100 protein-coding genes and 3 pseudogenes (1 of these 103 only partly in view) are annotated in these 114,230 nt (G+C 69.6%); 65 read left to right on the top strand and 38 right to left on the bottom strand.

The window, feature by feature from the left end:
- From ACZ4IF_RS16955 to ACZ4IF_RS16925, 7 genes and pseudogenes are all read left to right on the top strand, one after another.
- Positions 1-735: pseudogene (locus ACZ4IF_RS16955) on the top strand (heavy metal translocating P-type ATPase); its annotated part reaches 479 nt to the left of the window's first position; the annotation flags it as partial.
- Positions 732-1,244, top strand: coding sequence for a copper chaperone PCu(A)C (locus tag ACZ4IF_RS16950; RefSeq protein ID WP_467563575.1), 513 nt, complete (start codon positions 732-734; stop codon positions 1,242-1,244). The pseudogene ACZ4IF_RS16955 and the gene ACZ4IF_RS16950, both read left to right, overlap by 4 nt.
- A gap of 281 nt (positions 1,245-1,525) precedes the next feature.
- Positions 1,526-2,179 carry a hypothetical protein gene (locus ACZ4IF_RS16945; protein ID WP_467563573.1) on the top strand — a complete coding sequence of 218 codons (654 nt, stop codon included), beginning with the start codon at positions 1,526-1,528 and terminating at the stop codon, positions 2,177-2,179.
- A 151-nt stretch (positions 2,180-2,330) separates the two neighbouring features.
- Positions 2,331-2,942 (top strand): sigma-70 family RNA polymerase sigma factor, encoded by a 612-nt coding sequence (locus ACZ4IF_RS16940; protein ID WP_467563571.1) that lies wholly within the window; start codon positions 2,331-2,333, stop codon positions 2,940-2,942.
- Positions 2,943-3,164: 222 nt separating this feature from the next.
- Positions 3,165-4,232 (top strand): ABC transporter substrate-binding protein, encoded by a 1,068-nt coding sequence (locus tag ACZ4IF_RS16935; RefSeq protein ID WP_467563569.1) that lies wholly within the window; start codon positions 3,165-3,167, stop codon positions 4,230-4,232.
- A 2-nt stretch (positions 4,233-4,234) separates the two neighbouring features.
- A complete protein-coding gene (locus tag ACZ4IF_RS16930; protein WP_467563567.1) occupies positions 4,235-5,305 on the top strand; it encodes a FecCD family ABC transporter permease in 1,071 nt (356 codons plus the stop codon).
- Positions 5,302-5,553: an ATP-binding cassette domain-containing protein gene (locus tag ACZ4IF_RS16925; RefSeq protein ID WP_467563565.1), complete on the top strand. Its 252-nt coding sequence runs from the start codon at positions 5,302-5,304 to the stop codon at positions 5,551-5,553. Before ACZ4IF_RS16930 ends, ACZ4IF_RS16925 begins: the two co-directional genes overlap by 4 nt.
- Before the next feature lie 10 nt (positions 5,554-5,563).
- Here the strand turns inward: ACZ4IF_RS16925 and ACZ4IF_RS16920 are convergent, their stop codons facing one another.
- The 3 genes from ACZ4IF_RS16920 to ACZ4IF_RS16910 form a co-directional block, all read right to left on the bottom strand.
- On the bottom strand, positions 5,564-6,061 hold the full coding sequence (locus tag ACZ4IF_RS16920) for a lamin tail domain-containing protein (protein ID WP_345651215.1): 498 nt from the start codon (positions 6,059-6,061) through the stop codon (positions 5,564-5,566).
- 303 nt (positions 6,062-6,364) lie between these two features.
- The gene (locus ACZ4IF_RS16915) at positions 6,365-6,718 is read right to left on the bottom strand and encodes a hypothetical protein (RefSeq protein WP_467563563.1); all 354 of its coding nucleotides are present in this window, start codon (positions 6,716-6,718) and stop codon (positions 6,365-6,367) included.
- A 74-nt stretch (positions 6,719-6,792) separates the two neighbouring features.
- Complete coding sequence (locus ACZ4IF_RS16910) at positions 6,793-7,749, bottom strand: alpha/beta fold hydrolase (RefSeq protein WP_467563561.1); 957 nt, start codon at positions 7,747-7,749, stop codon at positions 6,793-6,795.
- 301 nt (positions 7,750-8,050) lie between these two features.
- Between ACZ4IF_RS16910 and ACZ4IF_RS16905 the strand changes: the two genes are divergently transcribed.
- Positions 8,051-8,905, top strand: coding sequence for an alpha/beta fold hydrolase (locus ACZ4IF_RS16905; RefSeq protein WP_467563559.1), 855 nt, complete (start codon positions 8,051-8,053; stop codon positions 8,903-8,905).
- Between the two features lie 7 nt (positions 8,906-8,912).
- Here the strand turns inward: ACZ4IF_RS16905 and ACZ4IF_RS16900 are convergent, their stop codons facing one another.
- Both ACZ4IF_RS16900 and ACZ4IF_RS16895 read right to left on the bottom strand, forming a co-directional pair.
- The gene (locus tag ACZ4IF_RS16900; RefSeq protein WP_467563725.1) at positions 8,913-9,374 is read right to left on the bottom strand and encodes a cytidine deaminase family protein; all 462 of its coding nucleotides are present in this window, start codon (positions 9,372-9,374) and stop codon (positions 8,913-8,915) included.
- Between the two features lie 192 nt (positions 9,375-9,566).
- Complete coding sequence (locus ACZ4IF_RS16895; protein ID WP_467563557.1) at positions 9,567-10,193, bottom strand: TetR/AcrR family transcriptional regulator; 627 nt, start codon at positions 10,191-10,193, stop codon at positions 9,567-9,569.
- A gap of 250 nt (positions 10,194-10,443) precedes the next feature.
- Here ACZ4IF_RS16895 and ACZ4IF_RS16890 point away from each other — a divergent pair, with 250 nt between their 5' ends.
- Complete coding sequence (locus tag ACZ4IF_RS16890) at positions 10,444-11,577, top strand: FAD-dependent oxidoreductase (RefSeq protein ID WP_467563555.1); 1,134 nt, start codon at positions 10,444-10,446, stop codon at positions 11,575-11,577.
- A 139-nt stretch (positions 11,578-11,716) separates the two neighbouring features.
- Here the strand turns inward: ACZ4IF_RS16890 and ACZ4IF_RS16885 are convergent, their stop codons facing one another.
- From ACZ4IF_RS16885 to ACZ4IF_RS16875, 3 genes and pseudogenes are all read right to left on the bottom strand, one after another.
- The gene (locus ACZ4IF_RS16885) at positions 11,717-12,838 is read right to left on the bottom strand and encodes a PP2C family protein-serine/threonine phosphatase (protein ID WP_467563553.1); all 1,122 of its coding nucleotides are present in this window, start codon (positions 12,836-12,838) and stop codon (positions 11,717-11,719) included.
- Between the two features lie 73 nt (positions 12,839-12,911).
- The gene (locus ACZ4IF_RS16880) at positions 12,912-13,562 is read right to left on the bottom strand and encodes a CatB-related O-acetyltransferase (protein ID WP_467563551.1); all 651 of its coding nucleotides are present in this window, start codon (positions 13,560-13,562) and stop codon (positions 12,912-12,914) included.
- A gap of 482 nt (positions 13,563-14,044) precedes the next feature.
- A pseudogene (locus ACZ4IF_RS16875) lies at positions 14,045-14,789 on the bottom strand (PLP-dependent transferase); the annotation flags it as partial.
- A gap of 578 nt (positions 14,790-15,367) precedes the next feature.
- Here ACZ4IF_RS16875 and ACZ4IF_RS16870 point away from each other — a divergent pair.
- Together ACZ4IF_RS16870 and ACZ4IF_RS16865 are read left to right on the top strand one after the other, a co-directional pair.
- Positions 15,368-16,651 carry a phosphatase PAP2 family protein gene (locus ACZ4IF_RS16870; RefSeq protein ID WP_467563549.1) on the top strand — a complete coding sequence of 428 codons (1,284 nt, stop codon included), beginning with the start codon at positions 15,368-15,370 and terminating at the stop codon, positions 16,649-16,651.
- Positions 16,652-16,892: 241 nt separating this feature from the next.
- Positions 16,893-17,117: a hypothetical protein gene (locus tag ACZ4IF_RS16865; RefSeq protein ID WP_467563547.1), complete on the top strand. Its 225-nt coding sequence runs from the start codon at positions 16,893-16,895 to the stop codon at positions 17,115-17,117.
- A gap of 156 nt (positions 17,118-17,273) precedes the next feature.
- On the opposite strand, the gene ACZ4IF_RS16860 is transcribed toward ACZ4IF_RS16865, so the two are convergent.
- Positions 17,274-17,945, bottom strand: coding sequence for a class I SAM-dependent methyltransferase (locus ACZ4IF_RS16860; RefSeq protein ID WP_467563545.1), 672 nt, complete (start codon positions 17,943-17,945; stop codon positions 17,274-17,276).
- Positions 17,946-18,133: 188 nt separating this feature from the next.
- Between ACZ4IF_RS16860 and ACZ4IF_RS16855 the strand changes: the two genes are divergently transcribed.
- Positions 18,134-18,733, top strand: coding sequence for a 2'-5' RNA ligase family protein (locus ACZ4IF_RS16855; RefSeq protein ID WP_467563543.1), 600 nt, complete (start codon positions 18,134-18,136; stop codon positions 18,731-18,733).
- A 34-nt stretch (positions 18,734-18,767) separates the two neighbouring features.
- Here the strand turns inward: ACZ4IF_RS16855 and ACZ4IF_RS16850 are convergent, their stop codons facing one another.
- A complete protein-coding gene (locus ACZ4IF_RS16850; RefSeq protein ID WP_467563541.1) occupies positions 18,768-19,553 on the bottom strand; it encodes a hypothetical protein in 786 nt (261 codons plus the stop codon).
- A gap of 149 nt (positions 19,554-19,702) precedes the next feature.
- On the bottom strand, positions 19,703-19,945 hold the full coding sequence (locus ACZ4IF_RS16845; protein ID WP_467563539.1) for a hypothetical protein: 243 nt from the start codon (positions 19,943-19,945) through the stop codon (positions 19,703-19,705).
- A 310-nt stretch (positions 19,946-20,255) separates the two neighbouring features.
- Between ACZ4IF_RS16845 and ACZ4IF_RS16840 the strand changes: the two genes are divergently transcribed.
- Positions 20,256-20,765 carry a DinB family protein gene (locus ACZ4IF_RS16840; protein WP_467563723.1) on the top strand — a complete coding sequence of 170 codons (510 nt, stop codon included), beginning with the start codon at positions 20,256-20,258 and terminating at the stop codon, positions 20,763-20,765.
- A 136-nt stretch (positions 20,766-20,901) separates the two neighbouring features.
- On the top strand, positions 20,902-21,708 hold the full coding sequence (locus tag ACZ4IF_RS16835; protein ID WP_467563537.1) for a DUF1963 domain-containing protein: 807 nt from the start codon (positions 20,902-20,904) through the stop codon (positions 21,706-21,708).
- A 161-nt stretch (positions 21,709-21,869) separates the two neighbouring features.
- Here the strand turns inward: ACZ4IF_RS16835 and ACZ4IF_RS16830 are convergent, their stop codons facing one another.
- Positions 21,870-23,591: an MFS transporter gene (locus tag ACZ4IF_RS16830; protein WP_467563535.1), complete on the bottom strand. Its 1,722-nt coding sequence runs from the start codon at positions 23,589-23,591 to the stop codon at positions 21,870-21,872.
- A gap of 55 nt (positions 23,592-23,646) precedes the next feature.
- Complete coding sequence (locus tag ACZ4IF_RS16825; RefSeq protein WP_467563533.1) at positions 23,647-24,159, bottom strand: MarR family winged helix-turn-helix transcriptional regulator; 513 nt, start codon at positions 24,157-24,159, stop codon at positions 23,647-23,649.
- 1,001 nt (positions 24,160-25,160) lie between these two features.
- On the opposite strand from ACZ4IF_RS16825, the gene ACZ4IF_RS16820 reads away from it, so the two are divergent.
- Complete coding sequence (locus tag ACZ4IF_RS16820) at positions 25,161-25,520, top strand: peptidoglycan-binding domain-containing protein (RefSeq protein ID WP_467563531.1); 360 nt, start codon at positions 25,161-25,163, stop codon at positions 25,518-25,520.
- 87 nt (positions 25,521-25,607) lie between these two features.
- Here the strand turns inward: ACZ4IF_RS16820 and ACZ4IF_RS16815 are convergent, their stop codons facing one another.
- Positions 25,608-26,153, bottom strand: coding sequence for a GNAT family N-acetyltransferase (locus ACZ4IF_RS16815; RefSeq protein ID WP_467563721.1), 546 nt, complete (start codon positions 26,151-26,153; stop codon positions 25,608-25,610).
- Between the two features lie 283 nt (positions 26,154-26,436).
- Between ACZ4IF_RS16815 and ACZ4IF_RS16810 the strand changes: the two genes are divergently transcribed.
- Genes ACZ4IF_RS16810 through ACZ4IF_RS16800 form a run of 3 tightly spaced genes read left to right on the top strand, consistent with a single transcriptional unit; the run spans position 26,437 to position 31,494 of the window.
- On the top strand, positions 26,437-27,378 hold the full coding sequence (locus ACZ4IF_RS16810; protein ID WP_467563529.1) for an ABC transporter ATP-binding protein: 942 nt from the start codon (positions 26,437-26,439) through the stop codon (positions 27,376-27,378).
- Positions 27,375-28,733 carry an ABC transporter permease gene (locus ACZ4IF_RS16805; RefSeq protein WP_467563527.1) on the top strand — a complete coding sequence of 453 codons (1,359 nt, stop codon included), beginning with the start codon at positions 27,375-27,377 and terminating at the stop codon, positions 28,731-28,733. Before ACZ4IF_RS16810 ends, ACZ4IF_RS16805 begins: the two co-directional genes overlap by 4 nt.
- Before the next feature lie 4 nt (positions 28,734-28,737).
- Positions 28,738-31,494: a bifunctional YncE family protein/alkaline phosphatase family protein gene (locus ACZ4IF_RS16800; RefSeq protein ID WP_467563525.1), complete on the top strand. Its 2,757-nt coding sequence runs from the start codon at positions 28,738-28,740 to the stop codon at positions 31,492-31,494.
- A 139-nt stretch (positions 31,495-31,633) separates the two neighbouring features.
- Here the strand turns inward: ACZ4IF_RS16800 and ACZ4IF_RS16795 are convergent, their stop codons facing one another.
- On the bottom strand, positions 31,634-32,557 hold the full coding sequence (locus ACZ4IF_RS16795) for an NADP-dependent oxidoreductase (RefSeq protein ID WP_467563523.1): 924 nt from the start codon (positions 32,555-32,557) through the stop codon (positions 31,634-31,636).
- A 147-nt stretch (positions 32,558-32,704) separates the two neighbouring features.
- Between ACZ4IF_RS16795 and ACZ4IF_RS16790 the strand changes: the two genes are divergently transcribed.
- Complete coding sequence (locus ACZ4IF_RS16790; RefSeq protein WP_467563719.1) at positions 32,705-33,730, top strand: GlxA family transcriptional regulator; 1,026 nt, start codon at positions 32,705-32,707, stop codon at positions 33,728-33,730.
- A 48-nt stretch (positions 33,731-33,778) separates the two neighbouring features.
- Here the strand turns inward: ACZ4IF_RS16790 and ACZ4IF_RS16785 are convergent, their stop codons facing one another.
- Entirely contained in the window at positions 33,779-35,155 is a 1,377-nt protein-coding gene (locus ACZ4IF_RS16785) for a lipase family protein (RefSeq protein WP_467563717.1), read from the bottom strand.
- A 457-nt stretch (positions 35,156-35,612) separates the two neighbouring features.
- Here ACZ4IF_RS16785 and ACZ4IF_RS16780 point away from each other — a divergent pair, with 457 nt between their 5' ends.
- The 8 genes from ACZ4IF_RS16780 to rph all read left to right on the top strand — a co-directional run bounded on the left by ACZ4IF_RS16780 (position 35,613) and on the right by rph (position 48,740).
- Positions 35,613-36,260, top strand: a complete 648-nt coding sequence (locus tag ACZ4IF_RS16780; protein WP_467563521.1) for a TetR/AcrR family transcriptional regulator — start codon at positions 35,613-35,615, stop codon at positions 36,258-36,260.
- Positions 36,261-36,485: 225 nt separating this feature from the next.
- Positions 36,486-37,328 (top strand): phosphotransferase, encoded by an 843-nt coding sequence (locus ACZ4IF_RS16775; protein ID WP_467563519.1) that lies wholly within the window; start codon positions 36,486-36,488, stop codon positions 37,326-37,328.
- A 157-nt stretch (positions 37,329-37,485) separates the two neighbouring features.
- Entirely contained in the window at positions 37,486-38,094 is a 609-nt protein-coding gene (locus ACZ4IF_RS16770) for a DJ-1/PfpI family protein (protein WP_467563517.1), read from the top strand.
- Positions 38,095-38,503: 409 nt separating this feature from the next.
- Positions 38,504-39,394 (top strand): LLM class F420-dependent oxidoreductase, encoded by an 891-nt coding sequence (locus ACZ4IF_RS16765; RefSeq protein WP_467563515.1) that lies wholly within the window; start codon positions 38,504-38,506, stop codon positions 39,392-39,394.
- Positions 39,395-39,425: 31 nt separating this feature from the next.
- Entirely contained in the window at positions 39,426-40,409 is a 984-nt protein-coding gene (locus ACZ4IF_RS16760) for a zinc-dependent alcohol dehydrogenase family protein (protein ID WP_467563513.1), read from the top strand.
- Positions 40,410-40,485: 76 nt separating this feature from the next.
- Positions 40,486-40,689 carry a hypothetical protein gene (locus ACZ4IF_RS16755; protein WP_467563511.1) on the top strand — a complete coding sequence of 68 codons (204 nt, stop codon included), beginning with the start codon at positions 40,486-40,488 and terminating at the stop codon, positions 40,687-40,689.
- Positions 40,690-41,496: 807 nt separating this feature from the next.
- Positions 41,497-45,771, top strand: a complete 4,275-nt coding sequence (locus tag ACZ4IF_RS16750; protein ID WP_467563510.1) for a discoidin domain-containing protein — start codon at positions 41,497-41,499, stop codon at positions 45,769-45,771.
- A gap of 371 nt (positions 45,772-46,142) precedes the next feature.
- Complete coding sequence (rph, locus tag ACZ4IF_RS16745) at positions 46,143-48,740, top strand: rifamycin-inactivating phosphotransferase (RefSeq protein WP_467563508.1); 2,598 nt, start codon at positions 46,143-46,145, stop codon at positions 48,738-48,740.
- A 142-nt stretch (positions 48,741-48,882) separates the two neighbouring features.
- Here rph and ACZ4IF_RS16740 read toward each other — a convergent pair whose 3' ends face one another.
- Positions 48,883-49,338: a hypothetical protein gene (locus ACZ4IF_RS16740; RefSeq protein WP_467563506.1), complete on the bottom strand. Its 456-nt coding sequence runs from the start codon at positions 49,336-49,338 to the stop codon at positions 48,883-48,885.
- A gap of 406 nt (positions 49,339-49,744) precedes the next feature.
- On the opposite strand from ACZ4IF_RS16740, the gene ACZ4IF_RS16735 reads away from it, so the two are divergent.
- Entirely contained in the window at positions 49,745-50,566 is an 822-nt protein-coding gene (locus tag ACZ4IF_RS16735) for a hypothetical protein (RefSeq protein WP_467563504.1), read from the top strand.
- 103 nt (positions 50,567-50,669) lie between these two features.
- On the opposite strand, the gene ACZ4IF_RS16730 is transcribed toward ACZ4IF_RS16735, so the two are convergent.
- Both ACZ4IF_RS16730 and ACZ4IF_RS16725 read right to left on the bottom strand, forming a co-directional pair.
- Positions 50,670-51,305, bottom strand: a complete 636-nt coding sequence (locus ACZ4IF_RS16730; protein ID WP_467563502.1) for a response regulator — start codon at positions 51,303-51,305, stop codon at positions 50,670-50,672.
- A complete protein-coding gene (locus tag ACZ4IF_RS16725) occupies positions 51,302-52,522 on the bottom strand; it encodes a sensor histidine kinase (RefSeq protein WP_467563500.1) in 1,221 nt (406 codons plus the stop codon). The genes ACZ4IF_RS16730 and ACZ4IF_RS16725 overlap by 4 nt, the downstream gene beginning before the upstream one ends.
- A gap of 166 nt (positions 52,523-52,688) precedes the next feature.
- On the opposite strand from ACZ4IF_RS16725, the gene ACZ4IF_RS16720 reads away from it, so the two are divergent.
- From ACZ4IF_RS16720 to ACZ4IF_RS16690, 7 genes are all read left to right on the top strand, one after another.
- A complete protein-coding gene (locus ACZ4IF_RS16720; protein WP_467563498.1) occupies positions 52,689-53,777 on the top strand; it encodes an ABC transporter permease in 1,089 nt (362 codons plus the stop codon).
- Positions 53,774-54,523, top strand: a complete 750-nt coding sequence (locus ACZ4IF_RS16715) for an ABC transporter ATP-binding protein (RefSeq protein ID WP_467563496.1) — start codon at positions 53,774-53,776, stop codon at positions 54,521-54,523. The genes ACZ4IF_RS16720 and ACZ4IF_RS16715 overlap by 4 nt, the downstream gene beginning before the upstream one ends.
- A 126-nt stretch (positions 54,524-54,649) precedes the next feature.
- The gene (locus tag ACZ4IF_RS16710; protein WP_467563494.1) at positions 54,650-55,381 is read left to right on the top strand and encodes a DsbA family protein; all 732 of its coding nucleotides are present in this window, start codon (positions 54,650-54,652) and stop codon (positions 55,379-55,381) included.
- A 262-nt stretch (positions 55,382-55,643) separates the two neighbouring features.
- Entirely contained in the window at positions 55,644-56,840 is a 1,197-nt protein-coding gene (locus ACZ4IF_RS16705) for an NAD(P)/FAD-dependent oxidoreductase (RefSeq protein WP_467563492.1), read from the top strand.
- 683 nt (positions 56,841-57,523) lie between these two features.
- A complete protein-coding gene (locus ACZ4IF_RS16700; protein ID WP_467563490.1) occupies positions 57,524-58,111 on the top strand; it encodes a TetR/AcrR family transcriptional regulator in 588 nt (195 codons plus the stop codon).
- 4 nt (positions 58,112-58,115) lie between these two features.
- Positions 58,116-59,252 carry a serine hydrolase domain-containing protein gene (locus tag ACZ4IF_RS16695; RefSeq protein WP_467563488.1) on the top strand — a complete coding sequence of 379 codons (1,137 nt, stop codon included), beginning with the start codon at positions 58,116-58,118 and terminating at the stop codon, positions 59,250-59,252.
- Between the two features lie 362 nt (positions 59,253-59,614).
- The gene (locus ACZ4IF_RS16690) at positions 59,615-60,676 is read left to right on the top strand and encodes an ATP-binding protein (protein WP_467563486.1); all 1,062 of its coding nucleotides are present in this window, start codon (positions 59,615-59,617) and stop codon (positions 60,674-60,676) included.
- A 111-nt stretch (positions 60,677-60,787) separates the two neighbouring features.
- Here ACZ4IF_RS16690 and ACZ4IF_RS16685 read toward each other — a convergent pair whose 3' ends face one another.
- From ACZ4IF_RS16685 to ACZ4IF_RS16670, 4 genes are all read right to left on the bottom strand, one after another.
- Positions 60,788-62,998, bottom strand: a complete 2,211-nt coding sequence (locus tag ACZ4IF_RS16685; protein ID WP_467563484.1) for a xanthine dehydrogenase family protein molybdopterin-binding subunit — start codon at positions 62,996-62,998, stop codon at positions 60,788-60,790.
- Positions 62,995-63,984 carry an FAD binding domain-containing protein gene (locus ACZ4IF_RS16680; RefSeq protein ID WP_467563482.1) on the bottom strand — a complete coding sequence of 330 codons (990 nt, stop codon included), beginning with the start codon at positions 63,982-63,984 and terminating at the stop codon, positions 62,995-62,997. Before ACZ4IF_RS16680 ends, ACZ4IF_RS16685 begins: the two co-directional genes overlap by 4 nt.
- Before the next feature lie 2 nt (positions 63,985-63,986).
- On the bottom strand, positions 63,987-64,505 hold the full coding sequence (locus tag ACZ4IF_RS16675) for a (2Fe-2S)-binding protein (RefSeq protein WP_467563481.1): 519 nt from the start codon (positions 64,503-64,505) through the stop codon (positions 63,987-63,989).
- 279 nt (positions 64,506-64,784) lie between these two features.
- Positions 64,785-65,696, bottom strand: a complete 912-nt coding sequence (locus tag ACZ4IF_RS16670) for a helix-turn-helix domain-containing protein (protein ID WP_467563480.1) — start codon at positions 65,694-65,696, stop codon at positions 64,785-64,787.
- A gap of 325 nt (positions 65,697-66,021) precedes the next feature.
- On the opposite strand from ACZ4IF_RS16670, the gene ACZ4IF_RS16665 reads away from it, so the two are divergent.
- Positions 66,022-68,436, top strand: a complete 2,415-nt coding sequence (locus ACZ4IF_RS16665) for a SpoIIE family protein phosphatase (RefSeq protein ID WP_467563479.1) — start codon at positions 66,022-66,024, stop codon at positions 68,434-68,436.
- 53 nt (positions 68,437-68,489) lie between these two features.
- A complete protein-coding gene (locus tag ACZ4IF_RS16660) occupies positions 68,490-70,184 on the top strand; it encodes an FAD-dependent oxidoreductase (protein ID WP_467563477.1) in 1,695 nt (564 codons plus the stop codon).
- A gap of 127 nt (positions 70,185-70,311) precedes the next feature.
- On the opposite strand, the gene ACZ4IF_RS16655 is transcribed toward ACZ4IF_RS16660, so the two are convergent.
- Positions 70,312-71,322, bottom strand: a complete 1,011-nt coding sequence (locus ACZ4IF_RS16655; protein ID WP_467563475.1) for an NAD(P)-dependent alcohol dehydrogenase — start codon at positions 71,320-71,322, stop codon at positions 70,312-70,314.
- Between the two features lie 487 nt (positions 71,323-71,809).
- On the opposite strand from ACZ4IF_RS16655, the gene ACZ4IF_RS16650 reads away from it, so the two are divergent.
- The gene (locus ACZ4IF_RS16650; RefSeq protein WP_467563473.1) at positions 71,810-72,433 is read left to right on the top strand and encodes a YbhB/YbcL family Raf kinase inhibitor-like protein; all 624 of its coding nucleotides are present in this window, start codon (positions 71,810-71,812) and stop codon (positions 72,431-72,433) included.
- A gap of 79 nt (positions 72,434-72,512) precedes the next feature.
- Here the strand turns inward: ACZ4IF_RS16650 and ACZ4IF_RS16645 are convergent, their stop codons facing one another.
- The 3 genes from ACZ4IF_RS16645 to ACZ4IF_RS16635 all read right to left on the bottom strand — a co-directional run bounded on the left by ACZ4IF_RS16645 (position 72,513) and on the right by ACZ4IF_RS16635 (position 74,411).
- Positions 72,513-72,689 carry a hypothetical protein gene (locus tag ACZ4IF_RS16645; RefSeq protein WP_359498553.1) on the bottom strand — a complete coding sequence of 59 codons (177 nt, stop codon included), beginning with the start codon at positions 72,687-72,689 and terminating at the stop codon, positions 72,513-72,515.
- Positions 72,690-72,758: 69 nt separating this feature from the next.
- On the bottom strand, positions 72,759-73,112 hold the full coding sequence (locus ACZ4IF_RS16640) for a hypothetical protein (RefSeq protein WP_467563471.1): 354 nt from the start codon (positions 73,110-73,112) through the stop codon (positions 72,759-72,761).
- A 327-nt stretch (positions 73,113-73,439) separates the two neighbouring features.
- A complete protein-coding gene (locus tag ACZ4IF_RS16635) occupies positions 73,440-74,411 on the bottom strand; it encodes an NAD(P)-dependent alcohol dehydrogenase (RefSeq protein ID WP_467563469.1) in 972 nt (323 codons plus the stop codon).
- 353 nt (positions 74,412-74,764) lie between these two features.
- On the opposite strand from ACZ4IF_RS16635, the gene ACZ4IF_RS16630 reads away from it, so the two are divergent.
- Entirely contained in the window at positions 74,765-75,091 is a 327-nt protein-coding gene (locus tag ACZ4IF_RS16630) for a hypothetical protein (RefSeq protein WP_467563467.1), read from the top strand.
- Between the two features lie 661 nt (positions 75,092-75,752).
- Complete coding sequence (locus tag ACZ4IF_RS16625; RefSeq protein ID WP_467563465.1) at positions 75,753-76,469, top strand: hypothetical protein; 717 nt, start codon at positions 75,753-75,755, stop codon at positions 76,467-76,469.
- Positions 76,470-76,623: 154 nt separating this feature from the next.
- Here ACZ4IF_RS16625 and ACZ4IF_RS16620 read toward each other — a convergent pair whose 3' ends face one another.
- A complete protein-coding gene (locus ACZ4IF_RS16620; RefSeq protein ID WP_467563463.1) occupies positions 76,624-77,661 on the bottom strand; it encodes a zinc-binding dehydrogenase in 1,038 nt (345 codons plus the stop codon).
- 288 nt (positions 77,662-77,949) lie between these two features.
- On the opposite strand from ACZ4IF_RS16620, the gene ACZ4IF_RS16615 reads away from it, so the two are divergent.
- The 3 genes from ACZ4IF_RS16615 to ACZ4IF_RS16605 all read left to right on the top strand — a co-directional run bounded on the left by ACZ4IF_RS16615 (position 77,950) and on the right by ACZ4IF_RS16605 (position 80,078).
- Positions 77,950-78,303 (top strand): VOC family protein, encoded by a 354-nt coding sequence (locus ACZ4IF_RS16615; protein ID WP_359498531.1) that lies wholly within the window; start codon positions 77,950-77,952, stop codon positions 78,301-78,303.
- Between the two features lie 333 nt (positions 78,304-78,636).
- Positions 78,637-79,614 carry an aldo/keto reductase gene (locus tag ACZ4IF_RS16610; protein ID WP_467563715.1) on the top strand — a complete coding sequence of 326 codons (978 nt, stop codon included), beginning with the start codon at positions 78,637-78,639 and terminating at the stop codon, positions 79,612-79,614.
- A 71-nt stretch (positions 79,615-79,685) separates the two neighbouring features.
- Positions 79,686-80,078, top strand: coding sequence for a hypothetical protein (locus ACZ4IF_RS16605; protein ID WP_467563461.1), 393 nt, complete (start codon positions 79,686-79,688; stop codon positions 80,076-80,078).
- 608 nt (positions 80,079-80,686) lie between these two features.
- Here the strand turns inward: ACZ4IF_RS16605 and ACZ4IF_RS16600 are convergent.
- Positions 80,687-81,712 (bottom strand): GAF domain-containing protein, encoded by a 1,026-nt coding sequence (locus tag ACZ4IF_RS16600; protein WP_467563459.1) that lies wholly within the window; start codon positions 81,710-81,712, stop codon positions 80,687-80,689.
- 698 nt (positions 81,713-82,410) lie between these two features.
- Here ACZ4IF_RS16600 and ACZ4IF_RS16595 point away from each other — a divergent pair.
- The 7 genes from ACZ4IF_RS16595 to ACZ4IF_RS16565 all read left to right on the top strand — a co-directional run bounded on the left by ACZ4IF_RS16595 (position 82,411) and on the right by ACZ4IF_RS16565 (position 91,464).
- Positions 82,411-84,357: a beta-ketoacyl synthase N-terminal-like domain-containing protein gene (locus tag ACZ4IF_RS16595; RefSeq protein ID WP_467563457.1), complete on the top strand. Its 1,947-nt coding sequence runs from the start codon at positions 82,411-82,413 to the stop codon at positions 84,355-84,357.
- Positions 84,357-85,892, top strand: coding sequence for an amino acid adenylation domain-containing protein (locus tag ACZ4IF_RS16590; protein WP_467563455.1), 1,536 nt, complete (start codon positions 84,357-84,359; stop codon positions 85,890-85,892). Before ACZ4IF_RS16595 ends, ACZ4IF_RS16590 begins: the two co-directional genes overlap by 1 nt.
- Before the next feature lie 80 nt (positions 85,893-85,972).
- Positions 85,973-87,160 (top strand): FAD-dependent oxidoreductase, encoded by a 1,188-nt coding sequence (locus ACZ4IF_RS16585; protein WP_467563453.1) that lies wholly within the window; start codon positions 85,973-85,975, stop codon positions 87,158-87,160.
- A gap of 453 nt (positions 87,161-87,613) precedes the next feature.
- Complete coding sequence (locus ACZ4IF_RS16580; RefSeq protein ID WP_467563451.1) at positions 87,614-90,049, top strand: sensor histidine kinase; 2,436 nt, start codon at positions 87,614-87,616, stop codon at positions 90,047-90,049.
- 12 nt (positions 90,050-90,061) lie between these two features.
- Positions 90,062-90,493: a roadblock/LC7 domain-containing protein gene (locus tag ACZ4IF_RS16575; protein WP_359501027.1), complete on the top strand. Its 432-nt coding sequence runs from the start codon at positions 90,062-90,064 to the stop codon at positions 90,491-90,493.
- On the top strand, positions 90,486-90,860 hold the full coding sequence (locus ACZ4IF_RS16570; RefSeq protein ID WP_467563449.1) for a DUF742 domain-containing protein: 375 nt from the start codon (positions 90,486-90,488) through the stop codon (positions 90,858-90,860). The genes ACZ4IF_RS16575 and ACZ4IF_RS16570 overlap by 8 nt, the downstream gene beginning before the upstream one ends.
- Positions 90,841-91,464, top strand: coding sequence for a GTP-binding protein (locus tag ACZ4IF_RS16565; protein ID WP_467563447.1), 624 nt, complete (start codon positions 90,841-90,843; stop codon positions 91,462-91,464). Before ACZ4IF_RS16570 ends, ACZ4IF_RS16565 begins: the two co-directional genes overlap by 20 nt.
- Positions 91,465-91,484: 20 nt before the next feature.
- Here ACZ4IF_RS16565 and ACZ4IF_RS16560 read toward each other — a convergent pair.
- A pseudogene (locus tag ACZ4IF_RS16560) lies at positions 91,485-91,934 on the bottom strand (IS5 family transposase); the annotation flags it as partial.
- On the opposite strand from ACZ4IF_RS16560, the gene ACZ4IF_RS16555 reads away from it, so the two are divergent.
- The 3 genes from ACZ4IF_RS16555 (at position 91,903) to ACZ4IF_RS16545 (ending at position 93,159) form a co-directional block, all read left to right on the top strand.
- Positions 91,903-92,349, top strand: a complete 447-nt coding sequence (locus tag ACZ4IF_RS16555; RefSeq protein ID WP_467563445.1) for a hypothetical protein — start codon at positions 91,903-91,905, stop codon at positions 92,347-92,349. The pseudogene ACZ4IF_RS16560 and the gene ACZ4IF_RS16555 sit on opposite strands and share 32 nt — an antisense overlap.
- A 193-nt stretch (positions 92,350-92,542) precedes the next feature.
- A complete protein-coding gene (locus ACZ4IF_RS16550; protein WP_467563443.1) occupies positions 92,543-92,782 on the top strand; it encodes a hypothetical protein in 240 nt (79 codons plus the stop codon).
- On the top strand, positions 92,782-93,159 hold the full coding sequence (locus ACZ4IF_RS16545) for a fic family toxin-antitoxin system, toxin component (RefSeq protein WP_359498519.1): 378 nt from the start codon (positions 92,782-92,784) through the stop codon (positions 93,157-93,159). The genes ACZ4IF_RS16550 and ACZ4IF_RS16545 overlap by 1 nt, the downstream gene beginning before the upstream one ends.
- A gap of 133 nt (positions 93,160-93,292) precedes the next feature.
- Here the strand turns inward: ACZ4IF_RS16545 and ACZ4IF_RS16540 are convergent, their stop codons facing one another.
- The 4 genes from ACZ4IF_RS16540 to ACZ4IF_RS16525 all read right to left on the bottom strand — a co-directional run bounded on the left by ACZ4IF_RS16540 (position 93,293) and on the right by ACZ4IF_RS16525 (position 96,551).
- Entirely contained in the window at positions 93,293-94,201 is a 909-nt protein-coding gene (locus tag ACZ4IF_RS16540; RefSeq protein WP_467563441.1) for an NAD-dependent protein deacetylase, read from the bottom strand.
- A 468-nt stretch (positions 94,202-94,669) separates the two neighbouring features.
- Positions 94,670-95,194: an SMI1/KNR4 family protein gene (locus ACZ4IF_RS16535; protein WP_467563440.1), complete on the bottom strand. Its 525-nt coding sequence runs from the start codon at positions 95,192-95,194 to the stop codon at positions 94,670-94,672.
- A 515-nt stretch (positions 95,195-95,709) separates the two neighbouring features.
- Positions 95,710-95,883 (bottom strand): hypothetical protein, encoded by a 174-nt coding sequence (locus tag ACZ4IF_RS16530; protein ID WP_199791404.1) that lies wholly within the window; start codon positions 95,881-95,883, stop codon positions 95,710-95,712.
- A 200-nt stretch (positions 95,884-96,083) separates the two neighbouring features.
- Positions 96,084-96,551 (bottom strand): MarR family winged helix-turn-helix transcriptional regulator, encoded by a 468-nt coding sequence (locus ACZ4IF_RS16525; RefSeq protein ID WP_467563438.1) that lies wholly within the window; start codon positions 96,549-96,551, stop codon positions 96,084-96,086.
- A 432-nt stretch (positions 96,552-96,983) separates the two neighbouring features.
- Between ACZ4IF_RS16525 and ACZ4IF_RS16520 the strand changes: the two genes are divergently transcribed.
- Genes ACZ4IF_RS16520 through ACZ4IF_RS16510 form a run of 3 tightly spaced genes read left to right on the top strand, consistent with a single transcriptional unit; the run spans position 96,984 to position 99,799 of the window.
- On the top strand, positions 96,984-98,033 hold the full coding sequence (locus ACZ4IF_RS16520; protein WP_467563436.1) for an LLM class flavin-dependent oxidoreductase: 1,050 nt from the start codon (positions 96,984-96,986) through the stop codon (positions 98,031-98,033).
- Positions 98,026-99,057 carry an LLM class flavin-dependent oxidoreductase gene (locus tag ACZ4IF_RS16515; protein ID WP_359498496.1) on the top strand — a complete coding sequence of 344 codons (1,032 nt, stop codon included), beginning with the start codon at positions 98,026-98,028 and terminating at the stop codon, positions 99,055-99,057. Before ACZ4IF_RS16520 ends, ACZ4IF_RS16515 begins: the two co-directional genes overlap by 8 nt.
- 4 nt (positions 99,058-99,061) lie before the next feature.
- Positions 99,062-99,799, top strand: coding sequence for an NADPH-dependent F420 reductase (locus tag ACZ4IF_RS16510; protein ID WP_467563434.1), 738 nt, complete (start codon positions 99,062-99,064; stop codon positions 99,797-99,799).
- A gap of 313 nt (positions 99,800-100,112) precedes the next feature.
- Here ACZ4IF_RS16510 and ACZ4IF_RS16505 read toward each other — a convergent pair whose 3' ends face one another.
- A complete protein-coding gene (locus ACZ4IF_RS16505) occupies positions 100,113-100,889 on the bottom strand; it encodes a polysaccharide lyase family 7 protein (RefSeq protein WP_467563432.1) in 777 nt (258 codons plus the stop codon).
- Between the two features lie 528 nt (positions 100,890-101,417).
- Here ACZ4IF_RS16505 and ACZ4IF_RS16500 point away from each other — a divergent pair.
- Positions 101,418-101,882, top strand: a complete 465-nt coding sequence (locus ACZ4IF_RS16500) for an SRPBCC family protein (protein WP_467563430.1) — start codon at positions 101,418-101,420, stop codon at positions 101,880-101,882.
- Between the two features lie 33 nt (positions 101,883-101,915).
- Here the strand turns inward: ACZ4IF_RS16500 and ACZ4IF_RS16495 are convergent, their stop codons facing one another.
- Positions 101,916-102,512 (bottom strand): MBL fold metallo-hydrolase, encoded by a 597-nt coding sequence (locus ACZ4IF_RS16495; protein ID WP_467563428.1) that lies wholly within the window; start codon positions 102,510-102,512, stop codon positions 101,916-101,918.
- A 76-nt stretch (positions 102,513-102,588) separates the two neighbouring features.
- Here ACZ4IF_RS16495 and ACZ4IF_RS16490 point away from each other — a divergent pair, with 76 nt between their 5' ends.
- A complete protein-coding gene (locus ACZ4IF_RS16490; RefSeq protein WP_467563426.1) occupies positions 102,589-103,326 on the top strand; it encodes a hypothetical protein in 738 nt (245 codons plus the stop codon).
- A gap of 73 nt (positions 103,327-103,399) precedes the next feature.
- Here ACZ4IF_RS16490 and ACZ4IF_RS16485 read toward each other — a convergent pair whose 3' ends face one another.
- Positions 103,400-104,368, bottom strand: a complete 969-nt coding sequence (locus tag ACZ4IF_RS16485; RefSeq protein WP_467563424.1) for a GlxA family transcriptional regulator — start codon at positions 104,366-104,368, stop codon at positions 103,400-103,402.
- Positions 104,369-104,501: 133 nt separating this feature from the next.
- Here ACZ4IF_RS16485 and ACZ4IF_RS16480 point away from each other — a divergent pair, with 133 nt between their 5' ends.
- The 4 genes from ACZ4IF_RS16480 to ACZ4IF_RS16465 all read left to right on the top strand — a co-directional run bounded on the left by ACZ4IF_RS16480 (position 104,502) and on the right by ACZ4IF_RS16465 (position 109,215).
- Entirely contained in the window at positions 104,502-105,140 is a 639-nt protein-coding gene (locus ACZ4IF_RS16480; protein WP_467563422.1) for an HD domain-containing protein, read from the top strand.
- 232 nt (positions 105,141-105,372) lie between these two features.
- Positions 105,373-106,293 carry an NADP-dependent oxidoreductase gene (locus ACZ4IF_RS16475; protein ID WP_359498476.1) on the top strand — a complete coding sequence of 307 codons (921 nt, stop codon included), beginning with the start codon at positions 105,373-105,375 and terminating at the stop codon, positions 106,291-106,293.
- A gap of 584 nt (positions 106,294-106,877) precedes the next feature.
- Positions 106,878-108,152 (top strand): glycoside hydrolase family 3 N-terminal domain-containing protein, encoded by a 1,275-nt coding sequence (locus ACZ4IF_RS16470; protein ID WP_467563419.1) that lies wholly within the window; start codon positions 106,878-106,880, stop codon positions 108,150-108,152.
- 352 nt (positions 108,153-108,504) lie between these two features.
- Positions 108,505-109,215 (top strand): SDR family NAD(P)-dependent oxidoreductase, encoded by a 711-nt coding sequence (locus ACZ4IF_RS16465; protein WP_467563418.1) that lies wholly within the window; start codon positions 108,505-108,507, stop codon positions 109,213-109,215.
- A 164-nt stretch (positions 109,216-109,379) separates the two neighbouring features.
- Here the strand turns inward: ACZ4IF_RS16465 and ACZ4IF_RS16460 are convergent, their stop codons facing one another.
- Positions 109,380-110,339, bottom strand: coding sequence for an NAD(P)-dependent oxidoreductase (locus tag ACZ4IF_RS16460; protein WP_467563713.1), 960 nt, complete (start codon positions 110,337-110,339; stop codon positions 109,380-109,382).
- Positions 110,340-110,458: 119 nt separating this feature from the next.
- Here ACZ4IF_RS16460 and ACZ4IF_RS16455 point away from each other — a divergent pair, with 119 nt between their 5' ends.
- From ACZ4IF_RS16455 to ACZ4IF_RS16445, 3 genes are all read left to right on the top strand, one after another.
- Positions 110,459-111,085, top strand: coding sequence for an LmrA/YxaF family transcription factor (locus ACZ4IF_RS16455; protein WP_467563416.1), 627 nt, complete (start codon positions 110,459-110,461; stop codon positions 111,083-111,085).
- Between the two features lie 225 nt (positions 111,086-111,310).
- Positions 111,311-111,733: a hypothetical protein gene (locus ACZ4IF_RS16450; protein WP_467563414.1), complete on the top strand. Its 423-nt coding sequence runs from the start codon at positions 111,311-111,313 to the stop codon at positions 111,731-111,733.
- A gap of 362 nt (positions 111,734-112,095) precedes the next feature.
- A complete protein-coding gene (locus ACZ4IF_RS16445) occupies positions 112,096-114,057 on the top strand; it encodes an N-acetylmuramoyl-L-alanine amidase (RefSeq protein ID WP_467563412.1) in 1,962 nt (653 codons plus the stop codon).
- Positions 114,058-114,230 lie beyond the last annotated feature (173 nt).

Raw genomic sequence — 114,230 nt, 5'->3', positions numbered from 1 at the left:
CGCCCTCCCCGGGCGCGGGGTCCTCGGCCGGGTCGAAGGGCGCCGGATCGAAGTACTCGCCCCCGACGGCGAGTTGCCGACCGGCCTGGCGGACGCGTTGCGAGTCGCGGAGGCCGCCGCGCACACCACGGCCGTGGTGCGCGTGGACGGCGTCCCCGAAGCGCTGTTCGAGATCGGGGACGCCGTACGGCCGGGAAGCTACCGGGCCGTCGACCGGCTGCGGCGCCTCGGCGTCCGGCCCGTGCTCGTCACCGGCGACCGTGGGGCGCCTGCCCGGTCCATCGCGGCGGACCTGGGGATCGACGAGGTGCACGCCCGCTGCACACCCGAGGAAAAGGCTGACCTGGTAAGGGAGTTGCGGGCGCAGGGGTGCCGGGTCGCCTTCGTCGGGGACGGTGTCGACGACGCCGCGGCACTGGCCGCCGCCGACCTCGGCATCGCCATGGGCAGCGGCACCGACGTGGCCATCGGCGCCGCCGACGTGACTCTTGCACGAGGGGACATCGAGGCCCTGGCGGATGCCGTACTGCTGGCCCGGCGCACCCAGGGCCCGATCCGCGCCAATCTCGTATGGGCGTTCGGCTGCAATGTCGTCACCGTGCCGGCCGCCAAGGCCGGCCTGCTCACCCCCTGCTCGCCGCCGTCGCGATGTCGGCCGGCTCCCTGCTGGTGGTCGGCAACAGCCTGCGGCTGCGCGGGCGGCAGCCCCTGCCCGCCGCCCGGAGGCACCGATGACTCAGCCGTCCGCCCGGCGGCCGACTCGTCGCCGGCTCACCGACACGCTGCTCGCCGCCCTCGCGCCGGTCGTCGTGTGCGTCATCGCCCTCGCCGGCCTGACCACCTGGGCCGCCACCGGGAACGCGGGCAGCCCGGCCAGGATCGCCGGTCCGAAGGGGCGGGTATTCCTGCCGTACGGGGACAGCACGGAGACCGCGGCGTTCTTCGACGTCGCCAACACGGGTGGCGCGGACGACCGGTTGGTCGCGGTGACCTCCTCCGCCACGAGCGGGCAGATTGCTCTCAGCCGCCACCGCATGACCGGCGGCGGGGCCGCCACCGGGGCCCAGGTGGCCTCGGCCGCCGTCCCCGCGGGCCGTGGGCTGTCCATGTCACCGGGCGGTCCGGCCGTCACGCTTGCCGCCGAGGGGGACTGGAGGGAGGGCGACCTCGTGCCGTTCACGCTGTACTTCGAGCGTGGAGGGGCGGTCAGGACCAGCGCGGTGGTGGTCCGTCCGACGTCGTGACCGGGTGCCTTTCACGTCATGGCCGCACGGCGACCGACTGCTTCGGGGATCGCCGGTGGTGTCACGCATGTCGACCCGCACGGGTGGTGGCCGCGGGCGGCGCGGGGACTCGCGGCGCCCGCGGCCGAAGCCCCCGTCTCCGACAGGAGTCGGGCCGAAGTGCCGCCCGGTTCCGGGCTCTCGGTGTGGACTGGATCACGTCTCGGGTATTGAGTACGACACCGGGGCGCATTCCGTACCCCCGCATGACGACCGACGCCCGGATGCGAGGATGAGGCGCCATGACCGCAGGGTGGTGTTCTCGCACAGTACGGGCCGCGATGTTCGCGGCCGTCTGTGTGCTGCTCGCCGCCCTCGGCCACGTGATGATGTCCGGCAGCGACGTCCCAGGGTGGGCGCTGACCGCCGGCGCACTCGTGACCGGCGGCGCGGGCTGGTGCCTGACGGGCCGTGAGCGTGGGCTGCCGTCGATCGTGGCCGCCGTGGTGGCCGCGCAGACAGGACTGCACTCGGCCTTCTCGTTCGCCCAGTCGACGACAGGGGGAGCGGGTTCCACACGGCGCGACTTGGGCGCGATGGACATGGGCTCCATGCACATGGGGTCGATGCACATGCACCCCATGGACAGCATGGACATGGGGCACATGGAGTCCTCCATGACCGGCTCGGCGTCGTTCGGCATGGTCGCCGCCCACCTGCTGGCCGCGTTGCTGTGCGGCCTCTGGCTGGCGTACGGCGAGCGCGCCGCGTTCCGCATCCTGCGCGCCGTGGCCGGATGGCTGGCGGCGCCACTGCGGCTGCTGCTCGCCCTGCCCCTCACCCCGGAGCGTCCGCGCGTGCGGGCGCGCCGCCGCACCTCGGACCGGGCACGGCGCCTCCTCCTCGTCCACGCGATCACTTCTCGGGGTCCGCCCGCGGGGACCGCTGTCGCCTGACGACAGCCGGCATCCCGAGGCCGCTCATGAAGCGCCTCGGGCCTCGGCCGTACGCCCACGCAGGTGCCGTACGGCCGTCTCCCCCTCTCACCGGAACGGCCGCGCTCCCGCGCGCCCGGTCCGGATCACGGATGACCGAGAAGGACACCAGGTGATTGCTTCCGCCCTGCCCGCGTGCGAGAAACACGACGCGGCGATGTCACTGGACGAGTCGACGACCGCATGGGCGCTCGCCGCCCGGAACGGTGACCGGGCCGCCGTCGACCACTTCGTGCGCGCCCTGCACCGCGACGTCCGGCGCTATGTGGCCCACCTCTGCGGCGACCCCCAGGCGGTCGACGACCTCGCGCAGGACACGTTCCTGCGCGCGCTCGGCAGCCTGCACCGCTTCGAGGGCCGTTCCTCGGCCCGTGCCTGGCTGCTGTCCATCGCCCGCCGCGCGGTGATCGACAGCTACCGGTACGCCGCCGCGCGCCCTCGCCTGTTGGACGTACCGGACTGGCAACTGGCCGTCGAGAACGCGCAGCCGCAGGACCTGCCCGGCTTCGACGACGGCATCGCCCTGCTGGACCTGCTGGCGGCGTTGCCGCAGGAGCGCCGGGAGGCGTTCGTCCTCACCCAACTGGTCGGCCTGCCCTACGCGGAGGCGGCACGGGTCAGTGACTGCCCCGTCGGCACGGTCCGCTCGCGCGTGGCCCGGGCCCGGGCGTCGCTGATGGACCTGCTGGACGAGGCCGAGGAATCCGTTCTGCAGGCCGCCTAGGCCGACCGGAGGGTGTCGGTGCCGTAGGCACGGTATCGGCGCCGACACCCTCCCGGTGCTGCGGATCTCGCCGAGGAACGACTTGCGAGAGCCGGGAACCTGCATCCGGGGCGTACGCGCCGTACGGCCGACTCGCCGGGAACCCAGGGCGTGTTCGCTCCGACTTCTGGACCGGGCGACAAGGACTTCGCCCGCGTACCGAGTGGAAGCTGGAGACTTTCGATGCGTTCTCGCGTGTGGGGCGGTACAGCGGCCGTCGTTCTCGCCGGCCTGCTGATGGCGGGCTGCGGCGACGGAGAGCAGGACACGGCCGGCGAGCGCGCCGCCGGAAAGGCCGCGTCCGGCGGCTACCTGGTGTCCGTCACCGACTGCATGGGGGCCAGGACCACGTTCCTCGCCGCCCCCCGGAGGATCGTCACCAGCAACGCCTCCAGCCTGGAGCTCCTGCTCCGCCTGGGTGTCGGTGACAAGGTGATCGGCACCGGATTCCCGCCCGGAAAGGGCACGTTGCCCGCCGCCCTCGACGCCGAGGCGCGGAAGGTGACGGTCCTCAGCCGGAGCGTCATCCCGAAGGAGAAGCTGCTCGGCTCCGGCGCCGATCTGTACATCGACACGTTCGCCTCGATGGACATGGGCGGCGGGACGGGCGACGCGCCCACGGCGGAGGAGTTCAAGGCCGCCGGGATCGACCACATCTACCTGAAGTCCACCGCCTGTGCGGCGCAGGGCAAGGGACCTGTGACCGACCTGTCAGGCGTCGAGGCCGACATCACCTCCCTCGGCCGGGCCACCGGCACCGGCGCCACGGCGAGGGAACTCGTCACCGGAATGAGGAAGAAGGTGGACGCCGTCCGGAAGGCGGTCGCAGGTACGGCCGAGAGCGAGCGGCCGACGTACTTCTTCTTCGACTACGACGCCGGTACGAAGCAGCCCACCGTCGTCTGCAACCGCCAGGTCGCCCATGCCGTGATCACCTCGGCCGGGGCCCGCAACGTCTTCGCGGACTGCGACGGCGACTACAAGCAGGTCGGCTGGGAGGACGTGATCGCCAAGAATCCGGACTGGATCCAGCTCGGGATCCGACACCGGGGCAGCGAACCGGCGAACGAGGAGGCGTTCGACGAGGCGGAGAAGTGGCTGAGGTCCAACCCGGCCACCAAGGGTCTGAAAGCGGTCGAGGCGGGCCACTTCCTGCGCATCGGATCCGAGCGGACCACCATCGCGGGCGTGGAGAACGCCGACACCGTCGAGGAGATCGCCAAGACCCTCTACCCGGGCAAGGTCGGCTGACCATGACCTCCTTGCTGATGCGACGCCGCGAGACGGCCGATCGGGCCCGTACGGTGCCGTCCGGGGCGTTCGCCCTGGCACTGGGCGTCGCGCTCCTCGTCGCCCTGACGGCAGCGGTGGCCCGGGGCTCGACGTCCATCCCGTCCGGCGAGGTGTGGAGCGTCGTGTGGCGGCGCCCGTCGGGCGAGGCTCCACGGCCGGGCACCGACGACCTGATCGTCTGGCAACTCCGGCTGCCGCGGGCCCTGTTGGCGGCACTCGTCGGTGCCGGTCTCGGTCTTGTCGGTACGGCGGTACAGGCGCTGGTGCGCAATCCGATGGCCGACCCGTACCTGCTGGGTGTCTCCAACGGCGCCTCGCTGGGTGCGGTCGCGGCGATCGTGCTCGGCCTCGGAGCCGGCGGAACGCTGGGACTCGGGCTGTCCGGAGCGGCCTTCGCCGGAGCCCTGGCCACCTTCGCGCTGGCGTGGGCGGTGGCCCGCCGCGGCGGGGGATTCGCACCGCTCAGGCTGGTCCTGGCTGGCGTGGCGATCGGACAGTTCCTGTCCGGCTTCACCAGTTGTCTCGTCCTGCGGGCCGGGGACGAGCAGCAGACGCACAGTGTGCTGTTCTGGCTCATGGGCAGTCTCGGCGGGGCGGACTGGGAACTGCTCGTCGTGCCGGCGATCACCGTGCCGGTCGCCTGGCTGTGTCTCCAGGCACGCGCCCGCGGCCTGAACGCCCTGCTGATGGGCGACGAGACAGCGGCCGGGCTCGGCATCGACGTCACACGGCTGCGCCGCGAACTGTTCACGGTGACGAGCGTGCTGACCGGTGTGCTGGTCGCGGTGTCCGGCGCGATCGCCTTCGTCGCGCTGATGGTGCCGCACGTCTGCCGCCTCGTCGTGGGCGGCGACCACCGGCGCCTGCTGCCCGTCTCCGCCCTCTTCGGCGCGCTGCTGCTGGTCGTCGTGGACGTCGTCTGCCGAACGGCCATGGACACGCAGGAACTACCGGTCGGCGTGGTCACCTCGTTCATCGGGGCCCCGGCCCTGCTGTACCTGCTCGACCGGCGCCTGGGGAGCGGCAGTTGAGGATCGACATCGAGGACCTGCACATCGCGTACACCGGCCGCACGGTCGTCGCGGTCGCCCGTCTGGTGGCGGCCCAGGGCGAGATCACCGGGCTGGTCGGGCCGAACGGGAGCGGCAAGTCCACACTCCTGCGCGCCGCCGGCGAGCGAGGACGGCCGGGGAGACCGGGGGAGTGCGAGCGCGGGCGACGGAGCGCGCCCCGGGGCCCGGTCCGTCCTGGACCGGTCACCCGGGGCGCGTGCGTGTGACGGCGGTGGGTCAGCCGTGGAAGGTGACGTAGCCGTTGCGGTCGGGGTCGGAGCCCGACTTGGTGTACGAGTGGACGTCCGCCTTGCTGCCGGAGGACTTGACCAGGTTGATGGTGTCCTTGTCGTTGTTCCAGATGAAGTTGCAGTTCTGGCGGTAGACGACGTTCTTGGTGTCCGAGTCGGTGCCGTGGCCGCCGCGCAGCTTCACGTAGTCGCCCGGCTGAAGGTAGTGATTGGCCGGGAAGGTGAAGTGGTTCCCGACGGCGTCCTTGACGACGTAACCCTTGAGGTTGACGGTCGTGCTGGACGAGTAGTTCTTGATGGTGAGGTACTCGTCCTTGCTGTTGCCGGTGGAGCAGCTGTTGGAGTCGCTGCCGGGCGCGTCGTACTGGACGCCCTTGATCTTCAGCGCGGACGAGTACTCGGTGGCCTGGGCCGGAACGGCGGCAGCGGCGACGACGAGCGTGCCCGCAGCGGCCGCGGCAGCCAGGGCGTGACGTATGTACACGAGGATTCCCCCCTCGATGGTGCGAATGGAGCGTCAGGAGCATATCCGACCGGTGATCGGTGAGTGACGAGATGGTGGGGGAAGTGTGAAGACGGGGCTTCGTGGTCTGGATCGCCGGCGGTCTCGCCGACGGGGGCAGGGGGCTCGCATGCGACGTCGGCGAGGAGTGGACCGCCATCGGCCGACCGTACGGGGAGCGGGTCGGCGTCGCCGACGGCGGCTGTACGGGACCTCGCGCTGACGACGCGCACACACGCTCCGGTTCATGGGCCTCCCACGAGGACGCCGAGGTCCGGCCGCTCGTCAGCCGGCCGCGGTGCCGTATCCGCAGAGCCAGGCGAGGCCATGGTGCAGCCCGCGGATGTAGTCCATGCTGCCGGGCAGGTCGCCGGTGTCCTCCAACCGGACGGTCACCGCGTCGAGTTCGGCGGTCAGCACGGTGAGGTCGGGAACGCCATCGACCACCCGGGCGGTGACCGGGGAACCTGCCGACCGCCCCAACGCCCATTCGTACGAGGCCGCTTCCCCGGCACGGAACTGGGGCGACCCGGCTCCCTGCCCGCCCGTGAGCTTGTTGAGGGCGGCCTCGACCTCGGAACAGGGGCGCACTCCGACCCTCTCCGACGCGCTGCCGCTCTCGTCTTCTCCGGTGGTCATGGACCATGAGTACCACCATGGGCGCACAGCAACCGGGTAGGCAGTGCAGCGAGTTCGGGGGCAGTGCAGACGGGTCAGACGCAGGCGCCGAGGAAGTCGACGAGCGCCGCGTTCACCTCGTCCGGCCGTTCCTGCTGCGTCCAGTGTCCGCAGCCTGCCAGTTCGATGGGCCTGCGGTGCAGGTTGGGCATCCGGGCGGGGAGGCTGTCGATGAACTCGGGCGTACCCGGGAACGACGGTACGGGGTCGCGGTCGCCGTAGATGTACAGGGCGGGAGGGGTGACGACGGCGCCGTCCCACGGTGCGGTCAGTTCCCAGTTGCGGTCGAGGTTGCGGTACCAGTTGAGGGCGCCGGTGAAGCCCTCGGAGAAGCTCTCGGTGAGTGCGTCGAGATCCTCCTCGGTGAACCAGTCGGGCAGCACCTCGGGGTACGGCATGGCCGCGAGCCACCCCTCGTCGGCGTCCACCAGCGGCTGCTTGGTGTCGCCAGGAGCGTCACCGGAGGCCGAGTGGAAGAGCTTGCGCAGTGCGGTGCGCGGATCCTTCGCGAACTCCGCGTCGGCAACACCGGGGCGGTCGAAGTAGTTCCAGTAGAAGCGCCCGCCGAACTTCTTGTCCATGGTCACCAGCGGCGGCTCGGCTCCCCGGGAAGGAGGCGGCACGCTCAGCCCGGCCACCCCCCGCACGATGTCCGGCCGCAGCAGTGCGGTGTGCCAGGCGACCGGCGCGCCCCAGTCGTGTCCGACGACGAACGCCTGCTCCTCGCCCAGGGCATGGATCAGACCGACGACGTCGCCGACCAGGTGGAGGATGGTGTACGCGTCGACGTCGTCGGGATGGTCGGTGCGTCCGTAGCCCCGCTGGTCGGGGGCGACGACACGAAAGCCCGCGTCGGCGAGCGGGCCGAACTGGTGCCGCCAGGAATGCCATGACTCGGGGAAGCCGTGCAGAAGCACCACCAGAGGGCCGTCGCCTTGCTCGGCGATGTGCATGCGGATCCCGTTCACGTCGACCGTTCGATGCTGGATCATGTGCAAGAGCGTACGGGTTGCGCTCTTCCGGCGGCGGTCGTGGTCCCGGCCCTGCGGCCGGGGGAGTGACGGTGCGGGACGTCGCGGGCGGCCCGGGCCTTCGCGGCCGCACAGGAGCGGACTTCACCCGGACCGCACTGAAGGACGAGGCCGGCGGATCGAGGCGGAGGCCGCGCGGATCGGGCTCGGACGCGGCACAGGACGGCTATCGCTGTCGCCGGGCCCATTCGACAGCCACGGCCTTCGCCCCGCCGATGCCTCGGCGCGCGGGCACCATGGGCCGGGAGAGAAGGGAGCAGCGATGACCGAGCGCGTGGCCGAGGTGGACGGCATCGAACTGTGCACCGAGTCCTTCGGTGACCCGTCGGATCCGCCTGTCCTGCTCATCATGGGCACCGGAGCTTCGATGCTCTGGTGGGACGAGGGTCTCTGCCGGATGCTCGCCGAGGGCGGGCGCTTCGTGATCCGTTACGACCACCGCGACACCGGCCGGTCGACCACCTACGAGCCGGGCCGCCCCGGATACACCGGCGCGGACCTCGTCACAGACGCCGCCCGTGTGCTCGACGCCCATGAACTCCGGGCCGCGCACGTCGTGGGCGTCTCGGCGGGAGGGGCGCTCGCGCAGCTGCTCGCGCTCGATCACGCGGACCGGGTGCTCTCGCTCGTCCTGATCAGCACGTCCTCCGCCGTGCCCGGCGACCGCGGTCTTCCCGCGCCGACCGAGGAGTTCATGCGGTTCGTCTCGGCCGCACGTGTCGACTGGTCGGACGGCGAATCGGTGATCGAGCATCAGGTGGCCTACGCGCGCGTGCTCGCGGGCGGTCGCCGCCCCTTCGACGAAGCCGCCGCCCGTGCCCTCGTCCGTCACGACATCGAGCGCGCGCACGATTTCGCGGCGGTCCGCAATCACGACACTCTTCCGGACGGAGACCTCCCGCATGCGTCCCTGTCCTCGATCGCCGTGCCCACGCTGGTGATTCACGGCACCGCCGATCCGATGTTCCCGCTGCGGCACGGGCAGGCGCTGGCCGAACAGATATCAGGGGCAAGGCTGTTGGCGCTCCAGGGCGCCGGGCACGGGGTCGAGCGTGCCGACCGGTCGACGATCGCCGCGGCCATTCTCGAACACACTTGCGCGGACACCGCCGACTAGTACCGCGTCAGGCATCGTTCCCGAGGTCGGCCGGTGGTGCCGCCACGTGCCCAGTGGTGTCCTGCTCGGCGTCGAGCTGATGGTCGGCCCAGACGTAACTCTCGGGAAGCAGATCGGGGACGGAGACGGTTCGGACGCGGTCCTCCCCGCCGACGATGACCTTGATGGCGGGGAAGTAGTCGAGAAGGACCTGACGGCACCGGCCGCACGGGGGCACGACGCCGCGGTCGCGATCGCCCACGGCCACGATCGTGTCCAGGTCGTAGACGCCCTGGGATGCTGCCGCGCCGATGAGGACCAGTTCGGCGCAGGGCCCTCCGGTGAAGTGGTAGGCGTTCACCGCCGTGACGATCCGGCCGTCGCGGGCGCGGCCCGCGGCCGCCATGGTGTGGTTGTCGCCCCGGCAGCGGGTGCGGGCGACGTGGGCCGCGGCCTGGATGAGTTCGTGGTCGACGGGGTAGGTCTGCATGGTCGTCTTCTCCGCCTTGTCGAGGTGTCGGGCGACGGCGACCCGGGCGACAAAGGTGCGCAAGAGGTTGTCGGTTGCCTCAGGTGCCCGTCGCGGTGGATCGAGCCGCTTCGTTCCTTGCGGTCGGCGTGGCCGGTGACGCTCGGGGCCGATTGCCGAGGGTCGTGAGCCGGCCGTGCGATGGGCGCCGGTTCATACCGAGGGGCGGGGTAGTGCGTTCCAGCCGTTCTCCAGGAGGTCGAAGGCGCGGGTGACGGCCTGACGGGGATCGTCGTGGGCGGCCGCGGCACGAGGGGCTTCGAGGGCGAAGTGGGCCAGGGCGGTGCAGGCGGGGTCGCCCGCGGCGAGGTCGCTCTCCTCGGCGATGACCTGGGCGAGCGCCGCGGTGTGGCGCAGCCACATGTTCTGGTGGTAGTCGCGCAGCGCGGGGGTGCCGGTCACCAGCTCGGTGAAGGCGGTGAAGTCGGGATCGCTGTCGGTGGTGACCAGCCGCATGGTCAGGGCGTGTTCCCGCAGCGCGGCGGGGATGGACCGACCCTCGGGCCGCTCGCGGACGGCGGCGAGCAGACGCGCCTCCTGGTCGGCGTCCTCGTCGAAGACGAGGGCTTCCTTGACCGGGAAGTGCTTGAACAGCGTGGTGGTGGACACGTCGGCGGCGTCCGCGATCTCACGGATGCCGACCTCGTCGTATCCGCGCTCCAGGAACAGGCGCAGAGCGGCGTCGGCGATGGCCTTGCGGGTGGCGGCCTTCTTGCGCTCCCGGCGCCCCATCGGCGGGGGAGGGGCACCTGCCGCGGTGTCGTTCGTGGTGCTGGGCATGTCGGCACTCTACCCCTTGGGTTGCCCAGCTTCAAAAGTTGAGTCGTTGCACTTATTGAGTCGGTGTGCTTTTCTGAGGCGGCGGCTGTGAGGTGCTGCCCGGCTCCGTCCCTCCTTCGGTCGGCCCGCGGTCGAGACCCCGGCCGGCGAAAGCGCCACCACGGCCCGCGGATCCACCCACCCCACCGGCGCGCCAGTCACCGCGCTGCCGCACTGGCGCACCGCCCCACCGAACGAACGGAGCACCCTCATGAACACCGATCCCGCACCCCGCATCGCCATCATCGGCGCCGGTCCCGGCGGCCTGACCTGCGCCCGCATCCTCCAGCGGCACGGCATCACCGCGACCGTCCACGACCGCGACCCCGGCCCCGACTCCCGTGATCAGGGCGGCACCCTCGACCTGCACGCCGACAACGGCCAGATCGCCCTGCGTGAAGCCGGACTCCTGGAGGAGTTCTTTCGACTGTCCCGCCCCGAGGGGCAGGAGATGCGCCAGATGGACCCGACCGGCACGGTCCTCTTCCACCATGTCCCCGAGGAAGGTGAGCGGTTCAAGCCGGAGATCGACCGGGGCCTGCTGCGCGACCTGCTGCTCCACTCGCTCCAGCCCGGCACCGTGCGCTGGGGTCACACCCTGCGGAGCGTCAGCGGCCCCGCCGAAGGCCCCCGGCAACTGCACTTCACCGACGGCGCCACCGTCGAGGCCGACCTCGTAGTCGGCGCCGACGGTGCCTGGTCGAAGGTCCGCCGCGCCCTCTCGACGGCCATGCCCGGGTACAGCGGCGTGAGCTTCCTGGAAGCCTGGTTCCACGACGTCGACAAGCGGCACCCCCGCGTCGCCGAACTGGTGGGCCAGGGCAGCGCCGCGGCGGCCGACGGCGACCGCGGCCTGTTCGCCCAGCGCAACAGCGGCGACCACATCCGCGTCTACCTCATCCAGCGTGTCCCGGCCGACTGGATCAGCGCCGCCGGCCTCGACCTCATGGACACCGACGGCATACGCGCACTGCTCCTGGAGCGCTACCGCGACTGGTCGCCCCACCTGCGCCGGCTGATCACCGACAACGACGGCCCGTACGTCGACCGCCCGATCCGCGCCCTGCCCGTCCCGCACACCTGGGAGCACAACCCCACCGTCACCCTGCTCGGCGACGCCGCCCACCTCATGCCCCCGCTCGGCGTCGGCGTCAACCTCGCCATGCTGGACGCCTGTGAACTCGCCCTCGCTCTCGCGCACCACGACACCGTCGACGGCGCGGTCCACGCCTACGAGAAGACGATGCTTCCCCGGTCCACGAAGACGGCAGAACTCCTCGACGGTGCTGCCGAAGACCTGCTGTCCATCGAGCTGCCCGACTTCGCCACCGGAGGCAGCCGCTGACCCTCGATCAGCCTGTCGTCGGAGTCCCGCCACGCGCCGACACACACTCCAGGAGTGTCGGCGCACATGCTGGCCCCATTGGCTGATCGACCAGGCATCCGCGACTCCGGTATGAGGAGGGCCCAGGCCGGGAGGCGGGTCAGGCGGCCAGGCGGCGGATCGCGACCACGGCCGCGTCGTCGTCGAGGTGGCCGTGGACGTGGGCGAGCAGGTCGTCCTGGAGGCGACGCAGAAGATCTTCTGGATCCTCCTCGTACCACTTGGGCAGTCGTTCGGCGAACGGGTAGAAGACCCCGTCGGCATTGCGTGCCTCGACGACTCCGTCGGTGTAGAGGAGAAGCAGGTCGCCGACCTCGAACGGAAAGGTCTCGACGTCGTAGTCGTCGGGGTCGCAGAGGCCGCCCAAACCGATCGGCAGGTGGCTCGTCCGGGCCGCGACCGTGGTGACGTTCCGGCCGCGGAGCAGGAGCGGCGGCGGATGGCCGCAGGAGATGAGGTGCACGACCGCTTCGTGGTCGGGGACGTCCAGCAGGGTCGCCGTGGCGAAGTCCTCGTCGGTGTCCTGCTCGGTCTCGCCGCGCCACTGGCCGGCGTCCCAGCGGAACGCCGCGTCCAGGTGGACGGCGAGGCGGGGGAGGGTGGCCTGCCGATGAGCGGCCGCGCGAAAGGCCCCCAGAAGCAGGGCGGCGTTGTCGACCGCGCCCAGACCGCTGCCGCGCACGTCCCCGATGAGGAGCCGGGTGCTGCGGTGGTCGGTCCGGGCCGCCGCGTACAGGTCTCCACCGAGATCCGCTTCTTCTTCGGCCGGGAGATACCGGGCGGCGATCCGTAGCGGGCCACTGCGTGCGGGCAGCGGCTGCAGCAGGACGCTCTGGGCCACTTCGGCGACCGACCGCACGCGGTGCAACTGTCGCTCGCGCCGTCGGCGCACCAGGCAGAAGGCGACGCAGAGGACGGAGATGACGACGAGGGCGGCGATCTGGGCCATGACGTTCGCCGTGGACAGGACTCCTCGCACGGCACCGATCAGCACTTGGGCCCCCACCGCGAGGGCCCCCATGAGCGCCGTCATACGAGCGCCCGCGAAGGCCACCGTGATCGCAGGGGCCGCCACGAGCAGAGGGCCGAGGTGGATGTGCGCCGGGACCAGGATGTCGATCACGCAGACCGCGACGATCAGGACCAGCGGGATGACCACCAGCTCGGGCGCGTGTCCCGGCCGCCAGGACTGCCGGAGCTCCGTCCACGGTCGAAGAGCCATGCATCAAGCCTTGCACTTGCCTCCGAGTGCGGCCTTTCGTCATTCCCGCGTCGCGCTCGGTCCACTTCAACCCTCACAGATCCCGGGCAGCAGGAGCGGCTCTCTCCAGATCGGCGATCGTGCCCGACATGATCGTCCGCACGTGCTCGGTGATGTGCTCGGCCGGCCAGTCCCACCAGGCCACCGCCAGAAGCCGGGCGACGTCCCGGTCGGCGTAGCGGGTGCGGATGAGGCGGGCAGGGTTCCCGCCGACGATGCCGTAGTCGGGTACGTCGCCGGTCACGACGGCACCCGAGGCGATGATCGCGCCGTGCCCGATCCGCACGCCGGGCATGACCGTCGTCCCGTGGCCGAACCAGACATCGTTGCCGACGACGGTGTCCCCGCGGTTGGGCAGGCCCGTGAGCAGGTCGAAGTGGTCGGCCCACGAACCGCCCATGGTGGGGAACGGGAAGGTCGACGGGCCGTCCATACGGTGATTGGCGCCGTTCATGAGGAACCGCACGCCCGTGCCCAGCGCACAGAACTTGCCGATGACCAGCTTCTCCGGCCCGTAGTGGTACAGCACATTGCGCGTCTCGAAGGCCGTCGGGTCGTCCGGGTCGTCGTAATAGGAGTACTCCCCGACCTCGATCAGCGGAGACGTCACCAACGGCTTGAGAAGCACCACCCGCGGCTGCTCGGGCATCGGATGAAGCACGGTCGGGTCAGCGGGGACGGGCATGACGAGGGACTCCTCCTGGGTAACCGGGCAGTGACCGCTCCATGATCGCGACGCCGACCCGACCAGGACACCCATTTACCACCCGGACGTACGAGGGCAATGCGGCCGCGTTCCGGGCCTTCCACCGACTGCGCACCCTGATCGGCGGCGGCCCGTGCTCGGACCCAGGCAGCCCGCCACGCAGATCGGCCGGCAGGATCTCGCGGGTGGTGGAGGGTGGGCAGCGGCCATGTCGGTGCTTGTGAACGATTTGAGGGCGTGGGCCGAGCCGGACCGGTCCGGCTGTGGATGCTGGACCCCAGACGTGCGCGTCAAAGGCAAGGCTGGAGCACCAGTACGGCATTGGAGCGGTCCGGTGCGGGCCGTCCCCAGGTCTCGAACGCGAGCCGCACACCGGGCAGTTCACCTCCTGCCTCCAACGGCAGTGGCTTCTCCCGCAGGTGCCATCGGCGGCGCCCCGGAGGATCCCCCTCGCACCAGGTGCCGACCGACAGGCGGACCAGGCCGGGCGAGGTGCCGGTCGCCGCCAACTGGGCCTCGTCGAGCTGGCTGTGGGTGGTGGACGCCGGATGGATGATGAGGCTGCGTACGTCGCCGATGTCGGCGAGATGGCTGAAGGGTTCGACGCCGTCGACGAACCGCTTGCCCGCCTCGGCCCCGTCGCCCGGTTCGAAGGCCAGGACCGCGCCGGCGCCGCGCGGCAGACAGCGCAGGCCTTCGTGTTCGGCCGGACCGCCGCCCGCCAGGCCGCGACGTCGTCCGGGTCGTCGACGAACGACACCTCGATGCCGAATTTCGGCAGGGTGTGACGGAACAGGTCGTACGTGCCGCCGTACAGGGACGTGCTGGAGACGATGTGGTCGCCCGCGCTCGCCGGCGTCAGGACGACGAGGGTCTCCGCCGCCTGCCCGGATGCCAGCGCCACCGCGGCGACCCCGCCTTCGAGCGCGGCGACCCGCTGCTCGAAGACGTCCTGGGTCGGATTGTGGAGCGGGTGCAGACGTTGCCCGGCTCGGCGAGGGAGAACAGGTCGGCGGCGTGCCGGGTGTCACGGAAGACGAACGAGGTGGTCTGGTAGATCGGCACCGCCCGCGCCCCGGTCGTCGGATGCGGCGCGGCACCGGCGTGGATCTGCTTGGTCTCGAACGACCAGGCCGAGGTGTCGGGCCCGGCCGGTTCGTCCTCGGGGGTGTGGCCACAGTGCGGCGCGGTGGTGAGGAGGGGGATCGGATGCCGGAGCGTGGCGTCAGCTCACGGCGGAACAACGCGTGGTGGTGACACGCACGTAGTCGACGTGGTGGCGGGTCACGAGCACGGTCATGCAGTCGGGCGACCACAGATGGTGACGGCGCACCAGCATGCACGGCCATCACCGCACACGCCCCGGTGCGCGGTCCCCGTCACCGCCACCACAATCGTGAGCCGAGGAAAAGCGACAGTAAAAGGGCATCAGCCAATAAAACGTCCTCTCGATGATGTCGAGTACGCGCGATGTCCTTGATGTCCGCCGGGCGGCGGGGGCCACTTCGCCATTTCCGTCACGCTTCTTGAAGCGCGGGATTCGCCGGGATTCAATCTGTCCGTCACCGGCAATAGTCGCTTGCGCGGCTCCGCTAACATGATCGAACTCACGACGAGTGCCCTGATCGCCCACCCTTTACGGAAAACTGTGCTATCTGGCGCGAAGAGTGACTTATTAACCAATACCTACCAAATCGGCCAAACAATTGATACCTAGAGCGTCGCGTGCACTTTCGCGAATAGATAGCAGAACTGCGTTCGCCGCGTGGCGCCGACCGCGGGCGATGTTGTGGACCGCGACAGGCGTGGCGGTCATCGGATTCCTCGTCGCCCTGGAGATCGCCGCGCGCCACTACGGCCTGCCCGGGCCGATCACGAACCAGGCGCAAGAGGTGATCTTCGGCCCGCGCTCGGGGCCGCTGCTGTACGGCGGTCTGGCGCTCATGATGGTGGTCCTCACCTGGCGTCAGCGGCTCATCGCGCTCGGTACCGCGATCGGCATCGACGCCGTCTTCTGCCTCGTGCGACTGGTCGTCGATGCGAGGCCGAACTTCGGCAACGGCGCGCTGTGGGTGATCCTGGGCTGCGCCGTCATCGCTGTCACGCGGCGCACCGGCCGGGAACGCGCCCTGCTGCTGAAGGGCGTCGGACTCGGCCTGCTCCTGGTGGCCGGCCACAAGACCGGCGACACCTGGCTGCTCATCACGTCGAAGACCCGCCCGGCGGTGCTGGACCCGTACGTGGCGACCGCCGATCACGCGCTCGGCAACCCGTCGTGGGTGGTGGGCCGCATGGTCGAGGCCACCGGCCCGGTCGGCGCCCACACCCTCCACATCGTCTATGGCCAGCTCCCGCTGGCAGCGGCCATCTTCGGGCTGTACCAGCTGCGCAACGTCGCGGTCGAGCGTCGCTTCCCCAGCCACCACCTGGTCCGCACGTTTCTGGTCATCGGCCTGCTCGGACCGGCGATCTACATGCTCTTCCCCGTGGTCGGCCCCGTCTTCGCCTACGGCACCGGCGCGTTCGGCACCGGCGGCCGGCAGTGGGCGATCGCCGACCTGTGGCCCCACACCCCGCCGCCGATCGCCCTGCACTCGATCTCGTTCGACGAGATCACCCCGCGCAACTGCATGCCCAGCCTGCACACGGCCTGGGCCACCTCGCTCTTCATCCACTCCCGCAAGGGACCGAGGGTGCTGCGATACACCGGCACGTTCTGGCTGATCGCCACGCTCACCGCGACCCTGGGATTCGGCTACCACTACGGCGCGGACCTCATCGCCGGTGTGGTGTTCGCCCTCACCATCGAGGCAGCGATGCGCGCGATCGCCCGGGGCTGGGACCGCCGGGCAACGCAGCTCGTCGCCTACGGCACGGCCGTCTTCGCCGCGCTCCTGGTCTCCTATCGCTATCTGCCGTTGGAAATGGCCAAGCACCCCGGGGTGTTCGGGCCCGTCCTCCTTCTGGCGATGGCATCCGTCGTCTACGGCTACGTGCGGACCACCAAGCTGTGGGAGCCGAAGGCCGCACCGGTGCGGCAGCCGGAACTCCAACCCGAACCGGCGTGAGCGCGACACCGGTCCGGACAACAGGCGCTCCCGCCTGATCCACGCGGCCGCGACCCGGCACATCGGGTCGTGGCCGCGCCGTTTGCGGTGTCCGCCGACTTCCTCGGTGCCCGGCCGTCAACGCCGTAGCAGCGCTCACGAGCGCGAGGCAGGAAGCGACGGGTCCCTCAGCGCCTGGTGGGGTCTGCTGCAAGAATGCCGCGACGCGACACTGGTGGCGGGACCGGGGACGGGAGCGGCGTTGATCTTTCGCGGAGTGCTCGCGCTGCTCGTGGGCGGCGTCTTCATGACGGTGGCCTGCGGCTGTCGCGGTGTCGACGTGTGGGTCTGGGACTGGGCCGACGTGGTGGTGAGGCAGCGCACCCGTTACGGAACGCCCTGGAGGAGCCTCACCATCATGCGGATCTACTTCGGCGTCCTGGGAGTCGTATCTCTGGTGGCCGGGCTGTACTTCCTCGTGAACTGACGGCACCCGGACGCGTCGAGACGAGTTTCCGGAGCATGGCCCGTACCGCCCTCGGATCCGGTGTGCCTGTGGTGGGGGTCCAGGTCGCAGCTGCCGGTGTTCCTGGACGACTGCCTCGACTGTGGCGCGTCGCTGCGGGCGCGCTGGGACGCGGAGCTATGAGCGGGCCACGGCCTGCGTCCTGTCGGGCGGCGGCTCCGCGATGCCGACGAAGCGTCCCGCGACCGGACGGACACGAGCCGCCCACCCCAGAGAGGCGAGGTCCTCCGTGAGGGTCCGCGGGTCGTGGAACACCTTCACGATGCGGTACCGGCTGCCGTCGTCGAGCCGTCGCACCGCCGCAGGGACGGGGTGATCCGAGAGGATCTCCTCCTCCGCGGACATGGCGGGACCGTCGTCGACGAAGATCGCTCTGCCACCCGGCGCGAGCGCAGCGGCCACGGTCTTCCAGAAGGCGGGCAAGCGCGCCGGCGGCACATGAGAGAGCCAGAAGGCGAAGAACACGGTGTCGTAGTGCTCCGGCGGTTCCCAGTCGAACAGGTCGGCCCGGACGAACCGGACCTTGGGCGATGCGGCACGCGCCCGAGCGACGGCCACCATCTCGGCGGACGCGTCGACAGCCGTCACCGAACGCGCCCGCGCGGCCAGCAACGCGGTCCACTGACCGGTTCCACAGGCCAACTCCAGTACGTCCCCGGTGATCGGGAGATCGTCCACGACAGTCAGTAACTTCCGCAGCGATTCGTACTTGGTGTAGGGACGGTCGTATTCGGCCGCACCGTCGTCGTAGTAGGACATCTGCTCTGCCAGGAGAGTGTCGTCCTCCATGCGCAGGCTCCTCTCATCCCGTTCGGACGGAGCCGAGCGCGTCCGACGCGCCGACCCGACTGCCACGCACACTGTCGGCCTTCACCTTTGGGCAGGGTCAAGACCGCGAAGGGCGGTGCTGGCCGGGGCGCGGCAGCCGGCACGGTGAGTCGACTGGCGCGGACCCGTGATGCCCGGACCATGGCACTGTGGACGAATACCAGGACTTCGGTGGTGCGGCCCCGGTGGACACGCTGGACGTGGCGCAGACGGCCAGGACGGCGGTGGCGTGGCTCCCGCCGAAGGAGCTGTGGCCGCCCATCCAGGACATCCGCTGGGAGCACGATCCACAGGTGCGCCGGTGGCCGCCGCACGTGAATCTGCTGTTCGGCTTCGTGCCGGAGGAGGAGTTCGAGCGGGCTGTGCCGCTGCTCCGCGCCGCCGCGGCGGAGAACTCGGCGTTCACCGCGCGTCTGGCCGGCGTGCGGTACTTCCGGCACCGGCACGACGCGACGGTGTGGCTCGATCCGGCCGCCGCGGACCGGACGCCCTGGGCCCGGCTGCAGGCGACGCTGGCCGTGCGGTTCCCGCAGTGCCGCGGCCGTGGCGACCGCTTCGTCCCGCATCTGTCCCTCGGCCGGACCCCGGACCCGAAGCAACTGGCGCCCGAGTTGTCCGCCCGGCTCGGCGTGTTGTCGGCCGTGGTGGAGGACGTGGTGCTGCTCAGCCGGCGCGGAGCGGAACCCATGCGGCCCCGATTCGAGGTCGGGCTGGGCACGGGAGAGGCCCTGCGCGTACCGGAGGATTGAGGTGCCCCCCGGGCGCCGCTGCGGGATCCCCGAGTCAGAACGGCGGGTCCTCGGAGTAGCCGCCCACCCAGCGTTCGGCGATTCGCCGGACACGGAGTTCGCGAGCCGTCACGTCGTCCGCGTTCTCCAGGGCGCTGATGTCGTGGCCCCACGCCGCCAGCGCGCCCAGGACACGGCCGCGTCTGCCACGGTCGGTGCAGGTGGTCAGCACGCCTCGGGCATGGTCGGCCAGTTCGTCTCGGCGCGGCATGACGAGCGGATGCTCCGACAGGGGGAGGGCGGCGACAAGGGCGGCTTCGCGTACGTCCGCGTCGTCGTCCCCGAGCAGCGGGTGCACCGCGGAGTAGAAGACCGGACGGAGATCCCGAAACGCGCGCATGGCCGGGCACTCGTCGAGAAACACACCGTCCCAAGCCCGTTCTCCGATGGCGACACACGCGTCGTCCGCGTCGTGGGCGGTGCTGCCGAGCCAGTTCAGCAGGACCACCCGGGTGACGTGGCGCGGTGCCGGAGCGGTGTCGTGCCGGCCGTCGCCGACCGCCGTGAGCGGGTGGTTGAGAATCGCCGCGACGAACAGCGCTACGGGCACGGTGGCTTCGTAGACGGTGTTCTGGTGGGTCACTTGCCGCAGCGCGTCGACGACGGCCGTCGCACTCACGTCCGAATCCGTGTGCAGGACACGAGCCAGGGCGGCCGACAGGAGTTCGCCCGTTCCGGTCGGGGTCTCGAGCGAAGCCCAGTCCGTGCGGTCCAAGACCTCGTGAGGGTCCGGAAGCTCGGCGAGGGCGATGGCGTCGCTCCGGGGGCGGCTGTTGATCACAGGCGGAGGCTACCGCGTCGGGCAGCCGACCCTGGCGGGCCTCGGGCCGCAGGAAAACGGATCGGGTGTTGGCAGGTCCTGCGGCCGGCGAGCCGCCCACGGCCACTGCGGCGTCCACGGCAGGCAGCCGACGACGCGGCGGCGTCCGGCTACTCCACGGCCGGGTCCTCCTGCGCCCGTCGCACCGCGTCCTTGACCGCCCGCTCCACCTCGTGCGGGTCCACCTGGGCCGCCTCGGCGTGGGCCGACACCGCCGCCTGAACCGCGTCGGCGGCCGACCGCCACGCGTGCCACTGCGCGTCGTACGCCTCGCCCGCGAGGCCGGCGAGCTTGGCCCGCTCGGCTTCCGCCGCGCATTCCAGGCTGATCAGGTGGTCGGGGATGTCAGTCACGGTCGGATCTTAAGCGTGCGGCGGAAGGCTCCGGTGGCGACCTGCGGGCGGAATCCGTTTTCGGCGCGGAAGAACCGCGGAAGAACAGTGCTCCGCTCGTCCGACCGCCGAGGCGGCACGCGGGTCGACACGGGCGTCCCGCCACCGTCGAGCGGGACGAGTGTCGATGTCGTGAACGGGAGTTGGGGGGACCGACCCGGTCCGCGATCTCCTCGGGGACGGCCACGCTCGATCGACGGCACACGTACGGCCACAGCGGACATGAGTGAATACTGGCTCCCCATACAGAACACGCATGAGGAGCCTGCCAGTGACCGGCGACACCCGCACAGGACCGCCCAACTTCGGAAGCGAACGCGACATGCTCCGGGCGTTCCTGGACTACCACCGCGCGACCCTCGCCATGAAGTGCGAAGGGCTCACCGACGAGGAACTGCGCCGGCAGTCGATGCCACCCTCCACGTTGTCGCTGCTCGGTCTCGTGCGGCACATGGCCGAGGTGGAGCGTGCCTGGTTCCGCCGCGTGTTCGAGGATCACGACGTTCCCATGGTGTGGTCCGACGAGATCGACTTTCAGGCCGCGTACGACGCGAGCACGTCGACCCGGGGCGAGGCGTTCCAGGCCTGGGAGGCCGAGGTGGAGCACTCGCGCCGCATCGAGCGGGAGGCCGATTCCCTGGACCGGGCCGGTTACCAGCCGAGATGGGAGGAGGAAGTGTCGCTCCGGATGGTGATGGTGCACGTGCTCCTGGAGTACGGCCGCCACAACGGACACGCGGACTTTCTGCGTGAGGGGGTCGACGGGACCGTGGGCGCCTGAGGTCGTGCGAACCGCCGTGCACGCGGCGCGACGTGTGCGCGGCCCGCGGGCGGCCGGTCCCTGCGGGGGTGTTGTCAGTGGCTCGTACTAACGTGCCGTGAAGTCCCGTCGATCTTCGTACGTTCGAGGAGCCATGATGACCGGAGCCACACCCGAGTCGCCCGCGAAGGATCTGCTCACACTGATACCGGAGTACGCGGGCCTCGTCCGGGACACCACCCTCCTCAACCCGGAGCCCGGCGACCCCGGTGTGCGGGAGAGCTCGTTGGGAGGCCCGGTGCTGTGGCCCGCGGACGAGCCGTGGCCGTACTGCGCGGAGGAGGACCACTGGACGTTCGGCTCCGACTGGAGCAACCGCACCGAGATCGTCCCGGGCGCGGTGCCGATGGCGCCGATCCTCCAACTGTTCGCCCGGGACGTGCCGGGGCTGGAGTTCCCGGAGGGGAAGGATCTGCTCCAGCTGGTGTGGTGCGCGCTGATCCATGAGCAGGACGAGGGGCTGGTCCTTCCGAAGCTGTACTGGCGCAACGAGGCGGAGGTCGTGGCCGGAGGACTGCTGCCCGAGATCCCCGCGGTGGGCGAAGGGGAGTACGACCCGGACAACATGCCGGTGCCGTCCACGTTGTCCCTGGCGACAGCGGAGGACTATCCGAGGTGGCACGATCTGCCCAAGGAGATCTGGAACACCTGGGAACCTCGCCTCCGGTTGCCGTCCGGCGGCGCCATGTGGCCCCCGGACTCCAACATCATCGGGACGAAGGTCGGCGGCTGGCCCGCCTGGACGCAGCCTGCCGACTGGCCGGACTGTGCGAGCGGACACCGCATGGAGCACCTGCTGACCATCACCGGCGACATTCAGCTGGGCGACTGCGGGGGTGTCTACTTCTTCCGTTGCCGCCAGTGCCCCGACCACCCTTGGGGCTGGCGGTTCGACTGCCACTGATGACTGCGTACGGACGCCGCACACCGGCGGCAGGGTCGAACAGCCGCCGTCCGATTGAGACTTGCCCGTCTCGTGATGCACGCCGGGGGCGCGCCGCCGGACCGCCGTGAGGCGGCGGTACGTCTGTGTGCCGCCGCCCGTGACCATCACCCGAAATGTGCTCAGGCCGCGCTGTCGTGCAGCTCCGCCAACGTGGCGGCGGACAGGTGCCGGGGCGCGTGATCGGTGTCGACGAGAACGACCGTGCACGCGGCGGCGTGGGTGAGGGCGGTGGTGAGGCTGCCGTCGGCGAACTGGGTGAGGGGACCGCGCGGGGAGCGCCCGACGGCGACGGTGCGCGCGTGGACGTCCGCGGCGTGCCGGGCGAGGACCCGTCCGGCGGCGGCGTGGTCGCCCACGCTGGCGAGGACCTGGCCGGTCGCGGTGACGCCCTGCGCGGCGAGCCGGTCGAGGTGGGCCGTGACGGCTGCACGTGCCTGGTCGTCGGTCTCGGTGTCGACCGCCTGCTCTTCGACCACGGCGGTCTGCTGCACGTGGACGACCTCCAGGGGACTGCCGGTCTCGCGGGCGAGTTGGGCCGCGGCGTCGACGATCGCGGCAGCCTTGTCGTGGGCGCCGACCGCGACGATCACCGGGGACGCGCCGTCGGGCGTGGGAGCGCCGACAGCCGTGAGCGACGGCGTCAGGGACCGGCTCTCGCCGGTGTCGGTCTCGGCCCGGCGCAGCAGACGATGGCCGCTGGCGAGCACGGGGATCGCGAGGAGGAAGGTGGCGGCGCCGAGGTAGAAGGGGACGCTCAGGTCGGTGGCGTCGGCGAGCTTGCCGGCGACGTAGGGGGCGAGGCCGCCGCCGATGAAGCGCAGGAAGCCGTAGGCGGAGGAGGCGACGGGGCGCTCGACGGGGGAGACGAGCATGACGGCCTGGGTGGTGAGGGTGTTGTTGATGCCGATGAAGGCGCCGCTGACGATGACCGCCACGATCACCACGGTGGGACTGCCGACACCGGCCGCGATGACGGCCATCACGACACTCAGGCCGAGGAGGTTCGCGTAGAGGACCGGCGCCGTGCCGTAGCGAGCCTGGAGGCGCGGGGCGAAGAAGACGCTGAAGGCGGCCACCAGCAGACCCCAGCCCGTGAACACCAGCCCGAGTTCATGGGCGTCCAGCTTCATGGGGTAGGGGGCGTAGCCCAGCATGGTGAAGAAGCCCCAGTTGTAGAGCAGGGCCATGATGCCCATCGTCAGCAGACCGCGGTGACGCAGTGCCTTGAGCGGCGCGATCGGCGACGTGGGCCGCTCCGGCTTGGGCAATGAGGGCACGAACGCGAGGGTCGCCACGAGGGCTATTGCCATGAGGACGGCGACACCGAAGAACGGGCCGCGCCAGCTGATGGCGCCCAACTCGCCGCCGAGCAGCGGTCCTACGGCGATTCCGAGGCCGAGCGCCGTCTCGTACAGGATGATCGCGCCGCTGAAACCGCCGCTGGCGGAGGCGACGATGACGGCGAGGGAGGTGGCGATGAACAGGGCGTTGCCCAGGCCCCATCCGGCGCGGAAGCCGACGATGCCGTCGACGGAGCCGGAGGTGCCGGCCAGGGCGGAGAAGACGACGATGACGGCCAGGCCTATGACCAGAGTGCGTTTGGCGCCGAACCGGCTGGAGAACCAGCCGACGATCAGCATGGCGACGGCGGTGACGATCAGGTAGCTGCTGAACAGCAGGGAGACCTGGCTGGGTGTGGCGTGCAGGCTCTCGGCCAGCGCGGGCAGGATCGGGTCGACGAGCCCGATGCCCATGAACGAGATCACGCAGGCGAATGCCACGGCCCAGACGGCCTTGGGCTGCCGGAACGGGCTGGCAGCCTTCCCATGCGGTGCGCTCATTGCCGCTTCTCTCCAATGGTTGTCGGAACGGGGTGCGGAGATGCCGACGCGTGGGTCAGGCGCGCAGGCGGTCGTCCTCGATCGCGTGGGCCAGGGCGGGGAGTGCGATCTTCACCGCCTGCTGCTCCTTCGCGGTCAGCTTCGTGATGAGGTCGTGCAGAGCCTGGGCGCGCTCGGTCCGCCGCTGCCGGAACACCTCCAGGCCGGTGTCGGTGGCCTCGACCAGCACGCCTCGGCCGTCGGTGCGGTCGGCTGTGCGCCGTACCAGCCCCGCGCGTTCCATGCGGGTGACGAGCTGGGTCATGTTGGGCTGGGAGACGTTCTCGGCCCGGGCCAGTTCCGTCAGGCGCTGAGGACCTTCCCGGCCCAGTCGGCCCAGTGCGGAGGATGCGGCGGTGCTCAGACCTCCGGCCGTGGCGCTGCGGCGTACGTACCGGACCATCCGCTCCACGGCGATCATGAGGTCTTCGGCCGAAGCGTCCGGGGTATCCGGAGCGTCCGGGACATCCGAAGCGCCCGGAGCGTCCGAGGCGTGCGGGGAGTCGGGATCCATAACGCGCTTATGCATAAGCTCATTATGCATCTACGTGTACTGTGAAGCAATATCCTTGCGGGGTGCGGTTCGCGGTGTGAGCGGGAGGCGACGGCTTCAGCGTCCCGGGTGTCCCGCCAGGCCCCCAACCTGCCGCAGTGGGTGCGCTGCCGCCCCTCGTCGACGTTCCTTTGAGCAGGCGCTCCTGGGGGAGTGCGCAAGAACGGGACAGTGATCGGCGGGTGGCCGAGTGCGTCCGACCCCACAGGGCCCCGAGCGCTGTGGCGTACGTCCTGGCCTCCCGGATGAGAAAAGCCCGCGCGCGTTGCGTATCGCATCACGACGCAACAGCAGGGCGCGGGCTGCTCCACGTGGCTCAACTCCACTCCATGGAGGCGACGTTGGGGACGCCGGCCATCGCCGCGGACGTACGTGTTCAAGGAGGACTGCCGGTGGGACTCGACGACCCCGAACCACAGCAAGCCGCCGGTTCCGGACCCGACATCGCGCAGGAGATACAGCACTCCTTTCAAGCCGTGTTCGATGCCCTGGACGCGGCACGCGCCGACCTCTACGCGGGCGACGAGCGGTTGGAGCATGCCCTGGCGCCATCACCGCCCGGCGCCCGGTACGGCGTACCGGCCACGGACTCCGGCCTCGCCGTGCCGGCCCCGGTCCCGGTCGCCGTGTCGGCTCCGGTCCCCGCCCCGCCCCCGGTACTGCCCCCGCGCCCACGGATGCAACCGCTGCGGCGTGTCCCCGGCCCGGATCAGGAATGGTCACACGGCGCCGCGCCGCACCCCGAGGAGCCGTCGCGGACCGCCGAACCAGGTCGACACCGAGGTGAGCGGGACGGCGTGGTCGAACAGCTGTGGTTACGTGGTCCACATCCGGAGGCCGCTCCGGTCCCGCCGGAGGGAAGGGCGATGGCGCCGCGTCACGCGGGCCCCGCGCACGCGGCGAGGAGAGGTCTTGGATGGCGGCACCTCATTCACCGGCGGCAAGCCCGTGTCGCCGGTGTCTTCGGTGTGGGCGCCGTGAGCGGGTTGGTTCTCGCGTCCTCGTTCCTGGTCGGCAATGACCCTGTGCCGCAGGAGAGTTCGCCGCCCGCCGAACGACTGCACCAGCCGGTGCCGGACACGCCGGATCCCTCGCTTCCGGAGATCCCGGGGACGGGCGTGCTGCGCCAGGGCGACAGTGGTCACGGAGTGTACGAGTTGCAGGTACGTCTCCTTCAGATCCCGAACGTCTACGACGGCGGTGCGACCGACGGCCGCTACGGCACGGAGGTCCGGGAGGCGGTGGCCAGATTCCAGGAGTGGTACGGCATTCGCGGCGACGAGACCGGCGTGTACGGCGACGAGACGCGTCACGCTCTCATGCTGCGGACCAAATAGCCGCGGAGCTGCACGAGATGGGTCGGTGGTGCCGCGGACGAGACGGCCGCCCGTGCCCCTTCGGGCCGTGGCCCGACCGCCTGTCCATCAGATGTCGCCCTTGATCATCGCGTGCAGATGCTGGTCGTGCCATCCGTCCTCGTGCAGCAGCGCGCTGCGCATTGTGCCTTCGACGGAGAAGCCGGCCTTCGCCGCAACGCGGCACGACGCGGGGTTCGCCACCGAGTGGCACAGCCGCAGCCTGTGCAGGCCGAGGTCGTCCAGCGCCCACTGGCTGAGGCGCTTCGTGGCCTCGACCGCGACGCCCCGACCGCGTCCGGCCGGCAGGATCCAGTACACGATCTCGGCGCTGCCGTCGGCGAGGTCGATGTCCCCCCAGCCGATCAGGCCCACGGCCCGGCCGCCGTCGTGCTCGGCGATGGCCCAGATCGCGCCCTGTTCGCTCCGCCAGCGTTCCTGCATGCGTTCGATGCGCGTGCGTGCTTCCGTCGGCGAGGGCACGATCAGCCGGTTCCACCGGCGGATGGCCGGATCCTGGCCGGCGGTGACCAGGGCGTCGGCGTCGTCGGCACGCCAAGGACGCAGTTCCAGGCCGCAGTCGAGGGCCAGCACGGGTTGGTCCATGGCGGCCATGCGGCCCGCGGGGACGACGGGTGGTACGGCTGAAGTGATCACCGCGGCATCGTGCCACAGCTCGATTTCGGACAGACCGAAGGTGGGCCGGGTACCGCGTTCGTGCTCCGCGTAAGGGCTTACTACGACGTTCCGTTGCCCAACTCTGGCCCGATGAGGGCGAGTTTGTGCGCGCCGACTTGCCGACCCTTTGACGATCCGTTCCAGCGGCGTTAAGCCAGAGGTCTGTGAGTGTGTTGTGTGCAGTCTTTAGGGTCCCTGATGATTTCTAAGGAAGGGACGCATGGACGCACTCCTAGCGGTCCGGGCTCGCGGGATCACCAAATGTTTCGGCGATGTCGTCGCGCTCGACGATGTCGATCTCGATGTGACGCAGGGCCAGATCCACGGCCTGGTGGGACCGAACGGCGCGGGCAAGACGACTCTGCTCGGCCTTCTGCTCGGGCTGGCCGTCGCCGACAGCGGGCAACTGGAGATCCTGGGCTCGCCGGCAGGGCGGGCGCTCGCCGCGGCCGACGGTGTCGCCGGCTTCGTCGACGGGCCCGGTCTCTACCCCTCGCTCACCGCCCGGCAGAACCTCGCCGCGCTCGCGGCTCTGCGCGGACGTGACGCGCGGACGGCGGGGGTCGACGACGTGCTCGACCAGGTCGGACTCACCGATGTCGCCGACGACCGGGCCCGCGGTTTCTCCCTGGGCATGCGTCAGCGGCTCGGACTCGCCGCCGCCCTGCTCACCAGGCCCCGGCTGCTCGTGCTCGACGAGCCGTCCAACGGCCTGGACCCGGCCGGCAAGAAGCACGTGCACGGTGTCCTCGGCCGGCTCGCGGCTGACGGCACCTGTGTCGTCCTCTCCAGCCATCGCATGGACGACCTCGAGGCGCTGTGCTCCGACGTCACCATTCTCGCCACGGGACGGGTCGTGTTCTCCGGCCCGCTGGGAAAGCTGGCCGCCGAGAACCGCGAACTCGACTACCGGTTGCTCACCTCCGACCCGCACGCCGCTCGCCTGCTGGCCGCCGGGACCGACGGAATCCACCTCGTCGACGACGCCGGCGCACGGCGCGACGGCGAGCGGCTCGTCGTGCGCGCCCTCGTGCCCGCACTCGACGAACTCGTGGTCCGACTCGTGCGCGCGGGCATCGCGCTGCGTGAGCTCGCCCCCGTGGTGTCGCCGCTCGAAGCCGCGTTCCTCGCCCTCACCGAGCAGCAGGAGGCCGTCCGATGACGACCGCGACCGTCGCCGTCGACCACGACGCCGGTGCCCGCCGTGTCACCGTCGCCCGCAGCTACCGCTTCGAGCTGCTCAAACTGGTGTCGCAATGGCGGATCCGCCTGTTGCTCCTGGCCTGCTGGATCGCACCGGCGCTCTTCGTCGCCGCGGTCGGCGGGCAGAGCACGCTGCCCAGCGACACGCTCTTCGGCCGCTGGATGCACGCCACGGGATGGGCCGGACCGCTGGTGGTGCTCGGCTTTGCGGGCACCTGGGCGCTCCCCCTGCTGACCTCGGTGATCGCCGGCGACGCGTTCGCCTCCGAGGACCGGCTCGGCACCTGGCGCCACCTCCTCGTCGCGGTGCGCTCACCCCGCCGGATCTTCGCGGCGAAGGCGCTGTCCAGCCTCACCGTCATCCTGTTGCTCGTGGCCGGACTCGCCTGCTCCGGCGCGGTCGGAGGCGTCCTGGCGGTCGGCAACCAGCCGTTGGTCGGTCTCGACGGCCATCTGCTGGCACCGGGGGACGCGGCGGGCAAGGTGTTCCTCGCCTGGGCGTGCGTACTGGCCCCGACCCTGGCCCTCGCCGGGATCGGACTGCTCGGGTCGGTCACGCTGGGGCGCTCCCCGATGGGGCTGCTGCTGCCCGCGCTCGTCGCGCTCGCGATGCAGCTCGCCCAGATGATGCCGCTGCCCGTCGCGGTCCGCCTCGCCCTGCCCGGCTACGCCTTCATCGCCTGGAACGGCCTGTTCGCGGATCCGGCCCAGCTCGACCAGCTCCTGATCGGCATCGTCGTCGCTCTGCTGTGGGCCGTCGCCACCACCGCGCTGGCCTGGCTGCTCTTCCTGCGGCGCGACTTCACCGACGCCGGCTACGACGGCTCGGGACGCCGCGCGGTCACCGGCGGGGTCCTCCCGCTGGCCGGGCTGCTCACCGTGACGGTCGCGGTCGTCGCCGCGACGACCGGGGCGACGGGCTCCGGCATCGAGCAGGACAAGGTGCAGGCCTCGCTCGCCACGGCGTTCGCCCACCTCTACCGCGTGCAGACCGACGAGCTCAACCGTCCGGCCGTCACCGAAGACCGGCTGAAGGCCACCGCGTCCTGCGACAAGGGCAGCGTCAAGGTCAGTGCCGAAGGTCCCGGCAACGACTGGCGTTGCGTCGTCACCTGGCATCTGCCCGGCGTCGAGGCCGCGGGCACGGCCATCTACCAGCTCGATGTCGCCCCGGACGGCCGCTTCATGGCCGACGGCGACGGACCGAAGGAGGTCAACGGGTACTTCCTCGTCCGCACTCCGACCGGAGACGCACCGAACCCGCTCTGGCAGTTCGACGGCAATGTCGAACTTCTCGCCGACTCGAAGGGATGACTCCATGCAGGTAACACGCCGTCGCAGACGTGCCGAGAAGGGCCCGTCCGGCCTTCTCGGCAGACGTCTCAGCCGCCGGATCCCCCTGCTGACGACAGGTACCACCGCTCTCGCCCTCGTCGCCACCGGCGCCGCCTTCGCCCAGACGCACCAGTTCGGCACCGACCAGGTCGGCCAGACGACCCGTCAGGGGCAGGTCGTCTCCAGCGACCAGTACATCGCCCCGTACGGCGACCGCCTCGTCGTCGACAACGGCAAGATCATGTCGTCGTCGGTCAGCCCGGACGGCACCCACCTCGCGGCCTCGCTCACCGACGGAGGCAGTGCGCTGTCGATCGTGGACCTGAAGAGCTGGAAGGTGCAGCAGCTCGTGGGTACCGCGGCGACGTCGAACCCGCGCCTGACGAGCAACTCCGTGGGCCAGGAGGGCCCCACGTACTCGCCCGACGGCTCGCAGCTGTGGCTCGGCCAGACCGACGGCTACACCCGCTTCGCGGTGAACCCGGACGGCAGCGTCACCAGCCCGACGTCGGTCCCCATCGCGGCGGACGGAGCCAAGCACGCGCTGGTGGGCGAGCCGGTGTTCTCGCCCGACAGCTCCATCGTGTACTCCGCGGTCAACGGCCAGAACCGAGTGGTCGCCATCGACGCCGCGACCGGCGCCGTACGGCAGAGCTGGACCGTGGGCAACGCCCCGCGCGACATGGTCCGCGTCGGCGACAAGCTGTACGTCAGCAACGAGGGCGGTCGCCCGGCGCAGCCCGGCGACACCACGATCAACTCGTACAACACCCAGGTGCCCGCCGATCCGGTGACCGCCGCGACCACCACCGGCACGGTCAGCGTCATCGACCTGGCGAAGCCCGACACCGCGGTCACGAGCATCAAGGTCGGCCTGCACCCGACCGCCCTGTACGCCAAGAACGGGGCGCTGTTCGTCACCAACACCGCCACGAACGACGTGTCGGTGGTGAACACGGCCACCGACAAGGTCGTGCAGACCATCGCCACCCGGCCGTGGCCGGAGGCGTCGGTGGGCTACGAACCCGACGCGGTCACGCTCACCGACGACGGCCACCTGCTGGTGACGCTCGGCCGCGCCAATGCGGTCGCCGTCTACCGGTACAAGAGCCCGCAGGAGCCCGTCAGTTACATCGGTCTGCTCCCGACGGACTACTTCCCCGCGGAGATCGCCGCCGACGGCGACCAGGTGCTCGTCTCCAACACCCGTGGCATCGACGCCCGCCGCCCCACCACCAGCGCCGGGCACGGCACCCACGACACCACGTCGAGCCTGCAGCGGTTCACGCTGCCGGGTGACAACGTCGTCAGGGCCCAGACGACCACGGTCTTCCGGCAGAACGGCTGGACCCATGGCTCGGTCGAGCAGAGCAAGGGCAAGAGCAAGGCGAAGCCGGTGCCGGTCCCGCAGCGGCTCGGCGACCCGTCGACGATCAAGCACGTCTTCCTGCTCGTCAAGGAGAACCGGACCTACGACCAGGTCCTGGGCGACGTCCCGCAGGGCAACGGCGACCCGTCGCTGACCCAGTTCGGCGAGAACGTGACGCCGAACCAGCATGCGATGGCCGACCAGTTCGGGCTGTACGACAACACGTACGACATCGGCACGAACTCCGCCGAGGGCCACAACTGGCTGATGCAGGCCGACGACCCGGAGTACACCGAGTCCTCGGCCGGTGAGTACGCGCGCAGCTACGACACCGAGGACGACGCTCTCGGCCATCAGCGCACCGGCTTCATATGGACCGGTGCGCAGGCGGCGGGGAAGTCCGTGCGCGACTTCGGTGAGTTCCAGCAGTTCCTGACCAAGCCGTCGGGCGCGAGCTGGCAGAACCTGTACTGCGACGCGAAGAACATGGACGCGACCGGGCAGGACACCGCCTACACCCTTGACTCGTCCTCGCCGATCCCGTCCCTCAACGACGTGTCGGTGCACGGTTTCCCGAAGTTCGACACCAGCGTCCCGGACGTCTACCGGTACCAGATCTGGAAGCGAGACTTCGAGAAGAACGGGCCGGCCGACCTGAACATGTTCTGGCTCTCCAGCGACCACACCGGCGGACCGGCGAACGCCGCCGCCCAGGTCGCGGACAACGACCTCGCGACCGGGAAGATCGTCGACGAGATCTCGCACAGCAAGTACTGGAAGGACTCCGCGATCTTCGTGGTCGAGGACGACTCCCAGGCCGGCCTCGACCACGTCGACGGCCACCGTGCCCCGATCCAGATCATCAGCCCCTGGGCCCGGCGCGGCATCGTCGACAGCCGCTACTACACACAGATCACGATGATCCGGACCATCGAGCAGATCCTCGGGATCCACCCGATGAACCAGAAGGACAGCGCGGCCAGCCCGATGAGCGCGGTGTTCACCCGGCACCCGGACTACAGCCCGTTCACCGCGCTGCCCAACCGGACCTCGCTGACCGACGGCCTGAAGACCCCGCCGTCGTGCGGCCTGGACACCCCGGCGCCGCAGAACCCGAATGCCGCGGCCGTGCCGTCGGCGAAGGTGCCGGCCGAGAAGCAGGCGCTCGCGGACCAGTGGGCCAAGTGGAAGTCCAAGCAGCGGCTGACCGGGCCCCACGCCGTACCCGACTTCGCGAACCCCGCGCAGATGAACCACTTCACGTGGTACGAGACGCACGGGTGGACGAAGCCGTACCCCGGTGAGAAGAAGATCTTCGCGCCGGACGACGTGCCGGGCGCCTTCATCCCGTCGTCGGAGTCCGACGGCTGACACGGGCTCTTCCCATGACAGGGCTCCTGACCGACGACGCCGTCCCGGGTCAGGAGCCCTCGTCCTGGTTCGCGGCCGCCGCAGGGCGGGAGCCTCGGCAGCTCCCGCCCTGCTGCTTCGTCCCCGGCAGCCCCGTGGATCAGGCGACGGTCAGGACGATCTTGCCGGTGGTGCGCCCCAGCTCGCCGATCTCGTGGGCCTTCGCGGCCTCCTCCAGCGGCAGGACCGTCTCGACCACCGGCTTCAGCGCGCCCCGCTCCACCAGGGCGGCGATCTCGCGCAGCCCCAGGTGGTCCGGCTCGACCAGGACCCATGTCGCACGCACTCCGTCCTGGGCGGCGGGGACGTCGTCCGGGCCGGGCAGGGTGATCAGCCGGCCGCCGGGACGGAGCACCTTCAGCGAACGCTCGGCCGTCTCGCCGCCGAGCCCGTCCAGGACCACGTCGACGTCGCTCACCGCGTCCTCGAACCGCACCGCGCGGTAGTCGACCACCTCGTCCGCGCCCAGCCGGCGCACCAGGTCGTGCTTGCCGGCGCTGGCCGTGCCGATGACGTACGCGCCGCGGGCCTTCGCGATCTGCACCGCGAAGTGTCCGACCCCGCCGGCCGCCGCGTGCACCAGCACCCGCTCACCGGGACGCACGTCGGCCGCGTCCACCAGGGCCTGCCAGGCGGTCAGCGCGGCCAGCGGCAGGGCTGCCGCCTCCACGTGTGTCAGGCCGGCCGGCTTCGGGGCGAGGTGCCGGGCCGGTGCCACCACGTACTCGGCGTACGCGCCGGCCTGGCGCGGGAACAGCGGCATCCCGAAGACCTCGTCGCCGGGACGGAAGACGCCCACACCGGGCCCGACGGCCTCGACCGTGCCGGACACGTCCCAGCCGACCGCCGGTACGGCGCCCCACTCGATCAGGGCCCCGCCGGCGCGGGTCTTCCAGTCCACCGGGTTCACTCCGGTCGCGTGGACCCGCACCAGGACCTCGTTCAGTCCCGGCTCCGGGCGTTCGAGCTCACGCTCGACCAGGCTCTCGGGTCCGCCCCACTGCTCCACGACCACCGCACGCATGCTGTCTGCCTCGAATTCCGTATCGATCGGCTCGTCGCCGGGAGGTCCCCGGCGCGACGCAGTCCACGATCCGGCGGTCGGGCCCGCCGTGGTGTTGGCCGTTTGGCCATGATGTGACAGGATCTGGCCATGACGGCCGCGCAGGGGATGACCAGGGAGAACGAGCCGGACCGGGAGGCGCGGGCCCCCCGCAGGCACCGGATCGCCGTGCTCGCCCTGCCCGGGGTCCCGCCCTTCGAGCTCGGCATCCCCTCCCGTGTCTTCGGCAGCGTGGAGGACCCCGAGGGGCGCCCGCTCTACGAGGTCACCGTCTGCACCGCCGACGGTGCCCCCGTGCTCAGCGACGCCGGCTTCTTCGTGCAGCCCGCGGCCGGCCCCGAAGCGCTGGCCGCCGCGGACACCGTGATCCTCCCGCCCACCCACGCGATGCCCGAGCTGGGCGAAGGCGGCCCGCTGCCCCCGGAGGTCGCCGCGGCCATCGCGGGCATCCGGCCCGGCACCCGACTGGTGTCCATCTGCTCCGGGTCCTACGTGCTCGCCGCGGCCGGGCTGCTCGACGGCCGCCCGGCCACCACCCACTGGAACCTCGCCCCTGAGTTCCGCCGCGCCTATCCCAGGGTCAAGGTCGACGAGGAGGTCCTCTTCGTCGACGACGGCGACGTACTGACCTCCGCGGGCGTGGCCGCGGGCGTCGACCTGTGCCTGCACATGATCCGCCGCGACCACGGCGCGGCCGCCGCCAACCGGGCCGCCCGCATGTGCGTCGTGCCGCCCTGGCGGGACGGCGGGCAGGCGCAGTACATCGACCGCCCGGTCCCCGAACCCACCGTCGCCAGCACCACCGCCACCCGGGCCTGGGCCCTGGAACACCTCGGCGAGCCGCTGACCCTCGCCCGGCTCGCCGAGCACGCCCGGATGAGTCTGCGTTCCTTCACCCGGAGGTTCCGCGACGAGGTCGGCATGACCCCGGTGCAGTGGCTCACCGCTCAACGCCTGGAGCTGGCCAAGCAGTTGCTGGAGACCACCGACCTGTCGATCGATTTGGTCGCGCACCGGGCCGGATTCGGCTCCGCGAACTCCCTCCGCGCCCACATGCGAACGGCCTTCGGTGTCTCACCCGCCGCCTATCGCCGCACCTTCAGCCCCAATGATCTGGTGGGGAACAGTAGTTGACACCGCGTCGGATCCGGGGTGGCGCGGGGCGTCCGTGAGCCGGAATGTTCAGGGCTGAACGGGCACAGTGGCGCAGTTCGATGTGGCGGGCTTGCCCGACAGACGGTCCTTCAACCAGTTCAGGGCGTCTCCCTGATCGGTGAGCAGCGGGACCAAGTGGTTGGTGAGCAGCCCGTCGCCGAGGTTGGGCAGAGCGACGGGCTTGTACGTGACCTGGGCCCCCTTGGCGCACCAGTCGACGGCGAGTTGCCGTGCCTGCGCGTGGGGGACGATGTCGTCCTGGGTTCCGGTGGCCACGCGCACCGGGCTGCTCGGGGTGAGGGTGCCGATGCGCTGGGCGTCGATCACCGCCTGGATCCGCGGCTCGGCGCGGACGATGTCGGAGAGGGACGCACGGTTGGTGGTCCATGACTTGCTCTTGGCGAAGCCGTATCCGAAGAGGGCGTCCCCGGTGCACATCGTGGAGAGGTCCTTGAGGGCGGCCTTTCCGGCGGTGTTGAGGTAACTGTCGGCCAGAGGCTTGAGTTCCGGGTCGGACTGGAGGAAGCCGTTGAGCGACCAGCCCAGCGCACCGGCCAGGGCGCTGCCGTCGATGCCCTTGATGACCTCGGTCAGGTCGGCCGGCGGAGCACCGGCGTAGGTGCCGGAGAGCGACAACTCCGGAGCGTAGGAGGGCTGGAGTTCGGCGGCTGCCGCGCTCGCCCCGCCGCCCTGACTGTAGCCGTACAGGCCCACCCGGGACCGGTCGGTGATCGACGCGGTCGGCAGTGCGCGTGCGGCGCGGACGGCGTCCAGCAGGGCGTGGCCGCCGTCGAGGCGGTTGACATAGGTGTGCAGTCGGTCGGTCGCGCCGAGCCCGACGTAGTCGGTGACGACCACGGCGACCCCGGAGGCCAGCAGTCGGTAGACCGCCAGGTCCTCGTAACCGACCGACACCGTCCGGCTGTTGATGGTGAGGGGGTGTTCCAGCGCCATGGAGGCCGCGCACTGGTCGCCCTGCCCCATGGTGCCGGGAGCCAGCGCGACCAGCGGGCGTGGACCGCTGCCCTGCCATGCCGCCGAAGGCTCCAGGTAGGCGCCGGTGACCGCGACCGGCTGCCCGTTCGAGTCCGTCGACTTGTACATGATGCGGGTCGCGGTGCCCGGGAAGACCCCGCCCGGTATCGGCAGGCTGAGGGTCAGGGGCAGCGTCTCGGTCCTGATCAGGGTCCCGTTGGCGGCCGGAAGCGTCGATGGTGCCTCGTAGAACGCGGGGATGGTCACCCCGCGGGAGACCACGGGCTCCTGGCCCGTGCCGGCGGCCGCAGACGTCGCCTGGGAGCCGAGGATCCCGAGGGCCACGACCGCGGCGGCCATCACGCGACCGGACCGCGGAGCGGAACTGTCCCGCGGCCGTGGGGCTGCGGGAGCGTCCGTCAGGGCCATGGGCTGCTGACGCGGCTCGCAGGATCGGGGAGTTCGGTTCATGCGGCTCACTCCATGGTTCGGTGGGGAGGTGGCTCGTGACACGACGAAGTCCTCGCGGCGGCGTCGTGCAGGAGCGAGGGAGGGGAGTAGCTGGTGGGGGTCCGGCAGCGGAGCTCGGTGGGCTCAAGTGCCGTGGGCTGCATCGCGGGCGTTCGGGGCAGGGCCGGCCCTGAGCGCTCGGTGTGCGACTCGTGTGCGCGCCCGGCCCGCCCGGGCGGCGCGCAGCGAGTCGACGCGGTGGCGTGCGGAGACGGTCGACCTGACCCGACGGTAAGTCACGTGTTGTGCAGGCTAGTTACCAGTGGGTACAGAAGGAGAGTAGGACGGGTGTCACTCAGTGACAAGATGTCTGCGTGCGTCATTTCGACTCTCGATATGCTGCCCGTGACGCGACGCGAGAGACGGTGGGGGATCGGTGCAGGACTCAGGGCCCGTACGCGGAGCGGCCACGGACAGTCGGGCCGCCGGCCCGACCCTCGTCGAACGGCGCAGGGAGTCACTGCGCCTGGAGATCGCTCGTGAAGCCGTGCGGCTGTTCGCCGCACAGGGAGTCTCCGCGACCACCGGTGAGCAGATCGCGCAGGAAGTGGGCATCTCCGCCCGCACGCTGTGGCGCCACTTTCCGACCAAGGAGAGCTGCGTCAGACCGCTGCTGACCGCCGGACTCGACATCGCCACCGGCCAGTTGAGCCACTGGCCGCGGGGCACCACCCTGGTGGACTTCCTCACTTCCGCCTTCCACGGCGGGGGACTCCCGGCCGCCGACCCGGCGGTCCTCGGACTGGTCAGGATGACCCACACCGAGCCGGCACTGCGTGCCGTCTGGCTCCAGGCCCACGACGACGCACTCCCCGTCCTGCAGACATTCCTCGCCCGTCGATCCGGCGCGGACCCGGACGACCTACGCGTCAAAGTGCACGCGGCAACCCTCAACGGTGCCCTGCGGGCGGCCGCCGAGGACTTCGCCCGCCGCTGTGCCGACGACTCCGACGCTCCGGGCGACGAACTCGCCGCACGCCTGCTCGCCGCCGTGAGCGCCGCGTCGGAGGGGCTCCCGTACTGAACGGAGGGACTCCGGTACTGAGGCGCGTCTCCGCCGAACACGGACGTCCTGCCGACGTCCCGCCACCGGCCGCAGTGACCGTCGCCGACCGGCAGAAAGGGCCGCAGCGCTGCGATGCCGGTCGCCGGATCCGGGTCCGGCCGCCCCATGATGTTCCCGAGGGCATCGGGGGTGGCGCTGTTGCCCTCCGACGCGGATGTGTACTCGACGATGAGGGAGGACGGTATGGAGCCATCGGAACTGCGCCGCGCAGTCGAGGCAGGACGGGCGACCGCTTCGGAGCTGGGCCTTGAGGTCGACGACGTGATCGTCGTCCACAACTCGGACCGCGTCGCGCTGCGCCTGGTCCCTTGCGACGTTCTGGCCCGGGTCGCGCCTTCGGGGCATCTGGCTGATTCCGAGTTCGAAGTGGAGGTTGCCCACCGTCTGACCGACGTCGACGCTCCGGTGGCCGAACTCGACCCTCGGGGAGGCCCACGAGTCCAGGTGCGTGATGCCTTCGCCGTCTCGCTCTGGACCTACTACGAACCTGTGGGATCGGAGATCGCGCCGGCCGACTACGCGGACGTGTTCATGCGGCACCACGCGGCCCTGCGCCGGATCGAGCTGGACGCACCGCATTTCACGGATCGAGTCGCTGCGGCACTGCGCGTGGTGAACGACCGGGAGCAGTCACCCGACCTGCCCGATTCCGACCGCGAACTCCTCAGCAACACACTCAGCGGACTGAGCGCCGCGATCAGCGTCGACAAAGCCGACGACCAGCTTCTGCACGGCGAGCCGCACCCGGGCAACCTCCTGAACACAAGGCGAGGGCCGCTTTTCGTGGACCTCGCCACGTGCTGCCGTGGGCCGATCGAGTTCGACCTCGCCCATGCGCCCGAAGAAGTGGGAAAGCACTATGCGGGGGCTGACCACGACCTGATTCACCGGTGCCGCGCCCTGAACTGGGCGCTGTTCTCGGCGTGGCGGTGGCGCCGAGACGATCAGATGCCCGACCGGAACCACAGGAGAGCGGAGGGGCTCGACCGGGTTCGTGTTGCACTTGATCGCTGCGGACTACGCTGAACACGAGGCAGAAGGGCTCCCCGGCGCAGGAGCGGTCCCGCACCTCGTACGGCGCGCAGGCGGCGGCAGGTGTGCCACCGGCCGCCGATCGGCTCTCGCGCCGGAACGTCGCACCGGCGGAGACTCGACAGTCGGTGCCGTCCTTGGAGGAGTTGTCGTGCAGGTAGCCGTGGTCACCTTCGACGGGTTCAACGAGCTCGACAGTTTCATCGCTTCCGCCCTGATCAACCGGTGTCGTGGGGACGGCCTGGAAGCCTTCATCACGACACCGACACCCGTGGTCACCTCCATGAACGGTGTCGAAGTGTCCGGACAGCGCCCGATGGAGTTCCTGGCGGAGGCCGACGCGGTGCTGATCGGCAGCGGCGTCAAGACACGTGACGTGATCGCCGACGACCGGCTGATCTCCACACTTCGGCTCGACCCGTCGCGACAGCTGATCGGCGCCCAGTGCTCCGGCGCCCTGGTGCTCGCCCGGCTCGGGCTGCTGGACGGCATGCCGGCATGCACCGACATGAAGAGCCGGCCCTTCGTCGAAGCCTGTGACATCACCGTGCTCGACACGCCGTTCCACGCGGAGGGGAACATCGCCACGGCAGGCGGTTGCCTGGCGTCGCAGTACCTGGCCACCTGGGTGATGACCCGACTGGCCGGGGAGGAATCCGCTCGTGGTGTCCTCGACTACGTGGCGCCGGTCGGAGAGAACCAGGAAACCGTCGAGCGCGCCCTGCGTGCCGTCCGCTCGGGCGAGGCCGCCCTCCACTGACGCCCGGAGGGCCGAGGCCGGCCGGCACGGCGGCGCCCGCACGTTCCTGTGCCGCCGGTGCCGGTCCACGACGCCGGGCAGCTCCACCAGGACGGCGGCTGCGTCTCGGCGCCGGAACGCGCCGCCACTCGGCAGTGGACGGACGAGCGACGGCACCTCACCGCCTCATGGCGGGAGGTGTCTCGCTACCCCCGATCCACCCCCATGCCCTCGGACTGTCGCCCTTCAGGACCGGCACCGGCAAGGCCGGGCACGGTGCGTCCGCCGACGTGCGAGTCGCACCGGCCCACGGTTGCGGGGTGCAATGGAGGGCCGGCTGCCGACGGGCATAACCCGGGGTCCGCCTCGGTTATGAATGCCATAGCAGACGGCGATCATGGAGCGGCACCGCCCGGAGGGATCGGAACGTATGAGCGACACGACGGACACCCCCTACGACGCCAAGGCCGCGGTCGGCCGGTACGGCCTCTGGAGCGTCGGCCTCCGCTCGGAGGATCCGGCCCGGCGCGCCGACATCGCCGAGGCGGCCGCCGAGATCGAGCAACTCGGTTATGGAGCTGTCTGGTTGGGCGGCAGCAGCCACGCCCGGCACGCCGTGCCCCTGCTCGAAGCGACCTCGCGCCTGACCGTCGGCACCAGCATCCAGAGCATCTGGCAGTACGACACCGACGAGAGCGCCGCCGGTTTCGACGAGGTCGAGTCGGCCCACCCCGGCCGCTTCCTGCTGGGCCTCGGAGTGAGCCACGCCAAGCTCGCGGACCAGTACCGCCGCCCGTACTCGTCGCTCGTCGGCTATCTGGACGCGCTGGACGCCCTCGGGGTGCCCGCGGACCGTCGGGTCCTGGCGGCGCTCGGGCCGAAGACACTCACCCTGTCCGCCGACCGGGCTGCGGGCGCGATCCCCTACCTGGTCACGCCCGAGCACACCGCCCAGGCGCGCGAGATCCTGGGAGAAGCCCCCCTGCTCGCACCGGAGTTCGCGGTGGTCCCGGAGACCGACCCGACCCGCGCCCGCGCCCTGGCCCGCGAGCATCTGGCCTTGTACCTCACCCTGCCCAACTACACGAACAGCTTCCTGCGCCTCGGCTTCACCGAGGAGGACCTGGCCTCCGGTGGCAGCGACCGCCTGGTGGACGCCCTGTACGCGTGGGGCGACGAGACCCGGATCCGCGACCGGGTCGACGCCTTCCTGGAGGCGGGCGCGGACCATGTCGCACTCCAGATGGTGGACGGAAGCCCTGGGGACGGCCTTCCTCGCGAGGCATGGCGCAGGCTCGCGGCCACCCTGGAATTGACCTAGTTGCGAACCGCACGAAGAGACGAGGTGCGAGATGCGTGCGGTGGTGCTGGAGGAGTTCGGGGGTCCGCTTCGGCTGAGAGACATCCCCAAGCCCGTCCCCGGGCCGGGCGAGGTGCTGGTGCGCGTGCACGCCAGCGGAGTGAACCCGCTGGACACCAAGATCCGTGCAGGCCGGGCCGGGCACGCCCGTACTCAGCTGCCCGCCGTGCTGGGCCTGGACCTGGCCGGAGAGGTCGTGGAGTCGGGTGCGGGCGTGGACGGCATTGCCGTGGGTGACGAGGTGTACGGCCTGACCGGAGGTGTCGCGGACCTGCCGGGTTCACTCGCGGAGTTCGCGGCCGTCGACGCCCGGCTGCTGGCTCCCAAGCCCGCCACCCTCTCGATGCGGGAAGCGGCAGCGCTGCCGCTGGCCGCGATCACGGCGTGGGAAGGACTCGTGGACCGGGCCCAGGTGCGGGCCGGGCACAAGGTCCTCGTCCACGGGGGCGCCGGCGGTGTGGGCAGCACGGCGGTGCAGATCGCCCTGTCGCGCGGGGCGGAGGTGTTCGCGACCGCGTCGGCAGCGAAGGCGGACGTCGTCCGGCGGCTGGGGGCGGTGCCCATCGACTACACGGCACCGGTGGAGAAGTATGTGGCCGCACACACGGGCGGTGCGGGGTTCGACATCGTCTTCGACACCGTCGGCGGTCAGGTGCTGGACGCCTCCTTCGCAGCGGTACGCACCTACACCGGTCATGTGGTCAGTGCCCTCGGCTGGGGCACTCACGCGCTGGCGCCCTTGTCGTTCAAGGGCGCGACGTATTCGGGTGTGTTCACACTCCTGCCCATGCTCACAGGGAGCGGGCGCGCCCATCATGGCGACATCCTGCGCGAGATCACGGCCCTGGCGGACGCCGGCAGGCTGCGCCCGCTGATGGATCCGAACCGGTACGACCTGTCCACGGTGCCGGAAGCACACAGTGCGGTGGAAGGCGGCACCGCACTCGGAAAGATCGTCGTCGACATCCTGGGCTGACGGCTGTTCGGCGGCGCACAAGTGCTACGGGTGGACGCGACACGGCCCGCTGAGGCGCGTGTGGATAATGCCTTCCGTGACTTCGGACATGGTTCGCCCGCGATGGCAGCCGGCGCTGCGAGGCTTCCTGCTCTTCCTCGCGGGCGGCGGCCTCGGCTCGTTCGTCTACGAAAAGATGAGGCATCACTCCGTGGACGGGTCGGTCTGGGGCGGGTTGCTGTTCGGCGCGATCGTGTGCGCGACACTCACCGCGCTGTTCCCGGGACGACGGCGCCGTTGATCCGCTCTCGCGCGAGTGAGCGCGTCGGACTCTGATCGGCAGTTGGCGTCCGCCTGGCCGGAAGCCCTTCTCTCCGCGGACACGGGTGCGTTCGGCGCTCGGCTGCGAGCCGTCACGGCGGCGGGCCGCTGGGGTTGCTGTGACACACGTGGGGGCAGCGCCTTCTCATGAGTGCCCAGCGGACGTCATCGTCCGTCGAACCGCTGCAGTCGCCATCACCAGCCAACCTGTGCCGTCACGGCTCCAGGGTGCCGTGACGGCAGAACTCGATGCCGCGTAAGCCCAGGTCATCAGACGAACAGAATCACGCAAGAATTTGCGCTACTTGCGTCTACTTGCGTCGGGTGGCAAGGGGCCTGGATTCGCGCGCGCGTGGAGTCGTGCACCGGGGGACGTGCGCCGGTGCGGAGTCGCCGCCCCGGAATGCACGGGAGGTGCTCTACGCGCGGAAAGCCTGAATCGGGACAGTAGTTGATGCACCCCCTGCGGCCCGGCCTCATCTCTCCCGGACGCCTGCTCATCGGCCTGTTCGGCGGCCAGGACCTCGCGGACGCATGGCCACCGCCGTTGAGGCGCGGGTGCCGCCGGTGAAACTTGTGTCGCCCGAGCCGTAGACGGACTCACATACCTCTGCAATATTGCGATGAAACAATGCAAGAAGCTGCGCACGGTCGTCCCGGTGAAGGCCGTGCCTCTCCGTACGGCCGGCTCCTGCCGTCCTGTCGTACCGCGCCACCGCTCCGCCCAGGAACGAGCCGCCCTCGCCGCCCCCCTCGGCGCGCGAACCTCCTCAGGGAGTAACCCCACATGAATCGACACAAGCCGAGATCCTGGAGACCACGCGCAGCAACCGCTGTGCTCGCCTCCGCCGTCATGGTTCTGGGCCTGCCCGCCGTCGGCGCGCACGCGGCCGGCGGTCCCGACGCCGCCGCGGACGCCGCCACCAAGGCCGGCAGTGCGCTCGGCGCGCACGTGGCCGCCGGCATCACCGACGGCGACGCCGACACCTACTGGCAGGCCGGAAAGAAGTCGGCCCAGTGGGTGCAGACGGACCTCGGACGGACCAAGCGGGTCCGCCAGGTCGTGCTGCGTCTGCCCGAGCACTGGAAGTCCCGCAAGCAGACGCTCGCTCTCCAGGGCAGCGCCGACGGAAAGAGCTTCGCCACGCTCAAGTCGTCGGCGCAGTACGTCTTCAGCCCCGGCAACGGCAACACGGTGAAGGTGTCCTTCCCCGCGACCCTCGCCCGGTACGTGCGGGCCGACTTCAGCGACAACTCGGTCGCCTCCACCGCCCAGCTCGCCGAGATGCAGGTCCTCACATCCGCCGCCTCGACCCCCAACCTCGCTCTGGGCAAGCCGTTCAGCGAGAGCGGCCACGCCGATGTCTACGGCGCGGCCAACGCCGGTGACGGCAACCGTGCCACCTACTGGGAGAGCAAGAACAACGCCTTCCCGCAGTGGCTCCAGGTCGACCTGGGATCCTCGGTCAAGGTCGACGAGGTGGCGCTGCGACTGCCCGGCGGATGGCCGAGCCGCAGCCAGACCCTCAAGATCCAGGGCTCCACCGACAACCAGAACTTCACGGACCTGACGGCCTCGAAGGCGTACGCCTTCGACAGCGGCAACGACCAGTCGGCGACCATCAGCTTCGACACCACCACGACCCGGTATGTGCGCGCGCTCTTCACCGCCAACACCGGCTGGCCCGCCGGACAGTTGTCCGAGTTCGAGGTCTACGGACCGGCGACCGGCGACACCCAGGCGCCGACCGCGCCGTCGAACCTGAGCTACACCGAACCCGCCACCGGGCAGATCAAGCTCACCTGGAGCGCCGCCACCGACGACACGGGCGTCACCGGGTACGACATCTACGCCGACGGCCAGCTGCGGGCGAGTGTCGCGGGCAACGTCCTGACGTACACCGACACCCAGCCCAGCGGCAGCGATGTCACGTACTACGTACGGGCCAAGGACGCCGCGGGCAATGTCTCCTCCAACAGCAACAGCGTCACCCGCAAGGGATCGGGCGGTGACACCCAGGCCCCCACGGCGCCCGGCAACCTCGCCTATACACAGTCCGGCAGCGACGTGAAGCTCACCTGGCAGGCGTCGAGCGACAACGTCGAGGTCACCGGCTACGACGTCTACGCGGGCGGCCGGCTCGTCAAGTCCGTGGCGGGCGACGTCACGACGTACACCGACACACCGCCGGCGACGGCCACGGTCACGTACTACGTGAAGGCGAAGGACGCCGCCGGGAACGAGTCGGCGGCGAGCAACAGCGTCACCCGGACCGGCTCGACCGGTTCCGGCTCCAACCTCGCCGAGGGCAAGCCCATGGAGGCGTCCTCCTACACCTTCACGTACGTCGCCACCAACGCCAACGACGGCCAGACCAGCACTTACTGGGAGAGTGCCGGCGGTGCCTACCCGGCCACCCTCACCACCAAGCTGGGGGCCAACGCCGACCTCGGCCAGGTCGTCGTCAAGCTCAACCCGGACGCCGCCTGGTCGACGCGCACGCAGAACATCCAGGTGCTCGGCCGCGACCAGGACGCGACGTCCTTCACCAGCCTCGTCGCGGCGAAGGACTACGCATTCAACCCGTCCAGCGGCAACACCGTGACCATCCCGGTCTCCGGCTCCGCCGCCGACATCCAGCTCAAGTTCACCGCCAACTCCGGCGCCCCCGGCGCGCAGGTCGCCGAGTTCCAGGTGGTCGGCACCCCGGCCGCGAACCCGGACCTCGAGGTCACCGGCATCACGAACACGCCAGCGGCCCCCGTCGAGTCGGACGCCGTCAGCCTCACGGCGACCGTCACCAACAGCGGCAGCAAGGCGGCCAAGGCCACCGATCTCGCCTTCACACTCGGCGGCACCAAGGCCGCCGCGGCCGACGTGCCGGCCCTGGCCGCCGGTGAGTCGAAGACCGTCACCGCGAGCATCGGCACCCGGGACGCGGGCAGCTACCCGGTCGGCGCCGAGGTGGACCCGTCGAACAAGGTCATCGAGCAGAACGAGGCGAACAACATCTTCACCCGCTCCGACGCCCTCGTCGTCAAGCCGGTCTCCAGCTCCGACCTGCTCGCCGCACCGGTCGCCTGGACCCCCTCCAGCCCCTCGTCCGGCGACGAGGTCAAGTTCACCGTCGCGATCAAGAACCAGGGGTCGGTGGCCTCCGCCACCGGCGCCCACGGCGTCACGCTGACGATCCAGGACTCCAAGGGCGCCACCGTCAAGACGCTCAGCGGCTCCTGCAACGGGGCCATCGCGGCGGGGCAGACGACCGCACCGGTCAGCCTCGGATCGTGGACGGCCGCCAACGGCAAGTACACCGTGAAGACGGTCGTCGCCGACGACGCCAACGAACTGCCGGTCAAGCGGGCCAACAACACCACCGCGCAGCCCCTGTTCGTCGGCCGCGGGGCGGACATGCCGTACGACATGTACGAGGCCGAGGACGGCACGGTCGGAGGCGGCGCCAAGGTCGTCGGCCCGAACCGGACCATCGGCGACGTAGCGGGCGAGGCGAGCGGCCGCAAGGCGGTGACCCTCACCGGGAACGGCCAGTACGTCGAGTGGACCACCCGGGCGGCGGCCAACAGCCTGGTCACCCGCTTCTCGATCCCGGACGGCACGAACACGACGCTCGACGTCTACGTCGACGGCGAGTTCCTCAAGGCGATCGACCTCACCTCGAAGTACGCCTGGCTCTACGGCAACGAGACCTCGCCCGGCAACTCGCCCGGCTCCGGGGCTCCGCGCCACATCTACGACGAAGCGAACCTGCTGCTCGGCAGGACCGTGCCGGCCGGTTCCAAGATCCGGCTCCAGAAGGACGCGGCCAACACCTCCACCTACGCCATCGACTTCATCAACACCGAGCAGGCGACGGCGAACGCCAACCCTGACCCGGCCGCGTACGTCGTGCCGGCCGGATTCGCCCACCAGGACGTGCAGAACGCGCTCGACAAGGTCCGGATGGACACCACGGGCAAGCTTGTCGGCGTCTACCTGCCCGCCGGCGACTACGAGACGTCCAGCAAGTTCCAGGTCTACGGGAAGGCGGTCAAGGTCGTCGGCGCCGGGCCGTGGTTCACCCGTTTCCACGCCCCCGCCTCGCAGGAGAACACCGACGTCGGCTTCCGCGCCGAGGCCAGTGCCAAGGGCTCGACGTTCGCCGGCTTCGCCTACTTCGGCAACTACACGTCCCGGATCGACGGCCCGGGCAAGGTGTTCGACTTCTCCAACGTCTCCGATATCACCATCGACGACATCTGGGTCGAGCACATGGTGTGTCTCTACTGGGGCGCCAACACCGACAACATGACCATCAAGAACTCCCGCATCCGTGACATGTTCGCCGACGGCATCAACATGACGAACGGCTCCACGGACAACCACGTGGTCAACAACGACGCCCGGGCCACGGGCGACGACAGCTTCGCCCTCTTCTCGGCGATCGACGCGGGCGGCGCCGACGAGAAGAACAACCTCTACGAGAACCTCACGTCGACCCTCACCTGGCGGGCCGCCGGCATCGCCGTCTACGGCGGCTACAACAACACCTTCCGCAACATCCGCGTGGCCGACACCCTCGTGTACTCCGGCATCACGATCTCCTCGCTGGACTTCGGCTACCCGATGAACGGCTTCGGGACCGAACCCACGACGATCGAGAACGTCTCCCTGGAGAGAACGGGCGGCCACTTCTGGGGCTCCCAGGTCTTCCCCGCCATCTGGGCGTTCTCCGCCTCGAAGGTCTTCCAGGGCATCCGGGTCAACGACGTCGACATCGACGACTCCACCTACGGAGGCGTGATGTTCCAGACCAACTACGTCGGCGGCCAGCCGCAGTTCCCGGTCAAGGACACCATCTTCACCGACATCTCCATCACCAACTCCAAGAAGAGCGGAGACGCCTTCGACGCCAAGTCCGGATTCGGCATCTGGGCCAACGAGCTGCCGGAACCCGGCCAGGGCCCCGCGGTCGGCGAAGCCACCTTCCGCAACCTGCGCATGAGCGGCAATGCCCAGGACGTCCGCAACACGACCAGCACATTCAAGATCAACATCGAGTAGGTGCTGAACGGCACCGAACGGTACGGGGTCGCCTTCGTGGAGGGCGGCTCCGTACCCGTCGTGTCCGCCCCCGGCGTACCTGGACGGCTCAGCGGGCGGAAAAAGACGAAGGCAAGGAGAATTCTCTCCTTGCCACTCTCAACTTATAGCGCACCGGGGGGCTTGCGGCAAGGCCCGGGTCATGGCGCAGAATCGTCGGCCGGTGCCACCACCTGCGCGAACGGGGACGCGACATGTGTGGTGCCGTCGACGCACAGGGACACGGTGACGTCGAGCCAGTTCCCGACATAAGGAACGACAGATCTGGAGGCGCCGGTGCATCGATCGGCCACCGCGGTGCGACGGAGCGCGGCTGCCTCGGAGGAATCGCAATGACCGAGCAGTACGTACTGGATCTCCACGAGGTCGACGAGACGCAGGTCGCGGTCGTCGGCGGCAAGGGCGCGCACCTGGGCGGGCTGTCGCGGATCGAGGGCGTCCGCGTGCCGGGTGGCTTCTGCGTGACGACGGACGCCTTCCGACGGATCATGGCGCAGACGCCGTCGATCGACGAGTGGCTCGATCAGCTCTCGCGCGTGAACCCGGACGACCGGGAGGCGATCCGCACGCTCAGCGCGGAGATTCGCCGGAGCATCGAAGAGATCGCCGTCCCCGGGGATCTCGCGGCGGCGATCACCCGCGCGCTCGCCGGGCTCGGTGAGCGGTCCGCGTACGCCGTCCGGTCCAGCGCGACGGCGGAGGACCTGCCGACGGCCTCCTTCGCCGGCCAGCAGGACACCTATCTGAACGTCGTGGGGCCGGCGGAGATCCTCCAGCACGTCAGCCGGTGCTGGGCCTCGCTGTTCACCGAGCGGGCCGTGACCTACCGTCAGCGGAACGGCATCGACCACCGCACGGTCCACATGGCCGTGGTCGTGCAGCAGATGGTCTTCCCGGACGCGTCCGGCATCCTGTTCACGGCCGACCCCGTCACGGGCCATCGGAAGGTGGCCACGGTGGACGCCGGGTTCGGTCTCGGCGAGGCCCTGGTCTCCGGCCTGGTGAACCCGGACGTCTTCAAGGTGCGAGACGGCGAAGTCGTCACCAGGACGATCGCCGCCAAGCAGCGTGCCGTTCACGCCCTGCCGGCCGGCGGCACGCAGGAAGTGGTGATCGACGCGCAGCGGCAGGAGCAGCCGGCCCTGTCCGACGCGCAGGCCGTGGACCTCGTGCGGCTGGGGCGGCGGATCGAAGCACACTTCGGCAGCCCGCAGGACATCGAATGGTGCCTCGTCGACGACGGTTTCCGAATCGTTCAGAGCCGGCCGATCACCACGCTGTTCCCCATCCCCGAGAGCGGTGACCAGGAGAATCACGTCTACGTCTCCGTCGGCCATCAGCAGATGATGACCGACCCCATGAAGCCCCTCGGGCTCTCCATGTGGCGGCTGACGGCCATGGCGCCGATGCACGAGGCCGGCGGGAGGCTGTTCGTCGACGTCGCCCGGCGCCTGGCCTCGCCCGCGAGCCGCGCCGCCCTCCTGGACCTCATGGGGAGAGGCGACCCGTTGGTCAGGGACGCCCTGGAGACCGTCCTCGCCCACGACGATGTCGTCCCGTCACTCCCGGACGCGGGTCCCGGCGGGCCGCCGACACATGATGCGCCCGCTCCTGTCGAGGCGGATCCGGCCATCGTCACCGAGCTGATCGAGCGCAGCCGGGCGTCCGTCGCCGCCCTGGAGCGCGATATCCGGGCGAAGACCGGACCGGCGCTGTTCGACTTCCTGCTGGAGGCCTTCGAGGAGCACAAGCGGGTCCTCGGCGATCCGCTGAACATGAAGGCGATCATGGCGGGGATGGAAGCCACCTGGTGGCTCAACGACAATCTGTGGGAGTGGCTGGGCGAGAAGAACGCGGCTGACACGCTGACGCTGTCCGCTCCGGACAACATCACGTCGGAGATGGGGCTGGAGCTGCTCGACGTCGCTGACGTGATCCGCCCGCATGCGGACGTGGTGGCGTTCCTCCAGGACGTCGAGGACGAGGGTTTCCTGGACGAGCTGGCGAAGCTCGCGGGCGGGACCGAAGCGTGCGACGCCATCGAGGCCTACCTGGACCGGTACGGCATGCGCTGCGTCGGCGAGATCGACATCACGAGGCCGCGGTGGCGGGAGTACCCCACCACGCTCGTACCCGTGATCCTCGACAACGTCAGGAACTTCGAGCCGGGTGCCGCCGAGCGACGCTTCGAGCAAGGGCGGCAGAAGGCGTGGAAGAAGGAGCAGGACGTGCTGGCACGCTTGCGGTCCCTGCCGGACGGGGATCGGAAAGCGGACGAGACCAAGCGGATGATCGACCAGGTCCGCAGCTTCATCGGGTACCGGGAGTACCCGAAGTACGGCATCGTCAGCCGCTACTTCCTCTACAAGCAGGCGCTGCTGGAGGAGGCCGAGCGCCTCGCGCAGGCCGACGTGCTTGCCGAGAAGGAGGACGTCTTCTACCTCACGTTCCAGGAGTTCCACGACGTCGTGCGCTCGAACGAGGTGGATGACCGGCTCATCCGGCAGCGCAAGGACGCGTTCCGTTCGTACCACGCGCTCACACCGCCCCGGGTGCTCACCTCGGACGGTGAGGCCGTGACCGGGGCGTACCGGCGCGACGACGTGCCGTCCGGCGCCCTGATCGGCCTGCCGGTTTCCGCCGGGACCATCGAGGGGCGGGCCCGCGTCATCCTCGACATTGCGGACGCCGACCTCGAAGCGGGCGACATCCTGGTCACGCCTTTCACGGACCCCAGCTGGTCGCCGCTGTTCGTCTCCATCGCGGGCCTGGTCACGGAGGTGGGTGGCCTGATGACCCATGGTGCGGTGATCGCCCGTGAGTACGGTTTGCCGGCCGTCGTGGGCGTGGAGCAGGCCACCCGGCTGATCCACGACGGGCAGCGGATCCGTGTGCACGGGACCGACGGGTACATCGAGATCCTGCCTTGACCGACCCACGGTCCCTGCCCTGGAAGGGGACTTCGGGGTGACGCGTCGACCGGCTGCTTCGCGGCTCGGGTCATGTGTTGCGGCACCGGCTTCGGCGACTCTCACCGAGTACGGAGGACGAGCTCGCCGGCCGGCCGAGGCCCTACGACTTCCCCGGCCCGACGTGCGACGGAATCTCCACGTCCCGCGCCTTGTCTCCGGCAGGGAGCTGATCGGCGTAACCGGCCTCGGTCCACACCAGTTTCTTGAACTGTTCCGGGGTGAGTGTTCCCTGCCATGGGACGCCACCCGGACAGAAGACCGACGTGCAGCCGTAGCAGTAGTGCGCCGGCTGCCGGACGAGCTCCGCACGCGGTGCCCCGGCCTCCGCGGCCGCCTTCTCCCGCCCATCACCCCGCACGACGACGAAGGTCCCGATGAAACACAGCAGGGCGAGCGCCACACCGCCGATCACATAGAGCGGCTTCTCCTGCTGAACCCCCGTGTAGGCGACGGCGATCCCGATACCGGTCATCACCATGCCCTCCACGAAGTGCATGCATCCGTCGCCGGTCTTGTCCGGTCCCGGTGCCAGACGTCCGTACAGGTCGTCACGCATCGCACCCTTGCCACCGCGGGCCTGCTCGACCGTCCGGACTTCGGTACCGCCGCACCCTGGACACCTGACCTCAACCGGCTCTCCGGTCCCCTCGTACCCCATGGCGATCAGCGTATCGACCCCCAAGACGAGGGCGGCAACCGGTCGTTGTATGTCCTGGGTCCCACGGAACAGCGCGTGACCCTTGAACGGCGGCCCTGTCATGGCCCATGGGCATCGCCGTGACGGCAAGTCCCTGATCGGGTGAAGTCATACCAAAGGCCGGACAGTTGGGGGTCTCGGCCGGTAAGTCTGGCCGGAGACATGGGCGGGGCGGCGGACCGACCGACGCCAGGAGGCGCCGGCGGGCAGGGACCGTCCGATCAAGGGGGAAATCTTGCGCAGGTCGTACACCTCGGCTGGGGCGGTGACCGGCGTCGTGTGTCTCTCGCTGGCCCTCGTGGGCTGCGAGAAGGGCAACGACTCCGACACCCCTGACCCCAAGGGGCCGTTCGCGGGCGGCTCGTCGCACGCAGCTCAGTCCCCGGACCCAGTCGGTACCTCCGGCGCCGGTTGGCACACCGTGAACAGCAACCAGCTGCCGCCCGATGGGGACGCCGCCACCGCCAAGAGGGACGACGACGGCAAGGACCTCGCCAAAGAACGTGAGGCCATCGACGCCGGCACACCCGACCCATGCGCGTTCATGACCATGCAGCGCTACAGCGGGATCACCCATCACGATGCCTACATAGCCGTACATGGTGGCGGCCCGTACGCCGGCGACCCGACCAGCTCCACGCGGGTTCACCGTCGCAACTGCTACATCACCAAGGGCGAGTGGGACGGCAAGCTCAAGAACAATCCACTCACCGGTGAGCTGATCAGCGTCTACAAGGACCCCGACGGCTTCATGGCCGACCGGCTCCGCAAGCGGCCTGCCGGCGACGAGCCCTGCGCCATCGGTCCGCAGGGCCATGTCCAGAAGGAGCTGGGGTGCACGGTCGTCAACCTCGACCCGTACGGCGCCGGCTTCGACAGCAGCAAGAGCAACGCCAACGTTCCGGAAGCGTGGTTCCATCTGCAGCGCGACGGCGACGGCGTCAACATCGTCACGGTCGTCATCAAGACCAGCAACGGCTACCTCACCCAATGGACGTTCTACGGCACCGATCAGAGCGTGGCCCTGAACGGTGGCCGCATCATCGCCAACGAGCTGCGCGTCACGTTCGGTCTGAATGCCGCCTGAACCGGACCGTGTTGACGCGTCGGGGCAGCCGATCCGTGTTCAGGGCTGTTCCCTGTGGCAGGTGATGACGGACGGGCGGTCCGGCGCCGGAGCCGCGCGCCGATCAGCGGCGGATGAGGCCCAGGCTCGTGGCAGCGGCCACGGCGGCGGTGCGTGAGTCGACGTCGAGCTTGGCGTAGACGCGGGCGAGGTGGGATTTGACGGTGCCCTCGGTGAGGTGGAGGCGCTCGCCGACGGCTTGGTTGGACAGGCCCTGGGCGACCAGGGTGAGGACTTCGGTCTCGCGAGGGGTGAGGGTGGCGCCGGGTGCGCGGAGCCGGTTCATGAGCCGCTCGGCGATCGTGGGGGACAGAGTGGTGCGGCCGGTGGCGGCGGTGCGGACGGCGGCGGCCAGTTCCTCGGGCGGTGCGTCCTTGAGGAGGTAGCCGGTGGCACCGGCTTCGATGGCGGGCAAGGTGTCGGCGTCGGAGTCGTAGGTGGTGACGATCAGTACGCGGGGTGCACCGGGCCGGGCGGTGATGGCGGCGGTCGCCTCGGCTCCGCCCATGCCCTTGCCGAACTGCAGGTCCATGAGGACGACGTCGACGTCGCCTTCGGCTGCACGTGCGACGGCCTCCTCGGAGGTGGCGGCTTCGGCCACCACGCTGAGGCCGGGTTCGGTCTCCAGGACGGCGCGAAGCCCGGCCCGTACGACGGGGTGGTCGTCGGCCAGGAGGAGGCGGATGGTGCTGTCGGTCACGGGCGGGCCTCGGGCTCGGTCTCGGCGGGTGGGGGCAGGGGCAGCCGGGCGGTCAGAGTGGTGCCGTGGCCGGGGGCGGACACGACGGTCACGGTGCCGCCGAGGTCGTGGGTGCGTGAGCGCATGGCGGCCAGACCGAAGCCTCCGTTGTCGGCGTCGCGGTCGGGCAGCCGGCCGGTGTCGAAGCCCGTGCCGTCGTCGGCGACGGTGAGGACGACGTGCCCGTCGGCGTATTCGAGGGTGAGGTCCGCGGTGGTGGCCCGTGCGTGGCGGACGGTGTTGGCCAGGGCGGACTGGGCGATGCGCAGCAGGGCGACCTCGTGTCCGGTCGGCAGCGGTACGGGACCGCCGGCGAGGTGGAAACGGGCGGTGAGCGGGTGGCGGGCGCTGGTGGTGGAGCACAGGCGTTCCAGCGCGTCGGCCACGGTGGTGTCTTCGAGGGCGGGCGGGGTGAGGGCGGCGACGAAACGGCGGGCCTCGGCGAGATTGTCCATGGCCGCCTGGCGGGCCTGGTCCACATGCCGGGCGGCGGCTTCGGGGCGGTCGGGGAGGGCGCGCTCGGCGGCGCGCAGCAGCAGCTGGATGCTGGTCAGCCCCTGGGCGAGGGTGTCGTGGATCTCGCGGGCCAGGCGTTCGCGTTCGGCCAGTACACCGGCGGTGTGCTGGACGGCGGCGAGGTCGGCGCGGGTCGCGGTGAGCTCTTGGATCAACCGGCGGCGCTGTTCGCTCTCGCGGTAGAGCGCCTGATAGCCCCACACCACGGCGACGGCCACGGCGGCACCCAGCGCGGGGCCGATGGCCATGGCCGGGCTGAAGGCATCTTGGTGGGCGGCGAAACCGGCGATGGCCGCGACCGCGGTGGCCACGACGGCGACGAGGCCGGCACGGCGGGGCAGCAGGTGGAGCTGGAGAAAGTAGAGCGGGAAGGCGACCCAGACCGCGTCGGCGGACAGGGTCAGCAGCACCAGCCAGACACCGCCCACAGCAGCCAGCCACAGTGCGGCGGCGCGCCGCGAGCGGCGGACGGGGGGCAGGAGCGGCCCGGCCGCGTAGACCCCCGCGCAGAGCGCCGATACGGCGACGACGGCTCCGGCGTGCGGCAGGTGCCCGGCGACGGCGCGGCCCGCGGCGAGGGCGAGCAGGGCGACGACCAGCAGGTGCAGGCACCAGGTCAGGGCCCGGGTGGTCGGGGTCAGGGTGGGGGCGGTGGCGTTCACGGTCCTTCCAGGCTAAGGAAAGGGACCGGATCGGGCCTCTGCCGAAAGTTACAAGTGGCGGCCCCTCTCTTGATCCGCGAAGTCCGGTCCTGGGCCAGATGCCGATGCGGGGCGCCGACGGCGACGGTGGGGGAGTACCGCTTCCCCCACCGCAAAGGACAGGTCCGTGTTCGTCGCCTGGAGAGACCTGAGGTTCGCCAAGGGGCGCTTCGCCCTGATGGGGACCGTCATCGTACTGATCACCCTGCTGGTCGGGCTGCTGTCCGGGTTGACCGCCGGGCTCGGACAGCAGAACGTCTCCGCGATCACCTCCCTGCCCGCCGACAGAATCGCCTTCGCCGCGCCCGGCGGCGGGCAGGACCTGTCGTACGCCGACTCGGCCGTCACCGAGGAGCAGTGGCGGTACTGGGCCCGCACGCCCGGCGTCACCCGCGCCGAACCGCTGGGCATCACCACCACCCGGGCCGCAGCGGGGGACAGGAGCGCCGGGGTGTCCGTCTTCGGAGTGCGGCCCGGCTCCTCGCTCGCACCGGAGGGCGGCGAGCTCGACGACCACAGCGCGGTGGTGTCCGACACGGCCGCCGACGACCTCGGCCTGAAGCCCGGTGACACCGTCACCGTCGCCGGGCAGCGACTGACGGTCGCCGCTGTGGCGGGCGACGCTCATTTCAGTCACACCCCGGTCGTCTGGACCTCCCTCGACGTCTGGCGCAGGACCGCACCGCCCACCGACGACAGCGAAGGGCCGTCCGCGACGGTGATCGCCCTGGAGACCACGTCGGGAGCCGACATCGATGCCGCGGACGACGCGGCGGGCACCAGGACCCTCTCCCGGGACGCCTCCCTGTCCGCGATCGGCTCCTACACCTCGGAGAACGGCTCCCTGCAACTGATGCGCGGCTTCCTGTTCGCCATCTCCGCCCTGGTCATCGGCGCGTTCTTCACCGTGTGGACCATCCAGCGCAGCGGCGACGTCGCCGTGCTGAAGGCGCTGGGTGCCTCCACGGCCGGCCTGCTGAAGGACGCCCTCGGCCAGGCCGTCGTCCTGCTCGCCGGCGGCACCCTGCTCGGTACCGGCATCGCGGGCGCTCTCGGCGCCGCCCTCTCCGGTTCCGCCGTGCCCTTCGTCCTCGAACCCGCCACGATCCTCGTCCCGGCGGCGGTGATGGTCCTGCTCGGCGCGCTCGGGGCCGCCCTGTCCGTCCGCCGCATCACCTCCGTCGACCCGCTGACCGCCCTGGGGAGTGCCCGATGAGCCTGCACCTGACCGACATCACCCTCACCTATCCCGACGGCGATGCCCGGCTGACCGCCCTGGACCGGATCAGCCTGGACGTCCCCAGGGGGAGCCTGACCGCCGTGGTCGGCCCTTCCGGCTCGGGCAAGTCCAGTCTCCTCGCGGTCGCCGCCACCCTCGTCACGCCCGACGCCGGCACCGTCACCGTCGACGGCACCCCCACCACGGGCATGACGCGCGGCGAGCTGACCGAGCTGCGCCGCCACAAGATCGGCATCGTCTTCCAGCAGCCCAACCTGCTGCCCTCGCTCACCGCCGCCGAACAACTCCAGGTCATGGCACAGATCGACGGCCGCTCACCGAAGAAGGCGTACGGCCGGGCCGTGGAACTCCTGGACTCCGTCGGGCTCGCCGATCACGCACGCCGCCGTCCCCACCGGCTCTCCGGCGGCCAGCGCCAGCGCGTCAACATCGCCCGCGCACTGATGAACGACCCCACCGTCCTCCTGGTCGACGAACCCACGAGCGCCCTCGACCACGAACGCGGCGCCGCCGTGATCGACCTGATCACCCGCCTGACCCACGAGCGCGCCACCGCCACTGTCCTGGTCACCCACGACCGCACCCACCTCACCGTCGCCGACCGCGTCGCCGAGGTGCGCGACGGGAGGCTCAGCGTCGCGACACCGGCCTTCGGCACGCGCCGCCGAGGGGGCGCGGGCGCAGCGGGGCGCGTGGACGACATCTGTGGTGACGGCACTTGACGGCGAACCGTGGTCACACCCGGGCCATGAGGTCGCTGTAGACGACGATCGCGCGGCAGGAATGACGTGTGCGTGTGCCGTATGGATGATCTAAAGTCGCGCTGTTCTCTGGGGAGGGGATGACGCATGGTGCGTGGGGGGCGGTGGGCTGTGCTGTGCGCGGCTGCAGTGCTGATGACGGCGGGGTGCGGGCAGCGGTCGGCGGAGGCCAAGCCGGCGTTCGAGAGCGCGGCGAAGCTGCCGGAGAAGCTCGCAAAGGACGGCACCACCATCCTGGTGGGTGATCCGGACGCGAAGATGACTGTGCATCTGTACGAGGATCCGCGCTGTCCGGTGTGCGAGGAATTCGAGACCACCGGCGGTTCCCCGAAGTTGCGAGAAGCCGTGCTCGACCGGCGAACCAGGACCGAGTACACCCTGGCCTCCTTCCTGGACGACAGAGTCGGTGGCAGCGGCTCGAAGAAGGCGGTCAACGCGCTGCGGGCCGCCCTGGAGGAGGGCAAGTTCGTGGAGTACCACGAGGTGCTCTACGCCAACCAGCCCGAGGAGAGCGTCGACGGCTATACCGACGCCTATCTGTTGGAGCTCGCCGGCCAGGTAAAGGGCCTGAGTGGACCGGAGTTCACCGCGGCCGTCAAGAGCATGAAGTACCGCTCCTTCGTCGCCGCCTCCCAGAAGGCGTACGAGCGGGCCGGGGGAGCGAAGGACCCCGGAGGGCCGGGGACACCCACCGCCGTGATCAACGACAAGCGGATCCCGACGGAGTACAACGGCCTGCTGCTCGACGGCGACACCTTCGCCGAACTGCTGCAGCAGATCCACGACAAGCCCTGGGAGTGGGAAGAGACCTCCTTGTGAACCACCGCGAGTCGAGCGGCGCACGTCTGCGCCATCGCCTCGGTCCTCACGACGCGACGGTGAGCGCGAAGACGACACTGACTCCCTGCCGATGTTCGGAGACGCGGTCGGCCTTCGCTTCGTGCTCCTGGCCGGGAGCCGCTTCGCACATACGGGTTTCCGCGCCGCGACGGGAGTGACGCACGTCATATCGCCGCACTGTCACGGGGGGCGCGACGGCCCTGTCAGAGAGGGGAACCGTCAGTACGGCAAAGGAGAACGTATGAAGGACATCCTTGTCATCGGTGGGGGCTTCGCCGGTGTGTGGAGTGCGGCGGGAGCCGTGCGTGCCGCGCGCGAGGCAGGCGGCGAGGTGCGGGTGACCCTCGTCAGCGGTGGCGACGACCTGGTCATACGTCCGCGCCTGTACGAAGAGGACCCTGAGGGCATGCGGGTCTCCCTGGACCGTGTCCTCGGCCCGATCGGTGTCCGTCGCGTCACGGCGACGGTGACCGGCATCGACACCGATGCGCACACGGTCCGTACAGTGGGGCGGACCGGTGAGGAACTGCACCTGGCGTACGACAAGCTCGTCCTGGCCGCCGGCAGTCGGCTTGTCCAGCCGAGCTTCCCCGGTGCGCAGAATGTGTTCGACATCGACACGCTGCCTGCCGCGGCCGCGTTCGACCACCATCTGCGGCGGCTGCCGCTGCGCCCGTCGACCCCCGGCAGGTACACGGCTGTCGTGGTCGGGGCCGGCTTCACCGGGCTCGAGATCTCCACGGGCCTTGGTGAACGGCTTCTGGAGATCGCGGACGCGCATGGTTCGGGTGAGGAGGTGAGGGTCGTCCTGGTCGACCGCGCGGACGTCATCGGACCTGAGCTCGGCCCCGGACCCCGGCCGCACATCGACGGCGCCGTCGACGAGCTGAAGGTCGAACGCCGCCTCGGCCGCACCGTGGCATCCGCTACCTCCGAGGACGTCACGCTGTCGGACGGCGAGGTGATCCCCGCGGCGACCGTCGTGTGGACGGCGGGTATGGTCGCAAGCCCTCTGACGGCGCAGATTCCTGGGGAGCGGGACCGGCTGGGACGGCTGAGCGTGGATGCCTACCTGCGGGTGGCGGGAGTCCCCGACGTCTATGCCGCCGGCGACACAGCCGCCGCTTTGGCGGAGGAAGGGCACTACGTGACGCAGAGCTGCCAGCACGCGCAGCCGATGGGGAAATTCGCCGGGCACAACGTGGCCGCCGACCTCCTGGGAAGCGACCCGTTGCCCTTCGTCCCCGACCCCTACGGCACCTGCCTGGACCTCGGTCCGGCCGGTGCGGTGGTCACGCAGGGCTGGGACCGTACGGTCCAGATGACCGGAGAGGATGCCAAGGCCCTCAAGCGCAACATCAACACGCTGTGGATCTATCCCCCGGTCGATGACCCCGAGCAGATCCTCGCCCAGGCGGGCCGCTTCTCCAACGCCTGACAGAGCGAGCGACGGCGACGATTTCCCCCCCGCGGGGGGAAATCGTCGCCGTCGTGTATGTGTGAAGGGCGTCGAAGCTCGAAGGCCAACCATGAAGCCCGCACCGGACCGGGTGCTCCGGCATGCCAGGAGGAGGCGGTGGACGACGACGGCGCCTGCGGAGTTCGGGAGATCCACAGGCCGGTCGTGCGCGTCAACACCGGCCCGCTCACGGCCACCGCTCGTACTGCCGGACGACCGAGTACCGGTCGGTCGGGGCTGTTCATGTCCGCCGTCGCTGCTCCCCACCCCAGTTCCAGCGCTCGGGGGTGACGGACGCGGCTCTGTCGCGTGACGCCTCCGGGCCTGACATCGCCGTGCCCGCACTCTGGCCCACCGCCCCGGGCCACGGCATCGATCGAGAAAGGGCCCCGTCCTGCGGTCACCGCTCCAAGTTTTCCGCAGGGACGGGGCCGCCCGCCCCTTCGCTCCATCGGGCGGGCCGTGGGCGGTTGTCCCCGATCGCCCACTCCCCAAAAATAAAACGAACGATTATTTTTCGCAACTCCCACCCGGTCCGTACGCTCCCGTCCTTCGTGCGCACCGGTTTCCGGCGGAGTGATGAACGAACTGTCCGTCCCTTGGGGTCGGGGTGGCGGGCTGCGCCCTGGACGGTCATCGAACCGATCGGTACCATCTCGTGCATGCCCGTACCCAAAGGAAGCTCCCTGGATCCGGAGCGAACCCGCGCGACGCTCCTCGCCTCCGCGACCGGGATCCTCTACGAGCGTGGCCTCGACGGCGTCGGCGTGACCGAGCTGTGCCGCGCCGTCGGCGCCTCCAAGGAGACGCTGTACCGGCACTTCGGCTCCAAGGACGGCCTCGTCCAGGCAGTGCTCGAGGAGCGCAGCGATCGTGTCGTGCGCTGGCTGTCAGGTGTGGTCGAGGAAGCGGGACCCGATCCGCGCGCCCAACTCGCCACGCTGTTCGACGCGCTGGGCGGCTGGTATCGGCAGTCCGGCTTTCGTGGCTGTGCCATCGTCAACGCCGCGACCCAACGGCACGTACCGCCCGCCCGCACCGTCGCCGACCGCCACCTGGGCCGCTACCGGCAGCTGCTGACGGACATCGCGCAGCGGTCCCGAGCCCGGGATCCGAACCGCCTGGGACGCCAGCTGCTGATCCTCCTGGAGGGCGCCACCGTGGTCGCCGACCAACACGACCCCGATGGTTCGGCCGCGGAGGACGCCAAGCAGGCGGCCCTCGCGCTGCTTTCGGCCGCGGGAGCGTGACGAGATGGACGTTCAGGGATTCACCGCACCCGGCTTCGGGGCGGTGGCCGAGGTCTTCGCCCGCAACTTCGAGCGGTACGGCGAGGTGGGCGCGGCCTTCGCCGCGTACCGGCACGGCGAACCCGTCGTGGACCTCTGGGGCGGCACCGCGGATCCGTCGAGCGGACGCCCCTGGCACAGCGACACGCTCCAGCTGGTCTTCTCCGGTGCCAAAGGCCTGACGGCCGCGTGCGTCCTCCTGCTGACGGAACGCGGACTGCTGGACCTCGACGCGCCCGCCGCGCGCTACTGGCCGGAGTTCGCGGCCGCCGGCAAGGGCCGGATCACCGTCGGCGAGATCCTGTCCCATCAGGCACGACTGCCTGGCGTACAAGCGCCCATCAGGGACGGAGAATTGCTGGACCACGAGCACATGGCGAAGCTCTTGGCCGCACAGGCGCCGACCCAGGACCCGCGGGCCGGGTTCATCTATCACGCGCTCACCTGGGGCTGGCTCGCGGGCGAGCTGGTGCGCCGGGTCGACGGACGGACCGTCGGGACCCTCTTCGCCGAGGAGTTCGCCCGCCCGCTCGGGCTCGACGTCTGGCTGGGACTGCCGGACGAGGAACATCACCGGGCCGCGACGACGCTCGCAGGCCCGGACGTCCTGCAACCGCACGCCGAGGACGACGACCCGCTCCTCGCTCTGATCCGCAACCCCCTGCTCACCCCGGACGCCCCCGCGCTCTGGAACAGCGCCGCCTTCCGACGCGCCGAATTCCCCGCGGTCGGTGCGCATGTGACGGCCCGTTCGATGGCTCGCTTCTACTCCTGTCTGGCACAGGGCGGCGAACTCGAAGGTGTACGCGTACTGGCACCGGCGACCGTGGAACTCGCGCGGCGCGAACTGCGGCGAGGGACCGCGTCATTGTGGGGCAGCCCGATGGCGTACGGGGCGGGATTCGAACTCCGCACCGAGCTCGCGCTGTTCGGCCCGCCCCCCGACACGTTCGGGCATGCCGGAGCCGGGGGTTCGCGGCACGGCGCCTGGCCCTCCGAAGGGATCGGCTTCTCCTACACGATGAACCTGACCCGTGCGGACCTCCCGGACCGGCGCCCGCTCGATCTCCTGGACGCGCTGTACGCCGCGGTACACCCTTGAGGCCTCGCTGCGGAGCCCTCATGGTGCCCCGGCAAGGGGACTCCGAACCGTGCTGCGATCCAACTGAATCGGGCACCCGGCGGCCGTCGAGAACAGGCTCGCGCACGGCTTCGGCGGGGTCGTCGTCGCCTTGCGGGCACGATGCGAATCCCCTTTGACCGACCGACTCCCGACAGGCATTCAGCCGCCCGTCCATGCCATCGACGAAACGGCTCTGACCTGGCGCTTTCCACGGATCGGCCTATGCTTGCGAGCACTGTTGGACACGCGTGGGGGGCTTCATGGGCGGGGACGGCGCGACGTACGACGCGACTCGGATCCAGGTACTCGAAGGGAGGGAAGCCATCCGGAAGCGACCGGGCATGTACATCGGATCGACCGGCGAACGCGGCCTGCATCAGCTGGTGTTCGAGGTCGCCGACCGGGCGGTCGACGAAGTGCTCGCCGGCCGCGCCGAGTCCATCGACATCACGCTGACACCCGACGGCTCCATACGGGTCACCGACGACGGCCCGGGGATCCCCGTCGCGGCCGCCGGGGACACCGAGACCCCCAGCCTCGAAGAGCTGCTGACCCGTATGCCCGCAGCGGCGCAGCCCGCCGGCCGTCGCAGCGTGACCCTGGGACTCTTCGGCATCGGCCCCAGCGTCACCAACGCCCTGTCACGCCACCTGACGGCCGAGGTCCGGCGCAACGGGATGCGCTGGGTGCAGGACTACGTGCGCGGCGAGGCCGTCGCACCACCCGCACGGAAGGGGACGACGACCCGCACCGGCACCACCATCGTCTTCCAGCCCGACGCCGACATATTCAGCACGGTGGAGTGCTCCTTCGACGTGCTCGCGCAGCGGTTCGGCGAACTGGCCTTCCTCAACCGGAACCTGACCCTCTCACTGACCGATCGGCGCCCCACCGGCCAGGCTCGGTCACTGCGCTTCGGCTGCCCGGGCGGAGTCCACGACCTCGTCGCCTCCCTCGACGCTCGGGCGGCGGAGCATACGAACATCCTCGGTTTCGAACACGAGGACCCGCGCATGGCGGGGACCATGGAGGTGGCACTCGGTTGGTCCGACACCGCCGCAGCGCGTGTCCGCAGCTTTGTGAACAGCTCACCCACGCCCGAAGGCGGGGCACACGTGGCGGGGTTCCGCGAAGGGGCGGCGGCCGCGGTCAACGCGTTCGCGCGGGAGCGACGGCTGCTCGAAGCAGCAGAACCCGATATCGGGGCCGACCGGATCATCGAGTGCCTCACGGTGGTCGTCTCGGTGAAACTCGACCGGCCCGAATTCGAAGGCGCCACGCGCGGCCTGCTCGGCGGCGCCGCGGTACACGCCTGCGTCCAGGAGGCCGTCCGGGAGCACATGGGCACCTGGCTGGAAGAACACCCGAAACTGGCTGCGGCAGTCATCGGCAGGACCGCCTGAGGGACGCAGCCCGGCTGACAGGCAGATCCAGCCGGTGAGCACGGGATACGTGTCCTTCACCGATGTCGGCGCCATGGAGGTCATCACCGCTCGCGCGCCGTGGCTTCGCCGTCAGAGCATGAGCTGGTCGATCGTGATGGGCAGCGAGCGGATGCGACGCCCGGTCGCGTGGAAGACGGCGTTGCCGACGGCCGCGGCGAGGCCGACCAGGCCGACTTCACCGATTCCCTTGGTTCCCGTGCGAGTTGCCCGGTCGGGACCGCCGACGAAGAGCACTTCGATGTCGGGGACGTCGGCGTTCACCGGCATCAGGTAGTCCCCGAAGGTCGCGTTGGCGATGCGCCCGGTGACGGCGTCGGTGGCCGTCTCCTCGAACATGGCCTGACTGATGCCGCCCACCGTGCCGCCGATGATCTGGCTGGTCGCCGTCTTCTCGTTCAGGATGCGTCCGCCGTCGATGGCGGAGACCACCCGTGCCACCCGCAGCAGACCCAGCGCGGGGTCGATGCGTACTTCGACGAACTTCGCACCGAAGGCACCTGCGGGGGCCATCCCCAGCTCCTCCGCACTGGGCGGGGTACTCCTGCCGTCGGCGCTGAGTTCCTCCAGGCCGTGACGGGCCAGGATGCCCACGTAGGACTCGCCCTGCGCGGAATCCTCGACGAGGTGAATGCGTCCGTCCGAGACCGCCACGTCTTCGGCGGTGGCTCCTTGCAGCGGGGATCGGGTGTCGTCGCGCACGACGTCGAGGAATTCCCGCGTCAGCCGCCGGCAGGCGGCGTGGACGGCGTTGGCGAGGGCCCCGGTGAGACCGGATCCGCCGGCCTGGGGCGCGTACGGCATGTCGGAGTCACCGAGGTCGAAACGCACCCGGGTGACGTCCAGGCCCAGGAGTTCGGCGGTCAGCTGGGTCATGACCGTGTAGGTGCCCGTTCCGATGTCGGTGGCGGCGCTGCGCGCGTACGCCGAGCCGTCGTGACGTACGGAAACCCGTGCCTGGCACGGTACTTGGTAGAACGGGTACGAGACGCCGGCCAGACCGTAGCCGACGAGCAGGTCGCCTTCGCGCATGGAGCCGGGTTCCCGGCCGCGTCGCGACCAGCCGAACCGCTCGGCCCCTTCGCGGTAGCACTCGCGCAGGGCGTTGCTCGACCAGGGGAGGCCGCGCAGCGGGTGCTCGTCCGTGAAATTGCGCAGGCGGAACTCGAGCGGATCCATGCCGACGGCGTGGGCGACGTCGTCGATCGCGGACTCCAGGGCGAAGTTGCCCTGTCCCTCGGCCGGTGCGCGCATGGAGCCCGGGCAGGGGATGTTCAGGCGCGCCTGGCGGTCGCGGGTCAGCACGTTCGGACAGGCGTAGGCGACGGCCGAACCGGCGGAGACCGGTTCGTAGTCGTCGTCCTCCATCGCCACGGAGGAGATGCCGTGGTGCTCGATGGCGACGAGGTCCCCGTCGCGGGTCGCGCCGATCTTGATCTGCTGGACACTGTTGGGCCGGTGCCCGACGGAGGTGAACATCTCGGGTCGGGTCAGCACCAGCTTGACCGGGCGTTTGACCTCACGGGCCGCCAGCACGGCGAGGATCACATGGGACCACACCCGCAGTCCGGCGCCGAAGCCGCCACCGACGAAGGGGGCCAGGACTCTGATGCCGCTCTCGGGGATCCCGAAGACCGCGGCGAGCGTCGTACGGACGTTGTGGGGCCACTGCGTGGAATCGTGCACGGTGAGCGAATCGCCGTGCCAGGACGCGACGGTGGTCATCAGCCCGAGCGGGTTGTTGGTGTTGTCGGGAGTGGTGTAGGTCCCCTCGACGACCACGTCCGCCTGGGTGAATCCCGCTCCCACGTCGCCGCGTTCGGTGTCCATTCCCCAGGGGTTCACGACGACCTCGGCCCGGGGATCGTCCACGTCGAGCAGGGCTTCGGTCGCTTCGTACCGGATGCGTATCAACCGCGCGGCGTGCCGGGCCTGTTCGGCGCTCTCGGCCACCACGATCGCGACGTGCTGTCCGTAGTGCAGGATGCGGTCGTCCCGCAGGGGAGCCGGAGGCGATCCGCCGAGCTGGGTCATCGGGCCGGGTTCCAGGCTCGGCGCGGTCAGATGGGTGATGACGGTCAGCACACCAGGAGCCGCCAGGGCCTCGGACGCATCGATGCCGGTGATGCGTCCTGCGGCGATGGTGCTGCCCACCAGGGCCGCGTGTGTCATCCCGGGCAGGGTGAAGTCGTTGGGGTACTGGGCCGCTCCGGTCACCTTGAGCGGGGCGTCGACCCGGTCGAGGCCCGCACCGACGATCCTGCCGGCTTCGAGAGTCGTCATGAGGGGGCTCCTGCAACGGTCTCCAGAGTGCGTACGAGAGTGCGCTTGGCCAACTCCACCTTGAAGGCGGTACCGGGCAGCGGCCTGGCGCCCTCGAGGGCCGCCTCCGCCGCGACGCGGAAGAGGTCGGTGCCCGCGGGGTTGCCCCGCAGGACGTCCTCCGCGTCCCAGGCCCGCCAGGGGATGGTGCCGACCCCGCCCAGTGCCATGCGCGCCTCCTGGACGACGCCGTCCTCGATCACGAGCGCCACCGCGGCGGACGTCAGCGCGAACTCGTAGGAGACGCGGTCGCGGACCTTGAGGTAGTGGGACCGGATTCCGGCGTCGAGCAGCGGGATGTCGACGGCGGTGATCAACTCTCCGTGCCACAGCACGTTCTCGACGTGGGGTGTGTCGCCCGGCGGCAGGTAGAACTGGGTCATGGGGATCGACCGTGAACCGTCCATGCCCTGCGTGTGCACGACCGCGTCGAGTGCTGTCAGCGGCACCGCGACGTCCGAGGCGTGCAGGGCGATGCAGTGGTCGCTGGTGCCGAGGATGGCGTGCATCCGCTGGATTCCGGCGATCGCGGCGCATCCCGAGCCGGGGTCGCGCTTGTTGCAGGCGGCGACGGTGGGGTCTCTGAAGTAGCGGCACCGGGCCCGTTGCAGCAGATTGCCGCCGATCGTGGCCATGTTGCGCAGTTGGGTCGAGGCACCGAGCAGAAGGGCCTCGCGTACGAAGGGCAGTCGCTCGCCGATGACCGGGTCGGCGGCCAGTTCCTCCATCGTCGTCAACGCTCCGACCTGGACGGCCGAGTCGGTGTGTGTGATGCCGCCGAGGGGAAGGCGGGTGATGTCGACGAGGCGGTCGGGGTGGAGAACGCCGTCCTTCATCAGGTCCAGCTGTGTGGTGCCGCCGGCGAGGAACGTCGCGTCCGGATCGGCACTGACCGTGGCCACGGCCTGGTCGGCGTCGATTGCGCGGGCATACTCGAAGGGATGCATCGTCAACCCTCCGCGGCCACATCGCGGATCGCGGCGCGGATGTTCGGATAGGCGCCGCAGCGGCACAGGTTGCCGCTCATGAACTCGCGGATGTCCTCTTCCGAGTTCGCACGTCCCTCGGCGATGAGGCACACCGCGGACATGATCTGCCCCGGCGTGCAGTAACCGCACTGGAACGCGTCGTGACGGGCGAACGCCGCCTGCATGGGGTGCGGCTCACCGTCCACGGACAGTGACTCCACGGTGGTGATCTCGCGCCCCTCGCACTGGGCGGCCAGGGTGAGACACGACACCACGCGCTTCCCGTCGACCATGACCGTGCAGGCCCCGCACGCACCCTGGTCGCACCCCTTCTTCGCCCCGGTGAGGCCCAGATGGTCGCGCAGCGCGTCGAGCAGTGTGACCCGTGTGTCCAGGCGGAGCCGGTGCGGTGTGCCGTTCACGTTCAAGGTCACGTCGACCTGGGGTACTTGCGGCGGCGCTTGTCCTGCCGTCCGCGCCTCGGCTTCCACATGCTTCATGGCGCCTCGATTCCGATCTCTCGGGCGGAGCATCTGCCGAGCCAGGGGTTCCACACGCGACCCGTCCGTCGATGCGCGGCGCCGTGCCTCACACCATGGCCGTCCCGGCCGGGACACTACGGATGCGAGCGCCTACGGGGAGCGAGGGCCCTGTCACGGACACGTCCACCGGAGGACATGACCGACCCGTCATTGCCGTTGCCCAAGCCTAACGACGTTCCGTCCGGCCCGCAGAAGTTGAAGTGTGCCCCTGACCGGGGCACATGGTGCCGTCGGGCTTCACACGTGTCGCAGGAAAACGGTGGGCGTCGTGCCGTACGCCTTCTTGAACTGCCGTGTGAAGTGGCTGGCATCCGAGAACTTCCAGTGAGCGGCCACGTCGGCGATCCTCGCCGCCGCGCCGGCCCGCGCCAGTTCGTCGCGTGCCGCGTCCAGCCGGCGTCGCCGCAGGTACGCCATCGGGGTCTCGTCCTCACCGGCGAAGGAACGGTGGAGCGTGCGGACGGACACTCCGAGTGCCGCGGCGACCGCAGCGGGAGACAGCGAAGGATCATCGAGGTGCCGGTCGATGGTTCGCTTCGCCACGGCGACGATCGCGTTGCCGAGTTGCTGCGCGTCGGTCGTCCCCTGCTCGGTGACGACTCCACCGAGCAGGCACAGGGCTGCTTCCTGGGCGGCCCGCCGCCCGGCGGGGCAGAGCGCGTGCACCGCGTCCCCGTTCCGGAGCGTCTCCAGGTACGAGATCAGGACACGGGCCTGCGGATCGGCGAGGTCGCACAGCATGTACGGGCGGAGGACGTGCGAGCCGCCCAGGTGGTCGGCGAGCAGGGGCTTGGGGACCGTCATCCACCGGGAGACGGTCGCGTGACCGGCCACGAAGCGCCACGGCGTGGCCGTGTCGCGGATCAACAGCTTGCCGGGTTCGAGGGTGAAGGCGCTGATCCTGTTCTCGAAGCGGATCCATCCGGTGAGGACGTACTGAAGGACGACCGGGTCGATCGTGCAACCGCCCCCCGACACTCCGGTGATCTCGTCGGTGTGCTGGTGGGCGTAGGCCAGGTCTCTCAGCACGAATCCGTGGGCCTCGAAACGGAAGCCCCTGACGCCCGAGTACTGCGGGATGCAGAGCCCTGTGCAGTGCCGCCAGATCCGGGGCTTCCACTCGCGCAGCTGACGACGCGCTCCCTCCACTGGCTGTGGCGTGATGTTCAGTGACGCCAGCGGGAGTGGGCTGCTCTTGGGCGAGGGGGGTGGCGTTCCGGCTTCCATGACGGTCCTCGCGGCGTCCGAACGTCCTGACGTGTCCGGCCGCAGCGGCATGGGGGGCATCGAGAGTCACCAATCTACGGACGTGTGAAGCTCGGCGCACTTGCGCGGGTGTCGGTGCCCGGCGTGCGGAAGTGGGGACGTGCGGCTTCGGGTGCCGCCCCGTCGCGGACACGAGCGTGCGACCTGTCGCCGTCTCGGAGGACACTGGGGGCGTACCGAGTTCTGAAGCGAATGAGAGCTGACGACCATGGGTGCACCTCATGCCACCCAGCGCGATGGCGATCACACGGCGGTCCGGGCGGAAGAACCGGCCCACATCCTCATTGATCACGCGGGCGTGGTCGTCGGATGGAGTCCCGTGGCGGAACGATTGCTCGGCCCGCCCGCTCGCGCGGTGCTGGGGCGCTCGGTGGGGGATCTGCTCGCCGGTGCCACGCCTTCGAAGCGCGCCCTCGGCGCCGGTGACGGCCTCACGGTTCGGCTGCAACGCACGGACGGACCGTGCTCGTCCTGCCGGTTGGACGTGCGTCGTGATCGCGTGGGCCACGGCGAGACGCGATGGGAGGTGACGGTCACTCCGGTGGACGGGGAACATCCGACGTCGGAACTGCACCAGGCCCTCCTGGAGACCCTCTTCACGGTCTCGCCCGTGGGCCTGTATCTCTTCGACCCTCATCTGCGGATCATCCGGTTCAACCCCACGGCGGAGGGCATGGAGAACACCTCCCTCGCGGACGCCGTCGGCAAGCGCCCCGCCGAGGCATGGCCCGGTGTCGCCGTGGAGGCGATGGAGCGCGTGATGGAGCAGGTGCTCGACACCGGCCGGCCGGCGATCGGCGTCGAGAAGCGGATGTGCCCACCGGGAGACCCCGATCACGAGCACGTCTATTCGGCTTCCGTCTTCCCTCTGGTGAGCGCTCAGGGCCGCCTTCTGGGCCTCGCCGATGCCACCGTCGATGTGACCGACCGCCACCTCGCACAGCGGCGGCTGCAAGTGCTCGCGCAGGCCGGCACCCGCATCGGGGCGACGCTGGACGCCCTCGACAACGCTCGTGGCCTGGCCGAAGTGTCCGTACCCGGACTGGCCGACACCATGGCCGTGGACGTACTGGAACCGGTCCTGGTGGGAGAGGAACTCGAAGTCGGTCCGGTGCGACCGGACACCGTACTGCGTCGCGCGGCTTCGCGGTCCCGTGACGAGAGAGTGCCGGCAACGGCCCACCCCGACCGCGCGATCCCATCGGTGACCGCGGCCGCCGAGGTGCTCGCCGACCTCGAACCGCGCATCCTCGACCCCCTTGACGCTGTCGGACGTCGGTCACTGAACGCCTTGCCCGGACACGGCGAAGAGGTCCACTCCCTGATGCTCGTCCCTCTGGTCGCCCAGAACAGGGCACTCGGGCTCGCCGTGTTCGGCCGCGACCGGAAGCGCAGACCCTTCGAACCCGACGATCTGGTCCTGGCCGGAGAGCTCGCCCGGCGCACCGCCGCCTGCCTCGACAACACCCGCCGATACCTGCGTGAGCGCAATGCGCTTGCCGCGTTGCAGTGCGACCTCCGCTCGGAAGACCTTCCACCGGCGGACACCCTTGATGTGGCGCACACCTATGTGCGAGCCGGCTCCGGCGGCGACTGGGTCGATGCCGTACCGCTCTCGGGAGCACGCGTGGCCCTCGTCGCGGGCCGTGTGCCGGGCCGCGGCCTGCAGACCGCGGCAGCCGCCGGACGGCTGCGCGCAGCGGTGCACACCCTGTCGGACCTGGACCTGGAACCGGACGAACTCCTCGCCCGGCTCGACGACCTCGCACGTCGGCTCACCATGGGCGAGCGCCCCGGAACGGAGACGGCACGGCCGGAGCATCACACGGCGCGGTCGGAGGAAGGGAGCGAGTCCGGCGCCACGTGCCTCTACCTGATCTACGACCCGGTGTCGGGACGTTGCTCGGCGTCCAGCGCCGGCCATCCCTGGCCCGTCGTCGTACACGCCGACGGAACGGACACCGTCCTGAAGCATCCCACCGGAGCCGCCCTTTGCTGTTCCGACGGGCCTTTCGAGACGATCGACCTCGCGCTGGCCGAGGGCTCGACGCTGGCCCTGTACACCCAGGGCCTCTTCCAGGAGTGGCCCGTGGAGCCGGCGCGCGAACGTGCGACCGCACTCCTCGACCGATTCGCCGGACCTGTGCGTCAGGCGTGCACCCTGCTGACCGACGCCTTCCTCCCGGCACGTCCGAGCGAGGACGCCGTCGTCCAGGTCGCCCGTACACACACGCTCGGTCCGGCACGGGTCGCGTCGTGGGACCTGCCGAGCGAGCCCTCCGTCGTCTCCACGGCCCGGTCGCTGGTGACCCGGCAGCTCACCGCGTGGGGCATGAGCGACCTGACGTTCACGACGGAACTGATCGCCAGCGAACTCGTCACCAACGCCATCCGGTACGCCAGACCTCCCGTGACGCTGCGCTTGATCCGCACCCACGCCCTGACCTGCGAGGTCTCCGACGGCAGCAGCACCTCGCCCCGGCTGCGGCACGCCCGCACCACCGAAGAAGGGGGGAGGGGACTTCTCCTCGCCGCCGGGTTCTCCGACCGGTGGGGCACCAGGTATTCCGAGCACGGCAAGACCGTCTGGGCCGAGCAGGGCCTTCCCGAACCCGTGGGGTGAGGCCGGCGGCAACGGTTCGAGCCTCCGTCACTGCGACTGCCCGAGAAGGTGTGATGAACTACCTCGAGAACGAAGGCAATCTGGATGCACCGGCCGACAACGACAGTGTCTTCCCCCGCCTTTCGGGCGAACACGTGGACTGCTTCCGGCGATATGGACATGAGGACCGGCTGGAGGCAGGTCAGGTGCTGTACTCCCGCGGGGCCCAGAATTTCGATTTCTACCTTGTTCTGGACGGGACGATAAAGGTCTACCAGGAGGGCAGCCCGGGGGAATCGGACGAGGAGCGGATCATCACCGTGTACGGCGGTGGCCAGTTCACGGGCGAGCTGTCGCTTCTCAACCGGCAGAAGTCCCTGGTCGAGGCGGTGGCCGCCGAGGACGGCGAGGTGATCCGCCTGCGCCCCGCACAGCTGCGCCGGATGATATCGAACGAGCCGGACATCGCTCGCATCGTACTGAAAGCCTTCATCCTGCGGCGTCTGAGATACATTCGGCTGGGGCTGGGAACCGTCGTGCTCGCCGGGCCGCCCAGTTCCCGAGACGTCGTCCGCATTCGAAGTTTCCTGGAACGCAATGACTATCCGGTTCATCATGTCGATCCGGAAGTATCCGAAGCCGGCGCCCTTCTGGACAGTTATGGCGTGGGAACGTCGGTCCGGTGGCCGGTCGTCGTCTGCCGCTCCGGCGGCTACCTGGAGAACCCGACGATCGCCGAAGTCGCCAGCTGCGTAGGCATCGTCGAGGTCCTCAGCGATCTCGAGACCGTCGATGTCGCCGTGGTCGGCGCCGGCCCGTCCGGTCTGGCCGCCGCCGTCTACGCCGCGTCCGAAGGGCTCAGCACGGTCGTGATCGAAGCCACCGCACCCGGCGGACAGGCGGGTACTTCCTCGATGATCGAGAACTATCTGGGATTCCCGCTCGGCATCAGCGGCCATGAACTCGCCGCACGGGCCCAGGTGCAGGCACGGAAGTTCGGTGCTCGCATCGCGATACCCCGGTCCGTGGAAGGCGTCGACTGCGCGAGCAGCCCGTTCACCCTGCTTCTCAATGACGGCCAAGCGGTCGCGGCCCGCACGGTCGTGGTGGCGACCGGCGCTCACTACCGGCGTCTGGACCTGGCGGAACTCGCCCGGTTCGAGGGAAACGGAGTCCACTACGCCGCCACGGCTCTCGAAGGGCCGTTCTGCGCGGACGAAGAGGCCTTTGTCGTCGGCGGAGCGAACTCCGCGGGTCAGGCAGCGGTGTTCCTCTCCCGGTTCGCCAGTCACGTCCGCGTGCTTGTGCGGGGACGAGGGCTCGCCGACTCGATGTCCCAGTACCTGCTCACCCGGATCGAGGCATCCGCGAAGATTTCGGTCCACCCGCGATCCGAGATCACCGCGTTGCAGGGCAACGGTCACGTGGAGTCCGTGTGTTGGAGCAACAGCGCGACAGGGGAGTCACGCGTGGACCCCACGTCCAATGTCTTCCTGATGCTGGGTGCCGTGCCCAACACGGACTGGCTGAACGGCTGCCTGGAGACCGACCCGAAGGGATTCGTGCGCGTGGGCAGCGATGTGATGGACACGTCCGCGTTCCCGGCGGGCCGCCGCCCGATGGCGATGGAGGCCAGCGTGCCGGGCATCTTCGCGGTCGGCGATGTGCGAGCGGGTTCGGTGAAGCGCGTGGCGTCCGCCGTGGGAGAAGGATCGGTGGTGATCTCCGAGATACACCGCGCCCTGACGGCGGCCGGCGCACGCGCCTGACGGCGACAAGAACAGAACGGTCGGGCTCGGTCTGCGTGCACTGCCCGCCACCCGCCCGCGGGCAGGCGGGCGGCGGGCACGGCCCTCGGCCGCCGACGAGTTCACGGCGCGGACGGCAGCGCGGGCCTCATTCGAAGACGATGACCCGGCGCCCGACGACGTCGCCGCGTCCCAGGGCTTCCAGATTCTCGTTGACGTCATCGAGCTTGACGCTGGTGACGTTGTGCTTGACGAGGCCGGCCTCGGCGAGGGAGAGCACCTCGACCAGGTCCAGATGGTTGCCCCAGAAGGAACCGAGATAGGAAAGCTCCGTTCCCACGAAGGGGAACTGGTTGTGCTCGACGCGGTGGCTCATCAGACCGACGGCCGCCAACGCGCCCTCGGGACCCAGCAGGTCGAACCCCATGGAGACGGATGCGTCGCTGCCTACGCAGTCCAGGATGGCGTCGATCGTTCTCCGGCCGGTCAGTCTCTCCAGTTCGTCCTGGATGGCTTCGGTGGACTTGTCCTTGACGTTGATGCCGTGGTCCGCGCCGTTCTCCTTCGCCACGTCCAGCTTGTTGTCCGAACGGGCGAGCGCCACCACCGTCGCTCCGCTTCCGAGCAGCTTCGCGTACTGGACCGCGTAGCTGCCCAGACCGCCGATGCCCGTGACCGCGACGGTGCGGCCCGCACCGAGCTTGCCCGCGTCCCGCAGCTTCTTCATCCCTCGGTACGGCGTCATCCCCGCGTCGGTCATCGGCGCGAGGAGCTCCGGTGTCTTCGCGGCCTCCTCGGAGACCGGGATCGCATGACGGTGCTCCACGGCCATGTACTCGGCGAAACCGCCCGGAGGACCGAAGCCCACCCACCGACCGGTGCCGCTGCACAACTGCTCGTTGCCTTCACGGCACTGGCGACACGTGCCGTCGCCCCAACTCGGGTTGACCACCACCGTGTCGCCCTCGGAGTAGCCGATCGACTGCGGTACGTCACTGCCCATTCCCGCCACTCGGCCCGTGACCTCATGGCCGGGAATGTAGGGGAAGTCCACGGGGAACGGGCCTTTGAAATAGCCATCGACGAGCTGGTAGTCGCTTCGGCACATGCCGGTCGCGGCGACCTTCAACAGAATCTCGTCCGGTGCGGGTTCGGGCACGGGAACCTCTTCGATCCGAAGGGGCTCGTTGTAACCGTGCATCCGAGCTGCTCGCATCTGCATGGGGGGTGCCTCGCTTTCGCCGTCGAGCCGCGGCGCGCGCCGTTCGGCGTGACGGTGTCCGAGTGCCGTCCCCGGTCGTCGCGGCCGCCGCATGCGATATGACCAGGTTGCTGTGTCCGCCGGGGCCGCGCATCCGGGCTCGGCGCGCAGATTCCACTACCGAAAGGTGCTCACACGTGACACTCCGCGGTTCGTGGCCTGCATGAACCCGGTGAGGCCGCGGTGGCGCTCATCGGGTACTACGGCCGCCGTGCCGTCTCCGTACGCGATGGAATATCGGCGCCACTGAAGCAGGACCGATCCGGATTGCCGGCCTGTCATGCCGGTCCTGGCGTTGAACACGGCCGCTCAGCGCGACGGACCCCGTCGCCGGCGAGGGCGCGGGCGATCCCCTCACCCGAGCAGGCCCTCGCAAAGGACAGCCATGATCAAACCGTATGGTCCCTACGACTTCATGCCACCGATCAGCACCTTCTGGTTGACCTCGGAGTCCGTGGCCGACGGTGGACGACTGGCCCGCGAGCAGGTGAGCGGCATCCTCGGGGCAGGCGGGCAGGACATCTCACCGCAGTTGAGCTGGTCCGGCTTTCCCGAGGAGACGCGCAGCTTCACGGTCGCGATGTTCGACCCCGACGTGCCCACCGCGTCGGGCTCCTGGCACTGGGCCCTGGCCAATCTTCCGGCCTCCGTGACCAACCTGCCGGCCGGGGCAGGGGACGGTGGCAGCCTGCCCGGCAGCGCGGTGACACTGGCCAACGACGCCGGCCACCGAAGGTACCTCGGTCCTGCGACACCACCGGGCAACGGGCCGGACCGGTACTTCCTCGTGGTCCATGCCGTCGACGTGGACGAACTGCCGGTGTCCGGGACGACGACGCCCGCCTGCATGGACTTCCTGCTGTTCACTCACGCCCCTCGCGCGGGCGACCATGTACGGCACCTACGAGCGATGAGCGGGTCCGACCAACCAGCGTTCCACCGGCGTGAGCGGCGGCGCGGGGCGGGATGTCCGGCACCGCGGCCGCTGGGCCACTGCCTCGCGCAGTGACCCAGCCGGAGCCGTCCGCACACGGAGCTTCGGGAATGGTCCCCGCGGCACGTCGGCCGACGGTTGTCCTGGCCTGCGGTCAGGGCGTTCCGTATCGCCAGGGGGCGAGGGCCTCGTCCGAGCTGCCGAGCAGTGCAGCGGCCTGGTGCTGCGTGCGCTCCGCAGCCAGCTTGGCCTCCGCGACGACGTCGCCGCGCTCGCGGACCAAGTCGTCGTAGATCGTGAGATGAATGTTCTCGGTAGGGCTGAGTGTCACTACCGGTCCTTCCGCTGTCGTGTCTCTTCCGTCACTGTTCCTGCTCCCCGGTAAAAGCTCACCGGACCGTCAGGCCCGGTTGAGCCGGGAAGCGATTCCGTGACCGACCAGCAAATAAAGAACCGCCGGAAGTCCATAATTGAGAACGACGCGTAGGCCTTCTGTGTCCATCGTGAAAATGTCCTGCGACCACCAAGCCAGCCAGTCCGCCGCGCCCCGCACGAATTGGACGAACACATTCGCCTGGTTCGCATCGAGCAGGAACAGCAGGACCCACAGAACCAGCAGGCCGGCCGCGGTGTCCGCGACCGTGCAGACCGCCAGCGCCGCCCGTCGTCCGCCGTCGCGGGGGCGCACGACGCGCTCCGGGCCCGCAGGCCGGTTGTACGTGGAGTACCCGGAAACCGGGTCTGGATTGCTCACGAGAAATTCCCATCTGACGCGTTGTCGTGTCGGCAAGACGGCGCAGGTGCTGCAATTCGCGCCGAGACGCTTACCGACTCCTCTCCCCTTCTGCGCCTTACCGGCATGGTCGCGTTACACCGCCGTCCACAACTCGCGAAATATGGCCGCCTATAAGGGCACTTACCGCGTTGTCGGTCATCGAGATATGAGAACCGGATTCTGCGCACCGCTGCCCCGGAACTCCGGCACGACCACGAGACACCACCGGAGGGCGCCAGGCACCAGGCGCCAGGCGGCCGGGCGCAGGGCCGGGCACCGATCCTGCGCGCCGAGGGCCGCCACCGCTCAGATGGTGATGACGAGCTTGCCTCGAGGGTGCCCCGTCTCCAAGTGACGTACGGCGTCCACGGCTTCGGACAGCGGATAGCTCCGGTCGACGACCGGTTTGACGGCGCCGGCCTCGGCGAGTTCGGTGAGCGTCAGCAGGTCCTGTCGCCGGGTGATCGCGATCACCGGGCGCAGCTTCTGCCCGACGAAGACGGACAGCACCAGACCGCGCACCCACCGGTCGGTGCCCCCGAACACGGGGCCGGCGTTCTCACCACCGACGAAGACCACGGTGCCGCGCGGAGCCAGGACACGGCGCAGCCGGGAGAGCGAGCGGTTGCCCGCGGCGTCCAGGACGAAGTCGTAGCGGGTGGGCCGGTCGGTGATGTCCTCCCGCGTGTAGTCGATGACGTCGTCGGCCCCGAGGGAGCGGACAAGACCGACTCCGGCGGTCCCGCAGACGCCGGTGACCCGGGCCCCGTAATGAACGGCGAGCTGCACGGCGTACGTGCCGACGCCGCCGGAAGCGCCGATCACCAGGACTTCCCGTCCGGAACCGGGACGCGCCATCTCCAGCCCCTGGAGGGCGGTCACCGCGGAGACCGGGAACGCGGCGGCCTGCTCGAACGAGAGGCCCGCAGGCTTCGGAGCGAGCTGCTCGGCCTTGCCGCACGCGTACTCGGCGAAGGAGCCGTCGCACTGGCCGAAGACCTCGTCGCCCGGCTTCATTGACGTCACGCTCGCTCCGACCGCTTCGACGACCCCCGCGGCGTCCCATCCCCGCACACGACGGGCGGGCCGCCGCAGACCGATCTGCGGATTCAGGCGGGCGAAGTAGGGCCGTCCGGTCATGAGGTGCCGCACGCTCGGGTCGACCCCGGCGGCGTGCACACGCACGAGCACCTCGTCCTCGCGGGGGACCGGCGGATCGATGTCCCGCAGATGCAACTGGTCGACGGAACCGTAGGCGTCCTGGACGATGGCCTTCATCTGGGCTCCCTCACCGAGGCCGTGTCGGGGTGCTCTCCTCCGGATGGTCTCCACACATCGCTCCGTATGCCAGAGTCCGACGCGTGACCGGTCGGGAACCGGTCAGAGTGTCCAGCGGAACGGCCACCAACTGGCCCTCCAGAAACTGTTGTTCTGTCGGGCCGGGCGTCCGTGTGGCCCGAGGCGGTCTCGACGTCGCGGCCGGAGACGCGTACGAAGCGCCGATGGTGAGACCCCCGCAGGTGCCTCCCCGCGACAGCCCGTCCGGGCCGTCGCGCCCACGCCTTACGACATGTACGCCGCTGGTCCCAAAGCCCTTGCACCACCCACAGAACAAGGCAGACTGGGGCCTCGTGACGGGGCAGGACGAACTTCAGCAGGGGCGCCGGTACGACGCGTCGGCACACGAGGACGACGACCGGCCGCGGCGCGGTCCGGTTCTGCTCATGACCCTCCTGGTCCCGGCTGTGGGAGCCGCAGGCGGACAGGTGGGTTCACTGATCCGGGCGGCGGAGCCCGCCGGCGGCGCGATCCTCCTGGCCTCGGCCGCCGCGGCGTTCCTGCTCGCTTTCGTCGCTCTGTCGCTCGGCACCATCTGGACCATCAACACCGTCGCCGCCCTGATCGACAGCCACCGCGACCGTCGCCGTCGCGAGCGGCACTCCGGCGACACCTGGTAGCCGATCTCCGTCGGCACGGGTGGTGCACGAAGCCGGTGTGGAGCCGGCGTCCACCGGCTCCACACCGCGCGCCGCGGCGAAGCAGCAACCCAGTACTCCGACCGGCCGGTTCGTGAGCCCAGGCACCACCCCCAGGGTTTACCCGCGTCCCGTCTACCGCGTCAGTTGCACCTCCACGTCAATCAGCCACGGGACGACGGCAACCCCATCGCAGCCGTAACGTCTCTCGCAGATCGCGTCCGTACGCCCTGGACTCCGGCCGAGGACCGGGGAGTTGAGTTCGAGGACGCCTCGCCGAGGCTGGGAGACATGGGCGGGGTCTGTCTCTTCGAGTGCCGCACCTGCCCGGGCCGCCCGTACCGGGAGTGTCACGACGGTTCCTGACCGAGCGGCCGAACCGGGACGGGCTTCGGCCGCCGACGGTCTTCCATGACCTGAATGCCCGATGCCGCGCCATGTCGGATTCCGTGGTGTCCGTCGAGCCCGAGCGGTCGTGTGTGACGAGCGCCACTTTCGCGACGTACAACTAAAACGTTGATCTCTGATCGTTACGCCAAGAGACCCTAACGAGCTGGCAAAGCCTGCTGGACATGGGCTTTGATGTCGGCGCGGCGCGACCGGCATCTGGACGCGCCCACGGACACATGAGGTGGGAACGAACGTGAAGTCAGCTCTGGGACGCGTCCTGGTCGGTATCGGTGTGACGGCGGCGCTCGGCGCGACTGCCGCATGCGGTGGGCAGGGCACCGACGAGAAGGACAGTGGCTCGAAGAAGCCTGCGGCGAAGGCCACGCCCGCCGCGCAGGAGGGTCTGAAGCCGCTCACCGAGGCGCAGTTGACGAAGGCTGCGGTCACGAAGGCGGACGTGAAGGGCTATCGCGTCGGCAACACCCCCGACGACGAGATCCCGGAGGTGAGCGTGCCCGCGAAGCCCGCCACCTGCCAGGCCATCGCCGACATGTTCCTGCTCGGCACCGAGCCCGACGCCACGGCCCGTGTGTCCCGTTCGCTGACCAGCCTGACGCAGACCGACGGCACGCTGCTGCGCATGGGCCTGCTCGCGCAGAAGGAGGCCGACGCCAAGAAGGTGGTGGCCGACCTGCGCACGCAGAGCGAGAAGTGCAACTCCTACGAGCACACCGACTACAAGTACACCGGCGTCAAGCCCCTCAAGGACCCCGGTCTCGGCGACGAGTCGGTGTCGTACACGATGACCAGTGACATCGAGGGCGAGAAGTTCCCGGTCACCTACTCCGTCGTCCGCAGCGGCTCGACCCTGGTCGTCTTCTACGCGATGAACGCCCTGGGCGGAAAGGCACCCGAGGTGCCGGCCGCTGTCATGGAGGCGCAGGTCACCAAGCTCGAGAAGACCGTCTGACACGACGGTCCGGCATGAACGAAGGGCCCCGCAGGAAGAGTCGGCGGGGCCCTTCGCCGTCGTCCTCGACGGCGACGCCTACGACACGGTCCGCTCCGCGACGGCCGGCCCACGACTTCGAACGGCTCCTGGACATGCTGCAGGCCGGCCACGCCTACTGCGGTGAAGCAGATGTTGTGGCGGCAGATGACTTGTGCCGGACCCGGACGACCAGCTTCCCGGTGGCGCGGTCGTGTTCCATGTCGTCGTGGGCCTGCGGGACCTGCTCCAGACCGTCGTGGACGCGGTCGACGGGGAAGGCCAGTCGACCGGCTGCGACCGCGTCGAGAATCTCCTGAAAGGCCTTGGGCGGCAGGTCGGCGGCGTCGCCGAAGTAGCCCGAGAGGCGCACCCCCTTGGGCAGGTATTCGTTGGGGGAGAAGTCCCGTACCGTCCACTGGTTGGAGAGGCTGCCGCCGAAGCACCCGGTGCCGTGCACGCGTACCGCATGCAGGGTGTCGCGCAGGGTGGGCGTGCCGACGAGATCGAGGGCGGCGTCGACGCCGTCCGGGTACAACTCGCGCACGGCGGGTGCGACCTCTCCGGTGTCGAGCAGGGGATGGTCGACACCGTGCTCCTTCAGCAGGGCGAGGCGGTCAGCCCGTCGGGTGGTGGAGAGCACCGTGGCGCCGCGCCATGCGGCCAGTGCGGCGGCAGCCAGCCCGACCGACGAGGTGCCGCCTCGGATCAGTACCGACTGGCCGGGCTTCAGGTCCAGGCCGATGGTCAGCGAGCCGTAGGCCGTCTGCACCATCTCCGGCAGCGCGCCGAGCACCTCCCAGGGCAGGTCGGTGTCGACAGCGATGACCTGGGACAGCGGCACCGACGTGTACTCGGCATACCCGCCGTCGTAGGTGCGCCCCATGTCCCCCATCATCGCGACGACCTTCTGCCCGCGGGTCAGCCCGCTGCCGGCCGGGGCCGCGTCGACCGTACCGGCAGCCTCGATACCCGGCACCCGGGGAAAGCTGACGCCCACGCTCACCCCCAGCCGCAGCTTCAGCTCGGAGCGGTTGAGGCCGAACGCCTCCACGCGGATGCGCACCCAGCCCTCCCTCTCCGGCGGAAGCGGGAGGGTGGTCAGCCGCAGGTTCTCGATGGGGCCGGGGGCAGTGAGCCGTACTGCGCGCATCGTGGTCGGCGAGGACGTCATGGGTCTGCCTACTTCCCGAGGGGAGGAGAGCGGTCGGCGGTGGTCAACAAGCGGCGGGTGCGGCTTCATTCCCGACTCGCCCCTGTCTTCTGCCGGTTGGGAGACAATCCGACCGGTCCGCGCTGACCACGCCAGGTGCTCCCTCTGGAGTCGGCGGGCACCGGCGCAGCCATCGCGGCACACCAGCAGGGCCGGCAGGACCGTCGCGACGGGGACCGGCGGAGGGGGCATATGAAGGCGACGGTGTGGTGACGGCCCGCCCGACGCCCGTCCTGGCAAGATGGCGGCATGGAACGAGTGCTTGGAATCGGTGGGTACTTCCTGCGGGCCGCAGATCCGGCGGCGCTGAGTGCGTGGTATCGCGACTGCCTGGGCCTGGACGCCGACGAGAACGGCCTGTGGCGTCAGGAGACCGGGATGACGGTGTTCGCTACGTTCGAGTCCGACACCGACTACTTCGGACCCCGGGCCCAGCGAACCATGCTCAACTTCCGGGTCCGCGACCTGGACGCGATGCTCGCCCAGCTGCGTTCCAAGGGAGCGGACGTGGACGAGGAAACGCAGGAAATGGAAGGAGTCGGCCGGTTCGGCTGGGTCACCGACCCGGACGGCAATCGCATCGAGCTGTGGCAACCCGCCTAGTCATCGGTCTTTCCGGCGTACGCCGGTGCAAGCCACCGGAGCGCCGTCGTGCTCGGTGAGGAAGAGCATGAAGACCCAGGCCCCGTCTGCGGCGCTGAGCTGTCCGAGACCTGATCCGCTGGCAGACACCTGACCTGACCTGATAAGTTACTCATACACGCGAGCCTTCTCGGTGCGGACTGCGATCCGCCGAGGAGGCTTTTTTCATGCCCGGGCACGCGAGTCACGGCATGTGACGCGACCGCTTCGAGACCGCCCGCCCCACGCGGGACTTGAAGTCGCGTGCCCAACCAGTGGTTCCCCACCCCAGCCCGCAAGAGGAGTCCCTTTCGCATGACCCGACCAACGAACGCCGCAGCAGCCGCCGGTACGTGGCGACTCGATGACCTGATCATCAACCGCCTCGGGTTCGGCGCGATGCGTCTGACCGGAACCGCACCCTTCGACCGAGGCGCGCCGCGTGATCGCGAGCAGTCGATGGCCCTGCTGCGGCGGGCTGTTGAGCTGGGTGTGAATCACATCGACACCGCCGCGTTCTACTTCTCGGCGACGCGTTCAGCGAACGAGCTGATCAATCGCGCACTGGCACCGTACCCGGAGGATCTTGTCATCACGACCAAGGTCTGGCCGGGCCGCGACTCCTCGGGCGGATGGTGGTGGGCCACACCCGCACAGCTGCGTGGCCAGGTGGAGGAGAACCTACGGCAACTCGGCCGGGACCACCTCGACGTGGTCAACCTCCGCGTGCCACCGAGCCGGCGGACAGCTTCGATCAGCGATCACTTCGGTGCGCTGGCCGCACTGCGCGACGTGGGACTGATCCGGCACCTCGGCATCTCGAACGTCACGTCCGAGCAATTGACCGAGGCCACCGCCATCGCCCCCGTCGTGTGCGTGCAGAACCCGTACGGAATCTGCGCGTCGAACGAGGATCAGGCTCTGCTGCGCCTGTGCGGCGAACTCGGCATCGCCTTCGTGCCCTTCTTCGCGATTGCCGGTTCCGGGCGCGAGGCAGGGCCGGCAGCCCGAGACAGCGACGAGGTACTGGCCGTCGCCCGAGCACACGGGGCCTCCACCGCGCAGGTCCGACTGGCCTGGACCTTGCACCAGGGACCACATGTCCTGGCCATCCCCGGGACCGGCGATCAAGGCCACCTCGAGCAGAACATCGCGGCCGGCGCGCTGCGGCTCTCGGAGGAGGAAATGACACTCCTCTCCCAGCCGCAGCCGCAGCCGCAGCCGCAGCCGCAGCCGCAGCCGCAGGCGTCTCGTCGTCATCGGGCCGACCACGCGACACCCTCCGTCGGCTAGAGCCAGGGAGATGGCGCGCCGTTCCGCACCATGCCCCACTTCTGTGGCTGTCAGGAGACGACGGTCTTCCGGTGCCGGACGCGACGGTGCGGGCCGCTTTCCGCGCCGCAGTGGACACCGTCGCGTTTCCCGGTGAGGACGACAGCCCGGGCGACTCCCTGGACGTGGACGAACGCCTGGACCGCGTCGCCGACCACCTCGCCGAGACCGGCCAGACCGTCGCTCTCGTCCCCGCCCGTGCCCGGCGTATCGACGAGCGCATCGCCCGCGTCCTGGGCGAACTTCCCGCTGAGCTGGCCGAGCTGGACAAGAACACCGAGCCGCCGCGCCTCTCACCGCAGGACGCCTCGCTGACTACCGTCACGGCGACCCTCGGCGGCACCGTTCCCCTGCGGGAGATCGGGGACCTGATGCGCGCGATGCATCCGGGCATGGCCGTCGGTACTGCCGCCGCCCGTCCGTGACCTGTTCCTCAACAAAGCCGTCCGCCTGGGAGGAGTCCCGCCCGAAGGGGTTGCAGACTGAGCTGAACTGGGTCGTGCTGGCGAAGGTGCTGCCGAGAACAAGCGAGAGCTGAAGTCGTAGATGCCGAACAACCCGTGCTGAGGGACTGGGGCGAGGGCCGCTGGACGGCCGGTCGGACGCCCCGAACTGTCTCGCTGGGTTGTGAACCGCTGAGTTCCTCCGCAGAACGTGCCACAGGAGCGCTGAGTCCTCGGAGAGATACAGGTGCGGCGCGGCGGGGGACGCGCCGCACCAGAGCCTCAGCGGTAGCGAGCGCGTTGCATTCGCGGGGGGCTGAAGTTGAGAACTGGCCTTCATCGGACTGGGGTTCGGCGAGCTATCAGGCCAAGGACGAACGCTGCGTGCAAGGCTCGGTGAAGCGTCCGCTTTGCCCCGCTGGAACGATGCGTCAGGGACCAACCGAGCGGAGGCTCAGCTGAACTACGCCGCGCCGCACCATGGATGACAACGATGCCCCCGCACTGGACAGTCCGGGCGGGGGCCGGGGGCTCACTACTCGAGCCGAGGGGTCAGTCCGACCCCCGCCGCAGCAGGTACACGTAGTCCTCTACCGGCCCGGGCTGGGGTCGGAGAACGCGCCCGAGCCCATTTGTTCGAACTGCCCTTGGACATTGGCGGCGAAGGTCTGGGGGTCATCGGCCCCATAGGCCTGCCCCATGGTGCTCATGGCTACCGTGAGAACGCCCTTGAACGGCGCGCCTGGAGCGGTGCGCACAGGTGTGCACATGAAGCTGAAGTCCTGCGGCGTGTTGGAGTCGTACGTACTGAGGGTGACCTTGGGCAGCGTGGTGGGCTGTCCACGGCGGAGAGCATCGTCCATGGCGTGGAAGACGCCGACTCGGTCGAGACCGGGCAGCGCGTGTCGGGCCGGGCTGAACTGCTGAGCCATGCCGAAGGCCTCGCCCTGTTTGCGGTTGGCGTAGCGCAGCAGGTGATCGGGGCCTTCGGTGAGCATGATGGGGAACAGGGCCCCGTCGAAGACCGCGAACAGCTCCTGCTGCTGGGCGAGAAGGCTGTCTCGCAGTTTGAATTCGGATTGCAGGGTCGCCGTCAGTTCCTTCATGCTGTCCATGATCTGGTCGTCCCAGACCCGGGGACGGAAGTCCGCGACGCACACGGTGCCGAGGACCTGGCCTGTGTTGTCGAGTAGCGGAGTGCCCAGATAGGATCGCACATTCAGGTCGTTGACCAGAGGGTTTCCCTTGAAGCGCGGGTAGGCGAAGACGTCGTCGAGGGCGAGTTGAGACCGCTCGGCGACCACATGCGGGCAGAAACCGTACTCACCGGGTGCCTCGCGTCCGAGCGCGCTCAGATCGAAGGGGATGCCGCCGCCTTCGACGTCCACTCCATCCTCTGGGGATGAGCTGGGCACGTACATGCCGCGGAACATCTGCCGCTCGGCACTGATGAAGTTGACCATGGCCAACGGAGCCTGGGTGAGCCTGGCAGCGAGGCGTGCCACACGGTCGAATGTAGCCTCCGCGTCAGGCGCGTTGAGGCCGAGAATCGTCAGTCGCCGGGTCCGCTGTGGGCCGGTGCGACGGAATGGCTCGAGGGGATCGTGGGAGTCCATGAGGCTAGATGAAAGCAGAGATCTTGCCTCCGTGGATCGCCTCTCCATGTCATTGCCGTCTCAACTCTCACTCCGTCAACCCCGGGACGACCAAGGCAAGTTGGATGTAGCCGGAGGCGCGGCCGCTGCTTCCCGTGGGTGCTCGGCACGGCTGCCGTGGGGGCAATCGGGAAGACTACCCAAAGTTTTTGATGTTTCAACCATCGGCGATCACTTCCCGTCATTCCGGGTCGGCTCGTCGAACGGAAACGATTTTGCATCCGACAATCATGCGGTGGACCTATTTTCGACGCTGCCGCGTGCGACTCGACATGACGGACATGGATCGAATGCGCGTTCGGATTTGGGGAGGTGAGGCGCGTGCATGACCCCCCGACTGTGTCTGCTGAGTGGGGGGCGGCGCCACTGCCGTCCCCTTTCCCTCAGGTCGGTTACCCGCCAAGGTTTGTCGCGCCCTCGCGCAACCGCGCGGCCCCGCGGGGTAGCTGAACGTTGGCCTGAAAAGGGGGACCCGCGTGCGGTGTGCGACCGCACCGGCGAGCGGCCCGGCGCCGCGACGAGTGGTGCGCGTGGTCCCGCTGGTCTCCTCGTCCACGGCGCCGGTTTCCCGCTGCGACGTGACGGATATCTGTGGCTAGGTGCACCCGGGCAAGGTCAACTGCTCCATGACGTAGCAACGTATGAAACGGAGTTCTGCCATGAACAGGTCCCGCGTGTCCGACGCGGACGCTCGGTCGGTGGCGGTGATCGGCATGGCCTGCCGCCTGCCGGGGGCGTCCGGCCCCAGCGAACTGTGGGCCCTGCTAAGGAACGGCGGAAACTCCATCAGAGAGACGCCGCGTGAACGGTTCGACGCGGATGCTCTCCATTCCCCCGCACCCAGACAGGGGAGCATAGCCAGCCGCCGCGCGGGCTACATCGACGATATCGCCGGCTTCGACGCCGAGTTCTTCGGCATGTCGGCCACCGAAGCAGCCGAACTCGACCCGCAGCAACGACTCTTGCTCATGACGGCCTGGGAGGCTCTGGAGGACGCCGGACAGCGGACCGACCTGTTGGCGGGCAGCCGGAGCGCGGTGTTCGTCGGCAACACCCGGGCCGATTCCCTTGAACTCACGCTGCGGCGTGGACCGGAGTCGGCAACCGCCGGCCAACTCAACAACTTCCGTTCGGTGCTGCCTGCCCGGATCTCCCACTTCTTCGATTTCCGCGGCCCCAGCATCGTCGTGGACACGGCCTGCTCCTCGTCGCTGGTGGCCGTCCACCAGGCCGTGCAGAGCCTGCGCTCGGGGGAGAGCCCGCTGGCGCTGGCCGCAGGCGTGAACCTCGCTCTGCGCCCGGACGAGAGCCTCGTCCTCACCCAAGCCGGCGGAATGTCAAGCGATGGGCGCTGCAAGTTCGGTGACGCGGATGCGGACGGGTACGCCCCGAGCGACGCTGTGGCAGTCGTCGTGCTCAAGCGCCTGACGGACGCGCTGGCCGACGGCGACCGGATCCGTGCTGTCATCCGCGGCAGTGCGATCGGCAACGACGGCCGCTCCAGTGACACGGTGCTCAACCCGTCGCTGGCAGGCCAACTGGACGTACTCCGCTGGGCCTACCAGGACGCCGGTCTGGACCCGGCCGACGTCGACTACGTCGAGGCTCATGGCTCCGGTTCGCCTGCGCTCGACCCGCTCGAACTCAGCGCGCTGGGCGAGGTACTGGGTGCCGGGCGTCCCACGGACCGGCCGCTGCTGGTCGGCTCGGTCAAGACCAACATCGGTCACGCCGAGGCTGGCGCCGGCCTGGCCGGTCTGATCAAGACAGTGTTGTGCCTGGAGCACGGTGAGGTGCCGGCCAGCTTGAACCTGAGCACGCCCCATCCACGTGTCGACTGGGACCGGCTTCCGTTGGTCATTCCGGCCACGCTTCAGCAACTGCCCGACCTGGGGCGGCCCATCATCGCTGGGGTGAGCGGACAGGGCTCGTCAGCTCTCAACGCCCACGTGGTGCTCCGCGAGTTCGACGCCGAGGCCACTCACGCCGTCCCGGCATTGGACGGCACACCGTACGTCCTGGCAATCTCCGCGCACAGCGCCGCGGCCCTCGAGGACCTGGCCCGGTCCTACACCGACTACCTTGGCCCCGGCGGCCCTGGCGGGCCGTACGCACTTCGCGATATCTGCTACAGCGCGCTCACCCGGCGCCGGCACCACGAGTACCGGATGGCCGTGGTCGGCTCCAGTCACGAGGAGCTGGCGGCGGCGCTCGCCGGGGCACCGGCGGTGGCCGGGCGTCCCCTGTCGGCCGTTGCCGACCGGTACCGCGGTGGCGAGGAGGTGGACTGGGCGGCGGTGTTCGGTGAACCCGGCCTCTATGTGCCGCTGCCGTCCTACCCCTGGCAGGCCAAGCGGCACTGGCCCGGTGAGCAGCACGACGACGAGAACGACCTGGCGGCGTGGGTGCTGCGCGAGCACGCACGCACCAGTTTCGAAGACGGCTCGACGCTCACGGACATCGGCATCGACTCGCTGGCGAGGTTGCGCATCGTCGTGGAACTGGTCAAACGGTGCCAGCGGGATGTCGACCCGGAGGAGTTCGGCAGGATTCGCACGGTCGGCGAGCTTCGGCAGTGGACGCGTGCGCTGCAGGCTGCGGCCTGATGAGCGAGCTGCGCACCGTGTACGACTGGTTCGCCCGTTCGGCCGCCGCGCACTCGGATGTGACGGCTCTGGAGGTCGGCACGGCTCATCTGACCTACGGAGAACTGCACGACCTGGTGGAGCGGCTCGCCGCGCGCCTCGTCGCGGCGGCGGGCGGTAGTCCACCGCGCCGGGTCGGGCTGCTGGCAGCGCGCTCGGTGACGGCGTACGCCGGCTATCTCGCCGTCCTGCGGGCCGGTGCCGCCGTCGTGCCGCTCAGCCTGGAGCATCCCGCGGCACGGACAGCTCAGATCGTCACGGCGGCCGGCCTGGATCTCGTGTTGGCCGAGTCCACCGACAGCGCCCCCGACCTCGGCGTATCCGTCCTTGTGGCCGACCCGGGCGAGCTGGCGGCCCTCGCGGCCACGCCCTCACCCGACGTGCCCTACCGGCAGGCCGGGCCGGACGACCTTGCGTACGTCATCTTCACCTCAGGGTCGACCGGCACTCCCAAGGGTGTACCGATCACACACCGGAACATCTGCGCCTATCTGGAACTGGTCGCGGGACGCTACGACATCGGTCCGGGCGCTCGCCTGTCGCAGACCTTCGAGCTGACCTTCGACGGATCGGTGCACGACCTGTTCGTCGCCTGGGCGGGAGGTGGCACGCTCGTTGTCCCCGAGCGCAACCAGTTGCTGTCCCCGGTGAAGACCGTAAACAGCTTGCGGCTCACACACTGGTTCTCCGTGCCGGCCCTGATCTCCTTCGCCTCCCTCCTGGGCACCCTGGTCCCGGGCAGCATGCCGACGTTGCGGTGGAGCATCTTCGGCGGTGAGCCGCTCACCCTGCCGGCGGCCCGCGAGTGGCGGCTCGCCGCTCCGAACAGCCGCCTGGAGGTCCTGTACGGACCGACGGAGCTGACCATCTCCTGCACCGCCTACCGGCTCCCCGACGACGTGACCAACTGGCCACGCACGCCCAACGGCACTGCACCGATCGGGAGTTCCTACCCGGTCCTCGACCTGCTCCTGTTGGACGAAGAGGGACGGCCGGGCCACAGCGGAGAACTGTACGTGCGGGGCCCTCTGCGCTTTTCCGGATACCTCGATCCGGCGCACAACGCGGGCCGCTTCCTCACCGACGACCTGCGGCCAGCCGGCGACGGCCCTCCTCCCGAGCAGTATTGGTACCGGACGGGAGACCGAGTTGCCGTGCAGGACGGCCACCTGGTGCATCTGGGCCGGACCGACCACCAGGTCAAGATCCGCGGCCACCGGATCGAACTCGGTGAGATCGAGGCCGCGCTGCGTGGTCGGCCGGAGGTACGTGACGCGGTCGTCGTCGCCCTGCCGGCCGCCGACGGTGAACTGGAACTTCAGGCCGCGGTCAGCGGCTCAGGCTGCATCCCCGACCGGTTGTTCGCGGCGCTCGGTGACCTGTTGCCGCCGTACATGCTGCCCCGCCGGATCACCGTTTTGGAACAGCTCCCACTCAACGCCAATGGCAAGGTCGACCGCCGGGCGCTGCTCGCCGAACTGGACGACTCCGGCTGACCATTCGCGCCCGCGGGCCCTGGCCCGTCGATCCCCGTGCCCGAGCCAAGGCTCCCCGACGTCCATTGTGAGGCATCCGCATGTACGACGCCATCGTCGTGGGCGCGCGCTGCGCCGGCGCGTCCACCGCCCTGTTGCTGGCCCGTGCGGGGTACCGGGTACTCCTACTCGACAAGTCGACGTACGGCTCCGACACCCTCTCCACGCACCTCGTCCACCAGCCCGGGATCGCGGCACTTGCCCGCTGGGGCGTGCTGGAGCAGGTCCGCGCCTCGGGCTGCCCGCCCCTGGAGCGCACGGTCTACGAGGTCGCCGACATCCACATCGAGGGATGCGCCCGGGGCGTAGCGGGGCAGCAGGCAGGGTTCGCCCCGCGGCGCCGGGTCCTGGACGCGCTGTTGGTAGACGCGGCTACCACGGCCGGCGCCGAGTTCCGCGAGCGCAGCCGAGTGACCGGCCTCCTGCGGGACGAAGCAGGCCGGGTGGTAGGTATCGAGGGCCAACACGGGGACCAAAGCTTCACCGAATCAGCACATCTGGTAATCGGCGCGGACGGCATGCGATCCACCGTCGCGCAGCTGGTCGCAGCACCGTACAACGCGCGGGACCCGCTGCTGACCTGCGCGTACTACACGTACTGGCCGGACGTGCCCGCCGACCTGGAGCTGTACGAGCGACCCGGCGGCTGGGTGGCCACCGTGCCCACAAACGACGAGGCCACCCTCGTTCTGGCTTACTTCCCGCAGTCCCGATTCACGGAAGTCCGCACCAACGCACGCGACGCCTACCAGGAGCAGATTCGCGCCACCGCGCCCGCGCTGTACGAGCGGCTGCGGGACAGTGAGCCCGCGGAGCGCCTGCGGGGCAGCGGCGACCAGCAGAACTTCTTCCGGCAGGCGACCGGACCTGGCTGGGTACTCGTGGGCGACGCCGGACATCACAAGGATTCGATTACGGCACGCGGCATCAGCGATGCCTTCCAACAGGTGGAAAGCCTCGTGGGCGAGGTGGGAAGCACGCTCGGTGGGAATCCCGCACAGCTCGACGCGGCCCTGGCCCGGTTTGCCGAGGGCCGGGACAAGGCGCTCGCCCCGGGCTACGAGGCCACGCTCAGCGTCGCGCGGCTGGCTCACCCTCACGAGCAGCGGCTCTCCCTGCTGCGGGCGGTGCAGACAGATCCAGAACTCGTCGCGATCTACCTCGACATGGTGGCCGGAATCGCATCAGTCCATGACCTCTACACGCCCAGGCTCCTCGAACTCCTCTGACCAGCCTCCCACTTACCGGCCGGAGACCGGGCTCTGTCGCCACAGTGTCGGACAGCCCAACTGCCCTGGAAAAACACACCAGTTGCCCTGGCCCTGGTGTGACGCTGCGCGATGATCCTGATACGGTGCAGCTCGCGCCGACCTTCAAACAGACTGAGCCACTCACTGCGCGGGGAACCGACGGTCGCGTATCCCTATCCACACCCGTGTATCGCTGCTGCACGAGGAATTCAGATGCCAGGCAACCGCGACCGGCGGACACGTCACCGTGCCGCTCCGCGCAGATCTCCGCGATCCTCGTTCGTCGTCCCGCTCGTCGTCCCGTTCGTCGTTCCCCTGGTCTGTCTGACCGGACTGGGGGGATACACGGCGGCCAGCCTCATCAACGAGCATGTCCAGCTACAGGCAGACGCGGACCACGTCTCGTCCGTCGCCAGACCGGTCCAGGACGTAGTGGCGCGACTACAGGACGAGCGCCGACTCACCGCGGTCTGGCAGGCGAACCGTACGGGCTCCGCCCGCGAGGACCTCGACGCGGCCCGCAAGAAGACTGACGCGACGGTCTCCGACTTCCGCCGCTTGGCCTCCGCGCCGGACACCGCGGAGCTCCGGCGGCGCGTCCAGGCGCTCGACGGCGCCCTGGAATCGCTGACGGACCGCCGCGAGGCGGTCGACGCACGGACCCTCTCGGCCTCCGGCAGTTTCGCCTATTTCACCGCCAGCGTTTCCCGGTGCCTTGCCCTCCTCACCGAGGCGGCACGCAGCGCCGACGGGGAGCCCGGGCGCGGGGGCACCGCCGCCGTGGCCCTGGCGCAGAGCACAGAGATGCTCGCTCGCGAAGACACCCTCCTGTCGGGTTCCCTGTCAGTCCGCCGGATCTCCGTAACAGACAGGGCCAGGTTCGGCCAGTACTTAGCCGCGCTGCAGGCGAGCCGCGCGTATCTGAATACGCGAGACCTTCCCGGAACGGCGGCGACGCGGTACGAGGAGATCACCAGCAGCGCGCAGTGGACCACGCTCGGCGCGGTCGAACGAGCCGTGACCGGTGGTCAGGGCACCTCTCTGCCGAAGCAGGCCACGTCATGGACGACAGCTGCCGACAGTGTGATCGGCAGCTCCCGGACACTGGCCGCCAGCTCCCTGAACAGCCTGGCGGACCGAGCCGACGATCGCGCCGACGAGTTGTTGCTGGCCGCGCTGACGAGCAGCGCGGTCACGCTTGCCGTCGTGGTCGGCGCCGCCGTGCTTGGCGGGCGCGCCCGACGCTCGACACTCGGCCGTCTCACCGAACTTCAGGAGGAGACGCAGCAGTGGGCGATGCGCCGACTGCCCGAAACACTCGCCCGAATAGAGCGCGGCGAGCGCGTGGACCCCATCGCGCTCGTCCCGTTCAGACCGCAAGCGACCGACCAAATCGGGCAACTCGCTACGGACATCGACCAACTGGTGCGCGTCGCCGCCCACTCCACGACGCGGCAGTCCCAGGGCCGCCAAGGCACGGAGAAGGTCGTCGGCCAGCTCATCCGCCGCGCCCAGACCCTCATCCACCGCCTGATCAAGTTGCTGGACGACCTCGAGCGCAAGCACGAGGACTCGGAGCTCCTCAAGGACATCTTCCAGGTCGACCATCTGGCCACCCGTGTGCGGCGGCACACGGAGAACCTGATGATCCTCAGTGGTGCCCCGCGCGGCCGCCGTACCACCCCGCCCACTTCGATCACCGACGTGATGCGCGGCGCAGTGGCGGAGACGGAGCAGTACACCCGGGTCCGGGTGAGGAACACCCCAGCCGACCGGCGAATGGCCCTTGCCAGCCGGGCCGTCGGCGACGTTACGCATCTACTGGCAGAACTCATCGAGAACGGCACCACCTTTTCCCCTCCGCACACCCAGGTGACCGTCAGCGCGACACGCGTCGCCAAAGGCCTCGCAGTGCACGTCGAGGACCAAGGCCTCGGCATCAAGCCGGAACAGCTGGGCCCCGCCAACGAACTGCTCGCCAACCCGCCCCGGATCGACATGACGGCCCTGGGCGAAGATCCGCGCCTGGGACACTTCGTGGTGGCGCAGCTCGCCAAGCGGCACGGCATCAAAGTGGTCCTGCGCGAGTCCGACTACGGCGGCACGCTCGCCCTCGTGGTACTGCCCGCCGAACTGCTGGAAGTTGTCCCCTCACCCGTCCTCGATCAGCTGCAGTCGGCCGCCGTCACCGCTGGCCGGGCCGTCGTGAGCCAGTCCGAAGACCCTTCACTCACGAGCGCGAGCGACCGGGCGTACACCGGCCGGGACGTCCTACCGAGCGTGGGCGCCGGCAGCGGCTCGCTGGACGAGGTGGTCACCCACTCACCTGTGCCGGACTACAGCGGCTTTCCCGACTACGGAGGTGCTGGACTGTTGCCCCCCGCGTCAGGACATCACGCACTCCCAGCCTCACAGTCGGCCGGCTGGACGCCCCGCGAAAACGATGCTCCGACCAGCCGGTCGGGTCCGCGGGCAGGGACTTCGGAGCATCCTGCCGAATCGTCCAGGGAACCAGCCGAGGTGCCGGGGCCCCAGCTGCCGCGTCGGCAGAGGCCGGCCGCGCGGCCGGAGTCCTCCTGGGAGACTGCAGCATCGGACACAAAGCCTCTGGACACGCTCGATGTTCCCGAAGTCCTGCCGCAGCGTGTCAAAGGCGCCAACCTCGCGCGGGAGCTACGGCGAGAGGCAGCAGCGTTGGAGGATCCTGCCGTCGGCGAGAGCCACAACACGTTCCTCTCCCCGGAAGCAGCGGCCCGCGCGATGAGCGCCATCGACGCTGGACTGAGGCGGGCCGGGACGGACGACGAGCCGCACGGCCCGTACGCGCGGCAGGACGAATCGGCTGACCCCAGTGCCGACGAACGGTGAGGACGTTACGCAATGACTGACACGGTACACAGCGGAGATCAACTGGACTGGCTCCTCGACACATTGGTGAACCGGATCCCGGAGATCCAGTGCGCCGTCGTGCTCTCAGGAGACGGTCTCCTCATCGGCAAGTCCCAGAGCATGCAACGCGACGACGCAGAGCATCTCTCCGCGGTGGCGTCAGGCGTCCACGCCCTCGCCCGAGGCGTCTCCCACCGCTTCCAGGGCGGACTGGTCCAGCAGTCGGTCATTCAAATGGAGCAGGCGGTCCTTTTCATCACCACCGCAGGCACAGGAGCCCGACTGGCTGCGATCGCCTCGCAGGACGTGGACCTCGGGATGCTGGCGTACGAGATGGCCACACTCGTCAAGCAGGTGGGCCAGTATCTGACAGCGGCACCTCGCGTACAGTCCCCGCCCGGCGGCCCCGCCCAGGATGCCTGAGTCGCGATGGCGTGACGGCCCGGAAGACGGACGCTACTTGAGGCCGTACGCCATCACCCGCGGGCGCACCCACCACAGTCAGCACGGGTTCGCACTGATCACGCATGTTGTAACGCGATCTGACGATGAGGTTCAGCCCAGTCATCTGGAGCCGGAAGCAACCCAGATCCTGGAACTATGCCGGAACCGAGCGATGGCCGTCGCCGAGATCGCCGCAGAGCTGAACCTGCCAGTGAGCGTGGTGAAGGTGCTGTGCGGCGACCTGCTCGACGCCTCGCTGGTCCTGGTCCAGGCGCCGCCCGGGCGGGACAACCAGCCAAGCGTAGAAGTCATCGAAAGGGTGATAAATGCGATCCGCGAACTCTGAGCCGGTCATGCCCACCGCCTTGAAGATTCTCATCGCCGGCGGTTTCGGCGTGGGCAAGACCACCATGGTGGGGTCGGTGAGCGAGGTCGCCCCTCTGCAGACAGAGGAACACATGACCGAGGCGAGCCTCGGCATCGACGACCTGGCCGGCGTGGAGGGCAAGGCGTCAACGACGGTGGCCATGGACTTCGGACGCATCACGATCGGGCCGGAACTGGTGCTGTACCTTTTCGGCACGCCCGGGCAGGACCGCTTCTGGTTCATGTGGGACGACCTGGCCACGGGTGCCCTTGGCGCGGTCGTCCTCGCGGACACCCGACGGCTGGCGACCTCGTTCGCGTCGATCGACTTCTTCGAGGAACGCGAGATTCCGTTCGCGGTGGCCGTCAACTGCTTCTATGGGCGCTGCGGTAGCTCGGCCGAGCAGGTGCGCGCGGCACTGGACCTCGACGCGGCTACACCAGTTCTCCTCTGCGACGTGCGCGACCGTGACTCCAGCAAGGACGTCCTGCTGAAGGTACTGGGAGCGGCACGCGCCCGGGCGGCCGCCCGCCTGGGGCGCGCATCGGGTCGTGATCAATCTGTCAACTCGCCCTCGCAGTGAGGTCTGCGTTAGACCGTGTCCTATGTGGTGAGGCGGACGAGCCGCTTGTAGCGGCACAGGGCTGCGGCGAGTCCGAGGAAGGCCAGGTAGTTGCGGGGATTGCGTTCGTAGCGGGGGCTGAGTCTGCGGTAGCCGGCGAGCCATGACATGGTGCGCTCGATCACCCACCTGCGGCGGCCCAATCGTTCGCTGGACTCGATGCCTTTGCGGGCGATCCGGACGCCAATGCGCCTTCCGCGTCACCATCTCCGCAGGTCAGGTCGGTCATAGGCTTTGTCTGCATGCAGGCGCTGTGGCTTGGAGTAGCGACCGCGGTGACGGTCGTGTCTCGTTCGGTGACCCTCGACCATGGGCTTCAGCCCTTCGCTGTCGTGGGTGTTGCGGCCCGAGAGACCGACGAGAAGGGGCAGTCCGTTCGCGTCGGACAGGATGTGCATCGTGGAACCCGGCTTGCCGCGGTCCACGGGGCTCCTGATCGCCTTCGCCTATCAGAAGTCCGGGCACGAGTTTCTGGAGCTCCAGACGCGGGACGCGGCGTCGCTCGTGGACTGGCTGCAGTGGAACGCCTTCACCAAGGGCTACTTCATCGCGGCGCTCGTCGTGCTGCTGATCGCCATCGTGCAGCGGGGAATTCCGAACCTTGGGTTCCTGGCCTTCCTGATCGGCGTACCGACCATGCCGTGGGGCCTGTCGATCGCTGTTCTCACGGTGTTCGAGGTCATCCTGGGCTGCTTCGCGTGGCTCGGGACGGGGCACTACTCGGCAGGGGCCGGTTTCACCTGGCACCTGGTGTTCGCGGCCGTCGCCGCCGCATACCTCGGCGCGTGCGTCGTCGCCCTGCGCGCGGCCAGGGGCTTGGGCCGGTTGTGGCTGGCGAGGGCGTAGGTCTCCTGTGCGCACCTGTCGTGCCGGCGCGCCGAGGGCTTCTTGGGTGTGGCAGCGGGCCGCCGTCTTGTTGACGACGTGCGACGTGGCGCCCGGGACACGGGCAGGGGCCTCGGTGGGTCTGTTCGTGTGGTCAGCGCCCGCCTTCCCGATGCCACTCACCCGCCTTGGTAACATCTGTTACCATGCGCCTATGGCGAAGACGCAACTGGGCGCGCGAGTGGACGCGGATGTCGCGGAGCTCGCGAGGAAACGTGCCGCGGACCTGGGGTTGAGCATCGGGGACTACCTCGCAAGGCTTGTGCAGGACGACGCCAGTGGCCTGCGCACGCGTGCAGTGGACGCGGCTGCCCGCTTCCTCGCCGATCACCAGGCGGTCTTCGACGACGCCGAGGAAGCCCAGCAGGCGCCCCGGGGAGGGCGCGCGGCCTGATGGATCTGCACATCGACGTCCCTTGGATCCTGCAGGTCGCTGAGGCCGCCGGCGCCAACGACCCGGCCCCCGACGACTACGGCGTTCCCATTTCCGCGGTCGCCCGCCATCGTGCCGAGCTGTTCGAGCACTCCGTCTATGACGGTCCCTACGCGAAAGCCGCGGCCTTGGTGCACACGCTGGGCCGGTGCCGCTGGCTCGAGCGCTCCAACCTGGCCGTCGCGGCCGCCACCGGCGTCATGTACCTCGAAGCGGCCGGGATCACCGTCAAGCCGGCCCGCGAGGATGCCGTCGCCCTGAAGGACCTGCTCCTCGACCCGGCCTGCACCGCGGGGAGCATCGCCGCCCTGCTGCGGACCTGGCCCACCCCCACCTGACGCGCTGAGGGCACCTGACGCCCTGAGGGCCGGCGCCGCGGCGTGATCACCACGGAAGTCGGTCCGGTTGTGCGGTTCCGCGTCGATCCCATGGGCTGACGGCACGCTCTCCGTCCGTTTCCTGTCGCCGTCGTCACCTCGCCGGACCCGTCGCCTCGTCGTCGAGAGGAATACCCAGTCGGCCGGCCACGAAGGTGAGCGCCGCGCCCAGGGGGAGCGCGACCCGGGTGATGGCGTGCTGGTCACCGCGGGTCGGGTCCCGGTTGACGATCAGCACCGGCTTTCCGGCCTGGGCCGCCTGGCGGACGAACCGGAGTCCCGACATGACCGTCAGGGAGGAGCCCAGGACCAGGACCGAGGCCGCCTCGCGGACCAGCTCGCGGCAGTGCTCGACCCGTGACGGGGGCACGGCCTCGCCGAAGAACACCACATCCGGTTTGAGGATGCCGCCGCAGAGCGTGCAGGGCACCACGTGGAAGTCCCCGACCTGTTCGTCGGTGAGGTCGGCGTCACCGTCCGGGTTGATCCCGGCGGCCACGGGCTCGAAGTCCGCGTTGGCTTCCGCCAGCCGCCGGGCCAGTTCGCGACGCGGGCTGAACGCGCCGCAGGAAAGGCAGACGACCCGGTCCAGACTCCCGTGGAGCTCCACGACGTGCTCGCTGCCGGCGGCCTGGTGCAGGCCGTCGACGTTCTGGGTGATCACACCCGAGAGCAGGCCGTGACGTCCGAATGCGGCGACGGCTCGGTGCCCGGTGTTGGGATGGGCGCGGCTGAAGGTGCGCCAGCCGAGGTGGCTGCGCGCCCAGTACCGGCGCCGGGCGTGGGCGCTGGTGGTGAAGTCCTGGTAGGTCATCGGGGTGTGCCGGCTCAGGCTCCCTCCCTCGCCTCGGTAGTCGGGGATGCCCGATTCCGTGGAGATGCCGGCACCGCTGAGCACCAGCACACCGCCGGTGCCCAACGCTGCGGCCACCGGCTCCGGATCCGTGGTGCCCGGCGGCAGGTTCTCGGCGGGGGACCAGCTCAGGGTGGGGCGCATGCGCATGCCCTCCAGGCTACGGAACAGGCCGCCGTACGCGTCGTCGGCCGTGCTCCGATCCCTGAGGGCTCGCGCGGGCGGCGGCGGAACGGGCGGCGTGGCCCTCTGATTCATCCGAGTCGTTCAACGGATGTGACGCGCATCATTTGTTCGCGGTCCGGGCGGCACTTCGTGGCACTACCCGCGCGCTGCTTGCGCTCGCCCCTGAAGCAGGCCCGCCCTGCTCACGTCATGTGTCTGAAGAGTGACCATAAGATACCGCTACCCCATGACGCACTCGTGGAGACCGGCTTCCGGTCCCTCGTCGGGTTCGGTACGACCGTCGACGTACATCTGGCCGTACGCCACGGAGAATTCGCCGCTGAAGAGTGTCCGCATGCTCACCAGCCTGCACGCAGGGTCTGACAGTGAGGGTCCCGAGAGGTCCCGGGGTCCGACTCCGATGCGTGTATGCGCCGGGGCTGTGAGACCCCGTCAACTGTTATGGGAATCGGTCTCGGTGCGTTCAAGGGAATCAGCAGCGGTCAGATGCTCGATGAACGTCCGGAAGTCCGAAGCCAGTGCGAGCTCCGTATCGGTGTCCCTGTCGAACCAGGTCACAGACGGTTCCGTGAGTTCTCCGCCGGCGCGGTAGTCGAGGGCGATCCAGCAGTGGCCGTCGCCCGAGAGCAGTACCAGGGAAGAGGGCAGGCCCCACTCGTCGATGAGATAGGGCGTGTCCAGCAGTGAACACTGGCCGTCGCGACGGCCGATGCCCATCAGATCGTCCAGCGGTACATGGTTCTCGCTCCACGACGTCGGCACCTCGGTCGGGAACGCGTTCCACTGCCCCGCCACCTGGCCGCCGTTCTGGACCCGGAGAATCTCCAGCAATGAGGCCGGCAGGCGCACACGGAGTTCGCGCTCGGCCTCCTCGACCACTTCGTCGGTCAACGGAGGCTGAACCCCGTACCGGCCCTCGCCCCAGAAAGTCGCCTTGACCTCATCAAACCGATCCACTTGGAGCATCTTAGGGACGCGAGGCCGTGCCGCTGTGCTCCGGGGCACTGGCGGCGGCATACCTCCACGGCGATCGTCATGACGTGTGGGCGTCGCCGTGACGCGGCTGAATGCATTCGCCAAGGGTGCTGGGATGTCGCAGGCCCATCAGCCATGACCTTGTGGACCGCTTGAGGGGCCTTGTACGGGCCCATTTTCGAGGTGCTCGCGAGCATGCCTATGACGCGGGCTCGCATCGGCCCACGCGTCGGGGGTAACAGGCGAGGGTGCAGGAGGTGTTCGTGAGGGCGACGAACCGGCCGACCTTGCGCTCGGAGCAGGCGGTACTCGCATCAGTCACGTACTCCGCGCCCTCCCAGGACTGCGGTGCGGAATCGGAGTGCCATGGTGTCCAGGCGCTCGTGGACGGTCCGAAACGCACGGGACAACCACCGGTTCCGCTGGGTTTTTGGCGGCCACGGTCCGTGCGAGGTCAGGGCATGATCAGGGGATCAGGGGATCAGGGGATCAGGGGATCAGGGCTTGAAGGCGTCTTCGGCCCCTTCCTTGGCGCTCCGCATCTTGCCCCGTGCTTCGAGGGCGGCACCCTTTGCCGCGAGGGTCTCGTTGTGGACCGCGTGGGCGGCCTTCCGTACGGTCTTGCCGACGACCTGTTCGGCCTTGGCCTTGGCTTTCTGTCCGGCACTCATGTCAGCACCTCCAGGCAGGCTCACTGTGCCGCGTCCCCTTGATACGGGAGGTGAAACCGAGACGCTCGGATCGGGGGAGAGGGCGAGGCTCCTGCCGTTGCCCCAGCGATCGTGCCGGCCGGTCGCCTCGAAGTGCTGAATGTGCCGAGGTGGGTCCTCCCGGGACCACCGGCGCGACGGCTCGCTCGACCCGTTACCGGTCAGGGGGCGTCCTCATTCAGTTTCTCCACCACGCGCTCGGAGATCTGAGCCAGCACCCGCAGTTCCGCCGGCGTGACATGGTCGAGGAACAGGGCGCGCACCGCCTCGACATGCAGGGGGGCGGCGGCCTCGATCATCGCGCGCCCGGCGTCCGTGATCACCGCGAAGGCCCCGCGTCCGTCCTCGACGCACTCTTCCCGCATCACCAGCCCACGTGTGGCCATGCGGGATATCTGGTGGGAGATCCGACTCTTCTCCCACTCCAACGCACGGGCGAGATCCAGAACCCGCTGCCGCCCGTCGGGTGCGTCCGTCAGCTCGACCAGCACCGCGAAGTCCGCCTCGGAGATGTTGGACTGTGTCTGCAACAAGCGCGACAGCCGGCCACGGAGCGTTTTCTGAAGACGGACGAAGCAGCGCCACGCGTGTTGTTCCTCAGGCGTCAACCACCGCACCGTTTCTGTCATGGGCGAAGTCTAAACTAGTTGATACGTCACCAGAATGTAGCGGTGGTCCTCGGCGGGTGATCGCTTCGCCCCTTCGGTCCCGCCTGGGCCGCTCGTCCCTCGTGCCGGATCATGCCCGTCGCGTCAGGCGCTTGACCTGGTGCGATGACCGACTGTGCTGCCAGTCGGTGCGGGCCGTCGATGCGGAGGGGTGCGACCGTCCTCCCCTGTCCCGCGCCGCGAGGAGAACTCGGATCCCAGCGCTTGGACCGTCTCGATGGAGTCCTTTCAGATCCGCAAGGTCCAGGTTCTCCGCGGGGGCTGGGTCCGGTGTCGCGGCGCGTGGCGCCATGGGCTTTGGTTGACACATCAACCATGATGCCTGATGATTGACGAGTCAAGCAATTGGTTGCCCGTGCATCGTACGCGCCTGGTGCCAGTAGGAGGAGTGCCATGACGGTCACAGCGTTCGAATTGGGGCTGAACTCGTTCGGAGAGGTCGCCACCGACGGCGGTCGGCCGATGAGCGATGCCGAGACCGTTCGCCTGTTGATCGAGGAGGCCCAGCTCGCCGAATCCGTGGGGATCGACGTGTTCAGCGTCGGCGAGCACTACCGCGCAGGCCACAACGACAGCGCCACCCCCGTCCTGCTCGCCGCGATCGCCACCGCCACGGAACGGATCCGGCTCGGCACCTCGGTGACCGTACTGAGCACCAACGACCCCGTGCGGCTCCACCACGAGTTCTCCACGCTGGACGCCGCGTCGAACGGCCGCGCCCAGCTCGTACTGGGGCGGGCATCGGCCACCGAGTCGTTCCCGCTGTTCGGATACGACCTCGCCGACTACGAGGAGCTGTTCGAGGAGAAACTCGACCTGTTCATGCGCCTCCAGCGCGAGGAGACGGTGACCTGGTCCGGCCGTTTCCGGCCGCCGCTCGTCGAGCAGCAACTGCGTCCCCGGATGCCGCCCGGTGGCATTCCCACCTGGATCGGCGTCGGCGGCAGCCCGAACTCCGTGGTCCGCGCGGCCCGTTACGGCCTGCCGCTCATGCTGGCCATCATCGGTGGGCGTCCTCAGCGCTTCGCCGGCCATGTCGAGCTCTACCACCGGTCGCTCGAGCAATTCGGGCACGCCAGGCAACCCGTCGCCCAGCACTCGCTGGGGCTCATCGCCGAAAGCGACGAGGAGGCGATCGAGACCTGGTGGCGGTACTGGCAACCGGTCGTCGCCGCGCTCGCGGAGGAGCGCGGGTTCTACAAGCCCACCCGCGAGCGCTACCTGGCGGAAGTGGACAAGGGCGCGCTCTTCGTCGGCTCCCCCGAGACCGTCGCACGCAAGATCGCGACGATGGCCCGCGATCTGCGCCTCACACGCTTCGACCTCAAGTACGACGTCATGTACCTCCCCCGGGAAGCCCGGGCCCGCACGATCGAACTGCTGGGCCGCGAGGTCGCACCGCGGGTGAGGGAACTGCTCACGAAGGAGCCGGCTCATGTCTGATCTCGTCTTCGGTCTCGACACGTTCGGCGATGTGCCGCAGGACGATGCGGGCATCCCGGTGTCCGACGCGCGGGCCGTCCGGCAGGTCCTCGACGAGGCCGTTCTCGCGGAGCAGATCGGCGTCGACGCCGTCGCACTCGGTGAACACCACCGCCCGGAGTACGCGATCTCCAGTCCGGAGACCGTCCTCGCCGGCATCGCCACACGTACCAGCCGTATCCGGCTCTCGTCCGGGGTGACCGTGCTGAGCTCGGACGATCCGGTCCGCGTGTTCCAGCGGTTCTCGACCGTGGACGCACTCTCGAACGGCCGGGCCGAGGTCATCCTCGGGCGCGGCTCCTTCACCGAGTCGTTCCCGCTCTTCGGATACGACCTGGCCGACTACGACGTGCTGTTCGAGGAGAAGATCGAGCTCTTCGCCAAGCTGCTGGAGGAGAAGCCCGTCACCTGGAGCGGCAGCAAGCGGGCGCCGCTCGACAACGCCGACGTCTTCCCCAAGACCGAGTCCGGACACCTGAGCACCTGGGTCGGTGTGGGCGGCACACCCCAGTCGGTCATCCGCACCGCGCGCTACGGATTCCCTCTCATGATCGCCATCATCGGCGGCAACCCCGAACGCTTCGCGCCCTACATCGACCTCTACCAGCGAGCCGCCGACAAGTTCGGCACGACCGCTCACCCGGTCGGAATGCACTCACCCGGCTTCATCGCCGCCACGGACGAGGAGGCCCGGGAACTGCACTGGCCGCACTACAAGGTCATCCGTGACCGCATCGGCGCGCTGCGGGGCTGGCCGCCGGTCCGCAAGGACGAGTACGAGGCCGAGATCGAGCACGGCTCCCTCTACATCGGCTCGCCCGAGACGGTCGCCCGCAAGATGGCCCGCGCCATCAAGGCGCTCGGCGTCGGCCGGTTCGACCTCATCTACACCACGGGGGCACAGTCGATCAGCGCCCGCCTGCGCGCCGTCGAGCTGTACGGCACCAAGGTGCTCCCGATGGTCCGTGACATCCTCGCGGGCTGACGCCATGAACGGAGCAGAGATGGACATCACCGGCGCCAACGCCGTGCGCACGGTCGGCATCCTGGGCGCGGGGAAGGTCGGCACCGTGCTGGCACGTCTGGCCCTGGCGGCCGGTTTTCGCGTGCTCATCGCCGGGTCGGGCGACCCCGCCAAGATCGCACTCACCATCGAGGTCCTCACCCCTGGCGCGCTCCCGGTCACCGCGGCGGACGCCGCGGAGTCCGATGTCGTCATCCTGGCGCTCCCGCTCGGCAAGTACCGCACGATTCCGGCCGAGGCGCTGCGTGGCAAGCTCGTCATCGACGCGATGAACTACTGGTGGGAGGTCGACGGCATCCGCGACGACCTCACCGACCCGTTGACCTCTTCGAGCGAGATCGTGCAGGGGTATCTGGCCGGGGCACGGGTGATCAAGGCCTTCAATCACATGGGCTACCACGATCTCGAGGACGGAGCCGAGCCTGCGAGCACGCCGGGGCGCAAGGCGATCGCGATCGCCGGTGACGATCCGGACGACCTCGCCACCGTCGCGAGCCTCGTGAACGCGTTCGGCTTCGACCCCGTGGTGGCGGGTCCCCTCGCCGAAGGAGTTCGGCTCGAGCCGGGCACCGAGCCTTTCGGCGCCAATGTCACCGCCGGGGAGCTGCGCGGGATGCTCCTCCGCTTCCCGGAATCGGAGCGCGGACGGGCCGTGAGCCGTGCGAGGAATGCCGCCTTGGCGTCCGGCGACCGAGCAGTCTGACGGCATCGTCCGGGCCGGCCGTCGGGGCCTCCCGCTGTCCGCTGCCACCACCGTGGCCTCGGTATGGCCAGGGGAGTCCACCCCGAACGACAGGGAAGGGGCCCCGCCGCCGCGCGTCACGGACCTCGTTCGCGCCGCGCCGCGACCCTCGCGGCGCGGCGCGGCCTGGTCCGCTCAGCTCGCCCGACACCGCCCCCAGGCGGGAGTGTTCCTTCTTCCAGACGACTGCGTGTGAATTCCGCTGCCACGCGGAGAGAACGCCGCTCACGCGCCCGACCGTTCCACAGGGCGGCCCGTGGAGAGCCGGGTGGCGTCAGCCGTGGGAGACGTTCAGGCCGTAGAAGGCGACCCGCGCGCCCTTCGTGGTGCTGTCGGAGGACGACTGGTTGTAGGAACCCGCCTTGAAGTACTGCTTGTACGGGAAGAACGACGACGGAATCGGGTAGTGCGTGGTGCTGCCGTTGACGGTCAGGTCGATGGTGTTTCCGCCGGACACGGCGATGGTGTACGTCCACGTCTTGCCCACCGCCACATGTCCCACCGTGTGGGTCGTCTGGCCGCCCGAGGGCGAGTTCTCGGTGCCGACGACGATGTCACCATTGGCGCGGTAGTAGAGCTCTACCAGCGGTTTCGTCGAGGACCCTCCGGAGCCGAGGTGGATCTGGCCGACGCACACGTTGGACGTCACCGACACGACCCGAAGCGTCGCGCTCAGCCGGTGGCTTCCGCTCAGCGACCAGTCCGCGGCACTGCCGCTGCGGTTCATCTCACGCAACTCGGAGCGGGCGTAGTTGGAGTTCGGGGTGGTGACACCCTTCTCCGGCGCCCAGAACGTCATCGCACCGTCGCGGGTGTCGGTGTAGAAGTACGCGTCCTGATAGCCGTTGGCTCCCTGGAGCCGGGACGAGGGAATGGTCGTCGGCGAGCCCGGGGAACCCACCGGCTCCTGCAACTGCCAGACGGACAGGTCGAAGTTGCCGCCGGGCGCGACCTTCGGGTCCGCGGCACCCGCGCTGGAGGTACCGAGGACGGTCACCACGGTGACGACGCCCGCGACGGTGGCTGTCGCCAGAAGCCTGGAACGAGTCATGTCGAGCTCCTTCGTTGATCGTGGGGGATCGCGGGGAGGGAAGAGCGGTGCGGTGGGTCAGCCCGCATCTGCGACGGCGCGCCCGGCGGGGCGTCGCGCCGCCGTTCCGGTCGGCGAAAGGAGGGGGCCGGCGCCGGACGGCGGTGGCGTCACGGCGAGTCCGCCACGTACGGCGGCCGTTCGGGTATGTGGTGGCCTTTTCAAGACGACGGTCACAGCCTTTCGTCTGGTCGTGCCGAGCAGACGGTGGGGGAAGGCACTGTTCATGTAGAAGAATGGTGAGTTCACCTGTGAACTATGCGTCGTGACGCTAAAGGTCTGAACCACGGCCGTCAAGAGGTCGCGCGGGAGGGGGCGTCGGGGAGGCCGCCCAGTGACGCGTTCCCGTCAGGCACCCAACAGCGGCCGGACGAGCGGCTGTTGTGCGTGCCGGTCGGGTCGGGAAGGTCAAGTGCCGGTTTCCGTGCGGGGCATGCCGTGCCCCGCAGGGACTCCTTCATCCGTGTCTTCCTGTGTAGCCTGCACCGCGTGTATACGACGCGAGTGTCGCGGCGGGTGAACGCCTCACGGGCCGCCGTCTATCGGGCACTTCTGGACGCGGACGCGGTCGCGCGGTGGCGGGTACCGACAGGCATGCGGAGTGAGGTGCACACGTTCGAAGCCCATGAGGGCGGGGTGTTCCGCGTCTCGCTCACGTATGACGTGCCGAGCGCGGCCGGCAAGTCGGAGGCGCACACGGACACTTACCACGGCCGTTTCGCGGAGCTCGTCCCCGACGAGCGAGTGGTCGAGGTGCTCGAGTTCGAGACGGCCGATCCCGCCCTTCGCGGAGAGATGGTCATGACCACGGAGCTGAGCGACGTGGACGGTGGAACCGAGGTCGTCATCGTGCACGAAGGAGTGCCGGACGTGATTCCGGTCGCGGACAACGAGACCGGAACACGTAGGGCGTTGGAGAACCTGGCGCTGCTGGTCGAGTCCGCCGGACGGTGACCGCGTGGAGGACGGGGAGGGACGGCTCGGTGTTCAGGCGGACGACCCCGGCCCGAGCCAGCGGTAGCGGCCGCCGCATTCGTCGGTGAGCCAGCCGTTGAGGCTGCTCAGGCCCCGCTCGTTGATCTGGCCGTCGTGGATGCCGTAGGCCCGTTCCGGCTCGACGGCGCGGACGAAGTCGATGGCCTCGTCCGTCTTCATCCATGAACCCTGCAGGGGCACCAACAGGGTCTCCACCGGCCGGTCGGGGCGGTGGAGGGAGTCTCCGGGGTGGTAGAGCCGGTCCTCCACGAGGTAGGCCAGGTTCGCGCAGTCCGGGAGGCCTCCGTAGATGAGCGCGTGCCTGCCGCCCTGGGCGGTCACCCGGAAGCCCGCCGCCGTGAACTCCTCGCCGACGTCGACACCGATGAAGTCCAGTCCCTGGATCCGCGCCGACTTGGGGGCGTAGACGGGCACGCCCAGCCCCTTCAGCCGCAACAGATCGACGTGATCGCTGTGTTCGTGGGTCACCAGGACCGCGTCGGCGCCGACGAGTGCCTCGGGTTCACTCCAGACGCCGGGGTCGATGACCAGCGTGCCGCCGTCGTGCTCCAACCGGACACAGGAGTGTGCATATTTGGTGATCCGCATACGCGCGAGCGTAGCCCGGGGCCTGGGGGCTCTCTCGGGCGGCGACTCTTCACTGGCTGTGTGCTATGAACGGGCCATGGCCATGAGCATCGAGCGGACCGACGCGCGTACTTGGCGGGATGAGCAGCTGAAAGAGCTCTTCAGCGAAGGCTTCCCCGAGTTCATCACCGCGGACCGGCTTGTGAAGGAGTACATAGGCAGGGTCAGAGAATGGTTCGGTGATCTGAACCTCATGTTGGTGGACGACCACGCCGTGCCCGTCGCCTCGGGGTGGGGTGTGCCGATCCGCTGGGACGGGCAGCCTGAGAATCTCCCCACGGGATACACCCAGGCACTCGTACACGCCGTCGAGGGCCGTGAGCAGGGCATCGAACCCGACACCCTGGTGATCTGCGGAGCGATCGTCACGCCGTCACTGAAGGGAAGAGGTCTGGCGGGGGAGGTGCTCACTGCGCTCCGCAAGGCAGCGGGTCAAGCCGGTTGGGACCGTGTCATCGCCCCCGTTCGCCCGACAGCGAAGGCCCAGTATCCCTTGACACCGATCGAGACCTTCATGCGGTGGAGCCGTGAGGACGGTATGGCGCTCGATCCCTGGATTCGAACCCATCAGCGCCTCGGCGCCGCATTGCTGGCGGCAGCTCCGGCTTCGCAGACCATGACGGGCACGGTCGCCGAGTGGGAGGGCTGGACCGGGATGACCTTCCCCGACTCGGGGGAGTACGTGATCCCTGGTGGGCTTTCCCTCCTACGGATCGACCGCTCGGCCGATCAAGGTGTGTACCAGGAGCCCAACGTCTGGATGCGGCACAGCTGAGATAGCCCACCGGAGCCCGTGTTCCCGCGGTCGCTGCACGAGACGCGGCAATGGTCCTCGGCGTGTGTCGGTGCTACCGGCCCCGGCGGGCCGTGCGGAAGCGACGCTGGTACGCGGCGGGACTGATGGACAACTCCCGTGCGAACACCCGTCGGAGGCTCTCGTAACTCGGGAACCCGGCCAACGAAGCCGCCTGTGTCGCGGTGTGTCCTTGGTCGAGCAGAGCCTTGGCGATGTCGAACCGGATCGACTCGACGTAGCGGGCCGGCGTCGTGGACAACTCCTCTCGGAAGAGCCGCGTGAGATGGCGGGGACTGAGGTGGAGGTGCCCGGCGAGTTCGCCCAGGGAGTGGTTGCCTGCAGGATCGGCCTTCACGAGGTCGACGACGGTGCGCAGGGCGGGGGAGCGGGGAGGTGGGCCCTGCAAGGGCGCGGAGAACTGTGACTGGCCGCCCGCGCGTTGCAGGTAGACCACCAGGGCGCGGGCGACGTCCCGGCTCATGTCGGGGCCGTGGTCTTCCTCGACGAGAGCCAGCGCCAGGTCGATGCCGGCGGTGACGCCGGCCGAGGAGTAAGTGGAGCCGTCGCGCACGTAGATGGCATCGGGCTCCACGCGAATCTTCGGGTGCCGGGCGGCGAGTTCGCTCGTGATCTTCCAGTGGGTGGTCGCACGCTTGCCGTCCAGCAGGCCGGTGGCCGCGAGGACGAATGCTCCGGAGCAGACGGACGCGACCCGGCCGGAGCGGACCGCCAGCTCGCGTGCGGCCTCGATCAGATCCCGCGTGACGGGAGTTCTGGGATAGACGACCCCGCCCGGCAGCACGAACGTGTCAGGATCCGGCCCGGAAGCGGGGCTGCCGTCGACCGCGACGCGTACGCCGATCGACGAGGCGACGTCGGTGCCGGTCGTCGACAGCAGGACGATCCGGTAGTCGGCGCCCAGCCGGTTCGCCTCGCCGAACACCTCTGCCGGGCCGGCGACGTCCAGCAGGTCGACCCCGTCGTAGACGAGGATCGCGACCCGATGCGTCGTGGAGCTCACAGTCCCCTTCCTCAGGTGTCTGGATTCGAGTGGTTCGTGGCCACACCGAGGCGGTGAAGAAGCGCCGCAGTCGGCATCGTGGAGATCAGGAGCACCGCTTACTCCTCACCAGCACATCGAAAGAGCGAACCTCATGAACGACATCATCGCAGCAGTGGAAATACCCGACACCGCAGCAGTGGCGGAGGCCACCGGTTTCCTTCGGGAGACGAACAGTCCTCTCATCTTCCACCACTCCCGGCGTGTCTTCCTCTTCGGTTCTCTGCATGCGCGAGAACTCGGCCTCCAGCCCGATCCGGAGCTGCTCTACATATCCGCGATGTTCCATGACACGGGGCTTTCGACCCCGTTCTCCGAAACGGAGCAGCGGTTCGAGCTCGACGGCGCCGATCACGCCCGCACGTTCCTGCTCGACCGCGGTTTCTCGAAGAGTGCCGCCGAGGTCGTCTGGACGGCGATCGCGCTGCACACCACGCCGGGGATTCCCGGCCGGCTGGGCGCGGAGACGGCTGCCACGAACTACGGCGTTCTGACCGACGTGGTCGGCTGGGGGCTCGACAGGCTGGAGGGAGGCGAGGTGGACGAGATCATCGCCGCGCATCCGCGCGGAGATTTCAAGAGGGAATTCCTGCAGGCATTCGTCGACGGGCTCAGGAACCGACCCGACACCACCTACGGGACGGTGAATTCGGACGTCCTGGAACATTTTGTTCCAGGTTTCCGCCGCAAGACCATGGTCGAGCGCGTCATCGATGCGCCCTGGCCGAGTTGATTTCGAGGAAGGCAGAGGGAAACCGATGACACCAGTGGCTTCCGGCCGCGATCGTCGTCCTGCTCCTTCGTCCATGCCGCCCTGTCAGGGGCGGTCGTACCCGGCGGACGCGGCGGCCGGGTGATCGGAAGCCGCCAGGCCGGACACCGGGGATAGACCCTGACAAGACGGTAAGAATCGACTGATGTGATCGATCCACGCACACTTCGGGAAACCAGACAGAGGAACAGCCATGCAAGCCATCACCGCCCCGGGCCGCGACGCAGGCGTCAGCGGGCTGACCCTGACCGACCTGCCGTATCCCCATGCGGCCGAGAACGACGTCGTCGTGCGCGTGCACGCCGCCGGATTCACCCGCGGAGAGCTCGACTGGCCCGCGACATGGACCGACCGCTCCGGCCACGACCGCACACCGAGCGTGCCCGGGCACGAGGTCTCGGGAGTCGTGGCAGAGCTCGGATACGGAACCACCGGCCTCACCGTCGGCCAGCGCGTCTTCGGACTGACCGACTGGGCCCGCAACGGCTCGCTGGCCGAGTTCGTCGCCGTGGAGGCCCGCAACCTCGCCCCGCTCCCCGCTGACGTCGACCACACGGTGGCGGCCGCACTGCCGATCTCCGGGCTGACCGCCTGGCAGGGCCTTTTCGACCACGCGCGGATCCTGACCGGTCAGACCGTTCTGATCCATGGCGCCGCGGGTGCCGTCGGATCGATCGCGGTGCAGCTCGCCGTGGAGGCGGGAACCCGTGTGATCGGCACCGGCCGGTCCGCCGACCGCGACACCGTCCTGGCCGAGGGCGCGCACGCGTTCTTGGACCTCGAGGCCGACTGGGTGAAGGAGGCAGGTGAGGTCGACGTGGTCTTCGACGTCATCGGCGGCGACATCCTCGACCGCTCGGCCACGCTCGTACGTGCCGGCGGCACGCTCGTCACGATCGCCCAGCCGCCCACCGTCCAGCCCAAGGACGGGCGGGCACTGTTCTTCGTCGTGGAACCCGACCGCGCGCGCCTCGCGGATTTGGCCCAGCGGGTCCGGGACGGACGGCTCGACGTGCGGGTCGGCGCGGTCGTCCCGCTGAAGGAGTCGGTCGCCGCCTTCGCCCCGAAGCTGCGCGTCACCGGCAGGACGATCATCCGGGTCGCCGAGGACTGACGGTGAGGGCGCCGTGCCGCCACGAGAGCGCCGCGGGACGGGGCCGCCCGCAGCGGCTGCGCCCTGCCCGTGGTCGTGATGCGACTCGTGGCTGTGTACTGCCCGTGGTCGTGATGCGACTCGTGGCGCGGGCGTGCTCCTGGGGGTGGGCGAGAACCATGGTGACCACACCCACCGCGGTTGGTGCCGCCCTGGCGATCACCACAGTCGACACCCGTCGCCTCACACCCCCGTCTCCTGAAGCGAAGGGCCCGGCGGCCAGGGGAGACGATGGGGTGCGGTGTGGGTGCAGACGTGCCGGGGCCTGCCCTGACCTGCTGCTTCCCGGCCCGAGGGCGCCTCAGCCGCGCACACTTCCCATGGTGAGTGGTGCTGCGGACCGGGTGAAGCGGGCTCGAAGGTCCTGACTCACGTCGGCTGGATTTCCGTCCGGCCCCGAGGCGCGAGATCGTGGAAGTCCGACCGTGGATCAGCGAGCAGACGCGGGCCGGTGCGGCTCTCACGCGCTGTGCCCACCACATGCTCGTACGGCCCTCGGCGCGACAGGTGCCGTCACCGTCGCGCCTCGCCGAAGGAGGCCTGCGATGAATCTCCCGGAGTACCGCGACCGCGGAAGCGTGACATCACCCCCGCGACGTCCCGGCCGCGCCAGAAACGCACGCAGACTGAGCACCGCTGCGGCCGTGGCGGCGATGCTCCTGGCAGGCTGCGCCACGGGCACCCCCACGTCGGCCCCGCACTCCAGCGGTCCCGGCGTGTCCCTCGCCCCACCCGCCGCAGCCTCTCATCCCGGTTCGACGTTCACTCCGGCCCTCACCCCCGCGGCCGGCGCGTGCACCAACAGCACGAAGCTGGCCGCGTGGTCGAACAAACGGCTGGCCATGCTGACCATCGCGGTCCCGGTGTCGGAGACCTCGGTGTCCGACGCCACTGCCCAGGTGAGCGCGGGTGCGGGTGGTGTGCTGCTGTTCGGCAGCAAGGCGCCGTCCGACCTCGGCGCCCGGCTGACCACCCTGAAGTCCCATGTACCCGGCCATTTGGGCCTGTTGGTGATGACCGACGAGGAGGGTGGCGGCATCCAGCGCATGTCGAACCTCGTCGGGTCCCTGCCCTGGCCCGCGTACATGGGCGCGCACTGGACCCCGGCCCAGATCCAGCAGAACGTCACGAAGGTCGCCACCAAGATGGCGGCCGCCCAGGTCAACATGGACCTCGCGCCGGTCGTCGACGTCGACGGCAGGAACGTGGCACCCAGCAAGACCAATCCCGACGGGTGGCGGTCCTTCAGCGGCAACACCGCGGTGGTCTCCAAGGCCGGTGTCGCATACATGAACGGGCTGCGCGCCGGAGGCGTGATACCCGTCGTCAAGCACTTCCCGGGCATCGGCGGCTCCACCTACAACTCCGACTTCGGCCCCGCCCGTACCCTCCCCTGGTCCACCCTGCAGAAGGTGGGCATCCCGCCGTTCACGGCGGCCATCAAGGCCGGAGCCCCGGCCATCATGGTCTCCAACAACATCGTGCCGGGCCTGGGCACCAACCCGGCGAGCCTGTCACCCACCGTCATCAGCTACGAGCTGCGCGGCCAACTGGGATTCAAGGGGCTGGTCGTCACCGACTCGCTCAGCGCCAAGGCGATCTCCGCTGCCGGCTTCAGTGTCCCCGCCGCCGCCGTCCAGGCCCTGCGCTCCGGTGCCGACATGGTCATGTTCGACCTGGGGAGCAACGTCAGCGCCCAGACGTCCTCCATCGCCACGGCGATCACCAATGCGGTGGCCAACGGGCATCTTTCCCGTAGCCGCCTCATCGACGCCGCGGGGCACGTCCTGGCCGTCCGGCATGTGAATCTGTGCTCCTGAGCGCGGGCGGTGTGCAAGAGCTCTTGTCTCACCCGACTCCGCCTGGAAGGCGCCCAGATGCGTCTGCGAGTTCACGCCGCCGGATTCCGGACCGCCGGCAGGCCCCCACCCCGAGCGTGCCGACCACGGCTCCCATGCCGCCTTCAGTGACCCGGACGGCAACGTCTGGATCCTTCAGGAGGTAAGACAGCGCGCCCCGGGTCGCTGACTGCGCATCAGCCACGCGGGGCCCGTGCCGGTCGAGGGCCGGGGAACATGCGTCGGCCTGGTGATGTGCAACTGCCCCAGAAGATGGTGATGACCGGCAGCCGGCGACCGGTCGAGCCACCCCGCCCCTTCGGAGGAGGTCATCATGAGGAGTCGGATCCAGAAGGTCGCGGTCATCACCGGTGCATCACAAGGCATCGGAGCGGGCCTCGTCGTCGGCTATCGCGAACTCGGCTACGCCGTCGTCGCCACCTCGCGCACCATCGCCGAATCGCAGGACGCGGACGTCCACACCGTCCAGGGCGACATCGCCGATCGTGCCACTGCCGAGCGCGTCATCGCCGAAGGCATCGAGAGGTTCGGCCGCATCGACACTCTGGTCAACAATGCCGGGATCTACATCGGGAACGCGTTCACCGACTACACCGAGGAACAGTACAACTCCATGGTCGCCGTGAACCTGACCGGCTTCTTCCGGATCAGCCAGCTCGCAATCCGACAGATGCTGGCCCAGGGTGGTGGTCACATCGTGCAAATCACCACCACCCTCGCCGAATACGCCAACTCCGACGTGCTCTCCGTCCTCGCCTCCATGACCAAGGGCGGCCTGCAGTCCGCCACCAAGGCCCTGGCCATCGAATACGCCACCCGCGGTATCCGTAGCAACGCCGTCGCTCTGGGAACGATCAAGACACCGATGACAGAGGGCTATCACGAGGCGCTCGCCAAGCTGCATCCGGTCGGCCGCATGGGCGAGGTGAAAGACGTCGTCGACGCGGTGCTCTATCTCGAGAACGCTCCGTTCGTCACCGGCGAGATTCTCCACGTCGACGGTGGCCAGAGCGCCGGCCACTGATCCGCGGCAGCCGCTCCCATCCGACCTGCGGATCGCCGGACCGCCCGGACCGACACCGAACACCCTGCCCCGGTCGCAAGAGCACTGCGCGAGATCCGATGGGCGGCGCGCTCGGCGCCGCTGTCCGGACTCGGAGTGCCGGCCCGCACCCAGGGCCGGCCTTGTCATGCGTTGTCGGGTGTGTGCCGACGACCGGCAGTCATGTCAACGGTTCTCCGGCCACCGGAGTGGCGGTCCAGGTCGGCCGGCGGTGCGTCCTGGGTGCGTGCTTCGATCGCGTGCAGGACGGCCACCATGTCCTCGGCGCCGTGGCCGAGCGAGACGGTCTCCTGGAACAGGGAATGGCAGACGTCGAGAAGCGGTGAGGAGAGGCCGTTCTTGCGGGCAGCCTCGGCGATCAGCCGATTGTTCTTCAGGACGTCCAGCACCGCCGCCTGCACCGCGAAGTCGCGGGTCAGCAGCTTCGGCGTCTTCATCCGGGTGACCGCGCTGGCCATCGGGCCCGCGCCCAGGACAGCCATGAACAGGTTCCGGTCCAGGCCCTGGCGCTCGGCGAAGTGGAAGGCTTCGGTCAGAGCGGTGACCTGGGTGATCAGGAACAGGTTCACCGACAGTTTCATCAGCAACGCGTTCGGCGCGGGGCCGCACATGAACGTCTCACGGCACAAGGGGCCGAGCAACGGGCGTACTTGCTGCACGACCCCCTCGTCGCCGGCCAGCATCGCCACCAGATCGCCGTTCTCCGCCGGGACTCGGGAACCTGAGACAGGTGCCTCGACATAACGGGCGCCCGCCGCGCGGACATCGGCCTCCAGGCCCTGTGAGTACTCCGGCGAGGTCGTGCCCATGTGGACGACCGTGCTGCCGGCGACGCGCGCGGCGAAGTGGGGAGTGCCGCGCCCCAGGACGGCGTCGACCGCGAGGTCGTCGGCCAGCATGACGATCACCACGTCCGCCCGCGCGAACACATCCGCGGGGTCCGCCGCCACCACCGCGCCCGCCGCACGCAGGGGCTCGGTGCGGGCGGCGGTGCGGTTCCACACCACCAGACGAGTGCCCGCACGGGCCAGGCGGAGAGCCATGGGCTGCCCCATGACCCCGAGACCGATGAAGCCGACGTCCACGAGCGCACCACCCTGCCCACGCGCGGCGGCGGGGTCGCCGCGTCCGACTATGACAGCGGTCATAGTATCGGCCGTCATGACGACGGTCATAGAGTGGGGGCCTGGACGGGAGGCAGGCGATGGGCATGACCGAACGAGGGCCGCGCGAACGGATGGTGTTCAGCGCGGCGCAGCTCATCCGGCGCGACGGAGTCGCAGCGACGGGCATGCGGGACGTCGCGGCCCATGCCGAAGCACCCCGCGGCTCGCTCCAGCACTACTTCCCCGGCGGCAAGGAACAACTGGTCAACGAAGCGGTCGCCTGGGCCGGCCGCTACGCGAGCAAGCGCGTCGCGCTCTTCATGGCCGGCATGACGGCACCGACCCCGGCCGGTCTGTTCGCGGCGATGGTGCGGCAGTGGACCGACGAGTACGAAACGCTCGGCTTCGCTTCCGGCTGCCCCGTCGCCGCGGCCACGGTGGACTGCGCCGAGTCGACGGAGTCCACACGCCGGTCCGCGGCCGAGGCGTTCGCCGGTTGGGCCGCCCCGATCGCCCAAGCCCTCATGGACATGGACGTCCCGGCGCAGCGCGCCGAGCCGCTCGCCACACTCATGATCAGCGCCCTGGAGGGAGCGATCCTGATGGCCCGCGCGGAACAGGACGTGCGCCCGCTGGAGGCCGTGGCACGAGAACTCGGCCCTCTGCTCGACCAGGCGGTACGGGGCGGTGAGCCGAAACACGGAGGCCTTCGGGGCGGGGCGTAGGACCGGCCGCCCGGACCGCAACCGCCGAGAAGGAGCTACGCCCCAGACCGCCGGAGAACGGCGTGGCTTCGCCCGGAGGGACGAACTCGACCTCGAGATGGCTGCGCCTGTTCGGGCGAACTGTGACGGTAAACGCTCATCGGGCCCGAGAAGCCATGGTTTCTTCGAAGGGATCAGGCTCAGAGAAGGGACCAGGAAGTGTATTTGAGGCGTACCGCAACGGCCTTGTGCGCAGCCGCGCTCACCCTGCTGACAGTTCCGGCCGACGCCCACGCCGCGGCAATCGCCTGCGGCGGTGGTACGTCGACCGGTCGCGTCGCCGTCAACGGCTGCATCAGCGCCCAGCGGGGCACTGTCGGCGCATTTCCCTCGCGCGAGATGACGGCGCACATCAAGCTCCGAAACGCCGGCACGCGAGCAGTGAACGTCTCCTACGAGGCATTCGCCCGCCCTGACGGCGGCTCCTGGGCCAAAGTGGGCACCGGTCGCGCCTACGTCAAGGCAGGCGAGGAGATCGGCCCTGTCGAGGTGGGGAGCACGACCCGGGTGTGTGCTCCGGTGAGGGTCGAGATCCGGGTCCACGCCCGCGCCGACGGCGCTGCCTGGAGCAACTGGTCCACCGCAGCGACGAAGCAGTGCCAGACTTGACGGCCACTCGTTCGACTGTGGCCCCTGCCGGTGTCCCGGCCGGGGCCACACGCGTATCCGGGCGCAGGATCGCGGTTCAGGTGCGCGTGCCCTTGAGGCCCACACTGCATCGGCGGGGACCGACGACGCACCCCCGCGCCTCCGCCGCCGACCGGGTGGCAACGGGCGGGCGGTTGGGCCACGCCGGTGACCCTCCGCAGGACGGGCCGTGCGGGGCGAGGCATCGTGCAGGGAGAGGCGTCGAGGGACGGGTGACCGTCCTGGCCCGGGCTGAACGACCGTTGGACAGCCCGGAGTACGAACGCCGTCGCGCGGTGCCGAGCGCCGTATTCCGCTAGTTCCGACTGTGAGGGAGGCCGTGCGTGCGAGCCGTCACTTCCCGTGCTCCAGCAGCCAGATACGCCGCTCGGGCGGCGTCGTACACGGCGGCGACGGCCGTCCTGCTGGTGCCGATACTCGGTGACTTCGCGCCCGGCAGTCCGCAGACGCCGTCCGTGACGTCGATGCAGCAGACGTTCGCGGACTCCGCCGCCGAGTACCGGGTCCCGAAGAGTGTGCTGCTCGGGGTGTCCTACGTGCAGTCCCGGTGGGACACACACGCCGGTGTCCCGAGCGTCAGCGGCGGGTACGGGCCGATGCACCTCACCGACGCGCGCACCGCTCTGGCCCAGGCCCACCAGCACAGTGCGCCCCACGCCCAGGCAGGTTCGTCCGCCGCGATATCCGGCGCACCTCTGCCGGAAGGGCCCCCGCCCGAGCAGATGACCACGCTGGAACAAGCGGCGAGGCTCGTGGGCATATCGTCGCGCAGGCTCCGCACGGATGCCGCAGAGAACGTACGCGGGGGAGCAGCGCTGCTGGCAGACGCCCAGCGGCAGCTCGGCAGACCGCTCAGCACCGATCCGGGCGACTGGTGGGGCGCGGTGGCGCGCTTCAGCGGCACGACGAACAGTGTGGCAGCAGCCGAATTCGCCGACGACGTCTTCGCGGTGATCCGCAAGGGCGTCCGACGCACCACGGACACCGGGCAGCAGGTCACACTCGCGGCCAGTCCCGGCGCCCGACCGAACGCCTCGCAGGTCCAGGCCGTGCGCCCGGCGAAGGCACCGCACACCGACGTCGAATGCCCTGCGACGCTCGCCTGCGACTGGATTCCCTCACCCCATGTGGAGTTCGGTGACGACCGGTACGGCAATCACGACCCGGCCGACCGTCCCAAGGACCAGAAGATCGACTACATCGTCATCCACGATACGGAGGACACCAGCCCAGTCATGATCAAAACGGTGCAGGACCCCAGCGAGGCGTCCTGGCACTACACGATCCGCTCCAGCGACGGCAGCGTGATCCAGCACGTCAAGACCAAGGACGTCGCCTGGCAGGCCGGAAACCAGTTCATCAACGCCAGGTCCATCGGCGTCGAGCACGAGGGATTCCTCGCCCATCCGGACGCCTGGTACACGGAACAGATGTACCGCTCGTCGGCCCGCCTGGTGTCCTACCTCGCCAAGAAGTACGGCATCCCGCTGGACCGTCAGCACATCCTCGGTCACGACAACGTGCCCGGACCGACCGCTTCGACGATCCCGGGCATGCACGAGGACCCGGGACCGTACTGGGACTGGCGGCACTACTTCGACCTCCTCGGCGCGCCACTGCGTGCCACCGCCGGCCCCGACAGCGAACTGGTCACCGTCCTGCCCGACTTCGCTTCGAACAAGCCGGTGTTCACGAACTGTGCCGGACACGACGAACCCTGCCCGGCGCACGGGTCCAGCGCGGTACGGCTGTACTCCGAGCCGAGCGAGGACGCCCCGCTGGTCCACGACGAGGGGAAGCACCCGGGAGGGGAGGACTCCACCCTCCGCGTCTCCGACATGGGAGCACGGATCTCCACCGGGCAGACGTATGCCGTCGCCGAGCGCCGAAGGGAGTGGACAGCGATCTGGTACTTGGGCCAAAAGGCGTGGTTCAAGAACCCGCCCGCACACCCGACAGCCGTCGGGGCCACCGGACGGATGGTGACTCCGAAGCCCGGCCTGGACGACATCCCCGTGTACGGTCGCGCCCTCCCGGAGGAAGAGGCCTACCCGGCGGACGTAACCGTGCAGTCCGTCTCACCCCTGCCGTACGAACTGTCGGCGGGACAGAGCTACGTCACGCAAGGCAGCACGACCGGCTCGTACGTCGACAGCGGGTCGGGCTTCGACAACGCACCACACCGGGTGGTCGTGGGCAACGACGTGTACTACGAGATCCAGTTCGGCTACCGGATCGCCTACGTCCGTGCGGACGACGTGGACGTGGTGCGCGCGGACGGCTGATGGCCGGCCGGGTCGCGTGGCCGCTCTGCACCGCGTGACGTCGGCGAGGGCGGAGTGACGGGGGGGGGGGGGGGGCCCCCCCCCCCCCCCCGGGCCGCCCCCCCCCCCCCCCCCCCCCCCCCCCCCCACCCCCCGCACAGCCAAGACCCCCGCTAAGGCGGCACAACCCCGGC

The sequence above is a fragment of the Streptomyces sp. NPDC025784 genome, assembly GCF_055558435.1.
This window is presented reverse-complemented; position numbering and strand designations above follow the sequence as displayed.

Coding starts and splice junctions, on each gene's coding strand:
- ACZ4IF_RS16600 (WP_467563459.1), bottom strand. CDS start 81,712: ATGGACTCCCACGATCCCCTCGAGCCATTCCGTCGCACCGGCCCACAG.
- ACZ4IF_RS16650 (WP_467563473.1), top strand. CDS start 71,810: ATGATCAAACCGTATGGTCCCTACGACTTCATGCCACCGATCAGCACC.
- ACZ4IF_RS16510 (WP_467563434.1), top strand. CDS start 99,062: ATGAACGGAGCAGAGATGGACATCACCGGCGCCAACGCCGTGCGCACG.
- rph (WP_467563508.1), top strand. CDS start 46,143: ATGACCGAGCAGTACGTACTGGATCTCCACGAGGTCGACGAGACGCAG.
- ACZ4IF_RS16540 (WP_467563441.1), bottom strand. CDS start 94,201: ATGCGCATGCGCCCCACCCTGAGCTGGTCCCCCGCCGAGAACCTGCCG.
- ACZ4IF_RS16520 (WP_467563436.1), top strand. CDS start 96,984: ATGACGGTCACAGCGTTCGAATTGGGGCTGAACTCGTTCGGAGAGGTC.
- ACZ4IF_RS16665 (WP_467563479.1), top strand. CDS start 66,022: ATGGGTGCACCTCATGCCACCCAGCGCGATGGCGATCACACGGCGGTC.
- ACZ4IF_RS16830 (WP_467563535.1), bottom strand. CDS start 23,591: ATGAGCGCACCGCATGGGAAGGCTGCCAGCCCGTTCCGGCAGCCCAAG.
- ACZ4IF_RS16880 (WP_467563551.1), bottom strand. CDS start 13,562: ATGCCCGTCCCCGCTGACCCGACCGTGCTTCATCCGATGCCCGAGCAG.
- ACZ4IF_RS16775 (WP_467563519.1), top strand. CDS start 36,486: ATGGAGCCATCGGAACTGCGCCGCGCAGTCGAGGCAGGACGGGCGACC.
- ACZ4IF_RS16565 (WP_467563447.1), top strand. CDS start 90,841: ATGCGATCCGCGAACTCTGAGCCGGTCATGCCCACCGCCTTGAAGATT.
- ACZ4IF_RS16610 (WP_467563715.1), top strand. CDS start 78,637: ATGACCCGACCAACGAACGCCGCAGCAGCCGCCGGTACGTGGCGACTC.
- ACZ4IF_RS16810 (WP_467563529.1), top strand. CDS start 26,437: ATGGACGCACTCCTAGCGGTCCGGGCTCGCGGGATCACCAAATGTTTC.
- ACZ4IF_RS16895 (WP_467563557.1), bottom strand. CDS start 10,193: ATGCCCAGCACCACGAACGACACCGCGGCAGGTGCCCCTCCCCCGCCG.
- ACZ4IF_RS16825 (WP_467563533.1), bottom strand. CDS start 24,159: ATGCATAAGCGCGTTATGGATCCCGACTCCCCGCACGCCTCGGACGCT.
- ACZ4IF_RS16945 (WP_467563573.1), top strand. CDS start 1,526: ATGACCGCAGGGTGGTGTTCTCGCACAGTACGGGCCGCGATGTTCGCG.
- ACZ4IF_RS16570 (WP_467563449.1), top strand. CDS start 90,486: ATGCCTGAGTCGCGATGGCGTGACGGCCCGGAAGACGGACGCTACTTG.
- ACZ4IF_RS16465 (WP_467563418.1), top strand. CDS start 108,505: ATGAGGAGTCGGATCCAGAAGGTCGCGGTCATCACCGGTGCATCACAA.
- ACZ4IF_RS16910 (WP_467563561.1), bottom strand. CDS start 7,749: ATGATCCAGCATCGAACGGTCGACGTGAACGGGATCCGCATGCACATC.
- ACZ4IF_RS16690 (WP_467563486.1), top strand. CDS start 59,615: ATGTACATCGGATCGACCGGCGAACGCGGCCTGCATCAGCTGGTGTTC.
- ACZ4IF_RS16900 (WP_467563725.1), bottom strand. CDS start 9,374: ATGCAGACCTACCCCGTCGACCACGAACTCATCCAGGCCGCGGCCCAC.
- ACZ4IF_RS16740 (WP_467563506.1), bottom strand. CDS start 49,338: ATGCGTGACGACCTGTACGGACGTCTGGCACCGGGACCGGACAAGACC.
- ACZ4IF_RS16760 (WP_467563513.1), top strand. CDS start 39,426: ATGCGTGCGGTGGTGCTGGAGGAGTTCGGGGGTCCGCTTCGGCTGAGA.
- ACZ4IF_RS16620 (WP_467563463.1), bottom strand. CDS start 77,661: ATGACGTCCTCGCCGACCACGATGCGCGCAGTACGGCTCACTGCCCCC.
- ACZ4IF_RS16905 (WP_467563559.1), top strand. CDS start 8,051: ATGACCGAGCGCGTGGCCGAGGTGGACGGCATCGAACTGTGCACCGAG.
- ACZ4IF_RS16515 (WP_359498496.1), top strand. CDS start 98,026: ATGTCTGATCTCGTCTTCGGTCTCGACACGTTCGGCGATGTGCCGCAG.
- ACZ4IF_RS16490 (WP_467563426.1), top strand. CDS start 102,589: ATGGCCATGAGCATCGAGCGGACCGACGCGCGTACTTGGCGGGATGAG.
- ACZ4IF_RS16685 (WP_467563484.1), bottom strand. CDS start 62,998: ATGACGACTCTCGAAGCCGGCAGGATCGTCGGTGCGGGCCTCGACCGG.
- ACZ4IF_RS16505 (WP_467563432.1), bottom strand. CDS start 100,889: ATGACTCGTTCCAGGCTTCTGGCGACAGCCACCGTCGCGGGCGTCGTC.
- ACZ4IF_RS16475 (WP_359498476.1), top strand. CDS start 105,373: ATGCAAGCCATCACCGCCCCGGGCCGCGACGCAGGCGTCAGCGGGCTG.
- ACZ4IF_RS16885 (WP_467563553.1), bottom strand. CDS start 12,838: ATGGCTCTTCGACCGTGGACGGAGCTCCGGCAGTCCTGGCGGCCGGGA.
- ACZ4IF_RS16680 (WP_467563482.1), bottom strand. CDS start 63,984: ATGCATCCCTTCGAGTATGCCCGCGCAATCGACGCCGACCAGGCCGTG.
- ACZ4IF_RS16675 (WP_467563481.1), bottom strand. CDS start 64,505: ATGAAGCATGTGGAAGCCGAGGCGCGGACGGCAGGACAAGCGCCGCCG.
- ACZ4IF_RS16790 (WP_467563719.1), top strand. CDS start 32,705: ATGACCAGGGAGAACGAGCCGGACCGGGAGGCGCGGGCCCCCCGCAGG.
- ACZ4IF_RS16935 (WP_467563569.1), top strand. CDS start 3,165: ATGCGTTCTCGCGTGTGGGGCGGTACAGCGGCCGTCGTTCTCGCCGGC.
- ACZ4IF_RS16695 (WP_467563488.1), top strand. CDS start 58,116: ATGGACGTTCAGGGATTCACCGCACCCGGCTTCGGGGCGGTGGCCGAG.
- ACZ4IF_RS16785 (WP_467563717.1), bottom strand. CDS start 35,155: ATGGCCCTGACGGACGCTCCCGCAGCCCCACGGCCGCGGGACAGTTCC.
- ACZ4IF_RS16525 (WP_467563438.1), bottom strand. CDS start 96,551: ATGACAGAAACGGTGCGGTGGTTGACGCCTGAGGAACAACACGCGTGG.
- ACZ4IF_RS16715 (WP_467563496.1), top strand. CDS start 53,774: ATGAGCCTGCACCTGACCGACATCACCCTCACCTATCCCGACGGCGAT.
- ACZ4IF_RS16585 (WP_467563453.1), top strand. CDS start 85,973: ATGTACGACGCCATCGTCGTGGGCGCGCGCTGCGCCGGCGCGTCCACC.
- ACZ4IF_RS16660 (WP_467563477.1), top strand. CDS start 68,490: ATGAACTACCTCGAGAACGAAGGCAATCTGGATGCACCGGCCGACAAC.
- ACZ4IF_RS16805 (WP_467563527.1), top strand. CDS start 27,375: ATGACGACCGCGACCGTCGCCGTCGACCACGACGCCGGTGCCCGCCGT.
- ACZ4IF_RS16470 (WP_467563419.1), top strand. CDS start 106,878: ATGAATCTCCCGGAGTACCGCGACCGCGGAAGCGTGACATCACCCCCG.
- ACZ4IF_RS16800 (WP_467563525.1), top strand. CDS start 28,738: ATGCAGGTAACACGCCGTCGCAGACGTGCCGAGAAGGGCCCGTCCGGC.
- ACZ4IF_RS16530 (WP_199791404.1), bottom strand. CDS start 95,883: ATGAGTGCCGGACAGAAAGCCAAGGCCAAGGCCGAACAGGTCGTCGGC.
- ACZ4IF_RS16930 (WP_467563567.1), top strand. CDS start 4,235: ATGACCTCCTTGCTGATGCGACGCCGCGAGACGGCCGATCGGGCCCGT.
- ACZ4IF_RS16480 (WP_467563422.1), top strand. CDS start 104,502: ATGAACGACATCATCGCAGCAGTGGAAATACCCGACACCGCAGCAGTG.
- ACZ4IF_RS16575 (WP_359501027.1), top strand. CDS start 90,062: ATGACTGACACGGTACACAGCGGAGATCAACTGGACTGGCTCCTCGAC.
- ACZ4IF_RS16590 (WP_467563455.1), top strand. CDS start 84,357: ATGAGCGAGCTGCGCACCGTGTACGACTGGTTCGCCCGTTCGGCCGCC.
- ACZ4IF_RS16635 (WP_467563469.1), bottom strand. CDS start 74,411: ATGAAGGCCATCGTCCAGGACGCCTACGGTTCCGTCGACCAGTTGCAT.
- ACZ4IF_RS16615 (WP_359498531.1), top strand. CDS start 77,950: ATGGAACGAGTGCTTGGAATCGGTGGGTACTTCCTGCGGGCCGCAGAT.
- ACZ4IF_RS16455 (WP_467563416.1), top strand. CDS start 110,459: ATGGGCATGACCGAACGAGGGCCGCGCGAACGGATGGTGTTCAGCGCG.
- ACZ4IF_RS16815 (WP_467563721.1), bottom strand. CDS start 26,153: ATGGCCGCCATGGACCAACCCGTGCTGGCCCTCGACTGCGGCCTGGAA.
- ACZ4IF_RS16545 (WP_359498519.1), top strand. CDS start 92,782: ATGGATCTGCACATCGACGTCCCTTGGATCCTGCAGGTCGCTGAGGCC.
- ACZ4IF_RS16870 (WP_467563549.1), top strand. CDS start 15,368: ATGTTGTGGACCGCGACAGGCGTGGCGGTCATCGGATTCCTCGTCGCC.
- ACZ4IF_RS16595 (WP_467563457.1), top strand. CDS start 82,411: ATGAACAGGTCCCGCGTGTCCGACGCGGACGCTCGGTCGGTGGCGGTG.
- ACZ4IF_RS16705 (WP_467563492.1), top strand. CDS start 55,644: ATGAAGGACATCCTTGTCATCGGTGGGGGCTTCGCCGGTGTGTGGAGT.
- ACZ4IF_RS16890 (WP_467563555.1), top strand. CDS start 10,444: ATGAACACCGATCCCGCACCCCGCATCGCCATCATCGGCGCCGGTCCC.
- ACZ4IF_RS16710 (WP_467563494.1), top strand. CDS start 54,650: ATGGTGCGTGGGGGGCGGTGGGCTGTGCTGTGCGCGGCTGCAGTGCTG.
- ACZ4IF_RS16495 (WP_467563428.1), bottom strand. CDS start 102,512: ATGCGGATCACCAAATATGCACACTCCTGTGTCCGGTTGGAGCACGAC.
- ACZ4IF_RS16765 (WP_467563515.1), top strand. CDS start 38,504: ATGAGCGACACGACGGACACCCCCTACGACGCCAAGGCCGCGGTCGGC.
- ACZ4IF_RS16550 (WP_467563443.1), top strand. CDS start 92,543: ATGGCGAAGACGCAACTGGGCGCGCGAGTGGACGCGGATGTCGCGGAG.
- ACZ4IF_RS16835 (WP_467563537.1), top strand. CDS start 20,902: ATGACCGGAGCCACACCCGAGTCGCCCGCGAAGGATCTGCTCACACTG.
- ACZ4IF_RS16795 (WP_467563523.1), bottom strand. CDS start 32,557: ATGCGTGCGGTGGTCGTGGAGCAGTGGGGCGGACCCGAGAGCCTGGTC.
- ACZ4IF_RS16915 (WP_467563563.1), bottom strand. CDS start 6,718: ATGACCACCGGAGAAGACGAGAGCGGCAGCGCGTCGGAGAGGGTCGGA.
- ACZ4IF_RS16700 (WP_467563490.1), top strand. CDS start 57,524: ATGCCCGTACCCAAAGGAAGCTCCCTGGATCCGGAGCGAACCCGCGCG.
- ACZ4IF_RS16750 (WP_467563510.1), top strand. CDS start 41,497: ATGAATCGACACAAGCCGAGATCCTGGAGACCACGCGCAGCAACCGCT.
- ACZ4IF_RS16860 (WP_467563545.1), bottom strand. CDS start 17,945: ATGGAGGACGACACTCTCCTGGCAGAGCAGATGTCCTACTACGACGAC.
- ACZ4IF_RS16950 (WP_467563575.1), top strand. CDS start 732: ATGACTCAGCCGTCCGCCCGGCGGCCGACTCGTCGCCGGCTCACCGAC.